The 108591-nt window shown below is 62.8% G+C and carries 106 protein-coding genes and 1 pseudogene (1 of these 107 running past the window's edge); 53 read left to right on the top strand and 54 right to left on the bottom strand.

Going from position 1 to position 108591, the window contains the following annotated elements:
- Nucleotides 1–317: acyl-CoA dehydrogenase family protein (locus tag KRZ98_RS17985; RefSeq protein ID WP_368389850.1), on the bottom strand; the 317-nt coding region annotated here is incomplete at its 3' end.
- Between the two features lie 159 nt (nt 318–476).
- Here KRZ98_RS17985 and KRZ98_RS17980 point away from each other — a divergent pair.
- Nucleotides 477–959, top strand: a complete 483-nt coding sequence (locus KRZ98_RS17980; RefSeq protein WP_217674797.1) for a MarR family winged helix-turn-helix transcriptional regulator — start codon at nt 477–479, stop codon at nt 957–959.
- A 49-nt stretch (nt 960–1008) separates the two neighbouring features.
- On the opposite strand, the gene KRZ98_RS17975 is transcribed toward KRZ98_RS17980, so the two are convergent.
- The 4 genes from KRZ98_RS17975 to KRZ98_RS17960 all read right to left on the bottom strand — a co-directional run bounded on the left by KRZ98_RS17975 (nt 1009) and on the right by KRZ98_RS17960 (nt 6373).
- Entirely contained in the window at nt 1009–3237 is a 2229-nt protein-coding gene (locus KRZ98_RS17975) for a TonB-dependent receptor (protein WP_217674796.1), read from the bottom strand.
- A 122-nt stretch (nt 3238–3359) separates the two neighbouring features.
- Complete coding sequence (locus KRZ98_RS17970; protein WP_217674795.1) at nt 3360–4361, bottom strand: phenylacetaldoxime dehydratase family protein; 1002 nt, start codon at nt 4359–4361, stop codon at nt 3360–3362.
- A gap of 12 nt (nt 4362–4373) precedes the next feature.
- Nucleotides 4374–5348, bottom strand: coding sequence for an NmrA family NAD(P)-binding protein (locus KRZ98_RS17965; protein WP_217674794.1), 975 nt, complete (start codon nt 5346–5348; stop codon nt 4374–4376).
- The gene (locus KRZ98_RS17960; RefSeq protein WP_217674793.1) at nt 5345–6373 is read right to left on the bottom strand and encodes a carbon-nitrogen hydrolase family protein; all 1029 of its coding nucleotides are present in this window, start codon (nt 6371–6373) and stop codon (nt 5345–5347) included. The genes KRZ98_RS17965 and KRZ98_RS17960 overlap by 4 nt, the downstream gene beginning before the upstream one ends.
- A gap of 618 nt (nt 6374–6991) precedes the next feature.
- Here KRZ98_RS17960 and KRZ98_RS17955 point away from each other — a divergent pair.
- Genes KRZ98_RS17955 through KRZ98_RS17945 form a run of 3 tightly spaced genes read left to right on the top strand, consistent with a single transcriptional unit; the run spans nt 6992 to nt 8248 of the window.
- The gene (locus tag KRZ98_RS17955; protein WP_217674792.1) at nt 6992–7153 is read left to right on the top strand and encodes a hypothetical protein; all 162 of its coding nucleotides are present in this window, start codon (nt 6992–6994) and stop codon (nt 7151–7153) included.
- A gap of 47 nt (nt 7154–7200) precedes the next feature.
- Nucleotides 7201–7533: a DHCW motif cupin fold protein gene (locus KRZ98_RS17950; protein WP_217674791.1), complete on the top strand. Its 333-nt coding sequence runs from the start codon at nt 7201–7203 to the stop codon at nt 7531–7533.
- 19 nt (nt 7534–7552) lie between these two features.
- Nucleotides 7553–8248: an aspartate/glutamate racemase family protein gene (locus tag KRZ98_RS17945; protein WP_217674790.1), complete on the top strand. Its 696-nt coding sequence runs from the start codon at nt 7553–7555 to the stop codon at nt 8246–8248.
- 34 nt (nt 8249–8282) lie between these two features.
- Here the strand turns inward: KRZ98_RS17945 and KRZ98_RS17940 are convergent, their stop codons facing one another.
- From KRZ98_RS17940 to KRZ98_RS17930, 3 genes are read right to left on the bottom strand one after another with little or no spacing between them, the layout of a single operon-like run.
- Nucleotides 8283–8720, bottom strand: a complete 438-nt coding sequence (locus KRZ98_RS17940) for an SRPBCC family protein (RefSeq protein WP_217674789.1) — start codon at nt 8718–8720, stop codon at nt 8283–8285.
- A gap of 35 nt (nt 8721–8755) precedes the next feature.
- On the bottom strand, nt 8756–9133 hold the full coding sequence (locus tag KRZ98_RS17935; RefSeq protein WP_217674788.1) for a VOC family protein: 378 nt from the start codon (nt 9131–9133) through the stop codon (nt 8756–8758).
- A gap of 53 nt (nt 9134–9186) precedes the next feature.
- Complete coding sequence (locus KRZ98_RS17930; RefSeq protein ID WP_217674787.1) at nt 9187–9489, bottom strand: 4-oxalocrotonate tautomerase family protein; 303 nt, start codon at nt 9487–9489, stop codon at nt 9187–9189.
- A gap of 3 nt (nt 9490–9492) precedes the next feature.
- Here KRZ98_RS17930 and KRZ98_RS17925 point away from each other — a divergent pair, with 3 nt between their 5' ends.
- Nucleotides 9493–10113 (top strand): TetR/AcrR family transcriptional regulator, encoded by a 621-nt coding sequence (locus KRZ98_RS17925; protein ID WP_217674786.1) that lies wholly within the window; start codon nt 9493–9495, stop codon nt 10111–10113.
- A gap of 28 nt (nt 10114–10141) precedes the next feature.
- Here KRZ98_RS17925 and KRZ98_RS17920 read toward each other — a convergent pair whose 3' ends face one another.
- From KRZ98_RS17920 to KRZ98_RS17900, 5 genes are all read right to left on the bottom strand, one after another.
- On the bottom strand, nt 10142–10621 hold the full coding sequence (locus KRZ98_RS17920; protein ID WP_217674785.1) for a hypothetical protein: 480 nt from the start codon (nt 10619–10621) through the stop codon (nt 10142–10144).
- Nucleotides 10618–11100 carry a GFA family protein gene (locus tag KRZ98_RS17915; protein WP_217674784.1) on the bottom strand — a complete coding sequence of 161 codons (483 nt, stop codon included), beginning with the start codon at nt 11098–11100 and terminating at the stop codon, nt 10618–10620. Before KRZ98_RS17915 ends, KRZ98_RS17920 begins: the two co-directional genes overlap by 4 nt.
- Nucleotides 11097–11960: a sigma-70 family RNA polymerase sigma factor gene (locus tag KRZ98_RS17910; protein ID WP_217674783.1), complete on the bottom strand. Its 864-nt coding sequence runs from the start codon at nt 11958–11960 to the stop codon at nt 11097–11099. Before KRZ98_RS17910 ends, KRZ98_RS17915 begins: the two co-directional genes overlap by 4 nt.
- Nucleotides 11961–12015: 55 nt before the next feature.
- On the bottom strand, nt 12016–13353 hold the full coding sequence (locus tag KRZ98_RS17905; RefSeq protein ID WP_217674782.1) for an NAD(P)/FAD-dependent oxidoreductase: 1338 nt from the start codon (nt 13351–13353) through the stop codon (nt 12016–12018).
- 81 nt (nt 13354–13434) lie between these two features.
- Nucleotides 13435–13818, bottom strand: coding sequence for an SgcJ/EcaC family oxidoreductase (locus tag KRZ98_RS17900; protein WP_217674781.1), 384 nt, complete (start codon nt 13816–13818; stop codon nt 13435–13437).
- Nucleotides 13819–13954: 136 nt separating this feature from the next.
- On the opposite strand from KRZ98_RS17900, the gene KRZ98_RS17895 reads away from it, so the two are divergent.
- Nucleotides 13955–14860 carry an AraC family transcriptional regulator gene (locus KRZ98_RS17895; protein WP_217674780.1) on the top strand — a complete coding sequence of 302 codons (906 nt, stop codon included), beginning with the start codon at nt 13955–13957 and terminating at the stop codon, nt 14858–14860.
- A 56-nt stretch (nt 14861–14916) separates the two neighbouring features.
- Here KRZ98_RS17895 and KRZ98_RS17890 read toward each other — a convergent pair whose 3' ends face one another.
- Nucleotides 14917–15069, bottom strand: a complete 153-nt coding sequence (locus tag KRZ98_RS17890; protein WP_217674779.1) for a hypothetical protein — start codon at nt 15067–15069, stop codon at nt 14917–14919.
- Between the two features lie 93 nt (nt 15070–15162).
- Nucleotides 15163–15531, bottom strand: a complete 369-nt coding sequence (locus tag KRZ98_RS17885) for a hypothetical protein (RefSeq protein ID WP_217674778.1) — start codon at nt 15529–15531, stop codon at nt 15163–15165.
- A gap of 274 nt (nt 15532–15805) precedes the next feature.
- On the opposite strand from KRZ98_RS17885, the gene KRZ98_RS17880 reads away from it, so the two are divergent.
- Nucleotides 15806–16027 carry a hypothetical protein gene (locus tag KRZ98_RS17880; protein WP_217674777.1) on the top strand — a complete coding sequence of 74 codons (222 nt, stop codon included), beginning with the start codon at nt 15806–15808 and terminating at the stop codon, nt 16025–16027.
- A gap of 96 nt (nt 16028–16123) precedes the next feature.
- Here KRZ98_RS17880 and KRZ98_RS17875 read toward each other — a convergent pair whose 3' ends face one another.
- The 3 genes from KRZ98_RS17875 to msrA form a co-directional block, all read right to left on the bottom strand.
- The gene (locus KRZ98_RS17875; protein ID WP_217674776.1) at nt 16124–16579 is read right to left on the bottom strand and encodes a DUF4345 domain-containing protein; all 456 of its coding nucleotides are present in this window, start codon (nt 16577–16579) and stop codon (nt 16124–16126) included.
- Nucleotides 16580–16686: 107 nt separating this feature from the next.
- On the bottom strand, nt 16687–17187 hold the full coding sequence (gene msrB / locus KRZ98_RS17870; protein ID WP_217674775.1) for a peptide-methionine (R)-S-oxide reductase MsrB: 501 nt from the start codon (nt 17185–17187) through the stop codon (nt 16687–16689).
- Between the two features lie 13 nt (nt 17188–17200).
- Nucleotides 17201–17881, bottom strand: coding sequence for a peptide-methionine (S)-S-oxide reductase MsrA (gene msrA / locus KRZ98_RS17865; protein WP_217674774.1), 681 nt, complete (start codon nt 17879–17881; stop codon nt 17201–17203).
- Here msrA and KRZ98_RS17860 point away from each other — a divergent pair.
- From KRZ98_RS17860 to KRZ98_RS17850, 3 genes are all read left to right on the top strand, one after another.
- Complete coding sequence (locus KRZ98_RS17860) at nt 17861–19015, top strand: AraC family transcriptional regulator (protein ID WP_368389849.1); 1155 nt, start codon at nt 17861–17863, stop codon at nt 19013–19015. The two genes, msrA and KRZ98_RS17860, sit on opposite strands and share 21 nt — an antisense overlap.
- 174 nt (nt 19016–19189) lie before the next feature.
- Nucleotides 19190–19726: a sigma-70 family RNA polymerase sigma factor gene (locus KRZ98_RS17855; RefSeq protein ID WP_217674773.1), complete on the top strand. Its 537-nt coding sequence runs from the start codon at nt 19190–19192 to the stop codon at nt 19724–19726.
- The gene (locus KRZ98_RS17850) at nt 19716–20357 is read left to right on the top strand and encodes an NrsF family protein (RefSeq protein WP_217674772.1); all 642 of its coding nucleotides are present in this window, start codon (nt 19716–19718) and stop codon (nt 20355–20357) included. Before KRZ98_RS17855 ends, KRZ98_RS17850 begins: the two co-directional genes overlap by 11 nt.
- A gap of 18 nt (nt 20358–20375) precedes the next feature.
- On the opposite strand, the gene KRZ98_RS17845 is transcribed toward KRZ98_RS17850, so the two are convergent.
- Entirely contained in the window at nt 20376–21050 is a 675-nt protein-coding gene (locus KRZ98_RS17845) for a peroxiredoxin-like family protein (RefSeq protein ID WP_217674771.1), read from the bottom strand.
- Nucleotides 21051–21129: 79 nt separating this feature from the next.
- On the bottom strand, nt 21130–21411 hold the full coding sequence (locus KRZ98_RS17840; RefSeq protein WP_217674770.1) for a hypothetical protein: 282 nt from the start codon (nt 21409–21411) through the stop codon (nt 21130–21132).
- Nucleotides 21412–21658: 247 nt separating this feature from the next.
- Between KRZ98_RS17840 and KRZ98_RS17835 the strand changes: the two genes are divergently transcribed.
- Genes KRZ98_RS17835 through KRZ98_RS17810 form a run of 6 tightly spaced genes read left to right on the top strand, consistent with a single transcriptional unit; the run spans nt 21659 to nt 25602 of the window.
- Nucleotides 21659–21940 (top strand): DUF2282 domain-containing protein, encoded by a 282-nt coding sequence (locus tag KRZ98_RS17835; RefSeq protein ID WP_217674769.1) that lies wholly within the window; start codon nt 21659–21661, stop codon nt 21938–21940.
- Nucleotides 21941–21948: 8 nt separating this feature from the next.
- Nucleotides 21949–22785: a DUF692 domain-containing protein gene (locus tag KRZ98_RS17830; RefSeq protein WP_217674768.1), complete on the top strand. Its 837-nt coding sequence runs from the start codon at nt 21949–21951 to the stop codon at nt 22783–22785.
- Nucleotides 22778–23509, top strand: coding sequence for a putative DNA-binding domain-containing protein (locus KRZ98_RS17825; protein ID WP_217674767.1), 732 nt, complete (start codon nt 22778–22780; stop codon nt 23507–23509). The genes KRZ98_RS17830 and KRZ98_RS17825 overlap by 8 nt, the downstream gene beginning before the upstream one ends.
- Nucleotides 23509–23973: a DoxX family protein gene (locus KRZ98_RS17820; protein ID WP_217674822.1), complete on the top strand. Its 465-nt coding sequence runs from the start codon at nt 23509–23511 to the stop codon at nt 23971–23973. The genes KRZ98_RS17825 and KRZ98_RS17820 overlap by 1 nt, the downstream gene beginning before the upstream one ends.
- Entirely contained in the window at nt 23960–24364 is a 405-nt protein-coding gene (locus KRZ98_RS17815) for a hypothetical protein (protein WP_217674766.1), read from the top strand. The genes KRZ98_RS17820 and KRZ98_RS17815 overlap by 14 nt, the downstream gene beginning before the upstream one ends.
- Nucleotides 24365–24372: 8 nt before the next feature.
- Nucleotides 24373–25602 carry a DUF418 domain-containing protein gene (locus tag KRZ98_RS17810; protein ID WP_217674765.1) on the top strand — a complete coding sequence of 410 codons (1230 nt, stop codon included), beginning with the start codon at nt 24373–24375 and terminating at the stop codon, nt 25600–25602.
- Nucleotides 25603–25662: 60 nt separating this feature from the next.
- Here KRZ98_RS17810 and KRZ98_RS17805 read toward each other — a convergent pair whose 3' ends face one another.
- Nucleotides 25663–25938 (bottom strand): hypothetical protein, encoded by a 276-nt coding sequence (locus KRZ98_RS17805; RefSeq protein WP_217674764.1) that lies wholly within the window; start codon nt 25936–25938, stop codon nt 25663–25665.
- A gap of 144 nt (nt 25939–26082) precedes the next feature.
- Entirely contained in the window at nt 26083–27789 is a 1707-nt protein-coding gene (locus KRZ98_RS17800) for a cytochrome c biogenesis protein DipZ (protein ID WP_217674763.1), read from the bottom strand.
- A 266-nt stretch (nt 27790–28055) separates the two neighbouring features.
- Here KRZ98_RS17800 and yghU point away from each other — a divergent pair, with 266 nt between their 5' ends.
- Nucleotides 28056–28949, top strand: a complete 894-nt coding sequence (gene yghU / locus KRZ98_RS17795) for a glutathione-dependent disulfide-bond oxidoreductase (protein ID WP_217674762.1) — start codon at nt 28056–28058, stop codon at nt 28947–28949.
- Between the two features lie 30 nt (nt 28950–28979).
- Here the strand turns inward: yghU and KRZ98_RS17790 are convergent, their stop codons facing one another.
- From KRZ98_RS17790 to KRZ98_RS17780, 3 genes are all read right to left on the bottom strand, one after another.
- Nucleotides 28980–29957, bottom strand: a complete 978-nt coding sequence (locus KRZ98_RS17790; RefSeq protein WP_254798621.1) for a hypothetical protein — start codon at nt 29955–29957, stop codon at nt 28980–28982.
- A 2-nt stretch (nt 29958–29959) separates the two neighbouring features.
- Nucleotides 29960–30262, bottom strand: a complete 303-nt coding sequence (locus KRZ98_RS17785) for a thioredoxin family protein (RefSeq protein ID WP_217674761.1) — start codon at nt 30260–30262, stop codon at nt 29960–29962.
- Nucleotides 30263–30421: 159 nt separating this feature from the next.
- On the bottom strand, nt 30422–31141 hold the full coding sequence (locus KRZ98_RS17780) for a thioredoxin family protein (protein WP_217674760.1): 720 nt from the start codon (nt 31139–31141) through the stop codon (nt 30422–30424).
- Nucleotides 31142–31301: 160 nt separating this feature from the next.
- Between KRZ98_RS17780 and KRZ98_RS17775 the strand changes: the two genes are divergently transcribed.
- From KRZ98_RS17775 to KRZ98_RS17760, 4 genes are all read left to right on the top strand, one after another.
- Nucleotides 31302–31949 (top strand): NrsF family protein, encoded by a 648-nt coding sequence (locus KRZ98_RS17775; protein WP_217674759.1) that lies wholly within the window; start codon nt 31302–31304, stop codon nt 31947–31949.
- A 96-nt stretch (nt 31950–32045) separates the two neighbouring features.
- Nucleotides 32046–32888 carry a DUF692 domain-containing protein gene (locus KRZ98_RS17770; protein ID WP_217674758.1) on the top strand — a complete coding sequence of 281 codons (843 nt, stop codon included), beginning with the start codon at nt 32046–32048 and terminating at the stop codon, nt 32886–32888.
- A complete protein-coding gene (locus tag KRZ98_RS17765) occupies nt 32885–33778 on the top strand; it encodes a putative DNA-binding domain-containing protein (protein WP_217674757.1) in 894 nt (297 codons plus the stop codon). Before KRZ98_RS17770 ends, KRZ98_RS17765 begins: the two co-directional genes overlap by 4 nt.
- Entirely contained in the window at nt 33720–34424 is a 705-nt protein-coding gene (locus KRZ98_RS17760) for a glutathione S-transferase family protein (RefSeq protein ID WP_217674756.1), read from the top strand. The genes KRZ98_RS17765 and KRZ98_RS17760 overlap by 59 nt, the downstream gene beginning before the upstream one ends.
- 206 nt (nt 34425–34630) lie before the next feature.
- Here the strand turns inward: KRZ98_RS17760 and KRZ98_RS17755 are convergent, their stop codons facing one another.
- From KRZ98_RS17755 to KRZ98_RS17725, 7 genes are all read right to left on the bottom strand, one after another.
- Nucleotides 34631–35356: a cytochrome c biogenesis CcdA family protein gene (locus KRZ98_RS17755; RefSeq protein ID WP_217674755.1), complete on the bottom strand. Its 726-nt coding sequence runs from the start codon at nt 35354–35356 to the stop codon at nt 34631–34633.
- Between the two features lie 49 nt (nt 35357–35405).
- Complete coding sequence (locus KRZ98_RS17750) at nt 35406–35795, bottom strand: thioredoxin family protein (protein WP_217674754.1); 390 nt, start codon at nt 35793–35795, stop codon at nt 35406–35408.
- A gap of 97 nt (nt 35796–35892) precedes the next feature.
- Complete coding sequence (locus tag KRZ98_RS17745; RefSeq protein ID WP_217674753.1) at nt 35893–36966, bottom strand: ABC transporter permease; 1074 nt, start codon at nt 36964–36966, stop codon at nt 35893–35895.
- Entirely contained in the window at nt 36966–37661 is a 696-nt protein-coding gene (locus tag KRZ98_RS17740) for an ABC transporter ATP-binding protein (RefSeq protein WP_368389848.1), read from the bottom strand. Before KRZ98_RS17740 ends, KRZ98_RS17745 begins: the two co-directional genes overlap by 1 nt.
- Before the next feature lie 31 nt (nt 37662–37692).
- Complete coding sequence (locus KRZ98_RS17735) at nt 37693–38727, bottom strand: 3-oxoacyl-ACP synthase III family protein (RefSeq protein WP_368389847.1); 1035 nt, start codon at nt 38725–38727, stop codon at nt 37693–37695.
- Nucleotides 38728–38768: 41 nt separating this feature from the next.
- Nucleotides 38769–39389: a 3-oxoacyl-ACP synthase gene (locus KRZ98_RS17730; protein ID WP_217674751.1), complete on the bottom strand. Its 621-nt coding sequence runs from the start codon at nt 39387–39389 to the stop codon at nt 38769–38771.
- A gap of 56 nt (nt 39390–39445) precedes the next feature.
- Nucleotides 39446–39946 (bottom strand): glycerophosphodiester phosphodiesterase family protein, encoded by a 501-nt coding sequence (locus KRZ98_RS17725; RefSeq protein ID WP_217674750.1) that lies wholly within the window; start codon nt 39944–39946, stop codon nt 39446–39448.
- A 57-nt stretch (nt 39947–40003) separates the two neighbouring features.
- Between KRZ98_RS17725 and KRZ98_RS17720 the strand changes: the two genes are divergently transcribed.
- Together KRZ98_RS17720 and KRZ98_RS17715 are read left to right on the top strand one after the other, a co-directional pair.
- Nucleotides 40004–40726, top strand: coding sequence for a haloacid dehalogenase type II (locus KRZ98_RS17720; protein WP_217674749.1), 723 nt, complete (start codon nt 40004–40006; stop codon nt 40724–40726).
- A gap of 156 nt (nt 40727–40882) precedes the next feature.
- A complete protein-coding gene (locus tag KRZ98_RS17715; protein ID WP_217674748.1) occupies nt 40883–41047 on the top strand; it encodes a hypothetical protein in 165 nt (54 codons plus the stop codon).
- A gap of 282 nt (nt 41048–41329) precedes the next feature.
- Here the strand turns inward: KRZ98_RS17715 and KRZ98_RS17710 are convergent, their stop codons facing one another.
- The 5 genes from KRZ98_RS17710 to KRZ98_RS17690 form a co-directional block, all read right to left on the bottom strand.
- The gene (locus KRZ98_RS17710; RefSeq protein WP_217674747.1) at nt 41330–42724 is read right to left on the bottom strand and encodes an MFS transporter; all 1395 of its coding nucleotides are present in this window, start codon (nt 42722–42724) and stop codon (nt 41330–41332) included.
- A gap of 109 nt (nt 42725–42833) precedes the next feature.
- Nucleotides 42834–43199, bottom strand: a complete 366-nt coding sequence (locus tag KRZ98_RS17705; protein WP_217674746.1) for a hypothetical protein — start codon at nt 43197–43199, stop codon at nt 42834–42836.
- Nucleotides 43200–43253: 54 nt separating this feature from the next.
- The gene (locus tag KRZ98_RS17700; protein WP_217674745.1) at nt 43254–44648 is read right to left on the bottom strand and encodes a glycerophosphodiester phosphodiesterase family protein; all 1395 of its coding nucleotides are present in this window, start codon (nt 44646–44648) and stop codon (nt 43254–43256) included.
- Between the two features lie 40 nt (nt 44649–44688).
- Nucleotides 44689–45678 carry a glycerophosphodiester phosphodiesterase family protein gene (locus tag KRZ98_RS17695; RefSeq protein WP_217674744.1) on the bottom strand — a complete coding sequence of 330 codons (990 nt, stop codon included), beginning with the start codon at nt 45676–45678 and terminating at the stop codon, nt 44689–44691.
- A 50-nt stretch (nt 45679–45728) separates the two neighbouring features.
- Nucleotides 45729–48257, bottom strand: a complete 2529-nt coding sequence (locus tag KRZ98_RS17690) for a TonB-dependent receptor (protein WP_217674743.1) — start codon at nt 48255–48257, stop codon at nt 45729–45731.
- A 194-nt stretch (nt 48258–48451) separates the two neighbouring features.
- Here KRZ98_RS17690 and KRZ98_RS17685 point away from each other — a divergent pair, with 194 nt between their 5' ends.
- From KRZ98_RS17685 to KRZ98_RS17665, 5 genes and pseudogenes are all read left to right on the top strand, one after another.
- On the top strand, nt 48452–49594 hold the full coding sequence (locus KRZ98_RS17685) for an ROK family protein (protein WP_217674742.1): 1143 nt from the start codon (nt 48452–48454) through the stop codon (nt 49592–49594).
- A 41-nt stretch (nt 49595–49635) separates the two neighbouring features.
- Nucleotides 49636–50307, top strand: coding sequence for a S1/P1 nuclease (locus tag KRZ98_RS17680; RefSeq protein WP_368389846.1), 672 nt, complete (start codon nt 49636–49638; stop codon nt 50305–50307).
- Nucleotides 50211–50711: pseudogene (locus KRZ98_RS17675) on the top strand (integrase); the annotation flags it as partial. The gene KRZ98_RS17680 and the pseudogene KRZ98_RS17675, both read left to right, overlap by 97 nt.
- Nucleotides 50712–50736: 25 nt before the next feature.
- Entirely contained in the window at nt 50737–51141 is a 405-nt protein-coding gene (locus tag KRZ98_RS17670) for a hypothetical protein (RefSeq protein WP_217674740.1), read from the top strand.
- Nucleotides 51138–51665, top strand: coding sequence for an RES family NAD+ phosphorylase (locus KRZ98_RS17665; RefSeq protein ID WP_217674739.1), 528 nt, complete (start codon nt 51138–51140; stop codon nt 51663–51665). The genes KRZ98_RS17670 and KRZ98_RS17665 overlap by 4 nt, the downstream gene beginning before the upstream one ends.
- 84 nt (nt 51666–51749) lie before the next feature.
- Here KRZ98_RS17665 and KRZ98_RS17660 read toward each other — a convergent pair whose 3' ends face one another.
- Nucleotides 51750–52145: a hypothetical protein gene (locus tag KRZ98_RS17660; protein WP_217674738.1), complete on the bottom strand. Its 396-nt coding sequence runs from the start codon at nt 52143–52145 to the stop codon at nt 51750–51752.
- 428 nt (nt 52146–52573) lie between these two features.
- Between KRZ98_RS17660 and KRZ98_RS17655 the strand changes: the two genes are divergently transcribed.
- A complete protein-coding gene (locus tag KRZ98_RS17655) occupies nt 52574–53158 on the top strand; it encodes a sigma factor-like helix-turn-helix DNA-binding protein (RefSeq protein ID WP_217674737.1) in 585 nt (194 codons plus the stop codon).
- A 116-nt stretch (nt 53159–53274) separates the two neighbouring features.
- Here the strand turns inward: KRZ98_RS17655 and KRZ98_RS17650 are convergent, their stop codons facing one another.
- The 7 genes from KRZ98_RS17650 to KRZ98_RS17620 all read right to left on the bottom strand — a co-directional run bounded on the left by KRZ98_RS17650 (nt 53275) and on the right by KRZ98_RS17620 (nt 61070).
- Nucleotides 53275–54477: a hypothetical protein gene (locus KRZ98_RS17650; RefSeq protein ID WP_217674736.1), complete on the bottom strand. Its 1203-nt coding sequence runs from the start codon at nt 54475–54477 to the stop codon at nt 53275–53277.
- A 423-nt stretch (nt 54478–54900) separates the two neighbouring features.
- A complete protein-coding gene (locus KRZ98_RS17645) occupies nt 54901–55329 on the bottom strand; it encodes a thermonuclease family protein (RefSeq protein WP_217674735.1) in 429 nt (142 codons plus the stop codon).
- 66 nt (nt 55330–55395) lie between these two features.
- Entirely contained in the window at nt 55396–56508 is a 1113-nt protein-coding gene (locus tag KRZ98_RS17640) for an endonuclease/exonuclease/phosphatase family protein (RefSeq protein WP_217674734.1), read from the bottom strand.
- A 148-nt stretch (nt 56509–56656) separates the two neighbouring features.
- Complete coding sequence (locus KRZ98_RS17635) at nt 56657–57160, bottom strand: helix-turn-helix domain-containing protein (RefSeq protein WP_217674733.1); 504 nt, start codon at nt 57158–57160, stop codon at nt 56657–56659.
- Nucleotides 57161–57742: 582 nt separating this feature from the next.
- Nucleotides 57743–58588, bottom strand: coding sequence for a hypothetical protein (locus KRZ98_RS17630; RefSeq protein ID WP_217674732.1), 846 nt, complete (start codon nt 58586–58588; stop codon nt 57743–57745).
- Nucleotides 58575–60131, bottom strand: a complete 1557-nt coding sequence (locus KRZ98_RS17625) for an NAD(P)/FAD-dependent oxidoreductase (RefSeq protein ID WP_217674731.1) — start codon at nt 60129–60131, stop codon at nt 58575–58577. Before KRZ98_RS17625 ends, KRZ98_RS17630 begins: the two co-directional genes overlap by 14 nt.
- Nucleotides 60132–60308: 177 nt before the next feature.
- Complete coding sequence (locus KRZ98_RS17620; protein WP_217674730.1) at nt 60309–61070, bottom strand: A24 family peptidase; 762 nt, start codon at nt 61068–61070, stop codon at nt 60309–60311.
- A 189-nt stretch (nt 61071–61259) separates the two neighbouring features.
- On the opposite strand from KRZ98_RS17620, the gene KRZ98_RS17615 reads away from it, so the two are divergent.
- The 3 genes from KRZ98_RS17615 (at nt 61260) to KRZ98_RS17605 (ending at nt 64004) form a co-directional block, all read left to right on the top strand.
- Entirely contained in the window at nt 61260–62024 is a 765-nt protein-coding gene (locus KRZ98_RS17615; RefSeq protein WP_217674729.1) for a winged helix DNA-binding protein, read from the top strand.
- 160 nt (nt 62025–62184) lie between these two features.
- Nucleotides 62185–63171 (top strand): SIS domain-containing protein, encoded by a 987-nt coding sequence (locus KRZ98_RS17610; protein WP_254798614.1) that lies wholly within the window; start codon nt 62185–62187, stop codon nt 63169–63171.
- Nucleotides 63171–64004, top strand: a complete 834-nt coding sequence (locus KRZ98_RS17605) for a 3-deoxy-manno-octulosonate cytidylyltransferase (RefSeq protein WP_217674728.1) — start codon at nt 63171–63173, stop codon at nt 64002–64004. Before KRZ98_RS17610 ends, KRZ98_RS17605 begins: the two co-directional genes overlap by 1 nt.
- Nucleotides 64005–64194: 190 nt before the next feature.
- Here the strand turns inward: KRZ98_RS17605 and KRZ98_RS17600 are convergent, their stop codons facing one another.
- From KRZ98_RS17600 to KRZ98_RS17580, 5 genes are all read right to left on the bottom strand, one after another.
- Entirely contained in the window at nt 64195–64638 is a 444-nt protein-coding gene (locus KRZ98_RS17600; RefSeq protein ID WP_217674727.1) for a hypothetical protein, read from the bottom strand.
- A gap of 102 nt (nt 64639–64740) precedes the next feature.
- A complete protein-coding gene (locus KRZ98_RS17595) occupies nt 64741–65541 on the bottom strand; it encodes a LuxR family transcriptional regulator (protein ID WP_217674726.1) in 801 nt (266 codons plus the stop codon).
- A gap of 116 nt (nt 65542–65657) precedes the next feature.
- On the bottom strand, nt 65658–66650 hold the full coding sequence (locus KRZ98_RS17590) for a FecR domain-containing protein (RefSeq protein WP_254798663.1): 993 nt from the start codon (nt 66648–66650) through the stop codon (nt 65658–65660).
- 61 nt (nt 66651–66711) lie between these two features.
- Nucleotides 66712–67263, bottom strand: coding sequence for an RNA polymerase sigma factor (locus KRZ98_RS17585; protein WP_368389845.1), 552 nt, complete (start codon nt 67261–67263; stop codon nt 66712–66714).
- Between the two features lie 52 nt (nt 67264–67315).
- The gene (locus KRZ98_RS17580; RefSeq protein WP_254798612.1) at nt 67316–67999 is read right to left on the bottom strand and encodes an energy transducer TonB; all 684 of its coding nucleotides are present in this window, start codon (nt 67997–67999) and stop codon (nt 67316–67318) included.
- A 340-nt stretch (nt 68000–68339) separates the two neighbouring features.
- Here KRZ98_RS17580 and KRZ98_RS17575 point away from each other — a divergent pair, with 340 nt between their 5' ends.
- Together KRZ98_RS17575 and KRZ98_RS17570 are read left to right on the top strand one after the other, a co-directional pair.
- Nucleotides 68340–69044 (top strand): LuxR C-terminal-related transcriptional regulator, encoded by a 705-nt coding sequence (locus KRZ98_RS17575; protein WP_217674724.1) that lies wholly within the window; start codon nt 68340–68342, stop codon nt 69042–69044.
- An 80-nt stretch (nt 69045–69124) separates the two neighbouring features.
- Complete coding sequence (locus KRZ98_RS17570; RefSeq protein WP_254798610.1) at nt 69125–69481, top strand: HU family DNA-binding protein; 357 nt, start codon at nt 69125–69127, stop codon at nt 69479–69481.
- 96 nt (nt 69482–69577) lie between these two features.
- Here the strand turns inward: KRZ98_RS17570 and KRZ98_RS17565 are convergent, their stop codons facing one another.
- Together KRZ98_RS17565 and KRZ98_RS17560 are read right to left on the bottom strand one after the other, a co-directional pair.
- The gene (locus KRZ98_RS17565) at nt 69578–71962 is read right to left on the bottom strand and encodes a tetratricopeptide repeat protein (RefSeq protein ID WP_217674723.1); all 2385 of its coding nucleotides are present in this window, start codon (nt 71960–71962) and stop codon (nt 69578–69580) included.
- Between the two features lie 154 nt (nt 71963–72116).
- On the bottom strand, nt 72117–72596 hold the full coding sequence (locus KRZ98_RS17560) for a TonB family protein (protein WP_254798608.1): 480 nt from the start codon (nt 72594–72596) through the stop codon (nt 72117–72119).
- Nucleotides 72597–72602: 6 nt separating this feature from the next.
- On the opposite strand from KRZ98_RS17560, the gene KRZ98_RS24260 reads away from it, so the two are divergent.
- The 11 genes from KRZ98_RS24260 to KRZ98_RS17510 all read left to right on the top strand — a co-directional run bounded on the left by KRZ98_RS24260 (nt 72603) and on the right by KRZ98_RS17510 (nt 98118).
- The gene (locus KRZ98_RS24260) at nt 72603–72839 is read left to right on the top strand and encodes a hypothetical protein (protein ID WP_254798607.1); all 237 of its coding nucleotides are present in this window, start codon (nt 72603–72605) and stop codon (nt 72837–72839) included.
- A 523-nt stretch (nt 72840–73362) separates the two neighbouring features.
- Nucleotides 73363–74064, top strand: a complete 702-nt coding sequence (locus tag KRZ98_RS17555) for a LuxR family transcriptional regulator (protein ID WP_217674721.1) — start codon at nt 73363–73365, stop codon at nt 74062–74064.
- Nucleotides 74065–74269: 205 nt separating this feature from the next.
- On the top strand, nt 74270–75841 hold the full coding sequence (locus KRZ98_RS17550) for a ShlB/FhaC/HecB family hemolysin secretion/activation protein (RefSeq protein WP_254798605.1): 1572 nt from the start codon (nt 74270–74272) through the stop codon (nt 75839–75841).
- Nucleotides 75842–76193: 352 nt separating this feature from the next.
- The gene (locus KRZ98_RS17545) at nt 76194–77957 is read left to right on the top strand and encodes a MotA/TolQ/ExbB proton channel family protein (protein WP_217674719.1); all 1764 of its coding nucleotides are present in this window, start codon (nt 76194–76196) and stop codon (nt 77955–77957) included.
- A 22-nt stretch (nt 77958–77979) separates the two neighbouring features.
- A complete protein-coding gene (locus KRZ98_RS17540) occupies nt 77980–78390 on the top strand; it encodes a biopolymer transporter ExbD (RefSeq protein ID WP_217674718.1) in 411 nt (136 codons plus the stop codon).
- Between the two features lie 2 nt (nt 78391–78392).
- Nucleotides 78393–78587 carry a hypothetical protein gene (locus KRZ98_RS17535; protein WP_217674717.1) on the top strand — a complete coding sequence of 65 codons (195 nt, stop codon included), beginning with the start codon at nt 78393–78395 and terminating at the stop codon, nt 78585–78587.
- Complete coding sequence (locus KRZ98_RS17530; RefSeq protein ID WP_217674716.1) at nt 78587–79315, top strand: TonB-dependent receptor; 729 nt, start codon at nt 78587–78589, stop codon at nt 79313–79315. The genes KRZ98_RS17535 and KRZ98_RS17530 overlap by 1 nt, the downstream gene beginning before the upstream one ends.
- A gap of 35 nt (nt 79316–79350) precedes the next feature.
- Nucleotides 79351–81159, top strand: coding sequence for a putative porin (locus KRZ98_RS17525; protein WP_217674715.1), 1809 nt, complete (start codon nt 79351–79353; stop codon nt 81157–81159).
- 333 nt (nt 81160–81492) lie between these two features.
- Entirely contained in the window at nt 81493–94536 is a 13044-nt protein-coding gene (locus KRZ98_RS17520) for a filamentous haemagglutinin family protein (RefSeq protein ID WP_217674714.1), read from the top strand.
- Between the two features lie 48 nt (nt 94537–94584).
- The gene (locus KRZ98_RS17515) at nt 94585–96126 is read left to right on the top strand and encodes a Hint domain-containing protein (RefSeq protein WP_217674713.1); all 1542 of its coding nucleotides are present in this window, start codon (nt 94585–94587) and stop codon (nt 96124–96126) included.
- Nucleotides 96127–96183: 57 nt separating this feature from the next.
- Nucleotides 96184–98118, top strand: a complete 1935-nt coding sequence (locus tag KRZ98_RS17510) for a sulfotransferase (protein WP_217674712.1) — start codon at nt 96184–96186, stop codon at nt 98116–98118.
- Between the two features lie 16 nt (nt 98119–98134).
- On the opposite strand, the gene KRZ98_RS17505 is transcribed toward KRZ98_RS17510, so the two are convergent.
- Together KRZ98_RS17505 and KRZ98_RS17500 are read right to left on the bottom strand one after the other, a co-directional pair.
- Complete coding sequence (locus tag KRZ98_RS17505) at nt 98135–99745, bottom strand: substrate-binding domain-containing protein (RefSeq protein WP_217674711.1); 1611 nt, start codon at nt 99743–99745, stop codon at nt 98135–98137.
- A gap of 234 nt (nt 99746–99979) precedes the next feature.
- Nucleotides 99980–101668: a substrate-binding domain-containing protein gene (locus KRZ98_RS17500; RefSeq protein WP_217674710.1), complete on the bottom strand. Its 1689-nt coding sequence runs from the start codon at nt 101666–101668 to the stop codon at nt 99980–99982.
- Between the two features lie 633 nt (nt 101669–102301).
- On the opposite strand from KRZ98_RS17500, the gene KRZ98_RS17495 reads away from it, so the two are divergent.
- The 8 genes in view from KRZ98_RS17495 to gspM are tightly spaced (at most 50 nt apart) and all read left to right on the top strand, a layout consistent with a single transcriptional unit that may run on beyond the window.
- Complete coding sequence (locus KRZ98_RS17495; RefSeq protein WP_254798603.1) at nt 102302–103945, top strand: GspE/PulE family protein; 1644 nt, start codon at nt 102302–102304, stop codon at nt 103943–103945.
- Nucleotides 103945–105156, top strand: coding sequence for a type II secretion system F family protein (locus KRZ98_RS17490; protein ID WP_217674709.1), 1212 nt, complete (start codon nt 103945–103947; stop codon nt 105154–105156). The genes KRZ98_RS17495 and KRZ98_RS17490 overlap by 1 nt, the downstream gene beginning before the upstream one ends.
- A gap of 14 nt (nt 105157–105170) precedes the next feature.
- The gene (gene gspG, locus KRZ98_RS17485) at nt 105171–105605 is read left to right on the top strand and encodes a type II secretion system major pseudopilin GspG (protein ID WP_217674708.1); all 435 of its coding nucleotides are present in this window, start codon (nt 105171–105173) and stop codon (nt 105603–105605) included.
- Nucleotides 105589–106026 (top strand): GspH/FimT family pseudopilin, encoded by a 438-nt coding sequence (locus KRZ98_RS17480; protein WP_217674707.1) that lies wholly within the window; start codon nt 105589–105591, stop codon nt 106024–106026. Before gspG ends, KRZ98_RS17480 begins: the two co-directional genes overlap by 17 nt.
- A gap of 2 nt (nt 106027–106028) precedes the next feature.
- Nucleotides 106029–106397, top strand: a complete 369-nt coding sequence (locus KRZ98_RS17475) for a type II secretion system protein (protein WP_217674706.1) — start codon at nt 106029–106031, stop codon at nt 106395–106397.
- A 3-nt stretch (nt 106398–106400) separates the two neighbouring features.
- Complete coding sequence (locus tag KRZ98_RS17470) at nt 106401–107096, top strand: prepilin-type N-terminal cleavage/methylation domain-containing protein (RefSeq protein WP_217674705.1); 696 nt, start codon at nt 106401–106403, stop codon at nt 107094–107096.
- Nucleotides 107093–108106 carry a PilN domain-containing protein gene (locus KRZ98_RS17465; RefSeq protein ID WP_217674704.1) on the top strand — a complete coding sequence of 338 codons (1014 nt, stop codon included), beginning with the start codon at nt 107093–107095 and terminating at the stop codon, nt 108104–108106. The genes KRZ98_RS17470 and KRZ98_RS17465 overlap by 4 nt, the downstream gene beginning before the upstream one ends.
- A 50-nt stretch (nt 108107–108156) precedes the next feature.
- On the top strand, nt 108157–108591 hold the 5' portion of the coding sequence (gene gspM, locus KRZ98_RS17460) for a type II secretion system protein GspM (protein ID WP_254798602.1). Its footprint extends 66 nt past the window's final position; only the first 435 of its 501 coding nucleotides appear in the window; it begins with the start codon at nt 108157–108159; the stop codon falls past the right edge of the window.

Raw genomic sequence — 108591 nt, 5'->3', positions numbered from 1 at the left:
GGCAGAGTCGCGAGATAGAGGGCCGTTTGCGGAGCGAAGCTTGCGACCCAACCCGCCGAGCCGTCTGCCTGGGCGATCCGCTCGACAAGACGCAGTATATCCGCGAAAGGTCGTTCATCCCCCCCAAATCGCCGCGCCACCGCCGCCCGATAGACGCCAAGCCGGCGCAGCAGATCGATCACATCGGCGGGAATCTGTCCCGCCGCCTCGAATTCCGAAGCCCGATCGCTGATCTGTCGCAACAACGGATCTGGATCACCTTCATGAGTGCGCGCAGCGGGCTCTACTTTGGGGTTGTTGACAGTAGCGCCCATCATGCACCTGATCTGGTCGAACGAATGGGCGTGGTATGCGCGGCGGTTGGCAGGGCCTCAATAGGGGTATACTCGCACTCCAACGATCTGCGAAAACAGGCAATGTAGACGCAACGACACGCCAACTCTTCAGAAATCCGAGCGTGAGAAAGCGGGAGCGATTTGGAGAAAACCCTACCGAACGCCTGTATTGAACGAGGCGACCCAGCGAGCGACACCTTCGATCCGCAAGCCTACCTGTTCTTCATGGTAGCGCAGGTCAACCATTGGTACTCGGAGCGGATATCGGCTGCACAGAGATCGTCCGGCGCCGATCGATCACGATGGCGGGTAATGATGGCGTTGCGCTGGAAACCGGGCGCAAGCCTCAAGGAGTTGACCGAACTCACCAACATGCAGCAATCGACAATCAGCAAGGTAGTGGACAAGTTGCGTCGCGACGGCTGGGTCTACAGTGAGTTGGGTGTCAGCGATTCTCGCTTCACGCACGTCTTCCTTACAGAAAGCGGCGCCAATGTCGTTGATCGCCTGATCCGCACCGCATCGCGCACCTATCGCGCGGCCCTCGACGGGATCGATCCGCAGCATGTCGAAGTCACCCTCGGTCTGCTTGCGCGTGTGCTGGATAACCTGCGTGACCGGTGAAGCGCCCGCACATTCAGGCCGGCGACGCTCCCCCGATCACATCATAGCGTCAAAAGCGATAGGCGAGCTTCAACGACCATTCTGCCGGCTTGGCATAGGTTCCCTCGACATAACCCGACGTTCCCACGGACGGGTAGGCTGACAGAAGGTACAGCTTGTCGGTGAGGTTCGTTCCAGCGACCGTGATCTGCCAGTGACCGTCGCTGGTGGCAAAGCTCGCCGACAGGTTGAGAGTCGCATATCCATCCTGGCTCGCAAGGGGAACATTGGCGGCGTCGAAGAAGGTCCGGCTGCGATAGGCGAGATCCGTTCTGGTCGTCAGCGTGCCGATGCCCAGGTCGAGTGCATATTGCGCGCCGATTGACGCCGTCCACTTCGGCACGAACGGAAACTTGCTATCGAGACTGACCTCGATCGCCGTAGGTCCGATCTGGGTATATTTTGCGTCGAGATAACCAAGCGAACCCTCGATCAGCAGCCCTGGAACCGGCGCCAACGCAATCTCCGCCTCCGCGCCGTTGATGCGCGCGCTGGCCGCATTGCGCACCTGTGGCGCGACGCCGTCCAGCACCGTCACCTGCATATCGCTATAGTCCATCCGGAAGAGGGCGGCGTTGAAGCGCAGGCGATTGTCGAGCCAGCTGGACTTCAGGCCGATTTCATAGTTGTTCACGAATTCCGGATCATATGAAGGTGCGGCGGCCAGGGGAAGGACATTGCGCTGGACGAAGCCGCCGCTCTTGAAGCCCCGCGAGAAGGTGGCATACGCCATCACGTCTTCCGCGAGCTTGTAGGACAATGTGGCGAGCGGCGTCCATTCATTCGCCTTGATGGCGTTCTCCTCGAACGGCAGCACGCGGGCACCGGCCGGAAGGCCCATGAAGTCGGTTAGATAGATTTGGTCCGGCGTGAACGCCCGGCGTTCATGGGTGTAGCGAAGGCCTGCCGTCAACGACAGGCGCGGAACGATGGTCCAGGTCACTTGTCCATATGCGGCATAGGATTCATTGGCGACAAAGCCGCCTGACTGGGCCAGGACGATGGCCTGGTTCACGTTGTTGATGTCCTGCCCCTTTTCCTTGAAATAATAGAGTCCGGTCACCCATTTGAGCCGCTCCTCGAAAGCCGAACCCAGATATTGAAGTTCCTGGCTGAACTGCCATTGATTGATGATGTCCTCGGTCTCGAAGACCGCGAGGGGGGATCCATCCGAATCGCGCGTGAAATGGGCCTTGCTGTCCCTATAGCTTGTGATCGACTTCAACGTGCCCCAGTCGCGCGTCAGTTCGGCCGTCCCCGATATGCCCCAAATCTCCGCCGTGGAGACCGGCGGCTTGGAAGCATAGGTCGTGCGAGGATCGCCAGTCACCCATTGCGTGTTCCAGCAGTTCGGGTTGCTGACTGGCCCCGGCAACGGGAGGCAGCCGGCCCCCATGTTCCGGAGCGCTGCGAACTGGGCTGTTCCGTCGACGTAAAGCAAGGTGATCGGACCGGACAGCTCGTTCACCTTGCTGTAGTCGCCGATAATGTGGAATTTCAACCTGTCCGCGGGTTCCCATACCGCTTGGATGCGCGCGCCCCAGCGATCGTCTCCGCCGAGACGCTTGCCGTCCCCCAGGCGAGTCACATAACCGTCGCTGCTCTTATATTGGATGACGCCGCCGAGACGCAGCGTATCGCTCACGCCGCCGGAGAGCTGCCCCAAGGCGTTGAAGCGATCGAAGCTGCCGGTCTCCAGTTGCACGCGCCCGGACAGATCGCGCGACGGCTCCCGCGAAACGACGTTGATCGCTCCGCCGATGGTGTTCTTGCCGAACAATGTTCCCTGCGGCCCGCGCAGTACCTCGATGCGGTCAAGGTCCATCAGATCGAGCACGCTGCCGACCGACCGCGATATATAGACGCCATCGACATACAGGCCGACACCGGGATCGGTGGTCGGCGCGAAGTCGGTCTGGCCCACACCGCGAATGAAGAAGACTGCCGCCGTCGTCGCACCCGCGACAGGCGCCGCCGTCGAAATGGTGACATTGGGCACGAGCGCCGCGACGTCGCCGATATTCCCCGCTCCGCGCCGTTCGAGCGCGTCTCCGGAAAAGGCGGAAACAGCCAGCGGAACATCCTGCAGCCGTTCCGCGGTCTTGCGCGCGGTAACCACGATGTCGCCCAGGCCCGTCTCGGGCGAGGTGGAAGCTGCGCTATCCTGTGCCCGTGCCGCTCCAGAGCCGAGGACGGCGGTCACGACAGCTAGGGTGGTCGATATCCCGAAATTGCGCATGTCCCATTTCCCCCTTTTCCTGTTTTCCGGCTCACGGTGGCGTGCCGTGGCCGGGAATAGCGGACATGCTTGTTTCTCGTGGCGCTGACCGCAATTGGTGTGCACCCCTAGCCGCCGGAACTTTACGTTCCGCTGGTTTCGTTCAGGAGGGGCAGCAGCCCCGTCTCGGCGTGGCAGTTGTTGTAGACCAGATGAAGGCCACCAGGCCGACTGACCAACACCTCGTGCCCGAGATTGATCGGCATCTGGAACTGATGACGCTGGAGGACGCTCAGAGCACTGGCGATGATATCGTCATGGGTCGGATGGTTGTGGACCCAGGCTTCAAGCGCATCGAGCGACGCGAAATACCCCAGGAAGGATGAATCGATCCCTGCATCGATGGCGCCGTGCACCTCGGTGCAAAGGCGCGCCGAAAAGCAGCCGGACTCGGCACGGCTCCGCGCCAGATAGTCGGCCGCGCGCGCATAGGCAGGGTACACGCCGTCGATGAAATCACGCCGTTGGGCCGGGCTGCATAGCGACAAACCAACAACGCTGCGGATCGTGCAGCTATGGTCTTTCGAGACCCCTTCTATCACACTGCCGTTCCGCGTCACCGCGAAGCCGGCGCCGGCGGAAGCGCCCGGCAGGCGCGCGCGACCCGCCATTCGCCGACGCATCGAGCCGTAATAGAAATGTTCTTTTTCGAGCTTGCGTGGGACGTAGCGGCTGAAGCCCCAGCGAACGCCATCCATGGAATAATTGGGATCGATCAGTTCGGTGGCCGCGCAGCTGGTCTCGCTCCACAGGCCGACCAACCCGGTGAGCGGCTGCCCAAACAATGCCCGAACCGCAGCCTGGTCCGTCCATTGCCTGAACTGCTCGGGCGAACGCCAATAGGCGAAGAAAAGGGTCTCCTTGAACCCGAAGCGCTCCTGCGCTTCCGACTGCTCGACATGCAAGGGGCCGCCATCCGACGTGAAAAGAGCAGCCAGCGCCTGCACAAGCCCGGCACCGTCGCCTCCCGGCGCGATTTGTACGCCGATGGCGCTTATCGCCACCTCGGGCCAATCCTCCGGGAAGACCGAGGTAAAGGCGTCGTGCGGCGGCTCCCAGTTTTCCGGACGGCCTTTGGGCAACATGCGATGTCCTCCTCAGCCGGAAGCCTTCTCCCAACCTTCCGGAAACAGAATGGGCCGGTGTTCCTCCAGCCATTGGCGAACGGTTACCGGCTTGCGGCCGAGTGTGCGTTCGGCGAAGTCGGTGAGGTGAAAGGCGGCGTCGTTGTATTGCTCGAATGCATAGAAGTCCGCGTAATATTCCGCGCCGCACGGTCCCCAGCGGGCATAGAGCGGCGCCGCGACGCGCATATGCGTCTCAAGCGTGTCGTCATACTTGACGGGAACCCCGATCACGGCCGAGATCAGCTCAGCCAGCTCGGAAAAGCGCATCAGATCCTGACCATTGTCCATGTCGAAATGGAGATGGGTGAAGCGCTGGCGATCGGGACGGGTGAAGATGCGCGCAGCGATCTCGCCTATGTCCCGCGGATCGATGAACGCAGCCAGCCGATCATAGGGAATGACCAGCGTGCGGATATCGCGCACCGGCTGCAGCCAGCCCATCAGGTCGTCGATGAAATAGGCCGCGCTGTTGAGGAAGGTGACGGGCAGGTCCGGCGCCTCCAGCACTGCGCGTGCCGCGAAGTGCTGGGTAGCGGTGCCCCCGCCATAGGATCTCAGCTTCGCTGTAACCCGCTCAAGCGTCATGTTGGGCAAATCGCCAAGCAGCCGGACGATATGACGAATGCGGCCGGAAGCCCTGACTGCATCGGCCACGTTGGTCATGGCTGCGGTTTCGTCGAGGAAGTCGGGCGTCACAATGAAGGCGGCTTCCATGTCCGCAAAGGCGCGATGGATGGAATCGGGATCAAGAAAGTTCGCGACGATGGCCTCTGCGCCAGGATAACGCACCTGCAACGCGTCAAGCTTCGCAGGATCGCTCGTGACGACGCGCAGCACCACAGATGGATGCGCCGTGCGGACATAGTCTATCGCTGCCGGCGCGACACGGCCGAGAGCGCCGAAGAATAGAATGGACTTCAATGGTGGCTCATCGGGTCGGATCATGATCGGTGGCCTTCGTTCCCGAATTCTTCAAGCTCGGCCGCAGAAGCGGAGACATCTGTTGCGCTTCCATAGACACGCGACTGGCTGCGTCCCTCGATCTTCAGTATCGCCCGCGGCGTAGGGTCCAGGGTCATGCTGACCACATCGGGACGTCCATAATGGCCGGACGGGTCCGCCACGCTCTTGGCGATGGTGATCGCGACCGGATCGCAGTCGGCGATCACGAGGCCTTCCGCGTCCGGCGCAATGGGTGCGGTCAGCCGCTGCCCATCCGGAGCAAAGATGGCCGAAGCTCCTCCACCGGGCACGACCGCGTCGCGCATGGCTGGATCGAGGGAGCCGGTTTCGCGTATGGCTTCGGTCATCACGAAGCTGGAGGCGACCACATAACATTGTCCTTCGAGCGCGTAGACCGTGTTGATCGCGGTCGTGGCCTCGGCTCCCATGGCGTGGGCGACGCCCGGGAACAGGCAGAAGCTGGGCCAGGAGGCGACGTGGATTTGCTCGCCCATCGAATAGAGCGCCTGCTTGAACAGCGGCTGGATGTGCTCCCAGCAATTGAGCGCGCCCACGCGCACGTCTCCGAACGTACGGACCAGCAGATCGCTGCCGTCGCCGTCGCCGAACAGCGTTCGCTCGGCGCTGGTCGGCTTCAGCTTGCGGCGCGTGACAAGACTGCCATCCGGCCCGATGAGCACCTGCGCCATATAGAGGCTCGCGCCAGCCATTTCGGCAAAGCCAAGAACGACGGCGAGGCCGAGTCGGCGGGCGGCCACCGCAATGGCAGCAAGCTCCGGTCCATCGGATGCGAGCGCCTGCGACGTGTATCGCGGGACCATGGAGACGTTGGCGAACGGGCCGCCAAGCCAGATCCAGAACGGATAACCTGGTATCCAGAGCTCAGGAAAAGCGAGCAGTTCCACGCCCTGCGCGGCCGCTTTTTCCATCCACTCTATAGTCAGCTCAACGCCACGCTCCTTGTCCAGGAAAGCCGGGATCGCTTGAACCGCCGCCGCTTTGATCATGCTCGTTTCTCCATGACATACACTGCCGCCAATATGCGGTCCCAGGCAATGCAAGCGAACCCCTATGCCTCCGGCTGATGGTGTAGGTTCTGAGGGTAGCGATACCTCCGATCTGGTTTTTCCCAGCCGTGTCCAAGCGGGGAATTGCGCAAATCTCCTATGATTCCATTTACTACGGCATTGTTCTTCCCGTCCAAAAGGTATGTTGCGAGACAGGGGTATTCGGTCATGATGCGGCTGGAACATTCCGTTCAGTCGCGTGAGGGGGGTGAATCCGGGGGCATCGGCATCGATGTTTGGGCCCGGCATTTGATAGTGCGGATTTAGGCTGAAGCGTTCGGCCTCCATGAACGCTACAATCGCCGACTTCGCCCGCTTCGCCGCCGCCCTCGCGCGTGGTGACGGTCTCTCGGCTGCGTCGCGCGCGGAGATGGTGCGTCCCCAACTGCATATCACGTCCCGTCGGCAATTTCCGACTCTCTGGCCGCAGCTTCAGCTCCCGCCTGAAAAGCAGCGCCCCGACCTCGCTGCCGGCCTGGGCGTCATCGCTTTTTCGGGGCCGCAGGGGCCAGGCTGTTCAAGGGCCGCCATGATGCGACGGGCAATACCATTGAATGCGTGGAACGCGGTCGCCGCTGCGTCGTCATCCTCGCCAACGACGTGCGCGCAGAGCGCGCCTTCCCGGCCATCGTCCGCTTCATCCTTGACGAGACCGGCGCGCCTTGGGATTGGGAATATGGCGACATGGTTTTCTGGAATGCGGAAGCCCACTCTCGCTGAAGCGAGACTTGGACGCCACGCGACGCTGACACGCGAAAGGATCACTCATGAAATTGCCTGATCTGCCCTTCACGATCACCGACTGGTCGCAACTCCCCGCCACCGGGCATGCGGGCGAAACCGGCCATGCCTTGTGGCGCACGCAGGATATCGATGGCGTCCGGGTCCGCATGGTAGAGTATTCACCCGGCTATCTGGCCGATCACTGGTGCGACAAGGGCCATATTCTCCTGGTGCTGGAAGGGGAACTCGACACCGATCTCCAGGATGGACGTTCGTTTCGCCTCACCGCCGGCATGAGCTACCGCGTTTCCGACTTCGGTGACGCCGCGCACCGCAGCGCGACCCGGACCGGTGCCAGGCTGTTCATTGTCGATTGATCGCAGGAAGGACCACGGGATGCGGACGATCGGCCTGATCGGCGGAATGAGCTGGGAAAGCTCCGCGCAATACTACCGGATCATCAACGAGGGCGTCCGCCGGCGGCTGGGCGGCGCGCATTCGGCCCGAAGCCTGATGCTCTCGGTGGATTTCAGCGAGATCGAAAGGCTCCAGCACGCAGGCGACTGGACACGTCTTACCGCGCAGATGATCGAGGCGGCGCAGCAGCTTGAACGGGGCGGCGCGGACTTCTTCGTCATCTGCACCAACACCATGCACCGCATGGCCGATGCGGTCGCCGCTTCCGTCTCGATGCCTTTGCTGCACATCGCCGATCCGACCGCGGAGAAAATCGCGGCGGCCGGTTTCAGGCGCGTCGGTCTGTTGGGCACGGCCTTCACGATGGAGCAGCCCTTCTACAAGAGCCGGCTCCGCGAGCTTTTCGGGCTCGACGTGCTCGTGCCCGACGACGCTGATCGCCGGCGGGTCCACAACATAATCTACAAGGAGCTTGTCGCCGGCGTCGTCTCGCCGGTTTCACGCGATGTCTATCGCGAGATCATCGCCAGGCTGATCGATCGCGGCGCGGAGGCGATCATCCTGGGCTGCACCGAGATCATGCTGCTGGTCGGCGCCGAAGACAGCGCGGTTCCGCTGTTCGACACCACCCGTCTCCATGCCGAAGCCGCGGTTGATCGCGCGCTCGCTGTTTGAACGCGGGAGGCGCAATAGCGGCGTCAAGCGCGGTCTATTCGCCGAACTCGGCACGCTGCTTCAGGCTCTGCAGCCAAGCGCGCAGGATGGAATCCAACATTCTGCGGGTCAGGCCCGGAAGCAGCCGGGGCCACCAGCCGTCAAACGACTCTTGGGTTCTGACAAGAACCACATCCCCGCGTGGCTCGAAGTCCCAGATATGGCGCGCGCGCGCGCGCATCGCCTTGCCGGTCCAGGCGATCCTGCGCATCGGCTCTATCTCTCGAAGCGTCGAAACGATAGATGCGCCGCCGGACTTCCACTTGAACACCGAGTCGACGGCGAATGGACCTCCCAGCCTTGCGCGCTGGATTTTCGGATTCCATTGGCTCCAGCTGTCAATGTCGGTCTGGATGCGCCAGACAGTTTCGAGCGGCGCCCGGATCGCGATTTCCGCCTCGGCGACCGCTGGCGCCTCTTGATCAATCTCCATCAAATCTCTCCAGTGGAACGAAAATTCCCAGGCGCTCAGCCATCGATCCGCCAGGGCGGATGCAAGCGGTTGGCGCCCGCATGATAGAGGCAGATCACGTTACCCGCCGGATCGCGCAGATAGGCCTCGCGCCAGAGCCAGCGCTGATCGACGGGATCGGCGTCGAACACGACGCCCGCCGCCTTGAGCCGCGCGACTTCGCCGTCAAGATCGTCACATTCGAAATAGACCGTCGGTGCGTGCGCGCCCGGACCCGCCTCAGCCAGATGCAGCGAAAACGTGCTCTCGCCTGCAGGCGCCTCGAAACGCGCATAGTGCGGCGACAGCACGATGAGCCTGAGGCCGAGCGACTTGTAGAAGGCGACGGAGGCGGAAATATCCGTGGCGGCGACGGTGACTTGGTTGAGGCGCATGATCCTGGCTTGTAGCTTCCCCACTCTTGCGCACGTTAGGGCGCAGCGTAAATTCACATAGCGCGATACGCCTGCCTAGCGGAGCAAGGCGCCTTGTCGGCAGCGGCCGCTGTCGCGAGCATCGACTCGACGGTTTCCGCATCGAGCACGCAGCCATCGAAACCATCGCCAGACCGCGGAATGTGGTCGACCACGACATAGACTTTGGAGCGGATCGCCGGAAGGGCTTCCGCCTCCACGACGACATCCGTCACCCTTCTGAAAAGCTCAGCCTCCTGGGTGCCGTTCAGCAAGTCGGCCGGCGCCTGGATGGTAGTTACCGGCACGGCAATACCTTCCAATATGGCATTTGCCATAGTATGGCGATCTCCATAGAATGGCAAGACCGGTTTGACTGCAAGGGAGGATCTGTGGCGAGAACGACGGATGCGCGCGAAAGGGCCATTGAGACGGCGGAGCAGTTGTTTCGCGTCCAGGGCTATGCCGCCACCGGCCTCAATCAGATCATCGAGGAAAGCGGCGCGCCCAAAGGCTCGTTCTATTTCCACTTTCCGGGCGGCAAGCGGGAATTGGCGGCCGAGGTGCTCGCGGGGTATCGCGCGAAAACCTCGGCGGGATTTCGGATGCTGGCCGAAAAGGCTGCGGGTGACTCCAACCGGTTCGTTCGCGCGCTTGTCAAAACGACGGCGGAGGGAATGAAGGCATCCGACTGGGCGGCGGGCTGCGTGGCGCAGGTGCTTGCCCAAGAACTTGCACCCGGCGACGCGGAAATGTCCGACGCCCTCGCGTCCTTGTTCGACGAATGGGTCGAGATTGCCGCCGCCGCGATCGGCCCTTTGGCGGATCGCCGATCCGCGCGCGCGCGGGCACTGGCGCTCGTCGCGGCTCTTGAGGGCGCCAGGACGCTCGCACGAACGCTCCGCTCGGTTGCACCTTTCGACGCCGTGGCCCGACAATTCGTGACAGTGCAATCCGCTTGAGGCGGGAATGCCGCTTTCTGCCTGATGACTACGCAATTGCCGGCGATCCCCGCTCGGGCGGCACAGGAAGAAGGCGCACCGCCAGGACAGCCGCGATGACGAGCTCGACCCATGCGAGCGGCAACGCGACTGCTGCCGTGGCGGGTTTCGCGAGATTCATGTTCAGCATCGCGATCCAGAACAGCGCGAAGAAAAACAGCCAGGCGAGCGTGCCGGCGATTGCGGCGGAACGATAGTTCGCGCCGAACACTTGCATGTAGAGCCACGTGAGCAACACGCACATCACCGTGAGCAGCATGTCCCATAGCCCCCAGACCAGGAAGACGGGCAGGTTCATCGGCGCCACATCGGGCACCATAGCGAGCGTCTCCCGTGTCATCGGCATGACCAAGACGAAATAGCGGAATATCTCGGAAGTGTTGACCCAGATGCTGACGATCACGCAGGTCAGCAGAAAGGATCGCATCGGAAATCCCGCTTTCTCGGGGAAATTCGACATCTCGGTCATGGCATTTTCTCCGGTGGCCAGGCGGCGGTATCATGGTCGGGATGCTGACGGGAGACGATGTCGCTGAGGAAGGAGACATCATCGAAATCTTCTGTCGTGCGACTCTGCGGCAGCGTGTGCAGCCGGTCGACGAAGTCGAGCTTGCCTTCGACGCCGTACTGCACGATCGGCGGAAGCGAGGCGGGATCGTCGAAGCTGCCCGCAGAAAGAGAAACACCGTCGGGTGCCTCGTAGGTCATGGGCGTGCCGCAATTCCCGCAGAAGCCGCGCCGCACATGGTTGGACGACTGGAAGTATTTCAATGCGCCGCGCGTCCAGACGAGTTCGGCCTTGCCGACATTGACGAGCGGCGCGAAATAGCCGCCGAAGGCCTTCTGGCACATGCGGCAATGGCAGATCGAGGCGTCGGCCGGCATGCCGGTGAGCCGGAACCGGATCCAGCCGCATTGACAGCCGCCGGTTCGGACAGGCTGGGTCATGCCGCGAGCCCTTCTCCGATCGCCCTGAGCTTGTGCGGATTCGATATCGCGAACACGCAATCGATCGATCGCTCGGCGGTGCATTCGATCAGGACGGCCAGGACGCAGCGTCCCTGAACCTGGAATGTCGCCGCCGGCACGCCGTTGAGTTCGCCGAGCGACAAGACCGCGTCCGCGGGGAGCAATGCGCGCGAGGCGACGACGAACCTGGCGACCGCCTGCCTGCCGCGAAGCGGTCTTTTGAGCGCCGGAGCGCCCGGGCCGCCATCGCCTCGCATCGCTACGTCGTCCGCCAGGAGCAGGGCCAGGCGGGATATATCGCCGCTTCCCACGGCCTGGAGGAATTCCGCCAGCAGGGCCTTGTGAACGGCCCCGGAGACAGGCCGGCCGGGCCGCGCGAGCATCACCGCCGCTTGCGCGCGGCTGAAGATCTTGCGGCAGACCGCCTCGTCGCGCCCGACGATCGAGGCGATTTCGCCATAGCCGCAGTCGAACGCGCTCCGCAGGATGAAGACCGCACGTTGCAGCGGCGTAAGCCGCTCCAGCATGGTGAGGAAGCCGAAGGAGATTTCGTCGAGCAGTTCGCGTCGATCGGCGGCGCCGGTATCGACCGGCTCGGGGAGCCAGTCGCCGGGATAGGTTTCGCGGCGCGCCTTGCGATCACGCAGATGATTGAGGCTGAGGCGCGTGGTGATCGTGGTGAGAAAGGCGTCCGGCGAGCGGACGTTTGACCGATCGGCATTCAGCCATCGGAGCGCCGCCTCGTGAACAATGTCCTCGGCGTCGGTGCGGCTTCCCGTGATCCGGTAGGCGAGCGAGATGAGCCGAGGCCGCAGGCCGCCGAGCACATCGTCGCTCACCGTCCCATAGCCTCATAGGTTTGCGTGATCCTTGCTTCTGCTTGCTCCCCGATGCTCATGACGGTTCCTTTCGTGAGGCTCTTGATCGCGCGGTCTTCCCGGCGGATCTGACTGCAAGTCCTTCGGGCATCGCGTGCGTGAGGGGCGTCGTACCATCGATCGGCGTCAATTTGGGGCGTGCATGGCGCTGGACCTCCTCGCGCCGATATGCGCCGCGGCCCAGCCAGAATGGCAACGCCGGAAAGCGCCGTTGCAGGCCGATCAGGCGCACCAGCAACCAGACGAAGAACGACCGGATGCGGAAAGCCGTTCGCTTGCGATAGATCGGGCCGACCTGACGGTCATGGGGGATGGTGGCATAGCCCACCGCTTCCCGCCCGACCGCGATCGCCTGGCCCCAGGTCCAGAAGCCGAAGGGCCTTGGGGGCTTGCCGGCATAAAGGCGCGCGATCGTGTCCGCGGCATGGGCGCCGGTGGTCAGCGCGAAGAAGGCCGACATGCGCGGCGGCGCACCGCAATGTTCGACGGGAATGCCGGCGTCGCCGACGGCGAAGACATGGGGATCGCCGAGCGCCCGCAACCAGGGATCGACGCGGATGCGTCCCGCGTCATCCGTCTCGAACCCGGCGGCGCGGATGACTGGCTGGCCGACAAATCCCGCGCACCAAACGCAGATGTCGCAGGGCACCGCGCCGGCGCTTGTCACGACGCGATCGGGCTCCACCACCTCGACGCGCGCATGTTCGCGCACCAGGATGCCGGCCCGATCCACCGCTTCGGCGAGGCGCCGCTTCACGGCGGGCGTGGCGAAGCCGGCGAAGCTTCCAGACTCGATGATCGTCACGCGCGCGCCGGCGACCCGCACCAGCTCGGCCGCGACCTCGATCCCCGTAGCACCGCCGCCGACGACGATCATCCGCGATTCGGGCATGCGCGATTCGGGCGTGGCGAGCGAAGCCAGACGCCGCCTGAGCGCCGGCAACGCGCGGGGTCCGTCGGCGTCCAGGACAAAGGCGTGCCGATCCGCGCCCGGCGCTGCTGCATTGGTGCGCGATCCCAGGGCGATGACGAGTTGGCCGTAGGAAAGAAACCGCGCGCCATCAGGCGTGTCGAGACGGACACAGCGTTCAGCCCGGTCGATCTCGCGGACCTCCCCCTGAACGAACACGCAGCTCGGTCCGGCCAGAAAGTCCATCAGCCTCGGCAAGCGTGACGGCAGAATAAAATCGGGCTCGGTCAGCCCCTCATGCAATCTCAGCCGCTCCAGGAAAAAGGCGCTGTTACCGACCAGGGCAATGCGGAGCCCACGCTTCCTAGTCCGCCCGGCAAGCCGGACGGCGCAGGTCAGCCCGGCATAGCCGGCGCCAACTATGATAACGTCGAATGCGTCCATCGCGTCCTTCCTCACGATCCATGATGGGAAAGACACGCGAGGATGCGGATTTGTGACTTCCCGGTTGCCGCGCCCTCCCGCTTACGGCTGGGCCTGCTGATCGCCGCCGCCGAACGGGTGATCGAGCAGGAAGCGCCACGTTCCGTCCGCGCGTTTGCGCAAAATCTCCACCCCGTGAGCAGAGATTTTAGTCCGACCGTCTTCGATGATCGACCAGACGCTCCGCGTCAGCGCGCAATCTCCCGCCGGAACGATTTCGACTGTTTCCACCGCCATCACGCCGCCGAGCTGGAGAAAGCCCGACAGGGCGGCGCGAATCTCTTCGGGTCCTCGCGCAAGAGCGCCAGGCTGCGGGACGAGCGTGGCGTCCGCCTCGAAGAGGGCGACGAGGCGATCCAAATCCCTCTCGCCGTAGGCGCGCGCTAATTCCTGATGCAACTGTTCCGGCGTCTGCGCGGCGTTCATGTCTCACTCCTCACGATGTCCGATGCCGCATGATAGCCGTTTCCGTAGGCTCTTCTGAACAAGCTGAGAGCGCAAAAACCTATTCGATCATCTCAGATTGGCGTATTCTATGCGTGTAGGCGGTTTGGAGTGCGGCATGGATGTGCTTGCGGATGTGCTGCGGCTGGCGAGCCTCGGAAACGCCGTCATCACGCAATCCGAAATGATTGCGCCCTGGGCGCTTCTGGTTCCGTCCGAGATTCGCGTTGCGATTCACCTTGTCCGGCGGGGCGGATGCTGGCTGCGCATGCCAGGTGCTGCACCGTTGTACCTCGCCGAAGGCGATATTGTGCTGATCCCGAGCGCCCTGGCGCATATCCTGTCCGACGCAACCGACACGCCGCCGCTGCCGCTCGAAGAAGGACTGGCGGTTGCCCGCCAGCGCGCCCTGGACGGCGAGCAAGGCGGCAAGTGGGCCGGTCTGCTCTGCGCCGAGATCACGTTCGACCACGCCGCAAGGCACCCGCTGGCCGGCATGCTGCCGGAAGTGATCCACATTCCCTCGGACGAAGCCAAGCGCGGCGAGGCTTTGCCCGCCCTTGCCCGCATGCTCCTCGAAGAGGTGGAGCGCCAGCGCGCAGGCTCGGAGATCGTGGTTGCAAGGCTGCTTGACGCGCTTCTGGTGCTGATCGTCAGGCATTGGCTCGAAACGCAAACCGCGCCGAACGCCGGCTGGCTCGGCGCTTTGCGCGATCCGAAAATTCTCCGCGCGCTCTCGGCGATGCACCATGATCCGCGTCATAGCTGGTCGGTCGCGGAGCTTGCTGCGCGCGCCGGCATGTCCAGGGCGGCTTTCGCGCGTCGTTTCTCCCGTCTGGTCGGCCAGGCTCCGCTCGGGTATCTGGCGCAATGGCGCATGAATGTCGCAGCGAAGCTGCTGCGATCGACCGAAAGCTCTGTGGAGAACGTGGCGCTCAGCGTCGGCTATGATTCGGCCACGGCTTTCGGCAACGCCTTCCGTCGGCACTTCTCGATTTCGCCGGGCCGCTACCGCACGCGATAGGGCTTGGCCACGGTGCCCACTTGCTCACCGCATCTTCGCTCTCCACTTTCCTTTGTTCAGACCGGAGGCCGGGTTTCCACTGCTGAGAGCGTCGCCTGATAGACGGCGACCAGCTTCTCTGCACCATTCTGAACCGAAAACACGTCAGCGCGGCCGATGCTGGCCTCCGACGACACGAGTTCGCTCCACTTGCCGATCATTGACCTCACGCGCACATTCCAACGTCAGCGAGAGCATCCGCACATTAAGGTGTTCCGTGGCGGCTCGGCAATCCCGAGGATTTTCCGGCGACGACCGCTTCATCAGATGCGGGCTGGAGCGACCTGCCCGGCAAGGCGGTCCAGCGAGGCTCGATTGCTGTAGGTTTCCAGGCAAAAGTCCCGCACATCCACAGAAATGAAGTGGACACCCGGGAGCAGGTCGCAGACCGCGCGCGCCACGGCGCTGGAAACCGCCTTTTTCTGACCATCCGTACGTCCGCTCAGAAGGCCGATCGTCACATGGACATAGTCGTCCTTCCGGCCACCAACCATGTCATGATGGTAAACCGTCAATCGCGACTTCACATCTCCAGGAGCGAAGAGCCCGGTTGAATCCGCCGCGTCGTGGACAGCTTTGACCAGGATATCCAAATCCACTGCCGTCTCGATGGAAGCCGGGCACTCGATCACGCAATGTGGCATCCTGGCATTTTCCGATCTTTGAATTTGTGAGCGGGCATCACACAGGCCGACTTAGACGATCGACGGCCTGTCGCATCCGCCCGGTTCCCCGACGCGACGGCGAGGCGGATGAGTATTTGCCCCGGGCCGGGTTTGGGATCGGGAAGCACGACAGGCACCAGCCGATCTGCACGGCGCGCATGACGCCCTCCATGAATACCTATTGAACAGACGCTACAAGTCACACTGGTTCAACCAGTGTCAAGCAGGATAGCCTCGCGCCATGACAGATACCGGGTTTCGCATAGTCGGCGAAAGCCGGAACGGGATGGACGGTCTTGCCGGACCATCTTGCGCGGTGTTGGCGGCGGGGCATCTCGTCGAATTGGCGCCGGCGCGACCGGGGCCGGACAACAGGCTCTGTCTGGTCCGGAACAAGACGGTGCTTCGCCGTCACCGCGTCGTGCATGTGCGGGATTTCCTGCTGCGGGCTCGCTCAATGTGATCCGGCGCTTCCTGCGTGGATTCGCCATATGGTCAAATATTCCCTCCGCGTTCCAGCTTGTTCCCGGTCGCTGCCGACAGGCGCCTGGAGCATAGGTCATGGTCGCATCTCCTTTCCAGCTTCAGGCTGCCGCTCCGCCTTCCAGAACCAGAAGGCAAGCAAGGGTGCGATCACGATCTCGAAGAGCAGCGATGGAGCGATTTCGGGGCTGAACAGGACGCTTGGTTCATATCCGCTCATGCGCGCCAGACCGCCCACAAAGATCATCGCGGCGAGAGCGATCAGCACAGTGCGCAAGCGCTGAAACGCCAGGCTGCCCGCAAGCATCAACTGGCCCACCCCAAACCAGACGCCCCCCAGGAAGCGAACATGGCTGTTGCGCACAGCGAAGATCGTCGTATCGGTGATCGCGAAAAACGGCGCCGAGCCGCCCTGCCAGCCGAGCGTCGGGATTCCGCCCAACCCGACATTGAGTCCGAGGAAGACGATGACGGCGCCCACCAGCGCGATGGCGCCGCGCAGAAGATAGTTGGCTTTGGCTTTCGCGGTCATTGGCGCTCTCTAACTAACCCATCGCTGCTACCGTCATCTGGTGGCTCCAATGAGTCATCGTGTAATTGATGCGGACTGACAATTTGGAACTTTGAACCAACTTCGGCCTAAGTTGTCCGCTTCGTCGCGAACCGCAGCGCCACGCCGTTCATACAGTATCGCAGTCCCGTAGGCTTCGGGCCGTCGTCGAAAACATGCCCGAGATGGCCGTCGCAGCGGGCGCAACGAACCTCCGTTCGCACCATGCCGAATGCAAAGTCTCGCTTCTCAGCGACGGCACTGGGCAGATGGTCATAGAAACTTGGCCAACCTGTCCCGCTGTCGAATTTCGTCGATGACGCAAACAGCGGCAGGCTGCATCCGGCGCAAAGAAAGGTTCCTGCGCGATGTTCCGAGTTGAGAGGGCTGGAGTATGGCCGCTCGGTCGCGGCTCGCCGCAAGACCGCGTATGCTGGAGGGGACAGGCGCTTGCGCCACTCGGCGTCAGAAAGCTTCATAGGTGAGGTTGCCGTATCGCCAGCAGCGAATGCGAATTGCCTCGACAACGCTACAGTGGCGGTCGCCGAGCATAACCCTAGAAACACGCGGCGGCTTTGCTTCGGTACCATTTCACCTCTCCTTTCATCCGCGGTAGTTAGACGGGAATATTCGTTTCAGGGCTTCGACCTTCGGGCGATCGTTGAACACGATGTATGGATAGTCCGGGTGTCGAGTCATGAAGTTCTGATGATATGCTTCCGCCGGATAGAAGGGTTTCGATGACTCGATTTTCGTTACAATCGGCCGCGAAAACACACGTTGGGCCGTGAGTTGTGCGATGTAAGCCCGCGCCACGTTCGCTTGGGCTGCCGAGGTCGGAAAAAGAGCTGTGCGATATTGTGATCCGGTGTCAGGCCCCTGGCGATTGAGTGTCGTCGGATCGGCAACGACCGAAAAGTAGATTTGCAGCAAATCAGCATAGCTCACTTGCGACGGATCAAAGACGACCTTGACCGCTTCGGCATGGCCGGTTGTCCCGGTCGATACGGTCTCATATCGGGCGGTTCCGGCTGTGCCACCGGCATATCCAGACGCCGCGCTCACCACGCCCCTCACATGCTCGAACACGCCTTCGACACCCCAGAAGCAACCCCCGGCGAAGACGGCTATCTCGCGGCGCCCGGAGGAGGAAGCGACCAGCTTTGCCGGTGGTGCCTTTGCAAAGCTCTTCGCGGCTGCGGCCGAGGAGTCGATACGCATGAGCGACAAACCCCCGACGACGACGAGGGCGATGGCAACGGCGTGGACGTGGCGCAAGGTCATCTCCAGAAACTATGGCTTCTGGGATACGTCGCGGTGAGCCGCCCGGTTACATCGAACGCCGCCGATGAAGTTATTTCACAGCGGGAGGTTGCTTCACGTCCTCCCGTGTGCCCCCACGTCCAATATTTGGCGGACGTTGCATATCGTCTGGAAAATTCGCGCCAAATCGGCACAGTTGCGGACGGTCCAATCATGTATCACATTGCGCTCGATCAAATCCTGGCCGCGCTCGCGGTCGACGTTCATGAGGTCGCCCTGTGCGAGTTCGCACCGGATTCGGCGATCGCCGCGCCGCCGCTCGACGCAATCGAGGTTCACTTCGTGCTCGGCGGCACCCTGTATATTCAAATCGGCGATGATCGAGATGTCGCCGTTCCCGAAGGAAGCGTCGTCATCGTACCGCCTGGCGTTCGGCAGCGGATGGCGGCCACGCCCTCGCCAGCGACCGTCTTTCAGGCGGAGGAGATCTGCAACAGGCGGCCCGATGGCTTGCTGTTCCTGAACGCCGCCCTGAATGCGCCGAGCAGGGTGCGGATCATCTGCGGCGAGGTTCGGGCGGATGTCGGCGGGTCGTTCGGAGCGTTGCATGGGCTGTCTGCTCCCATTTGCGCCCACCTCTCGGATGAGCCGGTGGTTCGCGCTGCCTTTGAAGTCATGCTCCGAGAGACTGCGGACCTCGCGCTAGGAAGCAGGGCGCTGGTTGGCGCGCTGATGAAGGCGTGCCTGATCGTCGCCTTGCGCCGCTACGCCGCGCACCACGGGATAGAACGGACACTTCCCGGCCTTTTCCTACGCCCCTCGCTCGCGCGCGCCGTGGCCGCCGTAGTCCAGAATCCGGCCGCCCCTTACGAGCTGAACAGTTTGGCGCGCGCAGCGGGCATGAGCCGATCCGGTTTCGCGAAGGCGTTCTCCGATACTCTTGGCGCAACACCGATGGAATTCGTTGCGCGCGCGCGGCTGACATCGGCGCGCGAACTTCTCTTGTCCACGCCGCTGCCGGTTTCCGCTATCGCCTCGCAGGTCGGATTTGCGAACCGCAGCCATTTTAGCCGGGCGTTCCGCAAGACTTTCGGGATTGACCCCAGCAGCTTGCGGCGCGGCAACGCCTCAACCGAGGTGACCGATGCGCTTTGACCGACCGGATCGGAACATGCACCGCCGTCAATCTCCTCAGGGCCGGGTAATTCTTCCCTGCGCGCGCGTAACCTTTGCCCGATCGCAATCGAAACTCCCCAGATGCAGCGCATTCCAACGCAGTTTCTCCGACGGCAAGGAGAGAGGGTCGTCGCCTTCCCCGCAGCTACCGTCATGAGCGCGAAGAGTGACGATTGGGGCGAACTGATGGCGGCCGCCCAGGCAGGGCATGGCGGCGCGTATCGCCGCCTCCTTGGCGAACTGCGCGGCTGGCTCGAACGCTTCTACGGGCGGCGGTTGCCGCCGGCGATGGTGGACGATGCCGTTCAGGACACGCTGATCGCTATCCACGAAAAACGACACACTTACGATTCGGCGCGTCCCTTCCGCCCCTGGCTCGCAGCAATTGCGCGATACAAATGGATTGACCGGCTTCGTGCCATGGCCCGCACATCGTCCGAGGAACTTTCGGACGACATTGCCGTCGGAGATCATGAAAGCGCCGTGACCAGCGCCGTGCTGTTGAAACAGCTTCTTTCCCGGCTCAAGCCCGCGCAGGCGGAAGCGATACGCCTTGTGAAGATCGAAGGATGCTCGGTCGAGGAAGCGTCCGCGAGAACCGGGCAATCGGGTTCGCTCATCAAGGTCAACATTCACCGAGGACTGGCGCGGCTTGCGGTGATGATCCAGAAGCAAACCGATGCCGAATGACTTACTGATCGACGAGCTTGTGGGCGACCTTCGCCCGGTTCGCCCGCACAACCCTGTTCGTCAGGTTGCCTGGCTTGCTGTCCTGGCCGCGCTCGAGCTGGGCGGCTTTGCGGCGCTTGGAACGGTGCGGCCGGATTTGGCCTCCGCGCTCGATGGAGCGGCGTTTTGGTGGAAAGTCGGCGGCCTTGCCTCGCTTGCAGCGATCGGCGTCGCAACCGCCCTGCGGTCGTTCGATCCGGTGTCCTCCCCGCGCAAGAACTTCCGGTGGTGGATTGGCGTCGCGGCCGTGCTGCTGGCCGCTGGGTGGCTCATTGACCTCGGCAACGCGAGCCCGCTGGGGCTGGCCGAGAGGCTCCAATGGCGCATGGGCCTGCAATGCCTTTTCACAATGACGCTGCTGTCGCTGCCGCCGATCCTGGCATTGGCGATTATGATGCGGCGAGGCGCACCGACCGACCGCTCCGCAAGTGCGCTCGCAACCGGTGCCGCGAGCGCTGCCTGGGGAGCATTTATCTTCGCCTTCCACTGCCCGAGCGACGACCCGTTCTATATCGCTGTCTGGTATTCGCTCGGCTGCGGTCTCGTCATCCTTTTGTCGCGCACCATTCTTCCGTCGGTGGCCCGCTGGTAGAGCGGAGCGATCCGCTGTTCACAATGCACTGGAACGCGCTTCGCGCAACACGGGCAACAGTTCGGACGGGTCGGGGCGGTTTGTGTAGTCTGCGCTGACCTCGGCGTAAAAGATCGTGCCATCCTGGCCGATGACGAAACGGGCGGGCATTGGAAGCGTCCAGCTCGGGTCGCCGTTGACCACCGCCAGATCGTTCTTGAAGCTATTCTCGTAGAGGTTGCGAAGATAGTCTGGCAACTCGAACCGCAGCCCGAACGAGGCTGCAACGGCGTTGCCAGGGTCGGACAATATCGGAAAGCCGAGTTCGTTCTCGCGCTGGGAACGGCGGCTGTTCGGAGCGGTCTGAGGAGAAATCGCGACCAGCCGGGCACCAAGGGATTCGATGCCGGCACGCGCCGCCTCCATCGCCTTGAGGTCGAGATTGCAATAGGGGCACCAAACGCCGCGATAGAAGGTCACGACCAGTAGACCTGACGCAAGCAGCACGGCGAGCGCATGTTCCACGCCAGCGGCATCGCGAAGGGCGAAGTCGGGTGCCTTGTCCCCGACTTTGAGCGCGCGCGCCTCGGCGCCGGAGGCAATCAGTTCGGCAGTCGCGCGGTGCATTGTTTCGTGAATGGCAACGGGCACATCGCCGCGCGCTTCGAAATCGCGCCGGAAGGCGGCGAGCTGTTCGGGAAGGGTCTGGGGCATCGGATTGCTCCTGAAATACAGGGAACCGCCCGGACGTCCACAACATCCGGGCGGTTCACCCGACGGGCGGTTGCCGGGATCAGTTGGCCGGAGCGGCGGGCGGGGTCGTGCTGCCACCCTGCTTCGCACAGGCTTTGCTCGAAAGCTCCTTGAAGCCCTGGCCCTTGCAGTCGTTCTGCCCCTTGCACTCGTGGTTACCCGACTTGCAGTCCGACTGGCCCTTGCACGCATTGATGCCGTAACAGTGGACCTTGGCGGCGTTCTCGCCGGCGGCGTGGGCCGGGGCAGTGGAAGCGAGGCCCGAAAGCGCGAGCATGGCGGCGGCCGAAGCGATGGCGGCGCCGGTCTTGAAGGTCTTCATGAGCGATCTCCTGAATAGTCGATGAGGTTTCGTTGCCAATCGGCATCCCTGACTTCGTGCGCCGCTAGCGGCCGGTTACAGCCGCGTCCGCGAACCGCGTTGGCCTGCCGTCTGTAACCGCCGCGGCGTCCCGAACGGATTGGGGACTGTGGTTCGATCCCGTCAGCCTCCCGGACCACCGTGCGGCGATCCGTTTCTCCCCCAAACGGATCGCCGCATGTGAGGCCCGCCGAAAGGATTGCCCAACATGACTTCCCGTTCCGCCACTTCCGCTATTGGCGCGCTGCTGCTCGCGTCGCTCGCTGCCGGCGCCGCGACCGCTGCCCAGGCGCAAGACAAGAAGCCGATGGAAAAATGCTATGGCGTCGCCAAGGCCGGCAAGAATGATTGCGCCGCCGGCGCGGGGACGAGCTGCGCCGGCACGTCCAAGGTCGACTACCAGGGCAACGCCTGGAAGCTCGTCCCGGCCGGCACCTGCGCCAAGATCAAGACGCCCAAGGGCTTCGGATCGCTGACGCCGAAAGCCTGAGACGAGCCATGACCATGATGACCGCAGGCCTGGGCTTCAAGCTCGAACATCTCGACGATGCGCTCACCGCGCGAAGCCCCGGCTTGTGGTTCGAAGTCCATGCCGAGAATTATATGGTGGAAGGCGGGCCACGCCTTGCCGCGCTGTCCGCGCTGGCCGACCGCTTTCCCATCTCCCTCCACGGCGTCGGCTTGTCGCTGGCGTCGGTCGCGCCGCCACCAGCGGACCATCTCCGCAGGCTTCGAATCCTGGCCGAGCGCGTGCGTCCGGCCGCCATCTCCGACCATCTCGCATGGCAGAAATGGGGAGGCGTCCATTATAGCGATTTCCTGCCTTTCCCCCGCACGCGGGAAGCGCTGGACATCGTGGCTGGCAATGTCGCGCGAGTGCAGGATGCGTTGACGCGCGCGATCATGGTGGAAAATCCGTCCCTCTATATCGACCTGCCAGGCCACGAGTTTGACGAGGCGACATTCCTGGCCGAGTTGACGCGGCGCACGGGTTGCGGGCTGCTCGTCGACATCAACAACATCTTCGTGAGCGCGTTCAACCTGCATTTCTCCGCCGAGGCGCGGATCGACGCGATCGTCGGCGAGATTGTGGGAGAAATTCATCTGGCCGGCCATCGGGCCGATCCAGGCGCCGCCGGCGAATTGCTGATCGACAGCCATGATGCGCCGATCGCCGATCCGGTGTGGAGGCTCTACGAGCGGCTGATCGACCGTATCGGCCCACGCCCGACCCTGATCGAGCGCGACGACGAAATCCCGCCTTTCGCCGATCTGATGCGCGAACGCGACATGGCGCATCACCTCATCGCGCGGCGAGCGCCGGCCCATGCCTGATGCCCAGTCTTTTCAGCAGGCATTCGGAGCGATGCTCGCGGCGCCGTCGGCAATGGCCGACACGGCGCTGCGGCGAGCACTCGCAGTGCATCGAAACACCGCGACCAAGGCCGTGCGCGATGCGCTTTTTGCCAACTATCCGGTGCTGGCGGCATTGGTGGGCAACGACGCCTTCGCCGCCTGCGCCGCCGCCTATGTCGAGGTGATGCCACCGGGTGATCCCCGGTTGTGCCTCTATGGAGAACGCTTCCCGGCTTTCGTTGATGCTTGGGTGCCGTTCGTCACCGCCCCTTATCTGGCTGCGGTCGCGCGCGTCGAAAGGCTCGTAACCGAAGCTCTGTTCGCCGCCGACGCGCCTGCACTCGATCCCGATGCGCTCGTCGCCGGATTCGATCCTGACGCACCGCTCTGCTGGCACCCCGCCACCCGCGTCGCCTGCCTTGCGGCGCCCGCGGCGAGCCTGTGGCGCGCGCATCAGGCCGATGCCCCGGCGGACGCCTTCGACACGATCGTCTGGGCGCCGGAAATGGTGCTTGTCACTCGCCTGGCGGATGCCGTGGAGGTGCGCCCGATTGACGCGCCGGCCCAAGCTTTTCTTGGCGGCGGATCGCTTGCCGCCGCCGCTGCCAATGCGGCCGACGCGGGCGGGGACGTCGCCGTGATCCTGGCCGGGCTTCTCGCCGCCGGCGCCTTTGCCGCCCAGCATCGACAGGGAGAGAGATGATGAATGCCTATGCGAGCGTTGGCGCCTGGCTCGATCGGCTGCCTGGATCGATCCTGCTGTTCGTCGCGCGCGTCGGCGTTGCCGCGATATTCTTCCAGTCGGGCCGCACCAAGGTCGACGGCTTGCTGCACATTACCGACAGCACCTATGCGCTATTCGAGACGGAGTATCAGCTACCGCTGATCCCGCCGCATATCGCGGCCCATCTGGCGACTTACTCCGAGCATCTCTTTCCATTCCTGCTCGTTTTCGGCCTGTTCAGCCGCGTCGGCGCGCTCGGCCTGCTCGGCATGACGGCAGTGATCGAGATCTTCGTCTATCCCGACGCCTGGCCGACGCATTTGAGCTGGGCGGGGCTGCTGTTGCCGATTCTGTTCCGGGGTGGCGGGCGTCTGTCGCTCGATCACTTGCTTCGAGTCGATCCGGCCCAAAACCGCAAGGAGAAGGACTATGCCGCCGACTGATCCGCATGCCGGCATCCTCGCGGCCCGGCTTGGGGCGCTGTGCTACGCGGCCTGGGGTCTGTTCCACTGCAAGGTCGCGTTCGACATTTGGCGGCTCGGCACTGTCCAGGAAGGGCTGACGCAGGGACGCATGTTTCAACTCGCCGGCTATATGCCGACCATCTCGCTGTTCGTCATCGGCGTCGCATTGTGGCGCAACTGGCGCAATGACCAGGCCGGCTATTGGCTCACTCTGTGCGTGGCGGGCTGGGCCGATACGATATGGATCGTGGTCGTCGTGCTGCCGGGCTACGTCGATCCGGTGCGTGGCTTCGTGCCGCCCACCATATTTCTTGCCGGCGCAATCCTGACCACTTTGGCCCGCCGCCAAGCGGCTCGCGACCGGCATTGAGGGCGCCGATGCCCGAAACGGAGCGTTGCCGGGAGCTGGACGGGATTCGCGGCTTCGCGGTCATGGGCATCGGGTTCATGAACGTCTTCTTTTTCTCGATGCCTGGCGCAGCCTACTACAATCCGCGCGTCTGGGGTGGAACGGGCATGACCGATCTTGTCCTCTGGGCGCTGAGCTTCGTCTTTATCGAAGACAAGATGCGCGGCCTGTTCCTGGCTCTCTTCGGCGCGGGGGCGATGCTCGCCATGGAAAGGGCAGGCGCAAACGGTGCTGTCCGAGCCCATGTTTCGCGAATGGCCTGGCTGCTTATGTTCGGCCTGTTCCACGGCATCCTGGTCGCGGCCAACGATGTTCTGCGCCTGTATGCCGTCACCGGACTGTTGCTGCCGTTGTTCCGCAGGTCGTCGCCTGGCAACTTGATGCTGTGGATCGCATTGCTCGCCGCGATCCATATGGCGGCGCTCGGCTATGTCGGGGTCAATTGGCTCAATGCCTATGCCTATGCCTATGTAAAAGCACATCCCGCGGAAGCCAGATTGCTCGCAGTGCCCGAACGGATGTTCGGTTCGGACCCCGATATGATCGAGGCCCAGCTTGCCCTCTATCGGGGCGAATATTGGCCTCTTCTTGCGCGGCGGCTCACCAATTTTTCGGCACCGCTATTGGGGCTGCTCGCCTACCTGCCGATAACGCTGGCAGGCATGCTCACTGGCGTCGTCATGCTGCGCACCGGTTTTCTGACCGGCACCTGGTCCCGCGCGCGCTATCACCGCTGGGCGCTCGGCGGGTTTGTCCTGGGCGGCGTCCCGCTGGCCTTGCTGGCGTGTTGGGCCTTCGCCAGCGGCTTCGCCGCCATCATCGTCGGTGCCAATGCCCTGGTCTGGTCGACCCCGTTCGACATGGTTATGGTGTTGGGATGGGTGGCCGCGCTGATTCTCCTGATCCAGCGGATCGCACATAGGGCCTGGTATGAACGGATCGCCGCCGTCGGCCGGGCCTCGCTCACAAACTATCTCGGTACGAGCCTGCTATTCGGTTTTGCCTTTTACGGGTGGGGCCTCGGTCTTTACGGCCGCATCGGTCGCGCCGAGGCCTATGTCTTTCCGCTCCTGGCAGCGCTTCTCGCGATGCTCTGGTCCAAACCGTGGTTGGCGACCCACTATCATGGACCGCTCGAGCGGCTCTGGCGACTCCTGGCCCGGCCGCACTTTCGGCCCATCGATGATCGCGCGGCGTGACCGCGGGAGCGCGATGGGTCGAACGAGAACACCAGAACAGGCACCCATCGGGAAAAAGCTTCATTGTCCCATGGGCATCATGCTGTTTGACGCCATTTTCCCGTCCGATGACATCGCGTCATTTTCGGTCCCTTCCTTCACCGCGGCGCTCTCCGGGCCTTCCATCATCGCGTTCGTGTCGGACATGGCGCCGACTCCCTCGGCCATGCTTCCCGTCGCTTCGTTGGCGGACATGGCGTCGTCATTGCCATCGGGGGCATTGCCGCCGCATGCGGTAACGAGCAAGGCGGCCGAAACGCTCAGCGCGATGAAAAGAGGCTTGTGCGTACGCGTCATGAAATCGCTCCTTCGGTGATGATCCGCTTGACCTTTCGATGGCCAACATCCTTTGGTTACACGGCTGCACCGGACACCGCGCCGCCGAATGCGGCCTTCCGCCTTTTGAGCGGGGCAATGCCGGGCGGAACGGCGATTGATCGCTTAGCCGAACGTGAAGGCGAAAGCCCGAACACCGGCGTCCAGAAATTCGATCTCGAAGGTGCGATCCCGGATCGGCCCGTTCTGGCGCACGAGCTGGTAGAGGCGTTCGCCGGTGACGATGCCATTGCCCGCTGCATCAATATCGACGCCGCGATCCTTGTCCGGCGCTTTCCCGTCGATCGTCACGCGGAAGCGAACCGGCTTTCCATTCGAGGCGCCCAGGACGAGGTGCAGGTCACGCGCATGAAAGCGATAGGCGATCCTGCCGCCAGGCTTCGCGAGTATCGCGTGCTCGCCGCCGACGGTCCAGTCGCCGGCCAGCGCCCACTTATTGAGCGACAAGGCGCCATGTCGGTAGGTCGCGTTTCGGTCCTTGATTATCCCGCCGTTCGACGCGAAGCGTTCACCACGCGCATAGCCGACATAGGTTTCCGGCGACCGGACATCGCCGCGTGCGGCTGCAGCTTCCGCGCCGGTTCCGCTGACCTGGACCGTCTCGCTCGAAGCGAAGCCGGCGCGCGCTTCCGTCAGCAGCTTCTGGATCACTCGCTCGGAGCCCACATAGTCGCCTTCACCGAAATGGTGGTGACGGACGCGCCCTCGGGCGTCGATGAAATAATGGGCCGGCCAGAAGTGATTGTTGAACGCGCGCCAGATCGCATAGTTGTTGTCGACCGCGACCGGATAGGTGATGCCGAGATCACGGAGCGCCTTTTGAACATTCGTGACATCATGCTCGAAAGCGAATTCGGGCGTATGGACCCCGATGACCACGAGGCCCTGATCCCGATATTTTTGCGCCCAGGCTCGGACATAGGGCAAGGAGCGCAGGCAGTTGATGCAGGAATAGGTCCAGAAGTCGATGACCACGACCTTTCCCTGCAACGCTTCGGCCGTGAGCGGGCCGGAATTGAGCCAGGTCACGGCACCGGACAGTGGCGGCATCCTTCCCTCGACAGCAAGGTCTTCGTTCTTCTTCTCGGGTGCTGAATTCATTTGAAAAGCGCCGAGCAGCCGTTCCTCGATGGATGTCGTGCCGGCTAGCGACACGCGGGACAGGAAGCCGGTGTCCAGCCCGAGCGCGATCGCCACCACGGCGAGCAGCACTGCCCCGCCTGCCGCACGCCGAATCCATTCGCCAACCCCCAGCGACCGCTTCATGGCCCGGAAAAGCCGGCCGCCGACCAGCAACGCCAACGCCAGGGACGCCGCCGCTCCGGCAGCATAGGCGAACAAGAGGAATGTCGTCGTCGTGCCAGGCCCTTGGAGCACGGCCCCGGTCAGGATGATACCGAGGATCGGCCCGGCGCAGGGCGCCCACAGCAGGCCGGTCGCAATCCCGAGCAGCGCCGAAGGCAGAAAGCCCGACGCCTCGCCGGCGTTACGCGACAGGCGATCACCCAAAGCGACGATCGGCCGCGTCAGCCGATCCGCCAGCGCCGGAAACAGCAGCGTGACGCCGAAGCCCGCAAGCAGCAGCAGCGCGGCGGCGCGGCCATATTGGTTCGCGGCAACCACCCAGCCGCCGCCGAGCGCGGCCAGCGTCGCGACCGCGGCGAACATCAGCGTCATCCCCGCCAGCATCGGCAGGCCGTTTCGGAGGAACGGCTTGTCTGCGCGTGCGAAGACGAAGGGCAGGACCGGAAGGATGCACGGGCTGAGAATGGTCAGCGCGCCGCCGGCAAAAGCAAGGAGGATCAGAAGCACGTCGCGGCAGACTTTCCTTGTGTGGCGCCTACAAGGCCATACGCCCGGACGAGATAGTGGGTTACAGGCCGGGTGCGAGCGCGCCTCGACCGAGCGGAATGCCGCCCGTTGCCGTCACGCAAATTGCCGATCATTTGTAACCCGAGAGGCGGCGGCGGCGAAATCCTCGCGCGACTGCTATAACATCCGCCTGCGGACGCCCGGTTTCCACGAGATGGCTCCGCGGCGAATCCGCTTCCGTCAGACGCCAAACAAGGGAAACGCGCATGGCCGATACCGAAGATGCCGCCGCCAGCAATCAACCGGCCAGCTATGTTCCGCCTGAAATCTGGATGTGGGACAAGGAAAATGGTGGCCAGTTCGCCAATATCAACCGGCCGGTTTCCGGCGCGACGCACGAGAAGGAGCTTCCTGTCGGGCGCCATCCGCTTCAGCTCTATTCGCTGGGAACGCCCAATGGCGTGAAGGTCACGATCATGCTGGAGGAGTTGCTGGCAGCCGGTCACTCAGGCGCGGAATACGACGCCTGGCTCATCGAGATCGGGGAGGGCGATCAGTTCGGCTCCGGCTTCGTCGCGATCAATCCCAATTCCAAGATCCCGGCCATGATGGATCATTCGACCGATCCGCCGACCCGGCTGTTCGAAAGCGGCTCGATCCTGTTTTACCTCGCCGAGAAATTCGGCGCTTTCTTGCCGACCGAACATCACAAGCGCACCGAGACGATGAACTGGTTGATGTGGCAAATGGGTTCAGCGCCGTTCTTGGGTGGCGGGTTCGGCCATTTTTACGCCTATGCGCCGATCAAGATCGAATATGCGATCGACCGCTACGCGATGGAAACCAAGCGCCAGCTCCATGTGCTCGACACGCATCTGGCGACGCACGAATATATGGCGGGCGGCGAATACACGATTGCCGATATGGCAATCTTCCCCTGGTATGGCGTGCTCGTGAGCGGCACGTCCTACAACGCGCAGGCGTTTCTGGCCGTCCAGGACTATAAGAACCTGCTCCGCTGGGCCGCGCAAGTCAGTGGGCGGGAGGCGGTGAAACGGGGCCGCCGGGTGAACACGACCTTCGGCCCGCCCGAGCTGCAATTGCCCGAGCGTCACGGCGCAGGCGATTTCGAGATCGACGTTCCGTCCGCGGCGACGTGAGCTTGTCTCCGCACTGCGACGCTGATCCCGCTACGCGGCGGTGATACGCCGTCGCAGGTCGGCCAGCGGCGCCATATCATCGAAGCGCAACCCGCCCGATGCGTCCAACCGGATGCCCAGGCGGTCAAACAATTCGGGTAAGTCGGTCGCGATGCGGGTCTCGGCGAACCTTGCGTAGAGGCCGCTCAGAATGTTCTGCCCGATCGCCGCGTCGCCGACCGCCATCATCTGCTCAGCCGTCCAATCCACGATGTTGCCGCCGCTCTCCCGGTTGATCCGCCGCAGTGCGTCGCGAAGCGAGCGCGTGCCCTTGCTCGCCTGGTCGACCGCGATCTCCGCCAGCAGCCAGAACGTCGCCCCGCCCCAATAAAGGCGCCCCCAGGCGTGCGTTCCGTCCATTCCCGCATCTGCGGGCCCCGGCTCGCCTTTCGGCATCCCGAGAACCGCCTGCCGCCAAACTTCAGACGCGGGAATCTGTCGGGCAAGCGCTCGGGCAATCGGCTCGACATAGGTGGCGTTGCCCTCCTGAAGCCACAGCGCGCGGCGCGGCAAGTCGGGAAGTGCGGTATGCGCCATCTCGTGAATGAGAACCCAGTCTTCTGCGAACGCCTGCTCCGTCGCGTCCGTGCCGACATGGATGCGGGTTGCCGAGCCGGCATAGCCGAAGGTCGTGGCATGGCCGACGCGATCACCGCGCTGCGCGATGACCAGCAAGCCATAGTCCCGCACCGGGAAGCGGTCGAAATAGGCCGTTACCGCCGTCGCCGCGCGCCGAACCCATGCCGTCACCCGCTCGCGATCGAGCAGCGGAGCGCCGTCAGCGAAGACCAGCCGAATTGTTCCTCCGCGCTCGGCCAGAGACAGGGCCGGTTGCGCGCGCAGCGCGGCATACATATCGTCGGGGTCGTCATAGGAGGGTATCCCGATGGCCCCGGCGACCGTCGTCAGCGCAACCGCCGCTGCGCCCAGACCAAGGATCATGCCGCGACGATCGAGGCCCGGCATCATGCCTATTTGAGCGCGGTCGCCGCGAACGCCCGGAGTTGTGCGGGGTCGGTGACACCAACGATGCGCCCCACTTCCGTTCGTCCCTTGTAGGCGATGAGAGTGCTCTGCATCCTGACGCCCAGTGCCTTCTTCTCTGCGGTTTGGTGGTCATAGTCGAGCCGCAGGATGGTCAGCGACTGATAGGCCGGATCGGTCGCCAGGCTGTCGATCGTCGGGGCCTGCGCACGGCAGGTCGGGCACCAGGGCGCATGGACGTCGACGAGCACGGGCTTTCCGGCCGCCTGCGCTGCTTTGAGTGCAGCCATGCTAAAAGGCCGAACCGGCTGCGCCTCGGCTGGCGCCGCGATCACTGCGACGACGGCAAGAGGGAGAAGTCGGACAAGAGTCATCTATGCTCACTTTCTTTGATGCTGGGCGCTCACCCTCTCATTCGGTCCAGGCGCACAGGCGGTTACATTAGCGCGTTATGATCTCGCAGCCGCGATCACTGGCCCACCAGTCCCCGCCTGAAGGAATACGGTAGTCGACAGGCCCTGTTGTCCGCCCGGAAGGTCGAATGTGGCGCCGCTGCCCGACCAATGGCCGATCTTCACGAGCTGTCGCACGATGTTTCGGTGCGGCAGCGTGCGCCCGCCATTTTCTCCCGCGCGGATCGGCACGGCGATCGTGCGCGGGTCGAACCGGGCCATCCAGACATCGGCGCCGCTGGCCGGGGCGCGTCCCGCGCCGACCGAGATCTTGCCCGCGTTGATCGACAAGGCCGGGCCGGGATCGTTCGCCACGCGAATGGCGGTTTCGAGCTGGCTCCGGTTGTTGCCTACGATCGTGGTCCGACCGTTAATCCAAACCTGCGGCGTCGCCACATTTGGCAGATGATTGTAGCGAGCATAGTCCCACTGGCGCTGGGTAAATTGCTGCTTTGCGAAACTGTCCCTCCAGCCGAGATAGTCCCAATAGGTAACAGCAAACGACAGCGCGATCACATCGGGCCGGTCGGCGATCGCGTTGATATTGGCATTGGCCGGGGGGCAGCTCGAACAGCCCTGACTCTGATAGAGTTCGACGAGCACCGGCCTGCCGGTGCCGCGCGAAAGCGGTTCGGCCGAGCCCCGATCGCTTTGCAGCGAAAACAGACCCCCGCCTGCTGCGACAGCGAATGCCACAGAAATCACGATCGTTCGCATCGCATGTCTCCCAAGCCTTCGTTCGACGGCATTGGAAGTTCGGACTGGCTGGCTGGACGGTTACAGCCGCCGACGATTCGTAACCAATCCAACGCGCATAGCGAATGGATATAAGCTCGCGGCGTGGAGGCCCGTCCGTCGAGCGCCGACGGAGCATGTGATGAATACCGAAGCATTGATTGCCAAACTTGCCCGCGATCTGCGGCCAGTGGAAGCGGGTGCCTCTACCGCGACGCTGCGACGCGGATGGCTTCTCGGCGGAGCGACCGCGCTTGCCGGGCTTCTCCTTTGGCCTTCCTTGGGCGTGCGTCAGGACATCGTCCCGGCACTACTGACCACGGCGTTCTGGATCAAGGCATTCTACACCCTTTCGGTCGCATGGATCAGCTTCACGGCGCTCGACCTGCTTGGCCGGCCGGATGCCGAGGAACCCCAATGGCTGCAGATCCTTGCGCCGCCTCTCGTTCTGCTTGTCCTAGTCACCATATTGCATCTGGCGATCACGCCGAAGAGCTCGGAGACGAGCTTTTGGATGGGTGCAAGCTGGCGGCAATGCCCGGTCTATGTAGTCACGTTCGCCGCGCCTGTGTACGCGGGCTTGATGTTCGCTTTGTCGCGTCTCGCGCCAACCCGTCTGCGCGCAGCCGGAGCGACCGCCGGGCTTGTCGCCGGCGCCACCGGGGCGACCATATACGGGCTGCATTGCGCCGAAAGCTCGCCCGGCTTTGTCATGCTCTGGTATTCGCTCGGCCTTGCCGCATCCGGTTTCGCCGGCGCCGTCGCGGGGCCACGGCTGCTGCGCTGGTAGAATGGTTTTCCAGGTTTGTCTGTAACCCAAGCGGCATGTGCCACGAACTCGAAAACGGTGCCGGGCATTCCCCGACGCGCCGCGACGGAGTTGGCGATGCTGAATGACGGAGAGGTGTCTTTTCAGGGCTTTGGGCTTGGCTTGCGGATTCCGCATTTCCAGCACTTTCTTGACGAGACCGTTCCGGTCGATTTCGTCGAGATCATTTCCGAGAACTTCATGGTCGCGGGTGGCCGGCCGCTCTACGTGCTTGATCGGGTGCGCGAACGATGGCCGGTGGCGATGCATGGCGTGTCAATGTCGCTCGGCTCTGCTGACGGCCTCCGCGATGACTATCTGCTGCGACTGAAGGTTTTGGCGGATCGTGTGCGGCCCCTATGGGTCTCGGACCATCTGAGTTGGTCGCGCATCGCGCATCGCAACTCGCACGATCTCCTGCCGCTCCCGTTCACAGAGGAATCGCTCGACGCCGTTTGCGCCAACATCCGGCACGCCCAGGACGTGCTCGAGCGGCCCCTCGTGATCGAGAATCCTTCGACCTATCTCACGTTCGCCCGGGATCAGATGACCGAATGGGCGTTCCTTACCGAAATGACGCGGCGCACGGGCTGCTTCCTCCTGCTCGATGTTAACAACATTTATGTGAGCGGCTCCAACAACGGCTTCGATCCTCTGGACTATCTCGCCGGCGTGCCGATCGAGCGTGTCCGCCAGATTCACCTTGCCGGCCACAGCCAGGGGCGCGAGCGGTTGATCGACACCCACGACCAACCGGTGTGTGATCCCGTTTGGGATTTGTTCGGCCGCCTCTACCCGCAGCTTGGCCCGGTAGCGACGATGATCGAGCGCGACGACAACATCCCGCCGCTCGGCGAGTTGCTTGCCGAACTCGATCAGGCTCGTTCCGTTGTCACCCGGTCGATGGCGGCGGCGGCATGAGCTTGCTCGACCTCCAGCGCGATTTCATTGGCTATCTGGTCGATGAGCCGGATGATATTTCGCGCGCGATCGCTGCCGCCGGCAAGCCTGGCCTGGATGTTTACCGCAACGCTTACGGCGCCCAGCTCGCCGCGTGTCTCAAGGACAGCTACGAACGATTGTGGGCCTGGCTTGGCGACGCTGCCTTCGACGCGGCAGCGCGTCATCATATCGCCGCTCATCCCCCGGAGAGCTGGACACTGAACGACTATGGGTTGGGATTCGGCGATACTCTCGCGGACATCTATCCCGATGACCCGGAAGTCGCCGAGATCGCGGCGCTCGACTGGGCGTTGCGACGCGCCTTCGACGGGCCGGATGCAGAGGCTTTCGACGCGGCCCGGCTGAGCGAAGTCGATTGGGACAATGCCGGAATCCAATTCGTCCCCACTCTGTCGCTGCTGCCCGTCCAGACCAATTGTGGCGCGATATGGAACGCGATCGTCGCCGAGGAAGACGTCCCACCGGCCGAACTGCTCCCCGCGCCGGGCTGGGTGCGCGTATGGCGCATCGGCCTGCAACCTCATTTCGCCACGATCGAAGCTGGGGAGCGCTGCGCGATTGAGATAGTCATCTCGGGTGCGAGTTTCGCGAGCCTTTGCGATCAACTCGCCAGGGAAAGCGACATGGCGGACACGGTTGAAGCGGCTGGGCTTTATCTGCGTTCCTGGCTTGAGGATCAAATGATTGCCGGTTTCCCTCGGGTCGCACCAAGGGACCGGAGAGGGAGCCAACCCTCTCCGGTACAATGTTCGGACTCCGTAGCTTCCGCATCCAGAAAAGGCCAATCGCATGATCCGCTTCTACTTCCACCCCACGCCCAATCCGGCGAAGATCGCGCTTTTCCTTGAGGAAGCCGGCCTCGACTATGAGCTGGTGCCCGTCGATACGAGCAAGGGCGAGCAGCATCAGCCCGGATTCCGGGCGATCAACCCCAACGGCAAGGTGCCCGCCATCGTCGATACTGAATGGCCCGGCGGTGAAGGTGAAACGCGCATATTCGATTCGAACGCGATCCTTCTGTATCTCGCCGAGAAGACCGGCCGGTTTCTCGGTTCGGATAAGGACCGCCCCGAGCTGCTTTCGTGGCTGTTCTTTGTCGCCTCCGGGCTTGGCCCCTTTTCCGGCCAGGCGGTGCATTTCCAGCGCATGGCGCCCGACGTCGGCTACGCCGTCAATCGCTACCGGCGCGAGGCCGAACGCCACTACCAGGTGCTCGACGAGCATTTGATCGGCCGCGCGTTCATCGTGGGCGACGGTTTCACGATCGCCGACATGGCCGCCTGGGGTTGGATCGACCGCGCAACCTTCGTGCTACCGGGATCGGACGAGCCGCTGGCAACATATCCGAATATCAAGCGGTGGTTCGACATGATCGACGGTCGCCCCGCGGTCACGCGCGCACGACAGGTTGGCGCCGGTCACGTCTTCAAAAAGGACTATGACGAGGAAACCCGCAGGGCGCTGTTCCCGTCAAACTATCCGCCGGCGGGTTAAGCAGGCGCGATCGTGGATATATCCGACAAGCGCGTGCTGACTACCGACGAATCGAGCGGTATCGGTCTCGCGACGCCTAGGAATGCCTTGGCTGACAAATTGCCTGCGTGAGCGGACCAGATGGTTGACCTTGCTCTTGGGCCGCCGGAATCGATCTCCCGGCGGCTCTGTTGTCAGCTCACCAAACGAGCTTGGTCGCATGGCCTTCAGAGGGACGTGGTGAGATCGTTCAGCCAATCGGGCGAGGCACTGACCACCAGGCCCTCGACGATCCGGTCGGTGCCGGTCACAACAAGCAATCCCACCGCAATTGCAAGCACCCCCAGCACTTTCTTTCCGCCGCCGCCCACGCGCAGCAACCGACCGCGCCAACGCGCGATCATCCCGCGTGTTGCCAAAGCGAGCGCCAATAACATGCTCGCGATACCGAGCCCGAACGCGGCCATGACCAAAGCGACTTCGGCGAGATCCTGGCCCTGGGCCGCCAGCACGGTTGCCGCACCCAATGTCGGCCCGACACAGGGGCTCCAGACCAGGCCGAGCAACAGTCCGATCCCTGCCTGGCCCGCCAGTCCGAACCGTTCCAGCCCGGCCTGATGCCCAGCCGCCCAGCTCGCAAGTGGCCCAGCGGCGCGCTCGGTCACGATCTGGAATTGTGGAACCAGGAGAACCAGGCCGATCAACAGCAGCAGGACCGCTCCAACCACCCGAACGATCTCGCCGTCCAGGCCCAGGGCTTCGCCGAACGCGGCGACGACGAAGCCCGTGATGGTGAACGAGACGACAAGTCCGACCGCAAGCGCGAACGGCCCGAAGCGGTGCTTCTGCGCGGCACTACCAAGGACGATGGGAACGAGCGGCAGGACACAGGGCGACAGGATGGTCAGCGCACCGGCCGCGAAAGCCAGAACGGGGCTCAGTGCGTCGCTCATGATCGCGCCTGCACGGGCATTGCCAACGGCCAATGGAAATACGGATGCATCAACTCACCATCGAAGCGAGCAGAGCGGCGATCTTCTCCTTGTCGGTCATAAACTCGATCCGCCCGATCTCCTGCCGGCCGCGATAGGCGATAAGGGTCGCCTGCTTTCGGACGCCGAAACTCCGCCAAAGCGGCTTCTGCTTGTCGTAGTTGATCCGAAACACGATCAGCCGGTCATATTCGCGCGCCGTGACCGTCCGCTTGATGGTGCGGGCCTGCGAAGCGCAGACCGGGCACCACCAGGCGTGAACGTCGATCAGGATCGGTCGCCCTTGCGCCTGGGCGGCAGCGAACGAAGCCTGATCGAAATCGCGGAACTCGGCCGCGTAAGCGGGCGCGGCGGCGAGCATTGCGACGGGAAGCAGCGCGGACAGACTAAACCGTGACATGGCGATCTCCGGTGTTGATCCCCGATGACCGGCGCCGATCGGGAAAGCGGTGTTCGCAAGGGAGTTCGCGCAAACTGCTCCTGTCGTTACAGCGCGCTCAATCGAGCCGAGCGCGATGTTGAGCGAACGCCAGCATGAGGGCCGCGCCCAAGAATAGAGCGATCGGCGACCCGTGGAGGAGCACCGTGCCGGCATCCGCGCCCCGCAGCGTCGCGTCGCGTGACGCACGGACAAAGTGGGTCAGAGGGAATATCCTGCCCAATGCCTGCGCCCAGGGCGGCAGGGTCTCGAACGGATAGAGGAAACCCGACAACAGCATCGCCGGAAGATAGAAGGCGACCGCTCCCTGAAGCGCCGCCAGTTGGGTGCGGGCGCGAGACGCCAGCGCATATCCCAGCACGAGGTGCGCCGCTGCGAAGATCGGCATGAGCGCGACGAGCGCGAAAATGCTGCCGCGCAGCGGCAACTGAAAAATGCCGGCGCTTAGCGCGAGCACGATTACCCCCTGCGCCGAACCGATGACAACGAGCGGAGCGATCTTGCCCGCCAGCAGTTCGCCGCGGTTCACCGGCATGGCGATCAGTGCTTCCCAGGTTCCGAGTTCGCGTTCGCGTGCCATGCTTAGCGTGCCCAGCATCAGCATGCTTATCATCATGATGGTGCCGGTCAGCGCCGGCAGGAAAGCCCAGTCCGACCTTTCGCCGGGATTGAACAACCGCTCGATGTGCAACCGAGGTCCGTAATCGGCGACATCATTTCTTTCGGCGAGCGCTTGCCAATAGATCGCCTGAATCTGAGATTCGGCCTTGGCGGTAAGGCCGGGTTCGCTCGCGTCGATCACCGTGCGAACCGGCGCAAAAGGGCCAGTGGGCAGTTCGACCGCCACCGATGCGCGACCGCTGCGAACCATCGCCTCGGCGCTGCCTGGCGGAAGGTGGTGGGCAACAACCTTGAGTCCCGCTGCGCCAGTGAGTCGCAGGATGCGATCCTGCGACGCCGCCGGACCGGCGACGGCGAGCTTCACCTGATCCGCGGTCGGGCGAACGGCATGACCGAACAGCAGGAGTTGCAAGGCGGGAACGACCAGCAACAGAGTGAAGCTGGTCGGCGACCGGATCAGTCGGAGCAATTCCACCCCTGCGATCGCGGCTATGGTCTGCGCGGTGTTCATCAACCGGGATCAGCGGTCATGCTCAGCACCGCCTCCTCCAGGGTGGTGCATCCGGCGGTGCCGATCAACGTCGAGGGCGACATCGGCCCTTCCGCCTTTCCGGCAACATAATGGAGGATCGCCGGGCAGCGTTCCGCTTCCGCCAGATCGTGCGTGCTGACGATCACGATGTGACCTTCCGATGCAAACTCGGTCAGCCAACGCCAGAAGATGTGGCGGCTGGCGGCGTCCAGGCCCGCCGTAGGCTCATCCAGCAACAAAAGTTTCGGCCGGTGTATGGTCGCGGCGGCGAACTGGACCTTCCGTGCCCATCCGCCCGACAGGCGATCGAAACGAATGTTTGTCACCGGCGCAAGGCCGAGACGATCGATGGACTCTGCGATTGCCGAACGAGCGCGAGGCAGCTTCAAGACCCTTGCGCGAAAGGAGAGATTCTCCGCGACGCTGAGCTCGGGATATAGCGACAGCCGTTGGCTCATATAGCCGACCTGGCGGCGCAACGCATTGGAAGGGCGCGCGATGTCGTAGCCGAAAACCCTGCCCGTGCCCTCGTCGGGGCGAAGCAGGCCGGCCAACATCCGCAGGGTTGTCGTCTTGCCACCCCCGTTGGCCCCGACCAAGCCGAGCAACGCGCCCGGCGCAAGCGCGAAGGATAGATCCCGCAGCACCCACCGGGCACCGAAGCGCTTGCCCACCCGATCGACGGCGATCCCCTCGCGCTTGAAGTCAGGGGACAACATGAACGAATCCGCCGTGCATATATTTGGTAGCCTCGGCACCCAGCACCAGGGTTCGGCTGCCTCGGGCATGGCCCTGCGCGCGCAGTTCCGCCAGCGCGATCCAGATGGCCGCCGATCCGGTGTTGCCGATCCTGTCCGCGTTTACGAAGAAGCGCGAATCCGGCAGGCCGAAATAACTTGCGAGTTGGAGGCCGATCCGACCGCTTGCCTGATGCGGAATAATATGATCGACATGCGCGAGCGCGGCTCCGTTCGCTTCGGCCACGGCCGCACCGGCTTCGAACAGCGCAGCACCCGACCGACCGATAGCGGCGAAATCATGCTCGAAGACCAATGGCCCTGCCCCCAAAAGGGCAGGCCGATCCGAGCCGCCATGACGCATCTGAAGACCGGGATGGCGGCCAAGCCCCATCGCCCCGAACCAGGCGGCGTGGATGTATTCCTGCCGTGCTGCCGCCGGCCCAAGAATGATTGCGCCCGCTCCGTCACCCATCTGGACGAGGTTGACGAGCTGGCCTTGCGCGTCATCGAGCGCGTCCACATCCAGGAAAACCGAGCCGGTTTCCGAGCCGACGATGGCGACAGGGCGAGCATCTGGTTCTTTCAGGAGGCCGAACGCGATCATCAGCGCATTGGCGAAACCTGTGCATGCCTGCCGCAACTCTACATGCGGACCGCTATAGCCCAGTCGATCGGCGACCAATGCCGCGTTGGACGGAAGCGGTTGGGCGGGGGTCGCGGTATGGGCAATGAGATAGCCGAGATCGCCTGCGCCGAACCCGGCATCCCGCAGGGCGGCCCGCATGGCATCCGCCGCCAGGTCGGCGTTGCTGCACCCTTGGCGCAATATATCCGCCCGCGCTCTCCATGAGCGTCCGACGTGGCGTGTCCGAACTCCGAGCCGCTTCGCGACGGCAATCGCAAGAGACCGCTGTTTTCCTTCGAGACCAGCCATGTCGAGCAGGGTTTCCGTGCTGATCGGCAAGCCCGGCAGCGCCATACCGGCCCCCAGGACAGCCACGCTCCCTTGCGAGCACCAGTGTTGGTGCGGGCGAGCTTCGCTCATTGGCGAAACAGACCGGCCGGAAATCGAGCGATGTCATCTCTGAGCCAGCGCGGATCGAACGCGAGCGTTTCGAAGGCGTCGCCAGCGAGCGTCAGCAACGCACCCAGCCGCTCACGCACCGGCGCCGCGATGCGCTGCAATTCCCGCTCATCCGCCCGTGCCATGGCGAGGCGCCGAGTCACGCGCACGTGACGAGCTTCGTCCTCAGCGATCCGCCGAAGAACGGCGGTGACTGCCGGATCGCCCGAAAGCGGCGTTCCGGGCCGCAGCAACCGGGACAGGACGAGGCACACAGCCGAATCCAGCGCCGCGATCCGAGCGAGGAGAGCAGTGGGATCGCTCCGGCCGAGATCGAGATGAAATCGCCGGGCAATGGATCGCAGCTCCCGATCTTCGGGCGGTGCTGGCAGGTTGGCTGCTAGAGAATGGATCAACCCGTCGTGGACACGTTCCTCAATAGCGACCTGCCGCAATGCGCGGCGGCCGTCAGAGGCAAGATGGCCGATCTTGGCCAGGCTTTCAAAAGCAAGGCTGGCGGCTTCCTCGCCGCATCCGAGTACGGGAAGCAGCCTTGCCAGTGCTTCGGCGGCGCCAGATGACAGATGGGGTTCAGCCAATATCATCGCTATGCGGTGTCCGGCGTCAAAGCACCAATGTTGTCGATAGCGAGTGTTCATTGGTGGCCGCTCCCGTGGTTCCGTCCCCATTGGGGTTCGGCCGAGTGGCGGCTGACGTTACAAGAACGCCAATCCCTTCGTGCCGGCACAACGTGGCCGTTGGTCATGCGATCGAGCGTTGAATCGTGCATCAGCACGAGCCGTCCATCGGCTGTAGCCCGGATGTCGATCTCGATGATGTCGATGCCGTGCGCGATGCAGGCCCGAATGCTGTCGAGCGGATTTTCGGACGCCGATTTCCAGCAAGCGCGTTGTGAAGCCACCATCGCGCCTGGCAAAGCCGGGTCGCGCAGCCTTTGCTGGCTGGTGGCAAAAGCTGTCTCCTGGGCACCAGCGCAATCCCGACAATCTATCGCACGTTCTCGGATGCTGCCGTGCTCTGTAACTTTTTCGCGTGCTCGCACGAATTCGACCGGGGCACGCGAGCCGTATGGCGGGGTCCACAACTTGAATCGACCGATGATATCGATGGGTGACCGGCAATGAGACGCGAACATCCCGATGCCTTGTCAACGATATTGAACCGCCGGGCCACGCTCGGTGGTATCGGAGCCTTGACCGTCGCGCTTGCCGCATCATCCCCTTCCGCTGCCGGTCCGGCGGTCGAGGCAAGGGTCAAGGCGCTGGCTTTCGACGGTTTTGCCCTGTTCGACTTGCAACCGGTCTTTGCCTTGGCCGAAACGGTCTTCCCCGGCAAAGGCGGCCAACTCAGCGCGACCTGGCGAGTCAAAATCTTCGAATACACCTGGCTGCGAGCGTCGTCGGGGCACTATGAAGACTTTGCCTCCTGCATCGACGGGGCGCTCAGCTATGCGACGGCTTCACTGAAGCTGCCGCTTACCCCCGGTACGCGCCAAACACTGCTCGACGCTTTCGCCACGATAAAGGCCTTTCCCGATGTCGCGCCAGCGCTCCGAGCCTTCAGGATGGCAGGGTTGCGGCTCGCGATCCTGGCCAATCCCACCCCGGCGATGCTCGAGCAGGCGGTAGCCAACTCCAACCTCGAAGGCGTGTTCGATGCCGTCATCAGCACGGATCAGGCGAAAACCTACAAGCCGCATCCCAAGGCCTATGGGCTGGGTACGGAGATACTGCGCCTGAACGCGCCTGAAATTGGCTTCGTCGCCTCCGCCAGCTGGGATGCCGTCGGCGCCAAGTGGTTCGGCTACCGATCGTTGTGGGTAAATCGACCCGGCGCATCCGGTGAGGCACTGGGCGTCGAGGCCGACAAGGTGGTGGGCGGCATGGCCGAATTGGTCCCCCTGGTCGTTGGTTAAGGAAATCGACCTCGCGAACGGTAGCGTAGCATGTCATAGTACGCGAAAGCATCTGCAGGTGGTATACGACGGGGGAATGCAGCAGGGGGCGGCTCTAGCGTATTAGGCAGTGCGTCACATAGTTATCGGTTTTATCCAGCGCGGCGCCTGACGGGTGTGACCGCGACGCGGGGGGTCGAGGATGCGCTGCGCGGCTATGTGCCGCCGGGGACGGCAGCGAAGGTCGGGAAGCTGGTGAAGCGCGGTCCGATTCTGGCGCGGCCGTCTGGCGGCGCCAAGGTCACAATCATGACATGTCCGCCACATGGCGCACCCCAGTGACCGTTGTCGCCCGTGCCGAGGTTCATTCGGGATACGAAAGATCTTAACAAGGTGCTGTGGAGTGTCATTCTGCGCGACGGCATGTGCAGGTCGCCCAAGCTATGCGGCATAGAAATGCGTCGGAAATCGGGTCTAGCAAGCACTGCGGTATCCTGCGGCGGAATGTTCGAATCGCTCCGGGTGGTTTTTCTCGGCCCGACGGCGCTCAGATTGCGGGCGCCGCACACGAGACGGCTTTCGTCGTACGCCGTTCCCGCGCCAGCAAAGATGGACTGCCGCAAGCTAGAATTTTGTTTGCATGACACTCGCCGTCGGTTTGTCAGCACGCTCGATAGCGAACAGCCCAATGCCAGCCAGAGCGCAGCAAAGCGCGCCGACCCCTGGGATTGCGACCATCAGGATGATGAGGTCGGCGCCATCGGGACCGCGGAAATCGATCGGTGCAAGGACCGCGGCAAGAAGCAAGGAACCAACCGCGAGGGAGAGTTTGCCGGCTGCTGCGAACAGACCGTAGCTGAAGCCCGTTCGGCTGGGGCCGAGGCGTGTCACCGTTTCGCTGAACGCCGCCCATTGCACCATGCCGACGCCGCCATTGCCCAATCCGAACATGAATGCCGCGACCGCCGAGGCTATAGGGTGAGCCGGACCAATCAGCCAAAAGGCCGTGAGCGCGACGATCTGGAGCAGGGCGTTGAGCAGCATCACCAAGCCCCCTGCCATCCGCGTGCACAGATGCAGCCATACCGGTTGCCCTACGACAATCCCCGCGGCCATCAGGATGACCACGACACCGCCCCACCAGGCTGAGCGCAGCGCATAGGTGGCGAAATAGGGCTCCAGTTTACCGAAAGCGGGGGTGAAGATCGAGGTTGCGGCCATGACCAGGAGAAGGAGCCAGAAATCGGCAGGCAAGCGAACCCGAGGGAAAGCGGCCACCGTTCCTGGACGGGCTTCGGGCCGTTGGTCGCGTAGGAGATGCAGGAGCAGCCAGGCGCTGCCGATCGCGACGATGGCAAACAGGACGGCCAGACCAAGAAGGAATGAAACCGCTTCCGGCTGATCGCGTCGGGCGATCAGCGGCCCGACAGTGAAGGCGACGATGAGTGTCGCCGCGCCACTGAACCAGATCCGTGTCGAAGCGATGCGCATCCTGCCATGCGTATCGACCGTCGCCAGTGCCATGAGCGCGTTCTGTGGAATATCATAGGCCGCAAAGCCCAGGCGGAACACAATACCGGCAGCTAGAGCGTAGCCGAACCGGAACTCCATGGGCATCGAGGCACCGAGGAAGACAGCGATCAGGCTGGCCGAGCAGAGGATCGCGCCGACAAACTGGATGTGGCTAGCCGAAGACGCAGTCGTCAATCGCCTTTCGAGTCCGAAGCCGACAACCAGGTCGACCGCGGCACCGATGAGGAAGCCCGTGGCGAGGACGGCGCCCATATGATGAATGGACAGGCCGACGAACTCGGTCAGAAAATAGGCGAAGAGAAGCTCACTCGTATACCAGAACAGGCTCTTGCCGAGATGGGCAAAACCGTAGGCTAGCGTGGTCTCCCAACTGTCTGCCCGGCCAAAGATGTAACGACTCCCCCAAAAATATGGCAGCGTCCTCGTTAGCCGGGCCGTGTGACCCGCAAATGAAAAAATACCAACACCCGGTGCCGGGGTCGTCACTCCCAACCCAAGCCGGCAATTGCTGACATTGCCCTCGCGGGCGGGTCCGATGGTTGGGGGCTCGCACCCCCAAACATCCCCCGACTCAAAGGGATACTGTCATTCGAGATCAGCTGGCAACGATATTCAGCCCGATCCATTTCTTGATCCAGCCCGACGACACGGTGCAATTCGCGGAAATGACATTTGTCGGCATCTGCGACGATTGTGCCGCCAGCGCCATGGAAAGCAGCGTGCGCGCCTCGGGAGATTCCCCGACATTGCGCCAATCCGTCGAGCTGAACTTCGTGCGCGTGCCGTTGCTGTCGACCACCACGATGCCGATGTCCCTCTCATCCCCAAACGCGGGGTCGCCTTGAACGACTTCAACGACGCGCACGTTCGAGGCGCATACTTGTCGTGCCTGTGCTTCGGAGGTGACGAGGAGAACCAGAGGAACGGCGAAAGCAACAACCTTTGCTGATGATAATTTCATGATCATTCTCCAATAATTTTTTGCATATTCATGAAACGAGACTATTGAGCGCCACTAGTAAAACATGCTCTGAATGGAAGAGATGAATGTCGTTCTTTGCTGCGGTGAATTGATGAATCTACGGCGCGAGCTTGGCCATCTGATGTCCTCGGTTTCAACCTGACGGTCTTCGCCAAAATTCCTCCTGACCACGGAATCTTGAGCGGGAATACTATAAAGCCTTACAAAGCTTTTCGAACTATCGGATTCAACGATCTGGGCGTTTCCATAATATTCGCCATCAGGAAACTGCGTACAGTTTCCCGCTGGTGACGGAGTATTGCAGTTCTTTCGTGTATAATCCGCTATGCGGATCACACCCCATTTCCGACCGGGGTTCGAGAAAGTGTCGATAGACTTTTGCAGATCAGCTATTCTCTTGTCTTCCTCGCTGTTGGATCCGGTTACGAATAGCTCGACTCCATTGAAGTCATATTCGTTGATTTCAGCACCATCAGAGAACGTCCCGATAGCGCCGATGATCCCATATGTACGGCCGACTTCAACTTTTTTATCTTCTATATCATAGTATTTTGTTTTTAGTTCCTCTCCCACGAGGTCGGTATTTACGGGGTTTACGGAAAACACCCAATGACCCTTGCGATAAATCGGGTCTATATAGATACGATAGAACCCACTCAATTCGTCATACATGGGAACTGCTTCCGTCCATACCTTGAATATGATCCTGTCCCAAAGGTTGTTGTCTGAGATTATCTTAAGAACTTTATTAAGCTGGTCGTTGGTCTGTATGTCCAGTACCCATACGATCTTCGACAAAGTCGGATCTGTTTTTGCTTTTATCAGAACGGTTTCCAATTTTATTGAATTGGGACTTGCAACAGGATAACTCTGCATCATCGCGCCGCTCGCGTCATACGTCTTCGACGTGTGCAAGTTGGCAACAATGTCCGGCCAACTTAAAGACTCGATAGTTGACGCAGCATTTCCAGCGTATTCTCTAGTTATTCCAGATGGCGTTCGTATTTGCGCTCCGATTGCAGGATCGAACTGCCCGTTATTGAAATCATAGTTGGTGAACCGCATGAGGTTCACATCGTGAGCCAAGATCAAAACTCCGTCATTCGTGATCTTCAGATCGACCTCAACGGCCGTGAAGCCCTGGCACTGGGCATATTGGAACGCCAGGATCGTGTTCTCGGCAGGATATTGCGCCGTTCCGGGTAGGGGCTGCGAATAGGCCCCCCTGTGTGCAATGGATACTCTTCCCGTGTCGCGGTCGGTGATCTGGCGCATATTCTTGGCGAGAGAACTTTCAACGCGCGAACAGGTTTTGTCGTAGTTCGTGTTCCAGCCCACATCTTGGGCGAATGCAGGCGCAGAGACCACGATAGAGCTTGTTAAAGCCGCCCAGAATAAGATCGGAATGTTCCTTCGTTTCTTGCTCATCGTCGGTACTCCCTATCATGGAAACAGCTGAAACACGGGTTCACTGCTGGCATCGGCCGCGTTCGGCGCGCCGCGACGGGGGGCCTTGGAACTGCCGCCCTTCAGCGTGCAGGCCCTGACGTCGTAGATATTGCAGCAGGGCTTCGGGATGATCGGTCTGGATGATCGTCACGCCTTGATCGATGAGCTTGCCCCACACCCCAGCGGGGTCGGCGAGCGCGGTTGCGTCGGACACGCCGCCGGCCTGCTCGGGCTTGAGCGAATTGACCCACAACCGCCCATGCTTGCGAGCTTCGGCTACCGCCTCTCCGCCGATGAAAGCCGGGTCTCCAAAGTTCAGTTCGAAGCCGATGGGGCGATAACGTGCATAGCGCGCGAGCAACGGATCGAGCGCGGCAGCGCAGAAGTCCCCCGCTGGCGTCTTGGGAGTGCAGGCGAAGATCACCGGCATGAACATCGACTTCGTGGCAAACCGGCTGGTCGCCAGTTCGGAAGTATCCGGATCGGCGCTCATCTTCATGATGACCTGGCCGGTCATGCCGGCCTGTTCGACCATCTCGAAAATGCGCTCCTGCGCAGGGTCCTTGGCATCCATGTTGATGAGGATGCGGCCCTTGGCTACGGCCAGCGCTTCTTTCAGCGTCGGCACCCGGCGATCGGTCAGTGTGGTGACGTCCCGCCCGCCGCCGGCGGGCTTGAGCCGGAGTTTCCGAAGCGCCTCGAACGTGATCTCGGAGACCTTGCCATGGCCGTTGGTCATGCGGTCGAGCGTTGAATCGTGCATCAGCACGAGCCGTCCGTCCGCCGTGGTCCGGATGTCGATCTCGATGATGTCGATGCCGTGCGCAATGCAGGCCCTTATGCCGTCCAGCGAATTTTCGGACGCCGATTTCCAGCAGGCACGGTGCGAAGCCACCATGACCCCCGGTGCCATCGGATTGCGCAGCATCCGCTCATTGGCGACGAGCGTGTCATTGGATACAAGCGTGGCGTCCTGAAGGCTCGCGCATGCAGCAAGTGGCGTCAGCATGGCAGCGAGAAGGACAAGCGAGCTTGGTTTCATGGGATCAGCCTCCGTTATCAGAAGGAGGCGCGCAGGCCGAATTGGACCGTGCGACCGGTTGTGAAGCGGCCGTCCGTCAGGCGCGGCTCGTAGACCCATTCGTCCGTGCTCGCGTTGAGCAGGTTGAGCACGTCGAGAGTGAGGGTCAGCTTCGGCATCAGCTTGTAGCGCGCCGCGAAATCGGCCTGGCCATAGGCGCTGCGATATTTGAGGCCGTCCTGCTCGTTGGGCTTCTCGCGCAGGAATTCGCTGCGATAGTTATAGGCAAGACGGACGCTGAAATCGGCGTCCTCATAATAGCCGATCAGATTGAAGCTGTGCTTCGAGTTCTCGGGCAATCCATAGGTGAGCGTGGTGCCGCCCACCATATCCTTGAAGCTGCTGTCGGTGAACGTGTAGTTGGCGACGATGCCCAGATGTTTGAGCGGCCCCGGCAGGAAGGTGAGGGGCTGCTGGTAGTTCACCTCGACGCCCTGGACGCGCGCATCGTTGCCATTGACCGGATGCGTCAGCCTGTAGGTCTGCCCGTCATAGGTGACGGGCACCGTCTCGGACACGATGAAGGATTCGATATCCTTGTAGAAATAGCCCGCCGAGAGCAATCCGCCCTTGCCGAAATACCATTCGGCCGCGAGGTCGAACTGGTTGGCCCGGAACGGCTTGAGGTCGGGATTCTTGGCCGAGATCGTCAGCGTCGCATCGTCGACCACGCGATAGGCGGCGAGATCGCTGAGGCTGGGGCGCGTCATCACGCGGGCTGCCGCGGCACGCAGGAACACCCCCTTGGCCACCTCGTAGCGCAAATTCAGGCTCGGGAGAAAATCGGTATAGTCGGAACTGGAGCTTTGATCGGTGTTCGTCTTGGTGACCTTGTCAAACTCGATGCCGTTCGACGTCAATGACGTGTGGACGACCCTCAGCCCCAGATTGGCGAGCAGGGGACCGTCACGATAGGTCGCCATGCCATAGCCGGCCCAGGTCTTTTCCTCGACATCGAAGAAGTTGGTGAGATCGGTGCCGGTCGAGACGTCGAGCTTGCTGCCGTAAAGCGTGTATGCCTTGTCGAAATCCGAGATGGCGAAGGCGTGCGGGCCGTTGGCGGCGCCCGGTTCGTCATCGAGGAAACCGGTCAGGACATCGCCGATCAACGAGAATGGTTCGTTGATCTTGGTGCGTGTGACCGCATAGCGCTGCCGCATCCGTTGCCGGTCGCGATATTTCACGCCCAGCTTCAGGTCGATATCGGCGAGGATGGGTCCTTTCAACTCGAAGCCGCCAGAGAAGTCGTCGTCGCGCGTCCTGGTCCGGTTGTGACGCGCCTCCGAGGTCACATATTGCGTCGGATCGGCAATGTCGATCGGGGTCGTGATCGTATAATAGTTGCTGTCGTCGCGCGTGTCATAAGCAGCGGGCGCGGTGATGTCGCCGTAGTAGACATATTCTTCCGAGTCCCGGTTGCTCCGGCTCTTGGAAATGAAGCCCTTGAGCTTCCAGTCACCGAACCGATATTCGGCGGCGGCCGACCCTTGATACAATTCGCTCTGGTTGAGCGTCTTGTGGTTTTCCGAACGCAGGAGAACCGAATCATAGGAGATATAGTCGACCACGCCATCGTCGACATGGATGTCCCTGATGCCCTTCCCGCCATTGAACGCCCAGATCGGGCTGACGCGGCGGTAGTCCTGACGGAAATTGGTATAGAGGCCGTCGATCAGGATCTTGAGGTCGCTTGTCGGCTCCCATTCGAGACGGCCGCTCGCGGCAATGCGGCGGACATCCTGCTCCTCATGGATGAGCCTGGGCAGGTCCATCAGGAACGTATTGGTATAGTCGTTGACCTTGTCGCCGTTGACGTCGAAGTTGCGGCGGGTCCAGCGCACGGCGTCATAGGATTGCGACGCGGCGGCGAAATTGTCGATGGACAGCGCGCCGACCAGGCCGAGATTGGGAGCCAACCGCCCGCCGGCGACCAGCGATCCGCGTGGATCGAGCGTGTCGGTGATCTCATTGTAGTTGCCGCCGATTGAGGCGGACAGCAGACGATTCTTGAGATCGAGCGGACGGATCGTTTCCAGCGACACCGTGCCGCCGATGCCGCCTTCGTCGATGTCGGCGGTCGGCGATTTGAACACCTCGACCTTCCTGAACAGGTCGGCTGGCAGGATGTTGAAGTTGAAAGTCCGGTCTTCGGCGGTCGTCGGTGCGCCCTGGCCGTTGATCGTCACCTGGGTATATTCGGGGCCAAGGCCCCGAATGCTTATCTCGTTGCCGACCGCCCCGGCGAAGTCACGGCGAATCTGCACGCCGGAGATGCGCTGGACGGCTTCGGAGAGGTTCGCTTGCGGGAATTGGGCGATGTCCTCGGCCACGATCGCATCGACAACCGCCGCCGAATCGCGCTTTGTGTCGCGCGCTGCCTCGATGCTCTCGCGATAGCCGGTGACGACGATGTCCGCCGCCTGCGCGTCAGCGGCATCAGGCTCAGGTGGTGCCGATTGCGCGTGTACAGCTTGCCCACTTACCAGAGCCGCCAGGGAGCAACCCACGAAGAACCAACATTTCATTGTGACCTAACCCCCTAGTCCGAGTCGAGGCCGATCCTCGATTGGGGGACAGCTACGCGACGACTGTGGCACTTTTATTTAATGTTGCAGAAAAACATGAAAGGCGCTGCCACGGGCTGGCGAAAGGTATCGGATTTTGTTGCAGAAAAGAATTTTTGAGGCATAGAGAGGATTCGATGCCCTCGCACTCGGGAGCTTGCGTGTATCCGCGTCCAGAAATCCAACTCGCCGAGGATCAGAAGCGCCTCCTCCGACTGCTTCGGAGCGACGTGCCGCGCTCGCGCATCGAACTATCCCGTCTCCTCGACATCAACAACGGGGTCGTGACGCGCCTGTCCCGCGAGCTGATTTCGCTGGGACTGATCCGGGAAGCCGAGGCGCAGGCCGCCGCGCGCGGCAGGCCCTCGCTGCCGCTGCACCTTCGACAGGACGGAGCCTATGCGATCGGCGCCGCGACGCATCCCGGCTGGGTCGACATCAGCATCGTTGATTTCGGCGGGAATCCGCTTGCCCAGAAAAGCTGTCCCTGGGACGAAGGCGAGCCGCGTCAGTTCGCGGAAATGCTATCCGGCGAGGTTGCAGCCCTCACGGCCAATCTTCGCCTTCGCCATGCGCGCTTTCTCGGCTTTGGCATCAGCGTCCCGGGCTTCTCGGTCGGGTCGCACGCCCAACGCCACACGGTCGAGCGTATGCACTCCTGGCGCGACCAGGATCTGTCCGCCGTGCTTGGCGAATTGCTGGATGGGCCGGTATGGATCGAAAATGACGCCAATGCCGCAGCGATTGCCGAATATTATCAGGCCGGCACACGCAGCGGTTCAAGCATGCTCGTTCTATTCCTCGGCCACGGCGTGGGCGGTGGGTGTATTTCAGGTGGCCAACTCTTTCTGGGCGAATATGCAAATGCGGGCGAGATCGGCGTTCTTTACCCGCTCGACCGGCCGCGCCCATCCGCCGTGGACCTCATTCAAACACTTGAGGCTAGCGGAAACAGGCAGATCGACCTGCTTCATCTCGCAGAGCATCTCGTCCGGCACGAGGACATCGTCGAAGCGTGGATCGCGCGTGCTGCCGAACAGCTTGAACTGGCTGTGCTGAGCGGCATTGCCTGGTTCGATCCCGCGTCCATCGTCATTTCGGGAACACTACCCGACCGGATCCTGGACCCGTTGGCGACCAGGTTGCGCGACATGCCGTGGGAGAAGAGGCTTGGAGGACGCCCGATCCCATCGATCAAGGCATCGCGGCTCCAGGGCAGGGCGGCGGCGATCGGCGCCGCCTTTCTGCCCATTCATCACATGATAGCGCCGCAAGGATAGGCAATGGCTAGGGCATTTTGACATCACCTCCGCCCGGCAAAATGTTACCGCTTGTCCTCCTGGATCGCCGCTTGTCGAAGTTGGGAGCTCAACTCATGCGCCGTTCGATCGTCTTCACCATGATCGCCATCGTCATAGTGGTCTCGCCGAGTCCCGCGCAGGCGTGGACGCGCCCGGGACATATGGCTGTCGCCGCGATCGCCTATCGAGAGCTGGCTCGCGACCATCCCCTCATCGTCGACAAGATCGTCACGCTTATGGCCGATCATCCCGAGCCCGGTCCTTTCGAGGTCGCGATCGGGCGCGCCGAAGGCCGAGCGCGCGCAGAGCGCATCTTTCTCGAGATCGCCCGCTGGCCCGACGATGTCCGCCGCAGCGAATATGACCATCCCACATGGCATTATCGGTTTCGGCCGGTGATCGATAGCGCCGCGCCGCCGCCTGCGCCCCCGCCCTATGCGGCGAGCGGATCGGCCTCTGAGGCCTTGGCGCTCAATATTGGCATGGCACGCAATCCAAGGGCCTCGAATGCCGAACGGGCCGTTGCGCTGTGCTGGATCTTCCATATCGTGGGCGACGTCCATCAGCCGCTGCACGCCGCTGAACTCTTCTCCAGCCGGTTTCCCGAGGGGCTGGGACACTATTTATCCCGAAAAGCAAGACCGACCAGACTGGGGAGGGCGCCTATGCCTATCTCGCACCGGCGACGATGAAGGCGATCGGGCGCTGGCGCGAGGCTGCCCATGTCGACAAGGGCGCGCTATTCCGCAGGGTCGAGACGCATTTTGACGGGTCGGTGGCGGGTGTAGGACGGTCCGCGCTCTATCCCAACAGTATCACGCTGATCTACAAGCGGCTGATCCGCGCCGCCCATACTAAAAAGCTGCTCGGCGAGATGTCGGAAGCCGAGCTCGAGCGCTGGGTGGCGGCTGTCTCCAGTCATTCGATCAGGGTGGGCGTGGCGCAGGACAATTTCGCGGCCGATGAAAGCCTGCCGGCGATCATGCAGGCTTACCGCTGGCGCGATCCCAGGACGGCGATGCGCTATGGTGCGAAGCTGGCGCCGAAGAGCGGCGCGGGCGCGCGCATGGCGGAGCGATTTTCAGACAGTTCTTGAAATGTGCGTAAACTGTGCGTAGATAGTGCGTGAAGAACTGAAGGAGGAAGACACCGCCATGGGCACTCTTGCTTTTGCCGATGTGCTTGCGTCGGTGCGTGAGCCTGGAACGTCGCGCTTCTCTGCGGCGAACATCGCCAGTGCGCTGGGCCTCCAGTTCCAGGATCTCGCGGCGCTGGCGGGCGTGCATCGCAACACGCTGCGCACCCATCCGGAATCGCCGCGCCTCCAGATCGCGCTGCGCGATCTCATGCGCGTGCTGTCGGCCGCCGCGGTCGTGCAGCCGGATACCGAGCGTGCCTTCTTCATGGTCAAGAACGAGCCGATCCCTGCCTTTCGTCACAAGACTATCCTGCAGCTCGTGCAGGAAGGCCGCGCCGACGATGCGATCGATTATCTTGAATCGGTCAGCGCCGGCTTTGCCGGATGATCCTGTGGGCTTTGCCGCTGGGAACTACGCTCTACCGCGCGCACACGCCGCAATGGGCGAGCCGTCCTTTGAGCGGCGCCGGCGCGGCGGCCAAGGGCGGGCGCTTCAACCGGGAAGGCGTGGAAGCGCTTTACCTATCCTTGGACGACGTGACGGCGCTGCGCGAATATCAGCAGACCTCGCCCTTTTTGCCGCCCTGCACGATGGTGTCCTATGCCGCGACGCTTACCCGCCTGGTCGATCTGCGGCAGCTTCATCGCGGTGCGCCATGGGACGATCTCTGGCACGATTGGCGCGAGGATTGGCGTCATCTGAAGTTCGACCAGCACATCGAGCCCCCGAGCTGGGTGCTGGGTGACATGGTCCTCGAGGCGGGGCTGCCGGGGATCGTTTTTCCCAGCCTGACGCATGAACGGGGCGTCAATGTCGTCGTCTACACAGGCGCACTCGGCGACGGCAATCTGGTCGAGGTGAATGACCCGGACGGCAGACTGCCGAAGGATCGCTCGAGTTGGACCGAATAAGGCGATTCGCCCGCGGTGGTGGCGCGAGCCACCGAAGAAGGGTGGCCGTGCTGGCGCACGCTCCCGATCTTGATGGAGCATCGACTATCTAGTCGAACTGTCGGTGCCGCCATCCCGCCCTGTCCGGCGCGCGCGACGCCGTTCGGCTTGGCGCGACAGGGCTGTGTCGATCTCCGGCTTGTTCCAGCGCGCGGCAAGCCCGAGTACGGCGAGGTCTTCGGCGTAGGTCAGGAAGGTGAACACCTTGTTGGTGATCTCGATCATCAGGGTTCTCATCTCGGCGTCGGAGATACGCGACAATTGCGTCCAGGGAATCTCGCCATAGGGCGTGACGACTTTGACGTCGCTATAGTCGCCGGTCGCGCTGTCGGGCACGGTGCCGGCATGCAGCGTTTCGAGAAAGCTGTTGCGCACGCATTGCTCGACGAGGGCCAGGGTGAACTGGGTCTTGTCGGCGTCGGACAGGGTTTCATCGGACATCGGCGGCTCCGTAGCTGGAGAGGCTTTTCGTCAGGGGCCTGATCCGTCGCATAGTCGGCCATTCCTGTCCCAGGGTAATTGACGCATCACCCTTGCGAAGACCGGGCCCCTTTGAATGTTCCTACGTGCGGTGCCCGGGACCGATTCGCGGGTCCCCGAACTGCTATCGCAAGCATTGGCCAAGGCATCATCGGATATCTAGGTGCCAGTGCGAGCAAAGCAAAAATATTTAGCCAAATATTTTTGCGTCCGTAGGTGTGTGCCGTTGCGTTTCATTGTGTGTAGCTGTGTTGCATCGCGTTTCATATCCCGTTTTTCCAAGGGGATGGCTCTATTGACGGGCAGTAAAGCCGTCATATAACTTCATTTTATTGCCGACACGCAAACTATGGAGCGCGGTTCACTCGTGAACCGTGAGGCGGTTTTCTATGCCTTGTGATCTGGACGAACATGACCGGGCAGGCTGCATTTTATCGTGGCATGATTGCAGCGATGAACCCGCGCCCGATGCTCTTACCGTCGAGATCGCGAGCGCTAATCGCGAGGCGGTGAGGCTCGCCTTGCGCGCGATCCCGCATCCGCGCCTGGAGCGCGTTATCCGGTTACGCTTTGGCCTCTACGACGGGCCTGCCCTATCGCTTCGCGCCGTAGGCGAGGAATTGGGCGTCGGCCCGGAGCGCGTGCGCCAGATGCAGAACAAGGCGCTTCGAATCATGCGATTCAGGCTCTCGCGCCTCGAACGATTGGGGGAGCCGCCGCCTGATCGCTCGGCGAAGGCCCCTCCAACTCCTCCAGTCGCATCTCCGTCCGAGCTGCGGAAGAAGCGTAAGGACGCGGGGCGGCGTCGCGCAAGGGCATCGAAGCGCTACGTCCCGGCGCCGTGCCCGCAACCGAAGCGCTGGTTTCGCGAGCTGCTTATAGGCACAGCCTTCCATCTGGCCGTGTTCGCGACTTCGATCCTGTTGGGATGGGCGGCCATTGCGGCGCTGTTGCTCATCGCGAATGGACAATAGCTGCTGCTCGCGAAGCAAAGCTCGAATGACGGTCCCGGACCGACGCCGCCGGGACTATCTGGTCAGGCCGAGCCCTTCACGATGGCGTGCGAGCGCGAAAGTTGCCTCTCTGGGAACTACGCTGCGATTCTCGGCTCGAGATGGCTGCGAACGATAGCGCGCGTGATGCCGACCTCGCCCGATGCGACTTTGGCAAGTTGCTCTTCGAAAGTCAGCGGGGCGTTCGGCTTGGCCTGCTGCTCGGCGATGCGCGTTTCGCGTAGAGTATCTTGCCAATGGGCCTTGGCCTCGGCGAAGCTCATCGTGCCGAGGAGTTTGCGAAAGGCATAGATCTCGCGTGGGTTGGCCGGCGGCCAGAAAGGATCGTTAGCCTTGGGACGCGCCCGCCCTGGCAGCCGCGGCGACGGCAAGGCCTGGCCTTCGCTCGTCAGTTCTGTCGCGAGCTGGTCGCGGATGCGATATGCGGTCGATCCGCCGATCGCGAGTTCGAGCGCCGCTCGCCTGACAGGCACGCGGTCGAGGAGCATGGCGCGCAGCAGATCCTTCTGCTCATCGGTAACGAAGCGCGTGCTTTCGGCGTGGACATGGCGCACGCCGGCGGTGTCGCAGCCGGGCAGTTTTTCACCCTTGCGGCGCAGGCGACGTACAAGCCGTTGCCGGATCCGGATGCAGCTCGTCTTCGAAACGCCGGCGCGTTCCGAGACCTTGGCGGTGCCGAGGCCGAGCATGAATAGATCCTCGACCTGCTTGCGTTGCGCTGAAGAGAGTTTGGCGCCGGAGTAGGCCTCACCTCCGCCCGGCGGAGGCAGTGGCGCTTTGCCGCGCGATATGAGTTCGCGATCATATCGGCGGCGTTGTTCGGACACGCAGGCGGCAGAAACGCCAAGGCGCAGCTGGATGTCGACGCCCTTGAGGCCTTTCTTTAGAGCATAGCGTAGTCTCTCGATACCGAGAGGGGTGAGGCGGCCTTTCCGATCACGTTCTGCGGGCCGATAGCGGCGTCGGGCGCAAAGGGCGATCAGCACCGCATTGGAGGCGCTGGCCTCGCATATGCCGAATTGTCTTCCGATTGCAGCGAAGGACCATCTTTCCGCATCGCGCAACCTGATGGCTTCTTCCAGCGCATCGCCGCGCAGCCGAGCCTTCGGCGCTGGATTGGTGTGCGTCGTTTTCAGGCCCAGCTTGTGGGCCTTGACCTGGATCGCGTGGGCGCTTCGGCCAGGAAGCCGGGTCGCGACGCTGCGTCCTTCGGCGGGATAATATGCAGATAGCGTTGCGAGTTCACGCGCGGACCAACGCGCGGCTTTGTGAGCGGTCATGGGTCAGGCTCCGGATGAATGGCGATGTTCAGCATGGGTCCGGGCCGTCGTGGCCGGGGTTCCCCGTGAACGGACTCGCGATTCCCTCACCCGCTCCCCTCTGCCGCCGGTCCCCCAGGGACCGGCGTGGCGTGATCAGTTCGTCAAGTGGCCGGCAGCGATGGCAGCGAGCCCGTCGGCGACATGCAGGCCTATCGGCGGCACGATCGCGTGAGAGGTAAACCCCGATTGAGCGTTGCTATAGGGAACTTAGTGCAGTCTATAAAAAAACGATAAACCACCATAAGCTTCTTATGGATCGCCGCCGAAACCCCTTTGCCCCCGGAGCGAGCACACCGTCGCCCGAGCTGGCCGCCCGTGATCGACCATCAGCCGATTTCGCCTCGGCAAGCGCCGTCAGCATCGACAGGCACGCATACCGGCTCACCGCCGGCATATCCGTCCCTGCGAATAGCGCGGCCATATCGCGACTGTGTTGGTCCGCAGCATCGCGCAGCTCAGATTGCCGACCCGCGGCGCCACGCACCAGGCGGCGGTCCTCTCGCCCTTCGCATGGCCTTCCGACCGGCATTGCAATGTCGGTCCACGCACGACGACGTGGCCGGTCGGCGTTGTTCCGTGCGCACCGCCGAGCAACCGGACAAGCGCGTCGCGTGCAACTGGTCCGCTTGCCCTCGGGCAGGGATGACCCCGCCGGCAGCTCCCGTCCATTTCGCGCGCAGCAATCCCGCCAAGGCGGATACGCGGTCCTTCCGCGCACCAGATCGGGCCGTCGCCGTCCCACACTCGGGTCGGAGTGCAGGGGAATGTCGTCCCGGCGGTGACGATCTGGGCGAGCAACAGAGAGAGCATCGTGCGCGAGCCTAGGGGCGATATCCTGCCGGGGCCAGAGCGGTGCCGGACCGCGCCCGCTTCGGATCAGACGTCGATCTCGGCCCAGATCGCGGCGTGGTCGGAAGCGGCGTCGGCTTTTCGGCCGACCTCGGCATAGGGTTCCCAGCGCCGGGGCCGCGACCCCGGCCACATCCCCTTGCGGAAGATGCCGCCGGCCTGGACCAGGTCGAACAAAGCGGGTGAGAGCAGGAGATAATCGATCTTGTTGGCGGCGTTGCACAGATCGTAGGTGCCCGGATAGCCGCCATCGTCGAAAGAGGGATGCGTGAAGACGTCCTGAAGGTCGGTGTCGTGGAGCAGCGGAGCGAGCGGCGCGCTTGCCGGCGTGTCGTTGAAGTCGCCGATCACCGCGATGTGGGTCGCGCCATTGTCGGTGAGACCCTTGTAGATTTGTGCGATCCGTTCGGCCTGCGCCTTGCGTTTCGCGTTCGACGCTGCAGTGCCGCCATAGCCCTTGCTCTTGAGATGATTGACCAGGATGAGCAGTCGCGCGCCGTTCGGCGTCGTCACCTCGAACTCGGGGCAGTCGCGCGAGAAGATCGGTTGGCCGTTCGGCCCCTGATCATCGACGTGGCTGCGCAGCGTGCCGATCGAAAAGCCCTCCCGGCTCATCAGGCCGACGTCGATGCCGCGCTCGTCATTGCCGTCGATCAGCATCACATGGCGGAAGGGCTGGCCTCCGAGTGCGCGCAGGATCTCGCTGTTGAAGGCGGCGAGCACGGGGCGGCTTTCCGCCTCGATCACGCCCAGAACATCGGCCTCGAGGTCCATCATCACGCGAGCAGTGTTGCGCATCGCATGTTCGTTGACCGGCGCGTCGCGCAGCTCCAGCGAGCCGACCCAGTCGGCGCGGCCGTTGGCGTCGATCACGATGCCGCCGGCGGTGGGACGGCGCAGCAGGCCGCCGCGGTTGCGGCGGAGGATGACGAATGGGCCGGTGTCGGACTTTTCCAGACCGAGGTCGCGCATCAGCTCGACCATCCCGTTCTTGTCGGTGGGCGAATAGTCGATCTCGCCGAGTAGCGCGTTCAGTGCGGCGAACTTCTCCAGCACCGGGCGGCCTTCTTCCCAACTATCGAGGTTCATGGCCTTGGCGCGGTCGAACAGATTTTCGACATTATAAACGGCGAGCTTCATGGCATTCTCCCCTCTGCGTTGCGAGCATGCCGCAATTGCATTGCGGCATTGAGACGATTGCGGTCAGTAGGAACATTTATCCTGGACAGTTCATATGTGGGTTCCAAATGAAGTCAGTCGATCGAGATGACAGGGTGTGCACGCTGGGCTAGACGTCGAGGATCCAGCGCTGGCGGCGGCCCGCCTCTACGGCGATTTCTTTGACGATGCGCTGCAGGATGACGTCTTTCAGGAGAGGGGTCCATTCGGGCTGGACCTCTGGATCCTCAATGTTGCCCAATTCGACGGCAGCTCGCAGGACCGAGGCAGAGACTTCCCTGAATATGGCGCTGAGCAGGCGGATGATCGGGTCGAAGCGATCGCGATCATCGTCGGCGATGAGGTCGAAGGTGTCTGCTCGGATGATTACTTCCAGGGGGTCGAGGTCGAGCGCTGCGATGATGTTCCGGAGTTCGGCGACTGTGACGACTGCGCTGTCGTCGGGGTCGTGATCGATCAGGGTCTCGAGCCGGGAAACTGCGATTCCCGACGCCGCGGCGAGCGTTTTGCGACTCATTGATCGTGCTTCCATCAGAGACCGGATGAGCGGTAGGCAGTCCGGCGTCTGGATGGGGCTGCGATGCTTGTCAGCGACCTTTTCAATGCAGGACATTTGGCCGGACCTCCGGAAAAGGCCTGTTAATCAGTCCAGTCAATCACATGGATCTGCGACGGGCAAGGCCACGAGGACGCTTCCTGTCGGTGTCGCAGAGGCTAAATGTTACAATTCGAAGTTATTTTTATTACGTCATTCCCGAATAAATGCGGGCGCGCCGATGCGTGTAGCGAGTTTGAAATATCGATATGCTGACGCCCGCGGCGGATCGGGCGTTCCACGGTGGAAAGACGGTGAGACAGCGTCCGAGAGTTTCGATTTTCTTATCTCTCAACGTCAGGACCGCGCCTCGACGGCCTTGGTTCGCCAGACAGGAAACGGGGAAGGTCGGTGTCCGAAGTTTGTCCGGCCCGCATGTCGAAAAAGGGTTCCAACTGCGGCAAAAAGGCATGACTGCGATGTCCATCCATTTTGGACCCGATTCTTTTATCCGGCGTAAAAAACTGGCCGGACTCCCTCAGGGGGGCGGCTTGTCGATACCGCCCGCGTGCATTGAGCCGATCCGAGAAAGAAGGATTCGACCCCGGGGCAAGTCGTGCAAAAGGATATGCTTCTCGTCGGCGAGAGGCCCGTCGGCAGTTAGCCAGCCTGTCGGAGTTGGCGGCGCGGGCCGGCAATTTTGACTTTTGGCCAATCCTCGCCGAGCGTGACGAACTCAATGTCCCGTCCTTTGCGGAGTTCCTCGATAGGATAGACGAGGGTTTCGTGGTCGGCAGCGCCCACGATGATTGCCGACAGTGCACCGGCTTCCGAGATCACCGGCGCGCCAAGCGCTTGGGGATCTGCGAGTGGACGATTGCGACCTCTAGTGACGAGGCCGCAATAGGAATAGACGAGTGTCGTGCCCAGATCGGGGATGCGAACCTCGTCCAGGTCTCCGGCGACGCGCCCTTTGCGGTTGAGGGCGTGCCGAAGAACTTCTCGATTGGACGATCTATGTTGCTCGCCAGCTTGCTCTGGATCGGTATTGCCGGACCAGGCGAGATCATTGAGCCTACGCACATTGAACCTGCCATCGTTCCAAATCCCTTTTCGGAAATTGCGAACGATGGCGAGGGGCTTTGCGTTTTCCCGCAGGCTATTGAAAAGGGGTGTGGCCTCGAGACGAACGACATGAAAGCCCAGCCTCGCGCTTTCGGGGCCAAGCACCGTTTCTGGAGGAACCAGTGTTCCCAGCGCAAGACGCGGTTTGCCTGAGCCACGAACCAGCGTGCAGGCCACCTCCTTGTCGCTCGGCAGAATATGTGAGTGAGCGGTCAGTAGAAGGTACAGATTGTCATCGTTGCTGCCCTCACGCGTGATGATGGCGGAGATCATCATTCGGGCATCGCGGTCCCCGGCAATGCCAATCTTGATGATGGTTCCCAAGCGGAGCGCATTGCTTGCAGCCCGGCTGGGTTCTGAAAGGCCGCTACGCTTCGTCATCGAGGGGCCTGTTGCGATGGATGTTCACCGAGCCGATTCGTACTGTGGTCGGACCCATGCGCAATGGGAACAGGCGCAGCTGTTCGGCTTTCTTTCTGTCGTCCGCGCCCAGCTGGATCTTGATCGGCCTGCCATTGGTGAAGCACTCATCGACTATGATGGAATTCAAGATGATCAGGTCGTAGGCGGAGGCGACGTGGTTCAGCGTGCGGTGGATCGCGCGGGTCATCACCTCGAGGCGAACACCGGATTTTCGCATCCCGTCTTTGGTCCAGCGGAAGATCGTCTTGTCATAGTCCTTCACGTCGGCGGCCGCGGAATGTTCCACGGCCTTGACCTTGAGCGAGGCGAGTTCGGCGCGCGTCAATAGATCTGCGGCCGCGGGTTCGGCGCCGTGCCTGACGATGACGCGATCGAACGAACTTGGCGGGTCGACCGGCTCGCTATCCCCGTCTTCACTGGCCATCATATGCCGCCCAGCGCCGTTGCGGAGTTCGCCTTTGACGCTTTTGACATATTTTCTGGGACCGTTGCTGAAATAAGCCAGAAGGAGTTTGTTGATAGGGGCGGCAGTGAAAGAATAGGGGCTGACACTTTGATAAAGAAGGGTGATTTTTCTGCTGGAGAGATGCTCGTCGGATCCGGCCAGAGAGGAGAGTCTGTCCTGCGTTTCCTGAGCGAACTGCACCCTCCGGTAGAAGTCGCAGGGATCTTCGCTGTCGCGCGTGCCCGCTATCATCTTCGAGGTCCTTTCCGCTTCGACTTTTTCGACATCTTCCTTGAGCGGACTGTCCGACAAGGCGACGGCAAGCATATGCGCGGCGCGTGTGACCCTGGTTCCCAGGATGGGGGACAGGACATCGATCAGTCCGCCGTCGCCGGAGCCGCTGACGAGGATGGCACGGCTTTCATCGGCAACGGCATTCGGGGACCAGTAGCTCGGCGAGTCGAGCGTACCGAAGCCGCGCTCTGCTTTGAACCCTGTTGCCAGAACCGCGAGATCGGCCTCGATCGGCTCGCCGTTCTTGAGGTCCATGGTGATTCCGGCAGCATCGTGGTGAACCGCGGTCACTTGATCATGGATAAGACTGACCTTGTTCGCGAAGCCGCTCGCCCATTCTTTCTGTATATCTTCGACGACTTCGTCCGCCGTGGCCTGAGCCCAGTTGAGGAATGGTAAGGCCGTAGCGGGCGTCGGATGCTGCGCGGGCCAGAAGATGATATTGGGATGCAGTTCTCTATGGGCGGCGTTGCGATAGCGCTCGAATGGGGTTCGACGGGCTTCGATGAGCCGGACGCTCGCACCGAGGCTGGCGAAACCGGCGGCGAGCGTTCGGCCGGCGATGCCGGCGCCGACGATGCAGACGTTGCGTTTGCCAGGAGCGAGTTTTCTGGCGAGAACTGCGACCAGCGCCAGTGCGCGTAGCTGCTGGGAGTAGAAGTTCTGCTGGGTCAGGAAGGGATTCAGGGCGTAGAGTGTGTCGGAGACGCGGCATGCGCAATAAACCTCCCACGCGATCTTATCGTGCTCATCGTCCCCCATGGAAGTCCTTGCTTTAAGAGATGTCGTTGCACAAAGACGTCGGGCCTTCCGCTCGGCGTGGCCGGGGGCCCCTTACGTAGGACACATGCCCCGCCCGATCTTGGCAAAGAAATCTGGTCATACCGGGTGTATTCTTTGGAGGTTGGCCTTGGAGGCTCTAAATGAACTCCTGGTGACCTATCCCATTGCCGGGATTGTCAGCCACGCCGGGAAGGCGGTGAGAGCCAGATATGCTCCGAGTGGAAGTGGCCGTTCGGTTGTGAAGGCCGGATCGCGGCTCAGGCAGATCGCGGCGATCGCCAGGGCCAGCAGACTTGCACCAAGCAATATGTAAGGGAGGGCTTGCCAGCCCAGCCAGCAGCCGATGCCGCCGAGCAGCTTGGGGTCTCCGCCGCCCAGGCCTTCTCGACCACGGATCAGACGGTAGATTTCCTTCACCGCCCACAGTGATCCAAAGCCGGCGAGACCACCTATGAGGCTGTCGATGGGTGCCGGGCCGAGGCCAGCGATGCTTGCGACGAGGCCGGTGATGGCGAGGCCTGCTGTGAGGGCGTTGGGCAGGAGGAAGTGGCGAATATCGAGCGCCGCAAGAGCGAGAAGTTGCCATCCGAGCAAGGCGCCGGCGATTGCGTGGACGCCCGGCGCGGCAACGCCGGCAAGCAGACCGATTAGGCATGCTGCCGCTTCGATCAGCGAATGGATCGATTTGATCGGTGCATGGCATGTTCGACAGCGGAATCGGAGCGCGGCCGCGCTCAGCAGGGGAACGAGTTCGAACGGTTCGAGCCTGCGTGCACAGCCATCGCATCGCGATCGATCCAGGATGATCGGTCTGACTGTTCGCCAGCGCTCGATCGCCGTGGCGATGAAGCTGCCAATAAGCGCCCCGAGAAGGCCCCCGGCGGCGATCCAGATCATGTCGGGCGAGAGGTTGAGCATAGGAGCGAGTTGTTGAATCGAGCAATTTCCATCTTATTGGGGTCTCGAAATATGTCAGGAGAGTGACAAATACTCGCTGCGTTTCATCCGATGGTCGATTGGATATCGTTCTGGTTGACGGGGCTCAATGTATCGGCTTGATTTCAGGGTAAGTGTGGCGTGGGCCACAGTTGGGAGCAGGAGCTGCCTATGTGCAAGAGCGAAACGAGCTTCATCGTCGTGACGGCGCCGATGATGGGGCAGCCTTTTGCTGCGCAGCAAGCGGCACCTTTCCTGCTGTCTTCACCGGTGGCGGCTGCGAGCGATGGCGACCACGCTGTCGGATCGGGTGCCCTTTGTTCGAATTCTCTGCGTGATGGCGGCGATGTCGAGGCGGTGCGGTTGTGCGAGCCGGGCAAGGGGGAGAGCGTCCAGGGATTCGCGCACGTGTCGGGGACGCTGGTGGCGCCGCGTCTGGAACGGGGCCGCATTGGCAGGCGGGTGAATCGGGAGGTTTATCTGCCGGAGGAGAGCCCGCAGCGAGAGGAGGTCGCAGCAGCGAATGTTCCGGAACCCGTACCGACCGGAGAGGCACATCAGGTTGGAGCGGAGGCGGATGACGCGGTTACGCTTGCGGCTGGGGTTCAGCTGATAATGCGCATGCGACGTTTGCGAAGCAGTTTCTTCGAGGAAACACTCTTCGCCGATCCGGCGTGGGATATGATGCTGGACCTGATGGAGGCACGGCTGCGTCGGGCGAATGTCTCGATATCGAGTTTGTGCATGGCTGGCTGCGTCCCGGCAACGACCGCGCTGCGCTGGGTCAAGGTCCTGACGGAAAAGGGCATCCTTGTACGCAAGCCCGATGCCGGCGACCGTCGGCGGGTCTATGTCGAGTTGTCCGACTCGGCGGCCGAGGCGATGATGGGTTGGCTTGCCATCGTCCGTCAGCATCTGGTGCGTGCCGGCGCGTGACGCGCCCGGTTCGCGCTTCGACGCAAGGCCTCTGGTCGATCCAAAGAAAGCCCGTGCGCCTGCGGATTCCCCTAGGACAGCTTGAGGGACTCCTCGGCTAGTCTGCGAGCGGCTGCGGAGTGTCCATGCCTCTCTGGCCGAGCGCAAGGAACGTGCGATCATGTCTCTGCCCCGCGTGATGGAAGCCGATGCGTCGACCATTCTGGATATGGGCCGCCGGGCGATTGCTACGGAGGCTGAAGCACTTCGGGCCCTTGCAGGCCTCGACGGGGAGTTTGTTGCCGCGGTGAGGTCGGTCCGGGACACCAAGGGCAGGCTGCTCGTTTGCGGTGTCGGGCGGTCGGCGAGTATCGGCGCGAAACTGGTCGCAACGTTCGTCGCGACAGGGACACCGGCCTGCTCTCTCGACGCCGCCGACGCGCTTCACGGTGGCGTGGGCCTGATGATGGCCGGCGATGCGTTGCTCTTGCTGTCCAAATCCGGCGAAGCGCGTGAGTGCGGTGTGATCATCCGCTGGGCAAAGACGTTGTCGATTCCTGTCATTGCTATCACCGCGAACAGGGAATCGCTTGTCGCGCGCGAAGCGGACGTTCGTCTCTTTCTGCCGGTGCAGCCAGAGGTTTGCCCCTTCGGCAGCACGCCGACAACATCGACGACCATGATGCTTGCGCTTGGCGACGCGATCGCGATGACGCTCGTGCGGATCAAGAACGTGACCGCGGTTGACCTGCACCGTCGCGTGCCGCGTGGTGGCTACGGGTTTGATCTTCTTTCCGTCGATGATTTCATGCACCGGGCTGATGCCTTGCCCCTGATCCCTTGCGGCGCGTCCATGGAAACCGCCCTGGATGTGATCGGCGCCAAAGGGTTCGGTGTCGTCGGCATCGTCGCTGACGACGGCGGCCTGCTTGATGTCGTTACCGATGGCGATATTCGTCAGCACGCAAGGCAGCTGTCGAACCTGACGCCCGAGGAGATCATGACGCGGCGCCCGCGCACGCTGGTGTGTGGCGCCAACGCGCGAGAGGCGCTGGCCACGATGTCGCAGTCCCGGATCACATCCTTGTTCATTCTCGGCGATGAGATCTCGAGGCGAGTGCGCGGACTGGTGCATGTCCAGGATCTCCTCTATCTCGGGATTGGCTGATGCTCCGGATCGTGGGTGGCAGGGAGGATGCTGGTTGCGATCGCGGCGTGGCGATCATCATACCTGCCCGCTACGGGTCGACGCGATTTCCCGGCAAGCCTCTCGTCGAGCTGCGGGGCGTGGCGGGCAGCACCAAGAGTCTTTTGCAGCGGAGTTGGGAGACGGCGCGCTTGGTAACTGGCGTGGGCGAGGTCTGGATCGCGACGGACGACGTGCGGATCCAGGAGGCAGCGGCTCGGTTTGGAGCGCGAGTGGTCCTGACGCCCGCCGATTGCCGCAACGGCACTGAACGCTGCTGCGCGGCGATGGTGGCGGCCGGGCTCAAGGCTGATCTCATCATCAATTTTCAGGGCGATGCTCCGCTTACGCCGCCGCTTGCGGTCGAGGCGCTGATCGAAACCATGGCCGCGGAGTCGGGCATCAGCGTCGCGACAACCATGGTGCGGAGTTCGCCGGTCGAGGCTGATTGCCTGTGGGCGGACGAAAGGGCCGGGCGGTTCCGCTCCCCGACGGTGGTGTTCGACCGAAATTTGGACGCGCTGTATTTTTCCAGGCGGATCATTCCGCATGTTTCGGCGCGCACGGATCGTCCGCCGGTGTATCTGCATCTGGAGGTGTATGCTTATCGCCGCGACGCGCTATTGGCGTATCGCACTCTCGAGCCGTCGGAATTCGAGGAAGCGGAGGGACTTGAACAGCTTCGGTTTCTCGACGCGGGTATCCCGATCCGGATGGTCGAGGTCGGCGCGCCGCCCGGGGGGATCTGGGAAGTCAACAGCCCTTCGGATGTGGTGGCGGTCGAGGCGGGGTTGACGGAGCGTCATATCGATTGAGGGCTATTGCGCAGGCCTGTGTCGATCAGGCGACAGCGGCTCACCAAGGGCGAAGATGGGCCGCTCTGATGACTGGTCGCGGGCATACCGACTGCAACGGCCGCTTCATGGGCGCCGGTTCCGCTCGTGTTGCCGCTTAACCCAATCGGCGTTCTCTCGAGCATTCCATCCGAGAGAACGCCGAAGGTGGTTAACCGCAGCAGCTTGCGCCGGGACAACGCCCAGGATCGGAACAGCAACCGTTGCAGCAGCGCACGTAGCAGCCGTTCCCATATGCGGTGCAGCAGCCAAATGCGGCATGCTCAGGACTGAGCCGTGCTGAGGCTTCCTTTTCAGATGCTACCGTTATCGTTCCTGTCGGCACGGCCCCGAAAGTATTTAGCGCCTTGAGGTTGGAATCGTTACCTAACCAGCCCTCGGCAAGCACCTCTACCGTCTCTGCCTGAATTTTGGCCACCTGAACCCACGCCGCCGGCTGATCATCGCTTTCTGTAACCATCATGCTGATGCGGTGCTCTGGGCTGGTCACCTGATCCTTGTGCGTTCCAACTTCCATCGTCGCGGGAACACCGGCTTTCAAAATACTTTCGACCGACCGGCCATCCACTTCGACTGTAACCTTGTAAACGGACATCTCTGCCTCCTTTTTATTGAGTCTCACGAGATCAGCGGGGAAAGTGGATTCGCGCCGATTAGTCAGGAAAATCGATCCGGCAAGTTTCGGCGCTTCTCGGCTTTAGAACACGATAAGCCCGTGGCTAAGCGCGAGGACGACGGCGCGAAGCTTCGTCGGTGCTCCCAGCTTTTCCATTGCGTTGCGTAAGTGATACTCGACGGTTTTGCCCGCAATCCCGAGATCTTTTCCGCTTTGCGCGTTGGTCTTGCCCATCGCGGCCAGGCGCAGGCATTGCAGCTCGCGGCCTGACAGGCGAGGCACCCAGTCCGCGACTGGCACCAACTGCTTGGCCTTTGCGTGGAAATGGGCCGCGGTGAAGGCCAGCTCCGGCGCACAGCGCTCGGCGAGATTGCGTGAGCCGGCCTCATCGTTCCCGAAGAGACTGATGTAGGCCGGCCCGTGTGTGCAGTCCTGGACGGGGAAGGCAATGCCTGCGGAGACGCCGCGCATTCGCTCGTTTTCGAGCCAGATGCGCTGGAGCGGGTCGACGCCGGTCAACGTCCTTGTCGAATAGGCAAAGGGGGCAAAGGCGGTTCGAGCCTGGGCCGCACAGGGATCCCGGGCGAGCCAGTCCTCGGCGTCCGGCGTATCATGTGGTGAGGTCGTGCAGAAGCGGATCGGTTGTTGGGAACCCATCCCGGGATGGCTCGGCCAACAGCCACCGATATGGACATAACGGCCACCGTAGAAGCCGAGAAGGCGTGCATAGCCCAAGAGGCAGTCACGCAGGTCGGACATGGTTCGGCAGCTTGTTATGGAAGAGAGGATATCCTGCTGATTGGCCGTTGCGGGGCGCAGCAGAAGGGCGCTGGCTTCGGTGCTCCCGGAGTTCTGCTCGTTGGCCAGCGTGTGCGCAAACATGAAACCCCCCAGGTCGTGCCTCATGGAAATAGACACGGCGGGGGCAGCAATCTGGCAAGAAAAAGATGTTACAATTCAATGACTCAGTGTAACAAAGTTGACATAAACTATCGTACTTAGCTCAGGATAACCACGCTGCCGGGCAGGCGGGTGATTGTCGCGCCGACGGCCAGCTCGGCCTGGCTGAAGAAATCGTCGAGGCGGTTGATATTGTAGGTCCCGCTCAGCCGCCGGGTGGCGAGTGCGTTGTTGGTCAGGACGATCCGGCCAGGGCGATAGCGGTTGATCTCATCGATGACCTGCCGCATCGGCATGTCCTGGAAGATCAGCGTTCCGGACTGCCATGCGGTAAGCGCGGCGGTATTGGCCTGGGTGGTGACGGCGCCGATGCTGCGATCGCTGTACCGGACCTCCTCAGAGGCAAGGAGCCGGCGCCGTTCTCCAGGCCAGTCGACTTCGACCTCTCCAGAGAGGCAGGTGATGCAGGTTTCGTCCGGAGTGTGGCGCGCGCTGAACTGTCCGTTTTTACCGATGCTGGTGCCTTTGCCGGCGACGAGGGCAGCGGTTCCCGAGCGGCCGCTGGTGAGCACGGCCTCGCCGCTGACGAGTTCGACAGTGGGCATGGGCAGATCGCCGCGCAAGTTTAGGCTGGTACGCGTGTTGAGCAGGACAGTAGCTCCATCGTCCAGACGCACGAGAAGGCGCTCGCCGGTTCCGGTCCGGTATTTCGCATTCAACTCCGCAAGCGACGGCACCATGTCGATGGACCTGCCCACGAAGAGCAATCCGCCGGCGACGGAGGCCGCAACGGAACCGCCGATGAAAGCGCGCCTCGACAGGCGTCCGCTCCGTGCTTGTGCAAGATCGACGACATTGTCCACGATTCCGATGCTGCTCGGTTTCTCGACCCCTTCGGCGACGCGGACGACTTGCCGGAGCCTCAGCGCCGAACGGAAAGCAGCCTCATGGGCAGGGCTTTGGCCGCGCCATGCGGTGAACTCGGCCGCGTCCTTCTCGGTGGCTTCACCGGACAGAAGGCGATTGAGCTGATCGAGCCCCTCAAGTCGGAGGCGCGCTAGCTCAGCATCGGTCCATGTCCTTCCATTCATTTCCACAGGCCAGCCAATAGCTCGGACATGAGCGCCGCACATCGTGTCATGCTCGCGCTCCCTATTTAGATGACACTTTGGACAGCTGTTCTTGCAACGCCTCCACTGAAAAAACTTCCGTCGCCTCGTGCAGATGCCGGGTCGCCAGAAGCACTTCATGACGGATTGTGCGTTCCGATAAGCTGTATTCCAACGCGAGTTCCTTGTACGTTGCGTTCTCGATCCAGAGGCGCGTGATGATAGCCCGACGGCGGGGCGGCAGCTTCTGCAATGCCCGATCGACGGCCGCAAGTTCTGATCGTGCCTCGGCGTATTGGATTGGATCGGGGGCGTCGTCCGGGAAGTCGACCAGGCGGTTCACTTCGGCCGCCGAGAGATGCTTCATTTCGGCGCGCGCGCTGTTGCTTGCGATATTGAGCGCCATCGACAACAGGTAGGATGTAGGGTTGCGGATTTCGTCGACGATCTCGGTGCGACGAAGCCGAATGTAGGTGTCGTGGAGGGCTTCTTGGGCGCGATCGGCCGAGCCGAGGCGACCGGCGAGCCGGCGCTTCAGATCGGGATATGCTGACACCAGCAAGGACATGAGGACCTCGCGCGGGGACGCGGTCACGGGATGAACTCGTGGTGCCTGGTCAAGGTATGACGGAAGATGGCCGCACCCTCTAGTTGGCGCCTAGCAACGCAACTTGCTGCAGAGACGAATCGATTTCGATCACAAAATCCATGCGGGCGGGCAGGGACGGAGGAATCGGCGGTAGCGGCTGCGCCCGATCTAGAGCTGCCAGCGCGGCATTGTCGAGCATCTCTGACCCCGAGCTTCGTTGCACCCAGCTGTCCAGGACGTTGCCGCGTCGATCGAGGCGGAAGGCGAGATAGGTGACGCCGGCCAGGCGAAGCTTTTTGGCCGCGCTGGGATAGCTGCTGTGGCGGGCGACGGTCTCGTAGAGACGGCGCTGATATTCATCGAGATCGGCGGCCGCGGTCGCAGCGGCGATGCCGCCGCCATCTTCCGAGGCCGTGGCCGCAGGATCACTGGTCGATGGCGCTGCCTGCGCGATAGCCTTTGCGGGAGCTCCGAAAGCGGTCGCGGTGGAAGGCTTCTGCCGCGCTTCTCGCCCAAATGGCGAGGGCGCCGTGCCTGAGTGGAGTCCAGTCGTGGATCGAGTCGATTCGCCCATGCCGTCCAGTGGAACCAGATCAACGACCATCGCTATCCTGGGTTCGGGGGATGGTCTGGAGTGGGGCGCGGCGTTTGAGCTGGCCATGTGCAGGCCTCCGAGGACCGCGGCATGCCCGAGGCACGAGACCAGGGCGCCCATGACATCGATTCGGGTGGGACTGGACATGAACACTCGCATAGTTGAGAGAGTCGCTTTGGTCTCTTCTTACACATCTCTGTTGGTCTGCAATGTGACATGCACCAAGACCATCGGAATCCCGCTAGGGATTCCCCGAGCGGGTGAGTTGCACGCCTAGGGTAGAGAGTCGCCGATAGTCATGCGTGACAAAGGCGATTCTTCAATGTCAGCGATGGAGTCCTGCCGATCCAAAGGGTTTTTGTTGCCCGACCGGCGGATTGTCGGGCCGTGGCCGACGCCGCATTCGTTATCCGCGCCCTCAAGTTGGCGGCCTGATGGCGAATCGGGGCGGGGCACTGTCCTCGTCGGTATCGGCTGAGCAAGCGTCATGGCGGTCATTCTTCCATTCGAACGCCGCGGCGGTCCACCGGAGCAGGAAGCTGTCATTGGAGTATCGCTGCTCAACCTCGCGGACGCCTATGGTCTCTATAGTGGCGTCTATCTGCATTTCGGGCACGCACGCGGCGGTGCTGTGCGGTCGATCGCTTCTACACCGATTGCGCGTCGGCAATATGTCGATCTCATAGCGGGCAGCAATCTCGTGATGCAGGCGCTGGTTGCGCATCGTCCGTTTGCCTGGTCAAGCAGGGAGGTTCGCTTTTCCCGTCCTCCCGAGACCGAGCATGTCGGAATCGCCGTGCCGGTCCAGGACCATGTGAACGGGCCGGGTCTGGTGGCGTTGATGGGCACAGGCATCGACGCCGCGCGGCATGTGGTGAGCGAACATGGTCCTTGGCTTTCCTGGGCGGCGACCGATATTCATGTGGCGGCGCTTCAAGCGATCCGTGCCGGGCGCACCGCGGCACCGACTCCGCGCGAGATGGATTGCTTGCGGATGGCGGCCGAGGGCATGACGGTGGCGACGATCGCGCGGGAGCTCAGCATCGCTGGACGCACGGTGGAATTTCACTTGCGCAATATCGTCGAGAAGCTCGGCGCGACGAGCAAGGTGAACGCCGTCGCGATCGCGGCAAGCAAAGGGTTGCTGCGCTGTGATCCTTCGGGGGGCGAACGGCTAGAACCCGTGGCATGAGCGCGACACGAGCCTGAAGTTGGCTTTTGTGTGCCGGCGTCGACGTTGCCCGTTCGGGACGCCCACACCGATGGCGCACGATGCATTTTACCTTGCTGAGGTGGCCGCGGCTTTCCCCGAAATTCATCCTGCTTGGAAATCTGGAGCGTGTGACCATGAACAGCAATGAACTTGTCGAGCGCGTCGCCGAGAAAAGCTATTTGACGCGGGCGGAGGCCTATCGCGCGGTTCAGGCGGTGTTTGCCGTCATCGAAGGTGCGGCGGTTCGCGGCGAGGATATCGCCATCAATCGGTTCGGGAAGTTCGCCGTCAAATCCGTGGCGTCCAGGGAAGGCCGTCATCCGCGTACTGGTGAGTGGACGCACTTTCGCGGCTCGCGCAAGCTGACCTTCCGTGCCGCCAGGACCCTGAAGGAGCAATTGAAAGAGGATCGTTGAAGTGCCGGCGATGCACTCGAGCGCCAGCTCGGCTAAAATCGGATCGTAGCGGGCTACACAGGCCTGGTGGCGTAGTTCGGCCGCTCGGTCTGGGGGTCACAGATAAATGTGGTCGGGCGACAGGCCATTTTGACGTCGTTCGTGCATCCGAGCGAAGGCCGTTTCAAGTTTCCGTGCCGCGTCTACCGGATCAAAGAGCGAGCTGTGTGCTATCTGGCGTTCGAGCTTGGCTTTCAGCGCGGCCATGCCTGCGGTGTCTTTGGCGAGGGAGACGGCTTTATCCTCATATTGTTCGAGATCGTGCGCGATCAGTTCGGTAAGGTCCAGGGCGCTTAGAAGGCTCGCTGCAACCCTCGAGGCAAAGGAGCGACCGGGACGGGTCAAAAGTGGAAGCCCCATTCGTAGTGCGTCGCTCGCCGTCGTGTGTGCGTTGCAGGGCAGTGTGTCGAGGAAGAGATCGGCGAGACGGATTCGTTCGAGGTGGTCATTCCGACTAGCGCGAGAAGCGAACACGAGCCGTTCGCTGGCGACGCCGTGTCGCGTCGCTTCTCGGCGAAGATTTTGGCGGGCGGTCTCATTGTCGACCCATAGCCATAAGACGCTCTTTTCGTTCCTGGAAAGGACACTCATCCAGACTGAGAATATTTCGGGGGTAGTCTTGTAGGCGTTGTTGAAGCAACTATAGACAAATTGGTTGTCGGGGAGCCCATGATCTGCCCGCGTCGTCCGTTTAGGAATCTCGAAGATACGAGCGTTCGGCTGATAGCTGCCGGGCAGATATACAATTTTCTCCGAGTAGAACTCCTGGTTCGGTTCTGGAATGAGTATCCGATCGGCGATCAGATAGTCCATCCACTCAGTCCCCATCGTGCCTGGATAACCCAGGTAGTTGGCCTGCACGGGCGCAACACGGTTCGCAAAGAGGTTGCAGCGGGAGCCGGCGGTATACCCTTTCAGATCCACGGCGATGTCGAGGTCCCTTCCGCGAGCGAGTTGGACGACCTCGCCGTCTGACATTCCCTGGATATCAATGAAGTGGTCAAAGGCCGCCTGCGCGCGGTTCTGCCAGACATCATTGGTGGTTCGACCAAACGAGAAGCCGATAAATTCGAACCTGTCTCGGTCATGAGCTTCCAGCGTCTCCAGCAAGAGATACAATGTAGCGTGCTCGTAAAAGTCAGCGGAGAAATATCCGACCCGGATGCGCTCGCTTCGCGGTGACGGGGCTAGGCTCAATGGTTTTTCGGAAACCGGAAAGATCGTCGCATAAGTCGCGGCGCACTTCTTTTGAAGAGCGGGATCATCGATCGAGGTCGCGATCGGGAATGGAGACACCAAATCAGGCTGGGTCTCAATTCGCTGCGTCAACTCAGCCAAGTACGCCGGAAACTTTTCCCATCGTGCGAGCTGCAATGTGAGATTTAGGCAAGTTTCAAGCGCCTGCGGCTCTTTCCAATTGAGTTCGAGCGCCCGTTCGATATTTTCAAGCGACCGCTCGTACTCGCGCAGTTCCCATAGAAGCCATCCACGATTATAGTAGCCAGTGGACAATTCCGGTTCGAGTGCAATCGCTCGATCATAGCATACAAAGGCTTCCCTAACCTTCCCGGTTTTGGCAAGCGCTACGCCTAAATTGATGATGGCGCTGACTTTTTTGCTGTCCAATGTCAGGAGGCGCTGAAAGCACTGAATGGCATCGTTGAAGCGCCTTTGGGTGACGAGAACGAGACCTAGTTCAAAGAGCGCGTCGATATGATCCGGTTGGCGGCGCAGAACGCGCATGAAATAAATTATGGCCTCGTTCGTCCTGCCTTGGTTTGTGAGAATTTCGGCGAAGGTCAGCAAGGCGGTGACGTGGTCAGGTTCGGTTGCGAGAATTTCGAGACAGGCCGTTGCGATCTCTTCGGTGGAACCCGAACGAATGACCGCGGTTAGGCGATTTGTTTTCACATCGGTCTGGTCGGGCGATAGCTCGATCGCGTGATCGAAGCTCGCGATCGCCTCTTCATAGCGCTCGAGCTCGATCAGCATGTTCCCCCGGTTATTATGCGCCGCTGCGAATTCCGGCATCTGTGAGAGCACCTGGTCGATTTGCTCCAGAGCTTCCTGCGGACGTTTCATCAGCTTAAGCACATTCGCTCGGTTGTTCATGGCATTCAGATTCTCTGGATCGATGGCGAGGGCTTGGTCGAGGCTTGCGAGTGCCTCTTCCAAGCGCCCCAGACGTGCGAATGCGATGCCACGGTAGTCATGAAATTCGGGGCGGTGCGGCGCGAGTTCGATCGCTCGATCATAGCTCGCGATCGATAGATCCGGTTGGCCAAGGTCGGTCAGCGCGTCGGCGCGATGCGCGAACGCTTCCGCGTTCTCCGGGTGGGCGGCAATAGCCTCTTCAAACGCCCGCAGAGCATCGACGAGGCGACCTTGCGCCACCAAGCCGGTCCCCTGCGCGATCAGTTTTTTTGCCTGAACTTGATCCACGGTGTTCCTCCGCCGGTCTGTGTGGCCGAGGGTCGCGGCGCTTCGCCCCTCAATATTTGGACACTTCGGACGGGTTGCTCCGGCAAAGAGGATCGCAAATTCTTCTGCAGCTCGAGGCGGGCGGCACATTCTCGCCTGACTTGGGGGCTGCGCGTTATCGCCGTTGGTCGGCGCGTCTGGCACCCCGCAGCGCCACCGCGAGGGGCTGTTCGAGGCCATGGGGGGGTGGGGACACGATTGCTTGCAATATTGCTTCGGTGACCAGCGCATCGGTACTTCGATTGCCGCTGCTGCGGCGGATACCCACGTCGCTCAATCGTCCGTCATCGGACACTTGCAGTTGGACGACGACATTGAAGGCGAGTCGTCCGGTCCGCTCGCTCGACACAAGATGTGCCTGCAACTCGGATTCGAGTTGCGTATAATATGCCATTCTCTCGACTGACAGGAAGCGTGTCGGGGCCACCCGCTCCCGAACGATCACGCGGCCGAGCGGCACGAGCCGGGATTGCTCGATTGCCCCTGGCCTTGTGATGGTCGCCGCATCGGCGCGGCTGTAGCGAACGATAAGTCCTGTCCCGCTGAGGAGACGGCGCAACGCGTCGCGCGGCGTATATGTCCCGCTGACGCGCATGGATCTGTGTCCGGCAGCGAGCTCGCTATCATAGAGCAACTGGACGCCCGTTACGCTAAAATATTGCGCGAGTGCAGCATCGAGCGGCTGCTCTGGGATGTCGAATGGGATTGGCCGGTCGGCGTTTTCGGTCTGGGCCAGGGCGCCTGTCTGGCCTGCGAGGGCGATGGCGCCAATCAAGAGCAGGAGGGCCGCCGTAAGGCGCCGAAGGGAACGAAGCGGCAACATGTGGGGAGAGAATAGGACACGCCGCACTTGCTGACGAGGCGCGTCTCGAGAGTGGTCTGCAGAGGGGACGCGGTCTGGTGGCATGCAACCGCTTCTCCTGCTGCCTGAACCTCTGTTCCTGGCGTAAGTCAAATATCTTGCGATTAATCCGGCAAGTCGAGCCCGAATCAAATCGGCAATAATATTCCCTTACAAACCGGACATTCTCGATGAAGACAAATTTTCTTGGAGACTATTCTCAATGTCACTACGACTATCTCCGTCGTCAGTGAGAGCATGGACTACCGAAGACGAATCATATCAATTGATAATTTTCAGAACAACAATCCTCTATATTGCATTTTAATGACAATTCGCTGGAGTAAAGCAGAAAAAAATCCTTTGCCAGAATCCCGCGTCCGCCGTGTCCAATTTACAGGAGCTCGAAGGGGGCATTGTGATGTTAGCGGGTGGTGCGCTTCAGCGCCAGTTTGACCATCGGTTGTGTGCGCTTGATGCGTCATGGGCGCCGTGTCTTGTTTTGGGGGGCATTTCGGTCATGGCGATGGACCCGATCGCGGACTGTGCCTCAGCGGACGATCTTGGCGCATGGCTGGAGCGGTTCGCCCGGGAGATGGGGTTCGATGGCGGGCGCTACGTCCATATCGGCCATCGGGTGCAAGGTGCGGCAGCCGCCGAGCGGCCGCCGCTACGTTTTCTCTCGACGCTCGACGATGGCGGCGAACCGTGGAGGGCTGGCGATCCGGCACTCCCCGAGGTTGTTCATGCCTTCAAGCCATTCCTCTGGTCGACGCAGGATGATCTTTCTCGCCCGGATCGACAACGGGGGTGGCTGAGCGTCGAGAGGCTTCGGGGTGTCGAGGCGGGAGTCGCCATTCCGATACAGGATTATCTTTCGGGTCCGGCTTATATCAGTCTTTTCAGTCAGACCGAAAGCCAGGTCGCGGCCATGCTCGAAGCGCGTGCGCTTGCGATGATCGGGCTTGCCATCGATTTCCACTGCAAGGCGAAAGAGCTGTTGTCATCGCGTCCGGCGTCTTCCGGGGTGCTGACGGACCGCGAGGTGAGTTGCCTTCGCCATGCCGCTGCGGGGGCGACGCTGGTCGAGACAGGCGCTAACCTCGGCATAGCCCCGCGAACGGTGGAGCTTTATTTCGCTCGGGCGACCCGCAAGCTTGGCGCCACCAATCGGATCAACGCCGTCGCCATTGCGCTCGGCTCCGGCCTGATCCGGATCTGATATGCAAAGCTTGCATTCCAATATGTTTGCTGCCGCATCGCGGTGCGCCCCGAGGTTGGCCGGCGCATGGCCTGTTCGGTTGAGTGCGGCGGCGGCCTTGGTCGTTGGCCTTCATGCGCCGAGCGCGTGGGCGCAGGGCGCTCCTGCTGCCGGACAAGAGTCGACGTCCGAGGCTGCGGAACCGGTTCGGGCTTCGGGTAGGTTCATGATCGCTGCGATCGACGTGGTGGGCGCGACCAAGCTCTCCAACGCGGAAATCGAGCGCATTATCTATCCCTTTCTTGGTCCCGACCGGTCCGAGGAGGATGTGACCGGCGCGCAAAAGGCGCTGAAGGCGGCTTATGCCGCACGGGGATACGAAGCGGTCGAAGTCGAGATTCCGATACAGCCCAGCGATCGCTTTGCCCAGGGCATCGTCCAGCTCGCGGTGCAGGAAGTGCCTCTCGGCGAGGTGCGTGTTGTCGACGCGAAACATCATTCAAGCGAGAGCGTGCGGGGCGATGTCCCATCCTTGATCGAGGGTCAGCCGATCGATATTGCGGCATTGCAGCGCGATGTTGCCGAGGCCAATCGCTTTCCCGACCGGACGATCACGCCTCGCTTCCGTGCCGGCACTGTTCCTGGGACGGTCGACGTCGAGCTGAAGGTCGATGACAGCGCTCCCTTCCATGGGAGCGTCGAGCTCAACAACGACAACAGCCCCAATACCGAGCCGCTGCGCGCGAGCGGCACGCTACGCTACACCAATTTGTGGGGACAGGGGCATACGCTGTCGGTGACTGGGTCCATCGCGCCGCAGGATCCGGACCAGAGCGCGGTCGTATCGGCTTCCTACAATGCGCCGCTGATTGGCACGCCCTGGTCGGTTCTTCTCTATGGCTATAAATCGAACAGTAATGTGGCTGCGCTCGGCGGCACGAACGTTCTAGGCAATGGCTATCAGATCGGTCTGCGCGCGACCTATCGTCTGCCCAGCCAGAACAGTTTCCAGCAGATCAGCTTCGGGCCGGATTTCAAGTCGTTCAAGGAACGGCTGACGCTCGATGATACTGAACTGCAGCCGACGCAGATCCGCTACGTGCCGCTGGTCGCGGAATATACGCTGAGCGGCGGAAACGAACGCGAGACCTACGGCTTAACGCTCGGTATCACGGGCGGACTGCGAGTCATCAAGCGCAACGTCTGCTTCGAATCGCCCTATTCGGAAGGCTTCATCCCTGATGGCGTTCCGACCTGCGCTCTCGGCAACGGAGAGACCGGCATTCCCCAGGACCAGTTCACCGGACGCGCCGTGGATGGGTCCGAGAATTTCGTCCATCTCAATCTTGACCTCAATTATACGCGGCTGCTGCCCAAGGACTGGCAGGTCGCGATGCGCTTCGCTGGCCAGCTCGCGGATTCCAGCCTTGTCACCAACGAACAATTCTCGCTTGGCGGCATGTCGACTCTGCGCGGCTACTATGTGTCCGAAGCCGTGGGCGATGACGGGTTCGTCTCCTCGGTCGAGTTGCGGACTCCGAACTTCGGGACCTCGCTGAGCTCGCTCGTCGACGAAACGCGGCTCTTTGTCTTCAGCGATGCGGGCTATGCGCGGGTCCGGGCGCCAACGACGGGACAGACTGACACCTTCCGGCTGATCAGCGTCGGCGGTGGGATTCGCTTCGACCTGTTGAACCTAGTGACCGGCGAAGCTCTGATCGGCGTACCGCTGCGGAACGGGCCGACCTCGGACAAGGGCGATCCACGTTACAGCTTCACGATCAGGGGCGAATTCTGATGGCGGCGCAGCATCATGGGGCGGCATCGCGCATCAAGAGAGCAGTGTTCAGCATTGGTCGGAGCCCGCCTGACGGTGTCGTCTTCCGGCGATCGTCCTTCTCCGACCAATCGGGGCGATCGTGGCCATCGATCGGGCCAGGATTTCCCTCGCGGCGGCTTGGATGCCCCCTCAGCTCCCACCGCCAAGGGTCCCCGGAAGACAGGGTGGGGCAACCCCGCCAACTGGCACCACTTCGACATCAAGGTAAGCGGGCTAATCGCCGCCTTTCAACATCAACGGGCGCCGTAAGGGCGCGAGGATTCACCGCCCACAAACGGGCAGCAAAGCGACAGGAAGTAGGGGCGGCAACATGGGTCGACTGATTTTGACATGGCTGATCGCGCTCTGCGCGATGGCGACACCGGCATTTGCCGCCGAAGGCGCGGGATGGTGGGACACGGAATGGCCCTATCGCCGGGCTGTGACCATCGACACGTCGCCTTCGGGTATGAATGTCGCCGGTCCAGTCGGTCGCACCGTACTGCTCATTCGCCTCCACTCGGTCAACTTCACGTTCACGGACTCGATGGAGAACGGCGCAGACCTCCGGGTCGTGGATTCGGACGGCAAAACGCCGCTGCCGTTCCACCTCGAGCGGTTCGACGCGCAGAACGGGCTTGCGGTCCTCTGGGTGTCGGTTCCAAATGTCGGCGGCGGCGAGCAGCGGCAGATCTGGCTCTATTTCGGCAACAAGAGCGCGCCTGCGGGCAGCGACATCGCCGGCACCTACGATCCCGACACGGTCGCGGCTTATCATTTCGGCGAAGCGGCCGGGCAACCGCTCAGGGACCTGACTGCCAACCGCAACAACGGTCAGAACGGGGCGCCCGGGCTCGTCGAGAACGGGATCATCGCGCGTTCGGCGAAGTTCGCCGGACAGGGCGAGATCGTGATCCCGGCATCGGCATCGCTGACCTTCGCCGCCGGTACGCCTGTCACCTTCTCGAGCTGGGTAAAGCTTGACCAGGCGGGCGGTGAGCAGGCGGTGTTCGGCCATGGCCCCCTCGTCGTCGGCGTCGCCGACGGCGTTCCGTTCGCGCTGGTGGGGGAGCAGCGTCTTCAGGGCAACGCGCAGGTCAAAACAGGCGAATGGGCGCATCTTGCCTTTGTGGCGGACGGACAGAACCTGCGCCTCTACCTCAATGGTGTCGAGGCTGCAGTCTCGCCCGGCATGCTGCCGGAGCTGGCCGGTCCAGTGACGCTTGGCGGGGGCGCGGGGCGGGGCCTGTTCGGCGAACTCGACGAGGTCCGTGTCGCCAAGACGGCGCGTCCCGCAGCCATGCTGCTCGCCAGCGCACAAGCCGAAGGCCCGTCCGGCAAGCTTGTGAAGGTCGCGGAGACGCCCGAGCGTCCGAGCGAAGGCGGCGGCAACTTCTTCTACGTGCTTGGCAAGGTCGAAAGTGTCGATGCGTTCATCATCGGTCTGTGCCTCGCGCTGCTGGCGCTCGCGATGGGGGTCACGGTCATGAAGGCGCGCTACATTAACGCCGCGCTCAAAGGCGACCGGGCTTTCTCCAGGCGCTATGTTGCGATGCATGAGCAGCTCGCCAGTCTGAAGGACAATCCCGACGTGGGCGAGCCCGAGCGGGCGGTCCTGAGCCGGGCTCCGCTCGCGCGCATCTTCGAGATGGGGGTCGATGAACTTGGAATTCGTCGGCAGGAGAGGGGCCTTGTGCCGCTGTCTGGTGCGTCGGTCGAAGCCATGCGTTCAGCGATCGACGCGGTCGTCGTCAATGAGAACCAGAAGCTCGACAAATGGATGGTGGTCCTCTCGATCGCCATTTCAGGCGGCCCGTTCATCGGGCTGTTCGGCACTGTCATCGGCGTGATGAACACCTTTGCCGGCGTGGCGCGCGCAGGTGACGTTAATGTCACCGCGATCGCCCCGGGCATTGCGGCCGCGCTCATGGCGACGGTGGCGGGACTCCTCGCGGCGATCCCGTCGCTGTTTGCCAACAACTATCTCGCAGGGCGCATCCAGAAGCTCTCCGACGACATGCGGGTCTTTGCCGACCGGCTGATCACGCGCCTCGCCGAGATGCAGGAAACCCCGGCGCCGCGCAAGGTCGCCTGAGGCAGGGAAGGGGAGACAGGACATGCAGATCGATGGCCGCCGCAAGGTCTACAACGATATCAACGTCACGCCGATGCTCGATCTCGCCTATGTGCTGCTCGTGATCTTCATCCTGATGGCGACCGCACAGGTGCAGGGAATCAAAGTGGATCTGCCCAAGGCGAGCTCGGCCCAGAGCCTCGCCCAACCGCAAACGATCGCCATCACTGTGTCGAACGACGGCCAGATCTTCATGGACGCGTTCCCGGTGACGCTGTCGGATCTCGAAGTGCGCCTGCGCAATGCGAAGGCGAGCAATCCCGACGTCCCGATCGTGCTCAAGGGCGACCAGGCGGCACAGTATGGCAAGGTCACCGAAGTTCTCGACCTTCTGCGGCAGCTCGATCTCAACAAAGTCGGTCTGGTGACCGGCAAGCCAGGAGCGGGCGCCTGATCATGAGAGGCAACCACGCCTCCGAGGGTCTTCAGGCGGCCTCCTCCGCGCCAGGGGAGGAGGTGATCCTGCGTGCGCGTCGTGTCGGCCTCGACCTAGGCGGCTGGAACGCTGACTTCGAAGGCGCGCGCTTGTTCCTGGACGGCCTCCGCGCGGAGCGGAACGTCTCGATCGCCTATGAGGCGGGAGAGCGTTGATGGTAACGCAGAGTCTCGGTCCGTTCGAAGGCGAACGCTCCCCCCGGGCAACTGCGGCGCTCCCATGGATCGTGGGCGCGGCCCTGCTCGCGGCCTTGATCTGGTTTATCTACACCCAGTTGACGGCCAGCGGCATCGGCGTGGCGGTTCCCGCCCCCTCGCAGCAGGAGGTGAACCTTCTTCCTCCGCCGCCTCCACCACCGCCGCCTCCACCCGAGCCGCAGGAAAAGCCGCCCGAGCCCACCGAGCAGCCACAGCCGTCGCCGATGGATGCGCCCAAGGCGGCGCAGCAGCAGGCCGCGCCCGTCTCGATCGCCGCGCCTGCCCAGGCGGGGTCGGACGCCTATGGCCTCCAGTCGGGTTCAGGGCAGGGCTCCGGCGCGCCGTCCAGCAAGGGCACATGCATTGGGCCGAACTGTGGATCGGGGCCATCCGGCGGCGGCATGTCGGTCGGCATGTACACCAGCTATCTCAAATCCGCGCTGCAGGAGCGCGTGCAGGACGATCCGCGGCTCGGCCGGCTCGTCTTTTCCGCCGACTACGTCCTCACGGTTACGCAGGACGGTCGCATCACGGGCGTACGATTCCGCAGCGCCAAAGGTGGGAGCGATAGCGATATGCAGAAGCTGACGGGCCTGCTGCAGCAGGTGCGGGGCCTCGATCCGCCGCCTGCGGCCATGGCCTTTCCTCAACTTGTAACGGTTCGGGGCCGCCGGAGCTCCTTCTGATCATCGACGCCCCAAGCGGGCAAAGGGGAATACGAATGTCACAGCGATTGAAGTTTCTGCGAGCCGAAGGGTTGATGCTCACTACGGCAGTGTGCGCGACGCTGCTGACGGCAGGGCCGGCGTTCGGGCAGGAAGCTCAAGGCCAGGCCGCGCAGCCTGACAGCGCCGTGGCGACAATGGTGAAACTCCTCGTTGAGGAAGGCATCGTCAGTCCAGAAAAAGGCGAGGCGCTGATGCGGCGCGCGCAAGCCGAGGCCCAGCAGCGCGCGGTGACCCCGCCGGCGCAGTCGGCCGAGCTTGCGCCGCCGCCTGCGGGCGCGGTGCGCGTGCCTTATGTTCCAGAGACCGTGCGTCAGCAGATCAAGGACGAGTTGCGCCAGGAAGTCCTGGCGCAGGCACAAACCGAACGCTGGGCAGCCCCCGATGCCGCGGCGCCGTCGTGGACACGCAATGTCGAGATTCATGGCGACTTCCGGTTCCGATCGGCGTCGGCGCTGTATTCGAAGGACAATGCGCTTAGCGCCTATGTCGATGTGCCGGCATTCAACGAGACGGGCCCCTACGATATATCCGGCTTTGGTGGTCAGGCGCTGCCAACGATCAACACGCTCCGTGATAAGATCAACAATATGCAGATCCGTGCGCGGATTGGCATCGAGGCGAAGGTGGCGGACCGGTTCACGCTCGGCTTCCAGCTGGCGACGGGCGACGATCCGGGCCCGATCTCGACCAACGCTGGGCTGACCGGCGGTTTTCGCAAGCGCGACCTGTGGATTCAGAATGCCTATGCCAAGGGCGAGCTCTTCCCCGGGCTGACGGCGATGGTGGGGCGGTTCGACAATCCGTTTCGCGCGACGGATTTGATGTTCGATCCTGATCTCGCGCTGGACGGCGTCTATGGCGAGGCCAATGTCTCGAAGCTGCTGGGCACCGAGGATTTCCGCTTCGCAGTCCGGGGCGGGGCGTTCCCGATCGAGTTCGAGCCAGCCAATTTTCCGCTGACCTCGGCCGCCAAGCGCAACTGGCGTGACCGCTACCTGTTCTCGGCGCAGGCGGAACTCGGTAAGACCTTCGAAGGCGGGGTAGACGTTAGTCTGAGCGCGGCGTTCCACAACTTCACTTACATGCGCGGGCACGTGTCGGCGCCGTGCGACGTCTTCTCGACGGTGAATATCGAGTGCTCGACCGATATCCTGCGGCCGCTGTGGGCCTCCAAGGGCAATACCTATTTCTTCCTTCGCGATATCGACTTCACGAATGCGGATCCGGCCAATCCGCGGGAGCCGCAATATCTCGGCCTCAAATATGCCTATCGCATCCTCGACGTGAACGGCTCGGTGAGCGTGCCGATCAGCGATCGGGTCCAGGCGCGCCTTACCGGCAGCTATCTTTATAACTTCGGCTTCGATCCCGAGAACAACTGTCTGCGCGGCACGCTCGGCCAGCCGCTGAACAATGTCGAGATCACCGATCCGACCAATTCCGATCAGGGCGTATGCGACGCAACCAATCCCGCGAAATTCCGGGGCGGCAACCGGGCCTATGGCGTCTATCTCTCGATCGGCGATCCGGCGCTGTTCAGCGTCAATCCCCGGCGGGCCAAGCGCGGCTCCTGGGCGATCAACGCAGCCTATAAATATATCGAGAGCGACGCGGTCCTCGACAGCTTCACTGACTCCGATTTCCACCTGGGCGGCACGAATGCGAAGGGCTTCGTCATCGGTGGCGCCTGGGCGCCGTTCAACAATATGACGCTCGGTGCGCGTTGGCTGTCCGCCAACGAGATCGTCGATGCGCCGCTCAAGATCGATGTTCTGCACGTCGATCTTGGGTTCGCGTTTTGAGCCGGAAATGAAGATGCTCGCAGCATATGACCAGATTGTCCGGATCGCGGATTGTCCAATGAGCCTGTTCGCAAGCGCGTCGGCGTTTCCGGCGTCGCGCCGTGCCGAGCGTGCTGCCGGTAGCAATCTTATTCTGGACCTCGCTCCCATGGTCCAACGTACGAGGGCGGTGGCGCGGCTGCCACACCCTCTGGGCTGCACGGTCGCCCGACCGCAATCTTCTGCACACATCGCTGCTCCGCATGACCACGCTCGGCCCCCGCGGTTGGTGGTTCACTCTGCCTTCCGATCTTCATCTGCCTGTCCCGGCCCGCGGCCGGCTGGAGCCCTGTCATGACCCCACGCGCGTCGCAGCATTCGACCCTCGGCCGCCGTGTCCTGTTGGTAGGCGCGAGCCTTGCCGCGTTGGCGACTGCGCTGCCAGCGCCGGTGAGCGCCCAGACGATGGGCGCGGTGCTCGGCCGCCAGCCCGCGCCGCGTCCGGCGACGACGCAGGTGAACGTGCCGGTGCGCTCGGGCACGATGAAGGGTGCGCTTCAACGCCAGCAGACCACCCAGGCCCGGGTCGATGAAATTCGCGCTTATGTCGCCTCGATCCGAGAGGCGGCGAACCGTGGGCCGGTGGTCGACGGGCTCGACCGCGACGGCCTCGATCCGACCGATGCGATCCGCGAGGCGATCGCGGCGACCCGCGCGGGGAACACGACCCGAGCAAACGAGCTGCTGATCAGCGCGGGCGCGCAGTATGATCTGACCGGTCTCAAGACCTGGCAGGGTGCGGGGCTGCCTTCGCAGACCCCCGGAACCGATGGCCATGTGACGGTGACCATCGACCAGACGCAGGAGCGTGCGCTGCTGTCGTGGAACCGCTTCGACATCGGTAAGAACACGACGTTGCAGTTCAATCAAAAATCCAATGGTCAGGCGCAGCCGGGCTGGGTCGCGGTCAATCGCGTCACCAACGCCACCGATCCGAGCCTGATCCTAGGCAATCTCAAGGCCGATGGCGCGGTGGTTGTGCTAAACCGCGCCGGTATCATTTTCGGCAAGGATAGCCAGGTCAACACGCACTCCCTGCTCGCAAGCACGCTCGAACTGGGGAATGCCGCGCGGTTCGTCGACCGATTTGGCGGGCCGACGACGGCAACGACGCTGGTGGAGCGCAACGCAGCGTATCTCGAGCTTGGTCTGTTCACGCCCGCGAACGGTACGGCGGGTCTCTCCGTGGACAACACGAGCGCCGTAGCCCCGCTGCTCGTATCGGGAATGACGACGGGCGACGGAAAAGAGTTTGCCTCCGTGGCCGAGGGTGGAATCGTCGTCGATGCCGGAGCGCGCATCAATGGCGGCGCGGGCGGTTTCGTGATGCTCACCGCACCTGAGATCGCAAACGGCGGCGCGCTTAGCGCGGTCGACGGTCAGGTCAGCCTGCAGGCCGGCCGTGCCGTGATGTACGGGGAATCGACCGGCGCTGATAGTAGCCTCGATCCTTATGTGCGCGGTTACAAGCTCAACAGCTTCGCCTTCACCGGCCAGGCCGATGGCACGATCGTCAACAATGGCCTGATCGAATCCAAGCGTGGTTATCTCTCGCTCGGCACCGGGGCAGAAGGCAGCATAGCCCAGAACGGACTATTGTCGGCCACCACCAGTGTGGCGCGCAACGGGAAGATCTCGCTCACGGCGGGTCAGATCGTATTAGGAGGCAGCGCTAACGCGAGAGCCGCAGGCGCGCTGGTCATCACAGCCGACGACAATGGCGAGACGATCCCGATCGGCACGGCCAATGAACCCGCAGGCTTCAAGCCGTCGCAGATAGAGATCGGAACGCAATTCCTTCTCTTGTACCAAAGGCTCGGAGGACTGGCCGCGACCGATCTGACTCTGGGTCAGAATGCCCTCATCTATGCGCCAGGTGCAACCGTCTCGGTCGGCGTCAACACGATCGAAGATGAGGCATATCGTAACAGCTTTAACCTGACCCATCCGGGCCGTATCGAAATCGGCCGCGACGCGCTGGTCGATGTGTCGGGCCTGAAGGATGTACAGCTCGACGCTTCGCGCAATTCGATCGAGATCGCGCCGGTCAAACGCGGAGAATTGCGCGATACGCCCAACTATCGCGAGGTCGAGGTCGACGGGAACTTTTCGCTTAACGGCAAGACGATGTTCATCGACCCGCGGCTATCGGGTGTCCGCGAGGACGGAGTCGCCTGGGTGGGCTCGCCGCTGATCGAAGGCGCCAGTATCGCAGGCCAGATCCCGGCGACAGCCGCCGAGTTCATGACCAAGGGTGGCACCGTCACTCTCGCCACGAGCGAATTGCAGCAATTCGACGGCGTTACCGTCGCCAATGCGCCCAGCGTTCATATCGCAAATGGCGCAACGATCGACATCTCGGGCGGTTGGGTCAGCTACGCCGCGGGGTCGATCAAGACGAGCAAGCTCGTAACAGCGGACGGCCGCATCGTCGATATTGCCAAGGCCAGTCCCAACGACGTCTATGTCGACGTCATTACCAGCACGACCGAAGTGCGGCAACCGAGGATTGGCATGCTGCGCAGCTGGCAGCTGGGCACGGGACAGCGCGAGCGCACCGATGCCGCCTATGACGAAGGCCGCGACGCGGGCGCGCTGACGATCAGCGGCGCGGCGGTGACCGTCGACGGTACGGTTCATGCCAATGCTTTCGCGGGGGCACGGCAGATCGCCAAGGGCGATAAGGCCAGCCTTGTGTCGACCACTCTTGGCCGCAGCTTGCAGGCCTCGCCCTACGAACTGCCTTCTGGTGGCGCGCTTTCGATAAGCTCGCTCGGCGATATGCTCGTCTATCACGGCACGCGCGGGAATGCGGATTCCAACCGGGCCGAATTGCTTCTGTCCGACACGATGCTCAATTATGCCGGGCTGTCGCAACTCTCGCTTACCGCTGCAGGAATGGTCACCTTCGCCGGATTAAACCCAGTGACTCTGCAGGGTGCGGAGGCGCTCCAGATAACAGGCGTGTCTGATCTCAACCTTATGCCCGGCGGTCTTCTATCGGTCGAGGCGGGGCGGAGAATAAGGTTCGACGGAAATGTCACGGTGGCGTCGGGGACGATCGAGGCAACGACGACGCTGTTCGGCCTGCAGCTGGACCGCGACCGCTTTGGGTTAAGAGAAAATGTAAGCAATGGCTCGGCGTTCCGCACCGGCCTGTACGGTGAGGGTCTGGGCGATGACCTTCCTCCCAATTTTCTTTACGCAGACGATCCCGGTGTTTTCAGCCCATTCGATGTCATTGTCACCGGAAAGTTGTCGACGGCAGGGCTTTGGGTCAACGACTACACTAGCGACGCACCACTAGGCGGTGCCTGGCGGAATGGCGGCAGCATCAAACTGACAGTCGCGCCCAATGTTTTCTTCGGGATCGGCGACAGTCTGTCGACCGTCACACGCGCGGTGGACCTTTCCGGGAGCGTACGGGTCAGCGGCACGCTTGATGTGAGTTCGGGTGGCCATGTCACCCCCACCGGCGGTGTCGTTTTGGATGGCAAAGGCGGCGATGTCTCACTGATCAACAACACAGTTTATACGTCGACCCAATACACCAACAATGTTCTCAATATGGGAGGAACATCGAACATCCCGCTGGGAGGAACAAGTCAATCGGTCGAATTTACGCCGGTGCCGGGAGATAGGAATATACTAGCTCAGACTTTACCTCAGCTGGTCCCGGATTCTCGCTCGACGATCGACATAGCAGATGCGTCGATCCTCGGCTTTGGCTTTGCCGGTGGCGGCACGTTCGAGCTGGTTGCGCCCGATGTGAGCTTTGGTTCGGACAGCCGCCCCGGCTCAACCCATATCGGCCTCGACTTCTTCAAGAAGACGGGGTTCGGCACGCTTGACATGTCGAGCTACCGCTCGCGCATTGTCGACGATCTGTTCGCCAACGACCGCGTCTCCAAATCTGCCTTCCTCGAGACCACCCGGTTCGTGGTCGGCAATGGCGAGACGCTCGATCTCACCCAATGGATGTTGCCGACGTTGCTCACCGTCGACCAGAGCAATGCTTTGCGCAGTCTCGGGACGGGGGCCAACCTGCGGTCGCAATCCTTCCTTGCACCGACGACCAATGTTGCCCTGTGGGATCGCAAGGCCGCGCATCTGGTGCTCGGTGGCCTGACCGAACTCGATGTAATGGAAGGCGGGTCGATCATCGGCGCGCCGGAAGCCTCGATCTCCGTGTCCAAGCTCTACAATGCGGGCAATATCACCCTGCATGGCGGATCGATCATTCAGCGAAATGATCTTCCCGACAGCCTGATCGCTGCAGGGCTCGGCGTGCGTGACCTCTCCGAAGCGTTTGGCGGATCCGTCGACGGCCAAGGGCGCTTCCTCGATGCGGCGGCGAGCGCTACCGATCCATCGATCACGAATGCCGAGCTGGTGTCGAAGCCCGGCGCCGACCGCCTGATCCATTTTCTGGCCCTGGTCGACCAGGGCGACGGGATCGTCCTGAAAGAGGGCAGCACCACCGATCTTTCCGGCATTGCGACCACCAATCCGCGGTCACAGGTCATCGGGGGGCGTCAACTTCTGTCCGGACGCGTAATCGACGGAGGCGATCTGCGACTGGATGCGCCGAGGCAAGGCAGGCGTGAGGGTGGCGGGCCAGCTCAGAGTTCAGGCCGGGCTCTGGTTCGCGAAGACGGCGCGCTGCTGAATATCAGCGGCGCCAGCGCGACCTTCGACATGGCGGCCGGACTCGGCAGGCTTGCCCCCTGGTTCGAATGGAGCAAGGCGGGAACGATTTCGGCGCTCGGCGGCGGCACTCTGGGTTCCACGCCGATCCTGGCATTTGGCGGCGTTGCCCAGGCCGAGGGCGGGACGCTCGAGTGGCTTGATCCCACGCTTGGGAGCGGAGACGGCACCACGGCGGACTATCTGAACGTACAGCTACTCACCGACAGCGGGTTCGATACCGTCACTGCACGGCGCTCTCTCACCCTCGACGGCAAATTCGACCTGACACTGCGCAAGGCATTGATGGTCACCTCACAAGATCCGCTCGTGCCGAGCAATCTCTTCGACGGTGCGGACGTATCGATTCATGCGCCAGAGGGGACCGATGCCACGATCCGTGCGGGTTATGTCCGGCTGGCAAGCCGGGCGGGGAACGCCGACCCTATTGCGGGCAATGAAGGCAGCGCGCAGGTGCGCCTGGTCGGCGGCGCGCAGGGCATCGACATCGTCGGCGGGATCACGATCGACGGTTCGGTCGCCTCAATGACCTTGGCGACGCCGGGCGACGTGCGCCTGACGGGCGTCGACTGGGGGCAAGCTCCCGGAACGGCCGAAACCTACGATGGTGCACTGGTTACAGGCGGCGATCTTCTTATCGACGCTCGACGGACCTATGCGACGACCGGCACCGGCAATTTACAAGGTTTGCTTGAAGATAAGCTGATCGACTTGCCGGGAAGACAACCCTCCCGGCCGTTCGAAATCGCGGCGCTCGGCGATCACAGGATTACTTTTGGAAACAGCTTCCTCGATCCAACTGCGCGAGCGCCGTTGTCGGCGGGCACGCATCTCCGCGTCCTGGCGCGCGAGATCGTGCAGAATGGCTATCTTGCGGCGCCGCTCGGCCTGATCGAACTGGGGAGTTCCACGTCGATCGCGTTTGGCACCGCGGGGGCATTGACTTCGACCCCGACCCAGTCCCTGATTTTCGGCGCGGGCAGTGTGACGAGTGTTTCGGGTGCGGGCCTAACGGTGCCCTATGGCACCACGACCGACGGAGTGGAATATTACTTCCCGTCGATTTCGACGCCGCTGACGAAGTTGCCTGTTGGCGAACTGGTGCTGTCGGCGGGATCGATCGTGCAGGCAGAGGGCGCGCTGATCGACGGCCGGGGCGGCGGTGACGTCTATGCCTATGAGTTCCAGTCGGGCGTCGGCGGCTCGCGCGACGTGCTCGACCGCTTCAACCACGACGCGTTCAGCGCCAATCATTATGATCCGGCAACGGGCGTCGGTTATCAATATCCCGACCAGCGGCAAGTCTATGCCCTGGTGCCGGTGGCGGAGGCCGGCAAGATCGCGCCCTACGATCCGATCTACTCGGCCGACTATGGCGACCTTTACGGCGCGCAAGTGGGTCGCTCTGTTCATCTCGACGGCGGCAATGGCATCGCGGTGGGCGAGTATCTGCTGGTCCCTGCGAAGTATGCGATGGCGATCCCCGGCGCGCTGCGCCTGGTCGAGAACACCGGCTCGGCCGCGCCGCTGCCGGGAAGCAGCACGAAGCTGCTCGACGGCAGCGTGGTGGTCGGCGGCACCTTCGCCTATGCGGGCACCGATATCGCGGAATCGAGCCGCCATTCGTTCACGGTGCAGACCAAGGATGTCTTTACCAAATATTCGAGCATCAAGACCACCTCGGGCTCGGATTACCTGACTGATCGCAGCGATACTCGGCCGCGCCTGCCGCTCGACGCGGCACGCGTGGTGTTGGCCCCGCTTAATGAGCTCAAGGTCGCGGGCGCGTTCGACCTCAGCCCCGGCGAAGGCGGACAGGCCGGACAGATCGATATCCTCGGCAGCAACATCCTGATCGCCGCGGCTGATACCGAAACGCCGGAAGGCACGTTGCTGATCACCGATGCGACCCTCGCGAAGCTGGACGCGCCGAGCCTGCTCATCGGCGGTCGCCGCTCGGACAATGCCGACGGCACGACCAGCATCACCGCCACAGCCACCAACATCACGATGGCGGGCGGCGCCAGCCTGCAGGCTTCCGAGTTACTGCTCGCGGTCGGCGGCGCCGGCTCGGCGCTCACGATCGAGGACGGAGCCACGCTCGCCGCGATCGGCGATCCCGGTATCCTCACAAATGCGGACTATAGCGCCAGCGGAGCGGGGTCGATCCTGCGCATTGCAAACGGACCGGAGCGGCTGATCGCACGCGACGGATTGGGCGCATCCACGCTTCAGATTGGGGCAGCGACGCTGTCGGGCGAAGCCTTGGCGCTCGATACGAGCGGCAGCTTTGTCGTCGCCGACACCGCCACCCTCGATGCGAAGTACGCAGCGATCTCGGGGGCAGACATCCGCTTCGCCGGCAGCGACGATGTTGCGGGCGAAGCCGGCGCGATCGGGACCGGCCTTGGCGCCAAGCTCGGCGCGGCCGAACGCCTGACCGTGCGTTCGCCCGGCTCGATCCGGTTCGCGGAAGGCACGCACAGGTTCAACGACCTGGTGCTCGACACTGCGGGCCTCGCTGCGGATGCGCAGGCGGCAGCGGGCTCGGCAGTGCGGATCGAGGCCGGCAACGTGCGTCTCGCCAACAGCGCCAATGCGGCAGACGGCTGCGCGAGCAGCGCGCTGTGCGGCAGCGCTGGGAGCCTGGCGCTCGACGCGACCACGATCAGCCTCGGCAGCAATGGTGCGCGCGCTTCCGGCTTTGCCGACAGCGTCACGCTCGCCGCTTCGGATGGAATCTACGTCGAAGGCAAGGGCAGCTTTGATGCGGGCGATGCTGGGCTGATGCTCAATGCGCCGTTCATCGCCGACCGTGCGGCCGCGGCCGATCCGCGTGAGCAGACGGCGCGCCCGGATTACACATTCCGCACGAGCGGCGCTGTGACCGTCAGCGCGACGAACACCAACGCAGGGGCCGAGATCACCGGCAACTCCGCTCCCGGAGCGCGGATCGCGTTCGGCACGATCGACGATCGCGTTCAGTCGGTGTCGATCAGCGGCGCCACCATCCGCGCCACGGCCGGCATCATCGATGTCCAGTCGGAAGGCGATATCAGCCTTGCAGGCGCGACGCTCAGCGTGCCCGGCTATGAAAAGACCTTCGGCGACGAGGTCGATCCGGTCATCGTTTCCGCCGGGGGCGGGACCATCAACCTGTTCAGCGCCAATGGCAGCATCGCGACCGATGTGGCCTCGGCGCTTATCACCGACACCGGCAAGGGTAACGCCGGGAGCCTGAACCTCCTCGCCGGCAATGGAGCCGTCGCTCTGCTTGCCGCGCTCAACCCAGGCTTCGCGATCGATCCGGAAGCGGAAGTTGCTGAGGGCGCCCCCGCGCCATTGCTGCGCCAAGGTTCGTTCACCCTCGATAGCGGCAGCGGCAGCTTCGACTTCGGCGGGTTCGTCGAGAACTACGCTACCCAGTTCGGCGGCGATGTCTGGATCCGCACCGGTTCGGGCAATCTCGATCTCGGCCAGGGCCAGAACCTTAAAGCCAAGTCGGTCACGCTCACCGCCGATGGCGGTGCGATCACCATCGCCGGCGCGCTCGATACCTCGGGCGTCGATGTGAAGGGCATGAGCGCCGATGCGGCGCGCAATGCGGCAGTCAATGGCGGTGATATCGCGCTGTGGGGGCAGCAAGGCGTCACGCTCGCATCCACCGCGCTGCTCGACACCCACACCACGGGCTACGCTCACACCGACAGCCGTCCGGCCAAGGCCGGCAACGTCACAATCGGCGTCGGCAGCGAGAGCGCTGCATTGACCATCGCCGGGGGCGCCACCATCGATGTCGGCGCAAGGCGTACGCAGGCGGAAGCGGGAGTCGGCCGTCTTATCCCTCAGGTGATCACCGATCCAGCAACCGGCAGCCCAGTCACGGTGTATCGCTATGCCGAGCCCGACCAGGGCGGTACGGTCACGTTCCGTGCGCCGGTCATCGGGGCTCAACGCGACAAGGTGGCGCTCTCGCAGCGCGGCACCATCGTCGGCGCGGACTCGGTGCAGCTGGAGGCGTTCCAGCGCTACGATCTCGACGCCATGGCCGACAGCGGCCTCTACATCGGCATCACGCGAGGGCCGGACGGCGCGATACTGCTCGACTTCGGCGCCACCGGCGCCAACCCGTTCACCACCGACATGGCGCTGGCCGACGGCACGTCCTCGCTCGTCCGGTTCATCCAGGGATTCGACGTATCGACGGTCGACGGATCGAATCTCGACGGGATGCGGCTGCGTCCCGGGGTTGAGCTTTCTTCGATCGGCGCGATCGAGACCGTCAGCCAGTGGAACCTCGCCGCGGCAAGCTTCTCGCCAGCACAGCTGCAGGCCGCGGTCGATGCCGGCGTACTCGAGCTCATCCCCGAGATATCGGGCGGCGAACCGCGCTATAGGGTGGTGCCCGGCAAGGAAGGCCAGCTCCTCGACCACCATGCCACCTTCCTCTACCGCACCGATGGGTCGGCCCGGGGCGAGGCACCGGTAGTCACCCTGCGCGCCGGCAATGACCTCACCATCAACCGTTCCATCTCGGACGGGTTCTTCACGTTCCGCGACAAGTCGGATCCGGACTATATCAACTACCAACTCGGCGGGGGCGACCGTACCTATCAGCCGGGCATCCAGTTCTCTTGCGGCGGCCTGAGCGGTTCCTGTTCGAGCATCGCCGCTTACGGCAACGGCTCCAATCCCGGAACGACGAGCACGCTAACGATCTCGCTCAACACCGCTGCCAACCAGGGCAACCAATATGGCGGAGCGGTCAACGTCAACTCGCCGTTCTCGCTCATCGGCAATGGCGCCGACGGCGGTGGGGAGGATCGCAACACGCTCGGGTTCGCCGAGCTGTTCCCCCTTCTTGACGGCGACGTCGCGATGCACTCGTCCGATCTTAGGCTGGTCGCGGGTGCGGGCAACACGCTGTCGGCTAATCCGCTGGTCGTGGACCGGGCTCTGACAGCCGATGTCGCCCTTCAGGGCGAATACAGCTACCGGCTGACCGCGACCGGCACAGTCGCCTACGATGGACCGCTCCAGTTCCGCTTGCAGCGGCCATCGACCGATCCGACCAATGTCAGCTTCGATATCGGCGATACGCTGAACCTGTCCGAAACTGTGGCCAACCTGAATCAGCTCCGTGACGACGCCTATACGCAGCTCAACTGGGGGACCTCCGCCGGCCTTGGCGCGGATACGCGGGCGGCGGCTCAGGCCTATTTCGCCGGCAAGGGATACCGCTTTGTCGGCAATGCGGTGAACCCGACCGGTATCATCGCGCCGCTCCATGAGGTTGTCGCATTCCTCCAGAGCTTCGAGCCTACCTATCAGGCCGGACTGGCAAGCGGACGGACCGGTTACAGCGCCAACCGTACGCCTCCGGTGATCCGTTACGGCAACGCCAATCAGCAGGATGCACCCAGTGCGCCCAACCAGGCCTGGGTGCGCACGGCGGTTCGCACGGGCGACGGCAATATTGCGGTCGCGGCCTCACGCGACATCGACCTACGCGGGGGAGGGCAGCCCGTGTATCGCCGGGAGGACGGCACCGTCGCCGCCTTGCCCAACTATTCTGGGGGCATCTCCGCCGTCCAGTTCGCATCCTCTGCGATCTATACGGCGGGCGTGCGCATCTCCGGCAAAGACGTTATGGCCCGAGCCGTCGATACGGGCACGCTGGTGTCGATCTCGCCGGACAGTCCCTATCTCTCGCTTTCACCGGAGTCGGCGGAGTTCATTCCCTCCCCGAAAGGGATCTCGGGTAACCAGCCGGTGCTCGCCGGCGGTGGTGGCGATGTCTCGCTTGACGCTGGGCGCGACGTGCTCGGCCGGCGGGACGAGTGGACGCAGCTGTTCGGCACGAGTAGCCAAAGCTTCGGAGGCGCTCGGATCGGCAATAGCACGCCGGCCGCCTTCTCGGCCGGCTTGAACCAGACACAGCCCTGGCGCACCGGTACGGTGGGGGACGATACCGAGCTCGGTATTGCGCACGGCTACTTCCGGTCGGGCGTGGGCGCACTCGCGGGCGGTGACGTCCGCATCCACGCCGGGCGCGATGTTTCTCAGCTGACGGTGGCGCTGGGCACGACGGCGACGACGACGCTGGCCGACATCGGCAAGACGATGCTGACGTTCGGACATGGCGATCTCTCGCTGGTGGCGGGCCGCGACGTGCTGGCCGGCGCTGTCGATATTGGCAGCGGCGCGGCCACGATCCACGCGCGACGCGACATCTCGGCTCTGGGCCGCGAGCCGACCTCGGCCCAAACGCCGCAATATCTGCGTCTGCGGCTCGCCGACGCCGTCGTCGATGTTTCGGCGGGCGGGGCGGCCACGCTGGCAAGCGTATCGGCGCTTGGCGCCGACGAGCAACAGAGTTCTGCCGGCTTCTTCTCGCCAGCCGCCGGATTCTCACTGTCGGCCATCGAAACAGTACGGATTGCGCAAACTGCCGGTCTCGGCCGATATGGACAGGTCCCCTCGTTCATCAGGCCTGACAATCAAGCTCTAAGCGACTATTTTCAGATTCTTCCCCCGACGCTTGAACTGACCTCTATCGCCGCGAAGGTCGAGCTTCCGCAAAACAGCCCGCAGCTTCTCTACCCGTCCGCATTGGGGCAGCTCCGGATCTACAGCGCGGGCGACATTGACGGCCTTGTCATCGGGATGGATGACGCCGATCCTGGGCGGGTCGGCGGGGCATTCTCGAACGGCACCCAGCTATTCCAGCTGCCAGTCGTGACTGCCGTGACGACGAATACGCAACTGCGTCTCCAACATCATCAGTTCATCACGCACGCGGGCGATCCCGAGCCGGTGCGAATCTATACGGACGGCAGCATCAACCAGGGAGCGATGTTCCTGCCCAAGCAGGCCCGCATCACCGCTGCGGGCGATATCGTCGACATGTTCTTCCAGGGCCAGAATGTCGCGTCGGCCGATACGACGCGGATCCGGGCTGGCGGGGATATCACCGCCACCATGGGTGAAGCCGGCGTCTCGGGCATACCTTATGTCCGCTCGAACAACTTCATCGTTGGCGGACCCGGCGGGTTCATCGTCGAGGCCGGCGGCGATCTCGGGCCCTTCGCCACTTCGTCCAATGTGCGCTCGCCTGTGGATCGCAACCTCTACAGCAATGCGGGCGGCATCCGCACGATCGGCAACGACTATAATCCCTGGCTACCGGACGATGGGGCGAGCCTCAGCGTGCGGTTCGGCATAGCGGGCGGCGCCGACTATGCGGCATTGCGCGAGACCTACCTCAATCCTGCAAATTTCGCGATGCTCGATGGCGACCTGTTCGAGCAGGTGAGCGACAGCTTCGGCAACCGCCGGCCCGATCGGACGAAGCCGATCTACACGCCGCTGCTCGCCGAATGGCTGCGTGACAATGAGCCGTCGGCGTTCAGCGCGATCTTCGGGGCCGAAAGCTTTCCCGACAGCGAAGCCGGCAATGTGGGGCTCGCCAGCGCGTCCTATGGCAAGGCCGATGAGCTTTATGTGGCCTTTGCCGCCATCGACACGTTCCGCCAGCAGCGTTTCCTGATCGACACGCTCTATTTCAACGAGCTGGCGCAGGCGGCGATGCCGGAGAGCCCGTCCCACCTACAATATGTGCGCGGCTACCGGGCGGTGAACACCCTGTTCTCGCCCGAGCGCGGCTATACGGACAATCTCGCACCCTACACGACCGACCCCTCCACCATCAGCGATGACCGGCCGCTCGGCGTGCCGGTGCGCGCGCTCGTCGACGGCCAGCCGCAAAAGGCCGAGCGGATCGTCACGGGCAACGCCGATCTGAGGCTCGCGACGATCCAGACGGCGCGCGGCGGCGATATCAGCATCCTTGCGCCAGGCGGCGATCTCATCGCGGGCTCGGTGGTGCGCACGTCCGAGCAGGCGGCGCGGCGGGGAACCGCTTTCCAATATCCCCGGCTCGAATTCGGGCCGCACGGGATCCTCGAGGGCGGCAATCTCGCGGCACCGGGCGCCCTGTTCGAATCCATCCCGCTCGGCTATGAAGGCTTGCTCACATTGCGCGGCGGCCGGATCAGCGGCTTCACGGACGGCGATTTCATTCTGAACCAAAGCCGTGTGTTCTCGCAGCAGTCGGGCGACATCACTCTCTGGTCGTCGAACGGCGATGTAGCGGCGGGGCAAGGACCCAAGAGCGCCTCGAACTTCCCGCCGGTTACAGTCCGCCTGGATGAAAACGGCCTCGCAGAGGTCAATAGCGCGGGCAGCGTGGCGGGTGCGGGCATCGGATCGTTCCAGCGGACGCCCGACGATCCCCCGTCGGACATCTATCTGATCGCGCCGGTGGGGCTGGTCGATGCTGGCGATGCGGGCGTGCGTGCGACAGGCCGGATTGCGGTGGCAGCAGCGCAAGTGGCCAATGCCGACAATTTCCAGGCGGCGGGCGACATCACCGGCGTGCCGAACGCGACCGCACAAGTGACAGTAACGACCCCGCAGGAGGCGACATCGGCAATCGCGGCGCAGGCTGCGCAGGCAGCCAATGCGGGCAACCAGCGCGATCAGCGATCGCTCATCACCGTCGATGTACTCGGCCCGGCGAGCGATGGGCGCTGCGATCCGAATACGCCCGGAGATCCGGACTGCCGGTGAGCTATTTAAAGAGAGATCTGAGTTCCGTGTCTTTCAGGAGAATATAGCATGGCTGACAATCCTTTCAATATCGACTCGCTCAACGGCGTTAATTTTAGCGCCGATGACGTGAAATACTTTAATAGCTCAAATACAGATGTATCAGGTGACTCTAGGATAGCCCCCATAGAAGCTAACAACCTACCTGGACTTTCCGATCCCGGTACAATTACGGTTTTAAACAATGAATATACTGCGGGGTTTCTGAATGAGGGAATTCCGCAACCGAACTATCCACAATATACTGAAGATAGATACTATCTGCCAACATTTGGGTCGATACAGTTCAGTAATTTTGTTGATGGCGACGGAAATCCAATAACTTTGTGGATCCATGGATTCACGGAGAATGGAATGGTTCTGACTACAAATCAGGACGCATATTGGTTTGCAACCTCCGGATACCCACTGACAAACCTGAATGCAGGAGGCCTTCCAGGTGGTATCGGTACGCAGGAAAGCGGTTTGGTCTTTGGTGTCTATGGAGTGGTAGACGCGGCCTCCGGAGACATTCCTGCCGGCGCAGTGGCCGTTGGCCCGGAAACAATCTTCGACAAGGATCCATCCGTTTTCTGTTTTGCGGAAGGGACGCTGATTGCGACGGCGAAAGGAAATATTCGAGTCGAGATGCTTTCGGTCGGGCATGAGGTGTTGACAGTCTCAGGCAAGGAGCGTCCGGTCAAATGGATCGGCCGAACCGTGGCTCGACCGGCGCGTCATCGCCGTCCGCATGAGGTCAATCCGGTGCGCGTGCGTGCCCATGCGTTCGGCCCAGGCCTGCCCGAGCGCGACCTCAGGCTTTCACCTGGTCACGCCATCTACGTGGACGGCGTTCTGGTTCCAGTTGCGCACCTCGTGAACGGCGCCACCATTGTCCAGGACGAGGTCGAGCAGATCCGCTACTTCCATGTCGAGCTCGATACGCATGACGTGCTGCTCGCTGAGGGCCTGCCGTGTGAGTCCTATCTCAATGACGGTAACCGGTTCTCGGCGCTCAATTCCGGCGAGTTCACGCAGCTTTATGGCCGGATCGACCCCATGAACTGGGATGATGCCTGCGCACCGATGGTGGCGGACGGCCCGCAGCTCACAGCGATCCAGCAGCGCCTCCTGGCCCGCGCCGAGGTGCTGGGCTGGGCGCGCTGCGAAGGGGCCGACCTGGTGATCGAGGCCGATGGCGTCACGATCCTTCCCGAGCACGACGAAGGCAACCGCTTCCGCTTCCGCATTCCCGCAGCGGAACGCTTGGTGCTGCGCTCGGCGAGCAGCGTGCTCGCCCATGTCATGCCCGGTATGACCGATCGCCGCCGGCTCGGCGTCGCGGTGTCTGCATTGCTGATCGACGGCGAAGCGATCGCACTCGAAAACGCGTTGTTCGGCGGCGGTTTCCATCCCACCGAGAGCCATGGCGACATGGCCTGGCGCTGGACCGATGGCGAGAGTGTCATCGGCGTCGACCATCGCCGCGCCTGCACGATCGAGATCGACGTCGCTATGGTCGCACCATCTTGGCGGCGCGAGGCGGCCACCATCTTGAGTGTGGCGGCCTGACCTGCTTTCCGGTCCGGGTTCATGCACCCGGACCGGCCCTCCTTCGGAAGTACCGGATTGCTCGACTCGTCCATCGCCTCGGAGCTCCTTCACCGCCCTGCCATCGAGCCCTGCGCGTGCGGTTCAAGCTTAGCCTTCATCCACTGCTGCGGGCTGGGTGGCGGCGAGGTCCGCACCGAGCTTCCTGAGCAGGACCAGGCACTGGCGGGCGGGCTGGAGGACGCGAAGGCCCGACGTGATCGCGAGGCGACCCGCGAGGCGGCGCTCGCTATTCTCGGGATCTCGCCGGGGCACAAGGACGCGCTCCAGGCGCTGTATGATGTCTTGCAGCACGAGCAGAAGTGGGATGCGGCAAGCGCGGTGATCGACCGGCTGGCCCGGATCCATTTCAATGACGCCGTTTCGAGGATGATCGCCGCGCAATATTTCCTGGCGCGCGGCGACATGCTGCGCGCGCAGTTCCATGCCCGCATGCTCGTCCGCCTCGCGCCCGAGGCGTTGATCTCGCACCTGACCATGGGTCGGGCTTTCCTCGCCCAGCACAACGGCAAGGCGGCCGAGCACCATTTCCGGATTGGGCTCGCGCTCCCGGCACCGCGTGGACCGGATGTGCCGCGCCGCGACATCGAGGCACATCTCGCCATCGCGTTGAGGGACCAGGGCCGGTTCGATGAAGCGCGGGCTTTGTTCGAGGTCCTTGCCGAGGACACAAAGGAGCCAACCCTGCTGCTCGCTTGGGCCAAGCTCGAGGAGTCCGATCGCAAGGTCGAGGTAGCGCTCCAGCTGCTCGAACGGGCCGAAGCGCTAGCCCCGGACCACCCCCAGCTGCCGATCGCGCGCGCGACGTTGTTCCGGCGGACCCATGAGCACGATCGCGCGCTGGCGCTGCTGGACGCGAGCGTGGGCGAAGATGGCGCTAGCAGCGGCCTGCTTGAGAAAGGCCAGATTCTCGACAGCATGGGGCGATACGACGAGGCATTCGCGACCTTCACCGCGTTAAAGGCGCGGCTGTGCGAGACGAGCGGCCACAGCTACCAGGCCGAGCGCGCCGCGAGTCTGGTCAAGGACCTGCGCGAGTTCTTCACCGAGGGCCGCAGCCGGCTGCTGCCGCGCGCAAGCCTTCGCAGCGATCACCCCCAGCCGATCTTCATCGTCGGCTTCCCGCGCTCGGGAACGACGCTGATCGAGCAGACGTTGAGCGCTCATCCCGACATTGCCGCCGGCGATGAACTGCCGATCATAGGTCAACTTGCCGAACGCGCGCAGAACCTGCTTGGCAGCCTGCTCACCTATCCCAAGGCACTTTCCGAGATGTGGCTTGGCGACCGCGCGGGCCATGTCGATTCCCTGCGCGATCTCTATCTCAATGAAGCGGTTCGGTTCGGCGCGGTGGATCCCGCCAAGCGCTGGTTCACCGACAAAATGCCGCTCAACGAGACGCATCTGGGGCTGATCCATATCCTGTTCCCGCAGTCGCCGATCGTGCACCTTGTCCGCCACCCGCTTGACGTGGTGCTTTCGGTCTTCTCAAACGGGCTGACACACGGGTTTCACTGCGCCTACGCGCTCGAAAGCGCCGCGCGCCATTACGCGTTGATCGCCGAGCTGATAGCGCATTATCACACTGCGCTGCCGCTGAACTACCGCGCGGTGCGCTACGAGGAGTTGGTTGCTGATCAGGAAGGCGAGGTGCGCAGCCTGCTCGACTTCCTCGGCGTGCCGTTCGTTCCGGCAACGCTCGCCTTTCACGAGAATGCCCGCTATGCGCGCACGGCGAGCTACGCTCAGGTCACCGAGCCAATCTACACCCGCTCGGTCCACCGCTACCGCAACTATCTGAAACATCTCGAGCCGGTAATCCCGATCCTCATGCCGGCGATCCAGCGGCTGGGATATGCGATTGAAACTGACCGTCACTCCGCGCCGTCGGATGATCGCATAAAGAGCAAAGCAAAACTAATAGCCCCGGATTGCTCCGGGGCTACCAAGTGAAGCTTGCCGTTTTAGTTTACATGCCCGGCTGGGTCTCTCCGGGCAACGTCGAGACGTTGCAATGGTCGGGGGTGGGACCGGCCGCTTCCATCCAAAGGTCGAGGTTGCCGAGGCGCTGACCATTCGACATCTGGTTGGAGTTCAAGATGAACGTCTGGTTGACTGCGTTCCGCCACGGGGTCGGCAGGGCACCGATGTTCGACTGGGCCATGAGACCAGTCGTGGCGTTGATGAACCGATCATCGGGAATCCCGATGTTGAGCTCGAGCCACTTGCGAATGCTCGGATAGTTCGTCGGCTTATAGCAGGTGTGGAGGAGCATCTGGCTTGTTCCCGTAATCGGGTAGCCGGTGTGAGCTGCGGGCATGCTCGAGAGCACCTTGTACCAGGACAGTGGATTGGCTCGCGCCATCGTGATCCCATCGCGCACATCGGTGCCGAAGTTAAAGAATGAACCAGTGCTGCTGGACTCCGGCGGAAGCACCGGATTGAGGTTGGCCGTCGCTGCCGCTGCACTCGGCAGATGCCAAGTTCCCGGAGCGCTGGGCCTGTTCAGGGCGGCGGCGTGCAGATTCGGGTTCCCGCTCACTGCGTTGACGATGAAGTCGGCGCCGATATAGCCGACCTTGCCATTGACCACGCGGGTCGTGCCGATATCGGGTGCCGCGGCAATGGCTGCGGCGACACGGCTGCTACCATCGGCCATCAGGAAGAGACCTGTGCCGTTGGCGCCCGGTTGCGGGTTGGATGCGAGACCACCTGGTACTGACGGGGTCGAGTTGGTAGATACATCATACCATTGATTGCCGATCATATTGGTCGTTCCGGCAACCGGAGCGGTTGAAGAGAGCGAGTAGGGCGTGTCGGCCCGCACGCTGCTGAAATCTGCGGCCCCAGCAACACGAGCGTAAGGCAGCACCTCGGCGTTGGTATCATACTTGTTGATGGGTTCGGTGAGGATGGCGTCGCAGTGCGCCTTCATGGCCCGCGTGAAGATATCCGTGGTGCCCGAGCGATCCATCCGGCCAACCAGCCGGATCGGAGCGCCAACGGTGCTCCAGCTGGTGTCAAGCGCATCCCCCAGCGACAGGTTTCCATTCGCAGTCTGGAGCACGGCATTATTCCAGTTGGTGATCGTCCCGTTGAAGATGCCGCAATAGGCCGCGCGCGGCAGACGCAATCCGCCGACATTGACACCGTTGATTTGGGTCGTACTCGCGGCGAAGGCAGGGTTCACTCGAAAGCGATACTGGTTTCCGTCCTGCGTGGCATAGACCGGGTTGTAGGCGAGCGCGACCGGCAGCACGAACTTGGGAACCTGGATTGGCTTGAGGCCATAGGACCCGACATTCATGTTGTACTGCGAGAGTTCGTTCGCCGAAGTGCCCGTCTCGGAGAAGGCGAACTGGACCGTGTCCCAGGTGGGTTGTCCGGGCAACTGGTTGGTGATTCTGCGGAAAGCTTCGCGACCGGACCCGGATCCGACCGGTAAGTACGCAATCGGAAGCCCATTGATTTCATCCCAAACGACCTCCTGAACCGCTGAGGATCCGGCCCCGTGCAGTCGTGGATCGCCATCGTTGGGTCCGGGAGTGGTTTGCGCGGAAGCAGCAGAGGCGATCGTCACGCTGGCGACTGTCGCCAGAAACGCAGAACTTATATGTTCCATTCGGAATTCCCTGGATCGGATTCGTAGCCACAGGCCTGGTAGGCTTCAACAGACGGCGAACGATCGTCACGCGGTGTCCCGGTGAGACTGGTCTTTCTGTCCTGCGAGCCAAATCGGTCCTGCAACCGGGTTGATTGAAAGAAACAGCCCCGGATTGCTCCGGGGCTGTCGAGTTGACGGTCGATATGGTGATCACATGCCCGGCTGGGTCTCTCCGGGCAGCGTGGAGACGTTGCAGTGATCCTTGCCACTGGCTGCGGCCGCTTCCATCCAAAGGTCGAGGGCCCCGAGGGTTTGACCATTTGAGACCTGGGTCGAGTTCAAGATGAACGTCTGGTTGACTGCGTTCTGCCACCGGGTCGGCAGGGCACCGATGTTCGACTGGGCCATGAGACCAGTCGTGGCGTTCGTGAACCGATCATCGGGAATCCCGATGTTGAGCTCGAGCCACTTGCGAATGCTCGGGTAGTTCGTCGGCTTGTAGCAGGTGTGGAGGAGCATGTTACTTGCTCCCGTAATCGGGTAGCCCGCGTTAGCTGCGGGCATGCCCGAGAGCACGTTGTGCCAGGACAGTGGATTGGCGCGCGCCATCGTGATCCCATTGCGCACATCGGTGCCGAAGTTGGCGAACGCACCAGAGTTATTGGACTCCGGCGGATTCACCGGATTGAGGTTGGCCGTCGCTGCCGCTGCACTCGGCAGATGCCAGGTTCCCGCAGCGCTGGGCCTGTTCAGGGCGGCGGCGTGCAGATTCGGGTTCCCGCTCACTGCGTTGACGATGAAGTCGGCGCCGATATAGCCGACCTTGCCGTTGACCACGCGGGTCGTGCCGATATCGGGTGCCGCGGCAATGGCTGCAGCGACACGGCTGCTACCATCGGCCATCAGGAAGAGACCTGTGCCGTTGGCGCCCGGAGCCGGGTTGGGGTCGAGACCACCTGGCACTGACGGGGTCGTGTTGGTTACGGGGTCGTAGTACCGATTGCCGATCGAATTGATCGGGCCGGCGAGCGGCGCGGTGGAGGTCAGCGAGTAGGGCGTATCGGCACGAACGCCGCTGAAATCTGCGGCCCCAGCAACACGAGCGTAAGGCAGCGCCTCGGCGTTGGTATCATACTTGTTGATGGGTTCGGTGAGGATGGCGTCGCAGTGCGCCTTCATGGCCCGCGTGAAGATATCCGTGGTGCCGGAGCGATCCATCCGGCCAACAAGCCGGATGGGAGCGCCAACAGTACTGAAGGTCGTGTCAGCGGGATCCCCCAACGACAGAGTTCCGTTGGCGTTGGTAAGCGCCGTGTCGTTCCAGTTGGTGATCGTCCCGTTGAAAATGCCGCAGACGATAGGGCGCGTCATGCGCAATCCGCCGACGTTGACACCGTTGATCTGGGTCGTGGCCGCGGCAAAAGCCGGGTTCACGCGAAAGCGATAGTCCGTCGATGTCGCGGTGTTGCGAGCGTAAACCGGATTGTAGGCGAGCGCGATCGGCAGCACGAACTTGGGAACCTGGATTGGCTTGAGGCCATAGGACCCGACATTCGTGTTGTATTGCGTGAGTTCGCTCGCCGATGTGCCTGACTCGGAGAAGGCGTACTGGACCGTGTCCCAGGTGGGCTGTCCGGGCAGTTGATTGGTGACGTTGCGGAAGGCTTGGCGGCCGAGCCCAGAGCCGGTCGCCAGGTACGCTGCGGCGAAATTCGGATCGCTGATCGTGGTCGCGTCGATTTCGTCCTGGACGATTTCCTGAACCGCCGTGGCGCCCGCACCATGCAGGCGAGGATCGCCATCGTTCGGGCCGGGAGTGGCAATCTGTGCCGAGGCACCAGAGGCGAGCGCCATGCTGGCGACGGACGCCAGGAAGAGCGCGGAATGGAAACGCTTCATTGGAATTCTCCTGTTCAAAGTTGGGTTTGCCGATACGTTCACTTAAAAAGGCACAGTCCAGCGTTCGCCGACCAAGTAGTCGTCGCCCCTTTCCATGCAATTTCCTGGTCACGCAAAGTCCCGGCCGCCAAATCGTAAGAACTGGCGCGGACCCTCGTTCTATACATCCGACCGGCCGGCGGCAGGATTTGCCTGTCACCGGTCCGCCGGTGCCCGAACAATCGGGCAGCTTATCCGCTAATAATAGAGGCGGATTTCGTAAGTGCCGGAAAACGACTCGATCCTTAACCGACGATGAAGTTCTATCGAGTATAAATGACATTTTTGTTATCGCGATGATGAGCAATCTATGGCGATACTAAATATATTACATCCATTACGGCTGGACATAATAAATCAATGATTCAAGCTGGGGATGTGGTGAAACTATAATGTAGCAATACTAGCATATGCGTCGTATCTATCAGTTCCGCGGAACTTAGTTCTTCCCTTTCACCAGGGACCGCCACAGGAGGCATGGGTAGCGATAGCATGTTCCGACCGGCAAATATTGGACGATCCTGGCATAAAGGTCAGGAGCCCCCGGCAGAGGAGCCGGGTCGGGACACCTCGAATCCGCAAGGATTCGAGGGGATGCTGCGCGCGCGCGCCTCGCTTTCGGAGGACAGCCTGCAGCGCGCGCTGCTGATTTGCGGCGAGACGGGCGAGCGCCTCGACTCGGTCGTGACGCGGCTCGGATTGCTGTCGGAAGACCGAGTCGCATCCGAGATGGCCGCCCATACGGGGTTGCCGGTCATCAATGGATCCGCGCTGCCGGCTCAGGCGATCGAGGGCATCGAGCTTTCGGTCGATTTCCTGCGAAAGACCCGCGCGCTCCCTGTCGCGGCCGACGCGAGCATGGTGCGGGTTGCAGTGAGCGATCCGTTCGATCCGTTCGTCGAGCAGGCCTTCCAGTTCATGTCCGGGCGGCGTGTCGAGCGGGTCATTGCGCGCGCAAGCGACATCGATGCGGCGCTAGAGCGGCTCTATCATGGCACGGGAGCGGCCGCGGACGAGGCGGACGGCGAGATCGACAGCGACGATCTCGAACGGTTGAAGGATCTGGTCAGCGACGCGCCGGTCATTCGCGCGGTCAACCGCCTCATCGCCCGCGCTTCCGACGAGCGGGCGTCGGACATCCATATAGAGCCGAACGACGATGGCCTTGCGATCCGCTTCCGGATCGATGGCATGCTGCGAGAATCGGCCAAGCTCCCGGTCGCGATGCGCGCCCCGCTGGTTTCGCGCATCAAGGTCATGGCGGGCCTCAATATCGCCGAGAGAAGGCTGCCGCAGGATGGCCGGCTGCGGATTTCGGTGCGCGGTCATGAGATCGATCTTCGTGTCGCCACGTCGCCGGGGATTCATGGCGAAAGCGTGGTGATGCGCATCCTCGACCGTTCTAAGCTTGCCCTGGATTTCGTCGCGCTGGGCTTCGATCCCGTCCTCACGGCCCGCATGCGCGAGGCCATCGCCCGTCCTCATGGCATCGTGCTGGTGACGGGTCCGACCGGTAGTGGCAAGACGACGACGCTCTATGCGGCATTGTCCGAGTTGAACGCCCCCCACCGCAAGCTTCTGACCGTCGAGGATCCGATCGAGTATCGCCTTCCGGGGGTCACCCAGGCGCAGGTCAATCCGGCGATTGGCTTCACCTTCAGCACCGCGCTTCGCTCCTTCCTGCGCCAGGACCCCGACGTGATGATGGTCGGGGAGATCCGCGACACCGAGACCGCGCAGATTGCGGTCCAGGCGGCGCTTACCGGCCATATGATTCTCTCGACATTGCACACTAACACCGCCGCTGGCGCCGTGTCGCGCCTGCTCGACATGGAGGTGGAGCCGTTCCTGCTCGGCTCGGTACTCACCGGCATTCTCGCGCAGCGGCTCGTGCGGCGGCTCTGCACGGAGTGTCGCCGTCCCTATGACGCGGCAGACGAGATTCCCGAAATACTGCGGCCGCTTCTTGATGTGTCCGGGGTGAGGCAGCTGTTCCACGCAGAGGGTTGCGAGCGCTGCGGCGGGAGCGGCTATGCCGGCCGTGTCGCCATTCTCGAATTCCTGCGGGTCGACAAGGCTGTCTCGCGCCTCATCCTTCACCGTGCTGATACGCCCGACATCCAAGCGGCCGGGGAGGCGGGCGGCATGCGCAGCCTGCTGGCCGACGGGGTCGCCAAGGCGGCAGCCGGACTCACCACGGTCGAGGAAGTGCTGCGCGTCGCGAGCGGGGACGGTTGATGGGGACCTTTCGCTACCGTGCCGTCAAGGATGACGGATCGAGCCTGGCGGGCGAGCTGGAAGCGGCCGATCGCCAGGAGGCGGTCGCAGTATTGCGGCGAGGTGGCGTCCAGCCGCTCGAGCTTGTTGCGATGCCGCCGGCGCGCGCAGGGCGTCGCCCGAAAGCGAGGGGCAGGGGCGGGGTGGCCGCCGCGATCAGTGTCGGCGAACTCTCGGTGCTTCTCGAAGCCGGGTTGCAGCTTGACCGGGCGTTGGCCCTTGCCGTCGAGAATGTCGAGGACAAGGCGGTCGCAGGGCACCTGGCGGACATCCTGCGCGACGTGCGCGAGGGCGCGCCGCTGTCGCGCGCCATGGCCCAGAAGCCCGATCTGTTCTCGCCGACCGCGGTCGCGATGGCAGAGGCGGGCGAGGCCAATGGCAGGCTCGGCGAGGCGCTTACGCGCCTCGCGGGTGCGCTCGAACAGGAAGCTGAGCTGCGACGCCTGGTCGTTTCGTCGATGATCTATCCGATCGCGTTGATCGTGATAGCGGTCGGCGTCGTTCTGCTGATGCTGCTGTTCGTCGTGCCGCAGTTCGAAAGCTTGTTCGCGAGCTCTGCGCAGAAGCTCCCGACCGCTACGGTGGTGGTCATGACCGCGAGCCGCATGCTGCGGCAATATGGCCTCCTTCTGCTCCTCGTGATGGGGGTTGGGATATTTGCGGGGGCAATAGCCTTGCGCCAGCCGGCGGTCCGGCTCGTGCGCGATCGGTTCGTGCTGCGGGTGCCGCAGCTGGGTGAATTGGTGCGGCGGATCGAAACGGCGCGGTTCGCGCGGACACTGGGCGCGCTCGTCGAGGGTGAAGTTGCGTTGCCCGCGGCGCTGGCGCTCGCGCAGCGAACGCTGTCGAACCAGATTCTCGCCGGAGCGATCGGCAAGGTCGCCGATGGCGTCAAGGAAGGCGGCGGTCTGACCGCGCCGCTGGCGGCGTCGGGCGTGCTTCCGAGGCTCGCGATCGGCTTCCTGCGCACCGGCGAGGAGACCTCGCAGCTCGGCATGATGCTCATCCGCCTCGCCGATGTGCTGGACCGGGATGTCCGCACGCGCCTCGAGCGGCTGATCGGCATTCTCACCCCCGTCATCACCGTCCTGCTCGGCGCCACCGTGGCGGCGATCATCGCGTCGATCATGTCCGCGATCCTCGGATTCAACGACGTGGCCCTGTCTTCATGAAGGGAGAAAGCAAAATGAGAAAGAACCCCGGAAAGGAAGCCACACGGGAAGCTGGATTTACGCTTCTGGAGCTTCTTGTCGTCCTTGCGATTCTCGGTCTGCTGGCCGCGATCGTCGGACCACAGGTGATCAAGTATCTCGACAGCTCGAGGTCGAAGACCGCCCAGGTCCAGGCCAAGAACGTCGTTGCCGCGCTCAACCTCTTCAAGCTCGATGCGTCGCGCTTCCCGACAGAGCAGGAGGGTATCGCAGCGCTTGTGAAGGCGCCGCCCAACCTGTCGAGCTGGAACGGGCCATATCTTCCCGACCAGTCGGCGATCGTCGATCCCTGGGGCCGACCCTATCTTCTGCGCAATCCCGGCGAGCATGGCGAGATCGATGTTTACAGCCTCGGTTCGGATGGTCAGCCCGGCGGCACCGGGGAGGCCCGGGATGTGGGGAGCTGGTGAGGGGACCGCGCCGCGGTCTCGTCCGGATCAGGGGTTCACGCTCCTGGAGGCGCTCGTCGTTCTTGCCATTCTCGCCTTGCTTTCGAGCCTGATGTTTCCCGCAGTGGGGTCCGCCTTGCGCTATCAGGCGTTTGCCGACGGAGCGATGCGCTTCGAGGCTTCGCTGCGCGCTGCGCGCGCGCAGGCGCTGCGTCGCGGGACGAGCGTCCGCTTCGCCGTGTCGCCCGACCAGCGCGATTTCGGCTTCCGTGACGCGACCGATCGATTGCCGGAGCAGGTTCGCGGCATTGCTCCGGGCGGCGCGATCACATTCTATCCTGACGGCACCGCTACGGGCGGAGAGGTGGCGGTTTCGGATCGTGTCCGGGAGCGGCGCTGGCGTGTGCGCTCGACGACCGGCGCGATCGAGCGCGTGTTGTGAGGGTGCGGCCTTCCGAGGAGGGTTTCAGCCTGATCGAGACGCTCGTTTCGCTGGCGGTGATTGCCGGCATGTCGGGTATGCTCTTCGCGGCGATCTCGGCGCATGCGCAGGCGGCGGGCCGGGTCGTGCAGAAGCGCGAGGCGATCCTGCTGGCGCGATCGCTGCTGGCGCAAGCCACAATGCCGGAGGGGCCGGGCCAGCTGGCCGACGCGGGACGCTGGCGGGATTTCTCGTGGCGGTTCACGCGCCGCACGGTCGGCGGTGGCGCCCGGGACACCACGGTGCCGCTGCAGCGAGTCAGGATCGACGTCATGGATGGGACGACAGGCCGGCGGCTCGTGAGTGTGCAGACCCTGCGGTTGAGTCAGTGAAGCGTGAGGGCGATCGCGCACTTTTCGGCCGATCGGTCGCCGGGCGAGAGTGGCTTCACCCTCATCGAATTGCTGGTCAGCCTTGCATTGCTCGGGATGGCCGCGGTCCTGCTGACGCAAGGGCTGGCGAGTGCGGGCATCATTGCCCAGCGCGAACGCGTTTCCAAGAGCAACCTCGAGCAGATCGTCACATCCCAGCGCGTTCTGCGGGCGACGATTGAGCGGTTGCGTCCAATCACACGGATCGATTCCGCCGTTCCGATAGTCGAATTGCGCGGGACCGCCGGCGTGCTGACATTCGTGGGGCCACCTTTCGACCGCGATGGGCCCGATGCATTGCAGCGGTTCCGCCTGACGCGCACCGCCAGCGGTGACCTCGTACTCTACAGCGCACACAGCCGAAAGGTCGAAATCGATCGAAGCGGGACCGATCTGGTTGGCTGGACACCCAATCGTCTGCTCTCGGGCATTCGCGATCTGTCGATCTCCTATCTGGGCCCGCCGCGCCCTGGCGCGCCGCGGGTGTGGCAGGATCGCTGGTGGGATCGTTCCACCACGCCCGAGCTCATTCGTATCCGCGTCGCTTTTGCGGAAAACGACAGGCGCATATGGCCCGACCTGCTCGTACGCCCGAGGGCGACAAGTCACGGCCCTTGTAGAATCGATGCGTTGACCGGCGAATGTGGGGAGGAGCGATGAGCGCGAAAGGCATTCTCGATGCCGACATGGCGAGCATCGGCCGTTGGCTGGCCCAAGGCGCGCGCTGGTGGGTCAGCGAGCTGGAGCAATTGCTTCCGGCGCGCCTGCGGTTTGGGCGGAGCGACGGGGTGCCTCGGCTCCTGTTCGCGGATGGCGGCCTGTCGCCTGCGACAGATAGCAAGGGCGTCCCGCGGCCCGGCGCGCGCGTCGCGATCCTCGTGCCGCGCCACCTGTGTCTCGCCCGCGTGATCGAGCGCCCGATGCTGGGTGAGCGCGACCTGCAGCGTATGGCAGCATTCGAGGGCGATAGCGTACTTCCCTTTCCCCCTGGCACGATGATCGTTGCGGCAAGGCGGATCGGGCCGGGCTCCGGGCCGTTCAAGGTTCGAGTCGAGGTCGCCGGTTTGCCCATCGATGCAGCCCGTACGATCGCACAGACGGCGCTGGACGCGAAGCTCGTTCCGCTACGAGTTGCAATGGAAGACGACACGGCGTTTGCCAGGCCGATCGATTTCGCGCCTGCAATGCGCGACGCGGGGCTCCTGCCAAGGCCGCGCAGCGCGACGCCGCTGGTGTGGGCGGCCGTGGCCTGTTTTGTAGTCATCAATATCGCGATCCTGATCTGGCAGGACGTCGCTGCGGTCGAACGCCTCGAGCGGATTGTGCAGGATCAGCAGCCGGCGGCCACGGTCGCGCAGACGATCACGCGGCGGATCGAACAGGACCGGGCGCTCGTCGCCGGTTCGCTTGCGCGGCGGCGCGACCATGACGCGCTCGCCGGACTTGCCGCCGTCAGCAAGGCGCTGCCGGAGGGTGCATGGCTTCAGCGCTACGTCTGGGACGGTCCGAGCGTGAAGTTGACGGGCTACAAGCCGCCGCGGACCGATGTGGCTGGCGCGCTACGCCGCTCGGGCGGGTTCGCCGAGGTTCGTTCGATGAACGATGATATCCAGGCGGAAGTCCCCGCCGGGGAGCCGTTCGACATCGGTGCGAAGATTGTCGGCCGATGATGCGCCCGATCTCCCCTCGCGAGCGACGCCTGGTCGCACTTCTCATCCTTATGGCGCTCATCGCCCTGGTCTGGTTCGCGATGGTGTCGCCGATTCTCGGCGGTTTTTCGGCCCGGGCGGCGCAGCGGGAGGAGTTGAGCCTGCGCTATCTCCACAATCAGCGGACGATCGCGGCTGTGCCACGCCTGCGGCGCCAAGCAGAGGAGCAGCGGCAGCGGATAGACGTTTTCGTGCTCGGCGCGGCGAATGCCGAGGCTGGGCGCGAGGCACTGAGAGACCGGCTGCAGCGTGTCGTCGAACGAGCTGGCGGCGAGGTCCGCGCGGCGATCGACGCGGAAGGCGAGCCCGGCTGGGCGCGTGCAGGCATCAGCGCGCGTATGACTCTTCCTCAGCTCACCACCACGCTGGACCAGCTCCAGAACACGCCGCCCTGGCTGGTCGTCGAGACCCTGTCGGTGGAGGCGAACGACGCACTCGTCACGGGC

The sequence above is a fragment of the Sphingobium sp. AS12 genome (assembly GCF_019097845.1).
Taxonomy (GTDB): Bacteria; Pseudomonadota; Alphaproteobacteria; order Sphingomonadales; family Sphingomonadaceae; genus Sphingobium.
Note: the sequence above shows the minus strand (reverse complement) of the source record. Positions and strands in the feature narration are given on the sequence as shown.

What these genes read in the sequence shown, in the direction of transcription:
- KRZ98_RS17975 (WP_217674796.1), bottom strand. Translation starts at nt 3,237, where the DNA reads ATGCGCAATTTCGGGATATCGACCACCCTAGCTGTCGTGACCGCCGTC.
- KRZ98_RS17970 (WP_217674795.1), bottom strand. Translation starts at nt 4,361, where the DNA reads ATGTTGCCCAAAGGCCGTCCGGAAAACTGGGAGCCGCCGCACGACGCC.
- KRZ98_RS17965 (WP_217674794.1), bottom strand. Translation starts at nt 5,348, where the DNA reads ATGATCCGACCCGATGAGCCACCATTGAAGTCCATTCTATTCTTCGGC.
- KRZ98_RS17960 (WP_217674793.1), bottom strand. Translation starts at nt 6,373, where the DNA reads ATGATCAAAGCGGCGGCGGTTCAAGCGATCCCGGCTTTCCTGGACAAG.
- KRZ98_RS17950 (WP_217674791.1), top strand. Translation starts at nt 7,201, where the DNA reads ATGAAATTGCCTGATCTGCCCTTCACGATCACCGACTGGTCGCAACTC.
- KRZ98_RS17945 (WP_217674790.1), top strand. Translation starts at nt 7,553, where the DNA reads ATGCGGACGATCGGCCTGATCGGCGGAATGAGCTGGGAAAGCTCCGCG.
- KRZ98_RS17940 (WP_217674789.1), bottom strand. Translation starts at nt 8,720, where the DNA reads ATGGAGATTGATCAAGAGGCGCCAGCGGTCGCCGAGGCGGAAATCGCG.
- KRZ98_RS17935 (WP_217674788.1), bottom strand. Translation starts at nt 9,133, where the DNA reads ATGCGCCTCAACCAAGTCACCGTCGCCGCCACGGATATTTCCGCCTCC.
- KRZ98_RS17930 (WP_217674787.1), bottom strand. Translation starts at nt 9,489, where the DNA reads ATGGCAAATGCCATATTGGAAGGTATTGCCGTGCCGGTAACTACCATC.
- KRZ98_RS17925 (WP_217674786.1), top strand. Translation starts at nt 9,493, where the DNA reads ATGGCGATCTCCATAGAATGGCAAGACCGGTTTGACTGCAAGGGAGGA.
- KRZ98_RS17920 (WP_217674785.1), bottom strand. Translation starts at nt 10,621, where the DNA reads ATGACCGAGATGTCGAATTTCCCCGAGAAAGCGGGATTTCCGATGCGA.
- KRZ98_RS17915 (WP_217674784.1), bottom strand. Translation starts at nt 11,100, where the DNA reads ATGACCCAGCCTGTCCGAACCGGCGGCTGTCAATGCGGCTGGATCCGG.
- KRZ98_RS17905 (WP_217674782.1), bottom strand. Translation starts at nt 13,353, where the DNA reads ATGGACGCATTCGACGTTATCATAGTTGGCGCCGGCTATGCCGGGCTG.
- KRZ98_RS17900 (WP_217674781.1), bottom strand. Translation starts at nt 13,818, where the DNA reads ATGAACGCCGCGCAGACGCCGGAACAGTTGCATCAGGAATTAGCGCGC.
- KRZ98_RS17895 (WP_217674780.1), top strand. Translation starts at nt 13,955, where the DNA reads ATGGATGTGCTTGCGGATGTGCTGCGGCTGGCGAGCCTCGGAAACGCC.
- KRZ98_RS17880 (WP_217674777.1), top strand. Translation starts at nt 15,806, where the DNA reads ATGACAGATACCGGGTTTCGCATAGTCGGCGAAAGCCGGAACGGGATG.
- KRZ98_RS17875 (WP_217674776.1), bottom strand. Translation starts at nt 16,579, where the DNA reads ATGACCGCGAAAGCCAAAGCCAACTATCTTCTGCGCGGCGCCATCGCG.
- msrB (WP_217674775.1), bottom strand. Translation starts at nt 17,187, where the DNA reads ATGGTACCGAAGCAAAGCCGCCGCGTGTTTCTAGGGTTATGCTCGGCG.
- msrA (WP_217674774.1), bottom strand. Translation starts at nt 17,881, where the DNA reads ATGACCTTGCGCCACGTCCACGCCGTTGCCATCGCCCTCGTCGTCGTC.
- KRZ98_RS17855 (WP_217674773.1), top strand. Translation starts at nt 19,190, where the DNA reads ATGAGCGCGAAGAGTGACGATTGGGGCGAACTGATGGCGGCCGCCCAG.
- KRZ98_RS17850 (WP_217674772.1), top strand. Translation starts at nt 19,716, where the DNA reads ATGCCGAATGACTTACTGATCGACGAGCTTGTGGGCGACCTTCGCCCG.
- KRZ98_RS17845 (WP_217674771.1), bottom strand. Translation starts at nt 21,050, where the DNA reads ATGCCCCAGACCCTTCCCGAACAGCTCGCCGCCTTCCGGCGCGATTTC.
- KRZ98_RS17840 (WP_217674770.1), bottom strand. Translation starts at nt 21,411, where the DNA reads ATGAAGACCTTCAAGACCGGCGCCGCCATCGCTTCGGCCGCCGCCATG.
- KRZ98_RS17835 (WP_217674769.1), top strand. Translation starts at nt 21,659, where the DNA reads ATGACTTCCCGTTCCGCCACTTCCGCTATTGGCGCGCTGCTGCTCGCG.
- KRZ98_RS17830 (WP_217674768.1), top strand. Translation starts at nt 21,949, where the DNA reads ATGACCATGATGACCGCAGGCCTGGGCTTCAAGCTCGAACATCTCGAC.
- KRZ98_RS17825 (WP_217674767.1), top strand. Translation starts at nt 22,778, where the DNA reads ATGCCTGATGCCCAGTCTTTTCAGCAGGCATTCGGAGCGATGCTCGCG.
- KRZ98_RS17820 (WP_217674822.1), top strand. Translation starts at nt 23,509, where the DNA reads ATGAATGCCTATGCGAGCGTTGGCGCCTGGCTCGATCGGCTGCCTGGA.
- KRZ98_RS17815 (WP_217674766.1), top strand. Translation starts at nt 23,960, where the DNA reads ATGCCGCCGACTGATCCGCATGCCGGCATCCTCGCGGCCCGGCTTGGG.
- KRZ98_RS17810 (WP_217674765.1), top strand. Translation starts at nt 24,373, where the DNA reads ATGCCCGAAACGGAGCGTTGCCGGGAGCTGGACGGGATTCGCGGCTTC.
- KRZ98_RS17805 (WP_217674764.1), bottom strand. Translation starts at nt 25,938, where the DNA reads ATGACGCGTACGCACAAGCCTCTTTTCATCGCGCTGAGCGTTTCGGCC.
- yghU (WP_217674762.1), top strand. Translation starts at nt 28,056, where the DNA reads ATGGCCGATACCGAAGATGCCGCCGCCAGCAATCAACCGGCCAGCTAT.
- KRZ98_RS17790 (WP_254798621.1), bottom strand. Translation starts at nt 29,957, where the DNA reads ATGATGCCGGGCCTCGATCGTCGCGGCATGATCCTTGGTCTGGGCGCA.
- KRZ98_RS17785 (WP_217674761.1), bottom strand. Translation starts at nt 30,262, where the DNA reads ATGGCTGCACTCAAAGCAGCGCAGGCGGCCGGAAAGCCCGTGCTCGTC.
- KRZ98_RS17780 (WP_217674760.1), bottom strand. Translation starts at nt 31,141, where the DNA reads ATGCGAACGATCGTGATTTCTGTGGCATTCGCTGTCGCAGCAGGCGGG.
- KRZ98_RS17775 (WP_217674759.1), top strand. Translation starts at nt 31,302, where the DNA reads ATGAATACCGAAGCATTGATTGCCAAACTTGCCCGCGATCTGCGGCCA.
- KRZ98_RS17770 (WP_217674758.1), top strand. Translation starts at nt 32,046, where the DNA reads ATGCTGAATGACGGAGAGGTGTCTTTTCAGGGCTTTGGGCTTGGCTTG.
- KRZ98_RS17765 (WP_217674757.1), top strand. Translation starts at nt 32,885, where the DNA reads ATGAGCTTGCTCGACCTCCAGCGCGATTTCATTGGCTATCTGGTCGAT.
- KRZ98_RS17760 (WP_217674756.1), top strand. Translation starts at nt 33,720, where the DNA reads ATGATCCGCTTCTACTTCCACCCCACGCCCAATCCGGCGAAGATCGCG.
- KRZ98_RS17755 (WP_217674755.1), bottom strand. Translation starts at nt 35,356, where the DNA reads ATGAGCGACGCACTGAGCCCCGTTCTGGCTTTCGCGGCCGGTGCGCTG.
- KRZ98_RS17750 (WP_217674754.1), bottom strand. Translation starts at nt 35,795, where the DNA reads ATGTCACGGTTTAGTCTGTCCGCGCTGCTTCCCGTCGCAATGCTCGCC.
- KRZ98_RS17745 (WP_217674753.1), bottom strand. Translation starts at nt 36,966, where the DNA reads ATGAACACCGCGCAGACCATAGCCGCGATCGCAGGGGTGGAATTGCTC.
- KRZ98_RS17725 (WP_217674750.1), bottom strand. Translation starts at nt 39,946, where the DNA reads ATGTTCGCGTCTCATTGCCGGTCACCCATCGATATCATCGGTCGATTC.
- KRZ98_RS17705 (WP_217674746.1), bottom strand. Translation starts at nt 43,199, where the DNA reads ATGAAATTATCATCAGCAAAGGTTGTTGCTTTCGCCGTTCCTCTGGTT.
- KRZ98_RS17700 (WP_217674745.1), bottom strand. Translation starts at nt 44,648, where the DNA reads ATGAGCAAGAAACGAAGGAACATTCCGATCTTATTCTGGGCGGCTTTA.
- KRZ98_RS17695 (WP_217674744.1), bottom strand. Translation starts at nt 45,678, where the DNA reads ATGCTGACGCCACTTGCTGCATGCGCGAGCCTTCAGGACGCCACGCTT.
- KRZ98_RS17685 (WP_217674742.1), top strand. Translation starts at nt 48,452, where the DNA reads ATGCCCTCGCACTCGGGAGCTTGCGTGTATCCGCGTCCAGAAATCCAA.
- KRZ98_RS17680 (WP_368389846.1), top strand. Translation starts at nt 49,636, where the DNA reads ATGTTACCGCTTGTCCTCCTGGATCGCCGCTTGTCGAAGTTGGGAGCT.
- KRZ98_RS17665 (WP_217674739.1), top strand. Translation starts at nt 51,138, where the DNA reads ATGATCCTGTGGGCTTTGCCGCTGGGAACTACGCTCTACCGCGCGCAC.
- KRZ98_RS17660 (WP_217674738.1), bottom strand. Translation starts at nt 52,145, where the DNA reads ATGTCCGATGAAACCCTGTCCGACGCCGACAAGACCCAGTTCACCCTG.
- KRZ98_RS17655 (WP_217674737.1), top strand. Translation starts at nt 52,574, where the DNA reads ATGCCTTGTGATCTGGACGAACATGACCGGGCAGGCTGCATTTTATCG.
- KRZ98_RS17650 (WP_217674736.1), bottom strand. Translation starts at nt 54,477, where the DNA reads ATGACCGCTCACAAAGCCGCGCGTTGGTCCGCGCGTGAACTCGCAACG.
- KRZ98_RS17645 (WP_217674735.1), bottom strand. Translation starts at nt 55,329, where the DNA reads ATGCTCTCTCTGTTGCTCGCCCAGATCGTCACCGCCGGGACGACATTC.
- KRZ98_RS17640 (WP_217674734.1), bottom strand. Translation starts at nt 56,508, where the DNA reads ATGAAGCTCGCCGTTTATAATGTCGAAAATCTGTTCGACCGCGCCAAG.
- KRZ98_RS17635 (WP_217674733.1), bottom strand. Translation starts at nt 57,160, where the DNA reads ATGTCCTGCATTGAAAAGGTCGCTGACAAGCATCGCAGCCCCATCCAG.
- KRZ98_RS17630 (WP_217674732.1), bottom strand. Translation starts at nt 58,588, where the DNA reads ATGACGAAGCGTAGCGGCCTTTCAGAACCCAGCCGGGCTGCAAGCAAT.
- KRZ98_RS17625 (WP_217674731.1), bottom strand. Translation starts at nt 60,131, where the DNA reads ATGGGGGACGATGAGCACGATAAGATCGCGTGGGAGGTTTATTGCGCA.
- KRZ98_RS17620 (WP_217674730.1), bottom strand. Translation starts at nt 61,070, where the DNA reads ATGCTCAACCTCTCGCCCGACATGATCTGGATCGCCGCCGGGGGCCTT.
- KRZ98_RS17615 (WP_217674729.1), top strand. Translation starts at nt 61,260, where the DNA reads ATGTGCAAGAGCGAAACGAGCTTCATCGTCGTGACGGCGCCGATGATG.
- KRZ98_RS17610 (WP_254798614.1), top strand. Translation starts at nt 62,185, where the DNA reads ATGTCTCTGCCCCGCGTGATGGAAGCCGATGCGTCGACCATTCTGGAT.
- KRZ98_RS17605 (WP_217674728.1), top strand. Translation starts at nt 63,171, where the DNA reads ATGCTCCGGATCGTGGGTGGCAGGGAGGATGCTGGTTGCGATCGCGGC.
- KRZ98_RS17600 (WP_217674727.1), bottom strand. Translation starts at nt 64,638, where the DNA reads ATGTCCGTTTACAAGGTTACAGTCGAAGTGGATGGCCGGTCGGTCGAA.
- KRZ98_RS17595 (WP_217674726.1), bottom strand. Translation starts at nt 65,541, where the DNA reads ATGTTTGCGCACACGCTGGCCAACGAGCAGAACTCCGGGAGCACCGAA.
- KRZ98_RS17590 (WP_254798663.1), bottom strand. Translation starts at nt 66,650, where the DNA reads ATGAATGGAAGGACATGGACCGATGCTGAGCTAGCGCGCCTCCGACTT.
- KRZ98_RS17580 (WP_254798612.1), bottom strand. Translation starts at nt 67,999, where the DNA reads ATGTCCAGTCCCACCCGAATCGATGTCATGGGCGCCCTGGTCTCGTGC.
- KRZ98_RS17575 (WP_217674724.1), top strand. Translation starts at nt 68,340, where the DNA reads ATGGCGGTCATTCTTCCATTCGAACGCCGCGGCGGTCCACCGGAGCAG.
- KRZ98_RS17570 (WP_254798610.1), top strand. Translation starts at nt 69,125, where the DNA reads ATGCATTTTACCTTGCTGAGGTGGCCGCGGCTTTCCCCGAAATTCATC.
- KRZ98_RS17560 (WP_254798608.1), bottom strand. Translation starts at nt 72,596, where the DNA reads ATGCGCGTCAGCGGGACATATACGCCGCGCGACGCGTTGCGCCGTCTC.
- KRZ98_RS17555 (WP_217674721.1), top strand. Translation starts at nt 73,363, where the DNA reads ATGGCGATGGACCCGATCGCGGACTGTGCCTCAGCGGACGATCTTGGC.
- KRZ98_RS17550 (WP_254798605.1), top strand. Translation starts at nt 74,270, where the DNA reads ATGATCGCTGCGATCGACGTGGTGGGCGCGACCAAGCTCTCCAACGCG.
- KRZ98_RS17545 (WP_217674719.1), top strand. Translation starts at nt 76,194, where the DNA reads ATGGGTCGACTGATTTTGACATGGCTGATCGCGCTCTGCGCGATGGCG.
- KRZ98_RS17540 (WP_217674718.1), top strand. Translation starts at nt 77,980, where the DNA reads ATGCAGATCGATGGCCGCCGCAAGGTCTACAACGATATCAACGTCACG.
- KRZ98_RS17535 (WP_217674717.1), top strand. Translation starts at nt 78,393, where the DNA reads ATGAGAGGCAACCACGCCTCCGAGGGTCTTCAGGCGGCCTCCTCCGCG.
- KRZ98_RS17530 (WP_217674716.1), top strand. Translation starts at nt 78,587, where the DNA reads ATGGTAACGCAGAGTCTCGGTCCGTTCGAAGGCGAACGCTCCCCCCGG.
- KRZ98_RS17525 (WP_217674715.1), top strand. Translation starts at nt 79,351, where the DNA reads ATGTCACAGCGATTGAAGTTTCTGCGAGCCGAAGGGTTGATGCTCACT.
- KRZ98_RS17520 (WP_217674714.1), top strand. Translation starts at nt 81,493, where the DNA reads ATGACCCCACGCGCGTCGCAGCATTCGACCCTCGGCCGCCGTGTCCTG.
- KRZ98_RS17515 (WP_217674713.1), top strand. Translation starts at nt 94,585, where the DNA reads ATGGCTGACAATCCTTTCAATATCGACTCGCTCAACGGCGTTAATTTT.
- KRZ98_RS17500 (WP_217674710.1), bottom strand. Translation starts at nt 101,668, where the DNA reads ATGAAGCGTTTCCATTCCGCGCTCTTCCTGGCGTCCGTCGCCAGCATG.
- KRZ98_RS17495 (WP_254798603.1), top strand. Translation starts at nt 102,302, where the DNA reads ATGCTGCGCGCGCGCGCCTCGCTTTCGGAGGACAGCCTGCAGCGCGCG.
- KRZ98_RS17490 (WP_217674709.1), top strand. Translation starts at nt 103,945, where the DNA reads ATGGGGACCTTTCGCTACCGTGCCGTCAAGGATGACGGATCGAGCCTG.
- gspG (WP_217674708.1), top strand. Translation starts at nt 105,171, where the DNA reads ATGAGAAAGAACCCCGGAAAGGAAGCCACACGGGAAGCTGGATTTACG.
- KRZ98_RS17480 (WP_217674707.1), top strand. Translation starts at nt 105,589, where the DNA reads ATGTGGGGAGCTGGTGAGGGGACCGCGCCGCGGTCTCGTCCGGATCAG.
- KRZ98_RS17465 (WP_217674704.1), top strand. Translation starts at nt 107,093, where the DNA reads ATGAGCGCGAAAGGCATTCTCGATGCCGACATGGCGAGCATCGGCCGT.